This window comes from Flagellimonas sp. 2504JD1-5, from assembly GCF_053618295.1.
On sequence record NZ_JBSIOU010000001.1, the window covers coordinates 1,392,364 to 1,507,706 of the forward strand.

The window sequence follows — 115,343 nt, forward strand, 5'->3', positions numbered from 1 at the left end:
AGATCAATGTCCCCACTGATAAATACAAAGATTGGAGAATGGGATTTTGAGGGAACATATAATATTTCGCTGATGCGCTTAAAGCGAAGACACCCCAATCCGTTGCAAAGAGTGCATGAGTTTGTGGAATTGCCGGATGATAATACAGAAATGCGCTATCACGATATCATTACCATAAAAGGTGAGGTTGAGGATGTGGACAAATTTATTCTGAAGTTCCATTTGGGTGTTATCCCATTAAAACCTGAACATGAAACCTTAAAGAACGAACTGATCAACCAAGAAGTGGGTATGGCCGAAATGATCATTACGCCAAAGTCGGTTTTTGTGGGCAAGACCATTCCATTGGGACATTATTTAAAACAGACCGGGGTGCAACTTTTGGCTGCCTCAAGAGATAATGTGCCATTGAAAGGAAAAATTAAGATCAAGGCAGGTGATGCATTTGTGATAAGAGGACAATGGGAGAATATTGATGCCTTGAAATCGGTCTATGAAAATTTGGTGATTTCAGGAAGCCCCGAAGCATTGTCCAAAAATGTGGATGTGCTTACTCCTCGAAGCTATATTGCATTGGGTACCTTGGTGTTGATGGTATTGCTGTTGGTGTTGAAACTATTGCCAGGAGCCATTGCTGCCCTTATTTGTGCCGGAATAATGATGTTGACGGGCTGTGTACCCATCACAAAGGCATACAAAGGAATTAGTTGGACAAGCGTCATCATGATAGCCGCCATGATTCCCATGGGGCTGGCACTTCAAAAAACCGGGGCTGCACAATTGGCCGCAAGTAGTTTGGTGGAGGCATTGGGAAGTATTCACCCCATAGCGTTGTTGGGTGGAATATTCCTGTTGACCACAACGTTTAGCCAAACCATCAACAATTCGGCAACAGCGGTGCTCATGGCACCCATTGCTATTATGGCTTCAACTACACTTGGGGTTTCACCAAAACCTTTTATGATTGCGGTTGCCATAAGCGCCTCAACAGCTTTTTTAACTCCAGTGGGAACCACGACCAATGCCATGGTTTTGTCCTCTGGAGGTTATCGATTTATTGACTACGTAAAGGTGGGAGGGCCCTTACTTCTCCTGTTCTTTTTAACAACACTGATATTGGTTCCAATAATATGGAGCTTTTAACTTTTTAAACCTTGGATTATGAACGAAATAGCGGAAAAAACAAAAGATTTAAGCAAATACGGCTTAAAGAATGTCGAGGCACTTTGGAATCTTAGCGCCGAGGACTTACAGCGAATTACCCTTGAAAAGGGAATGGGGGTGGAAACTGAAAATGGAACCCTTTCCATTAACACAGGAAAATTTACCGGTCGTTCCCCAAAAGACCGTTTTTTGGTAAAAGATGACTATACCAAAGATAGAATATGGTGGGGTCGTATAAACAAACCAATTTCTCCTGAAAACTTTGATAAACTTTACAATGAAGTGATCAATTATCTATCAGGAAAGGAAATTTATGTAAGGGACGCGGCTGTTTGTGCCGACCCAACATACAGAACAAATGTGCGTACCATCACAGAATTCCCTTGGTCCAATTATTTTATCAAAAACATGTTCCTAAGGCTTCCCGAGGATGAATTAAAAGATTTTGATGAAGATTGGCTGGTACTTTGTGCTCCCGGTTATGAATGCCCAAATCCGAAAGAATTTGGAATAATAGCTGGAAACTTCTCCATCTTGAACTATACTAGAAAAGTTGCTCTTGTAGGGGGGTCTGAATATCCGGGAGAAATGAAAAAAGGCATTTTTACGGCATTGAACCTTATTCTTCCTGTGGACAAAAATGTTTTGCCAATGCATTGCTCAGCTAATGTTGGGGAAGATGGGGACACCGCAATTTATTTTGGATTGTCAGGAACTGGAAAAACAACATTGTCCGCAGACCCAGACCGAAAATTAATCGGTGATGACGAACATGGTTGGACTGCCGAGAACACCATTTTCAACTTTGAGGGAGGATGCTATGCAAAAGTGATTGATTTAACGGAAGAAAAAGAACCGGATATCTATAGGGCCATAAGACCAGGTGCACTATTGGAAAATGTGGTATTTAAAGAAGGAACAAAAGAAGTGGACTATTTTGACAGCTCCATTACCCAAAATACGAGGGTGAGCTACCCCATCGAGCACATCGATAATATACAAGTACCTTCATACGCTTCAAATCCCAAGAACATATTTTTCCTGACCTGTGATGCTTTTGGTGTCTTGCCACCAGTATCAAAGTTGACCCCAGGACAAGCTGCCTATCACTTCATTTCTGGATACACGGCTAAAGTAGCTGGTACAGAGGCCGGAATCAATGAGCCTGTACCTTCGTTCTCCGCTTGTTTTGGTGAACCTTTTATGCCTTTGCACCCAACAGTTTATGCCGAGATGTTGAGCAAAAAAATGACTGAAGCAGGGGTAAATGTTTGGTTGATCAATACCGGGTGGAGCGGTGGACCCTATGGTGTAGGCTCTAGGATAAAATTGAAATATACCCGAGCCATGATTTCTGCCATCTTGGAAGGCAAGTTGGATGAGGTGGATTTGGAAGTGCACCCAATTTTCGGATTGCATATGCCGAAATATTGCCCAGGAGTACCAACGGAGATATTGGATCCGATGAACACCTGGTTGCAAAAAGGGGCCTATGTGAGCAAAGCAATACAGTTGGCCCACTCATTCCATATAAATTTTGATAAGTTTGCTAGTGAAGCATCCGAAGAAATACTCAATGGAGGGCCACTTATTGATTCCCACCATGCTTTGGATGACCATTTTTAATACAAATAAAATTGGAAGACAAAATAGCATTTGATATTGATAATTTGGGGAAACCCAAATATAAATCTCCCCTGCAGCTCAGCACTGTAAGGGGAGATAGCATTTTTAATTTTGTTGGGGAGAAGGACAGAATGGTTTTTGATCTTTCCATGGAGCATTATCAACAATGTGTTTCCAATCAAGATGATCCCCAATGTCTTGAAAAAGCCGGTCCAAGACAGCAGATATTTTTTGAACCTGCAAAAACCACAGCGGCCATTGTGACATGCGGTGGGCTTTGTCCGGGAATCAACAATGTTATTCGAGGTGTGGTAATGGCGCTTCACTATTTCTATGGTATAAAACGAACCTTTGGGGTGCCCTATGGCTATGAAGGCTTGAATCCTGCATTTGGGCATGATTTGATTGAACTAAATCCCGATAAGGTTAAAGATATTCACCAATTTGGAGGCACCTTTTTAGGCTCCTCACGAGGGGCGCAAAGCGTTTCGGTAATGGTGGACACCCTAGTACAAAACAAGATTGATATCCTTTTCGCCATTGGAGGTGATGGTACTTTGAAAGGGGTGGATGCCATCGGAGAAGAGATTAAGAAAAGAAATGCGCAAATTAGCGTAGTCGGTATTCCAAAGACCATTGATAACGATATTGACCTTATTGACAAATCCTTTGGTTTCGAAACCGCATTCGATGTGGCCAGTCCAATTTTAAGAGATGCACACAACGAAGCAGCCGGGGCATACAACGGAATTTCCATTGTAAAGTTGATGGGAAGGGATAGCGGTTTTATTGCCGCCTCTGCTTCATTGGCGATGCCAGTGGTAAATTTTGTGCTAGTTCCCGAAATGGATTTTGAACTTGAGGGTGAAAACGGTTTTTTGGAAGCTCTCAGAAAACGGCTGCAAAATAAAAAACATGCTGTAATTGTGGTGGCCGAAGGAGCAGGGCAGCATTTGCTCCAACAAAAGGATGTGGTTAAAGATGCATCAGGAAATATTAAACATGCGGATATTGGCATTTTTTTAAAAGAAAAGATAAAAGAATACTTTACGGACACCCCCGTTACCATAAAATATATAGATCCAAGTTATATCGTTCGAAGTGCTCCTGCAAATTCGAGCGATAGTGTTTACTGCGGAAGACTGGCCTACCATGCTGTTCATGGAGCCATGGCCGGCAAAACAAGGTTTGTGGTAAGTAAGGTCAATAATAAATATGTCTACATTCCTATTTCGGAGGTGACCAAAAAACGAAAAAAGATTGACCTCGAGAGTGAATTTTGGTTCTCGGTTTTACAAAGCACAGGTCAGCCCTTCTCCCTAGAATAAATAACTCGCATTTAAACTGTGATAAATGTCATTTTTTCCCCATACCCAAGTGGGTAATTTGGTGTAAACATTAATGCAAATTGTCATGGAAGTAAACATTCAATATCAGAAGATGAAAACTAGTGAGTCGTTGAGCAACCTTTTATTGAAAAAACTCGATCGGGTTGGAAAAAAATACAATTGGTTGATCAAGGCCAATGTGCTTTTTAAAATTGAAAATGATAAGGCTGGCGAAGACAAAGTTTGTGAAATTGAATTGAGTGCTCCCGGACCACGCCTTTTTGCCAAGTCAAAATCCAACGATTTTGAAAAATCAATGGCCGAAACTGTTGATGAACTTAAAAAGCAGCTGGAGAAAAGACAGGGAATGTTCGCAACACATTAAAATAAAACGTAGTATTTAGGCGTACTAATGTTGAAAAGGCAATTCACAAGCCGGTTTGAAGCCGGAATCATGGGTTGCCTTTAAGTTATACTATGTTCTTTCTGAAAAAGAGAGGCGAGAACTGCCTTTTTACTAAATGTCGCTAGAAAAGTTTGTGCCTTTACAAGATTCCAAGCACATCCAATAACATGCAGATTGGTATTGCCACCAAAATTATTACCAGTACAAATACCATTAATCGTAAAAAGCCAACAAGCATCTTGTTGCCCATAGAAACTTCATTGCCCATAATAGTGTAATTTCCTTCAATGTACGGAATTATTCAATTATTGATCATAAATTCCTGGGCGTTATTCGATTAAAGGAACGATTTTAAGTATGTCCTGTTATGATCTATGGGAATCTTAGCTTTTTTTGATTAATTTTTTTGCCAATTCCTCTAAGGAAATTCCTTTGGTCTCCGGCATTTTAAAAATAGCCCATAATAGCTGCAATACCATCATGCCTGCAAAAAAGTAATAGATGTACCATACCGTGTCTTTCATCAAACCTTCTTGTCCATCGAGAAAAATTGGAGTTACCAAGGTTATCAGCGCGGCAAATACCCAATGGGTGCTGGTTCCCCACGACTGTCCGTAGGCGCGAACACGATTTGGAAAAATCTCGGAAATAAAGACCCAGATTACGGCGCCTTGTCCAATGGCATGTGAAGCCACAAACAGGCAAATGAAGAGTAAGGTAAAAGAGGAAGCAAGTTGTTGCTGGAAACAAATGCCCACCATAATCAAACTAAAGATGTACCCTATTGATCCTATAATGATCAGCTGTCTACGACCTAATTTATCAAGCAATCGTATGCCGATAATGGTAAAAATCAGGTTTACAATGCCTATGGCTATGGAATTGAAGAGTGATTCTTTTCCTCCCAAGCCAGCCTGTTCCAATATTTCAGGAGCGTAATACAGTACAAAATTGATTCCTGATAATTGATTGAAAAATGCAATCAAAAACCCTAACCATAAAACCTTGGAAAATTTTTTCTGAAAAAGGGTTTCATTAGTGGTGGAGTGATCCAGATTTGCTTGGATTTCCTGAAGTTGGTTTTCCGTTTCTTCAGCAGAATAGATACTGTTAAATACATTCCGGGCAGCGTCAACATCCTTTTTTTGTGAAATCAGCCATCTTGGACTTTTGGGTATTTTCAGCACCATAAGTGTATACAAAAGAGCAGGCACCGCTTCAATACCGAGCATCCACCGCCAGTCGTTGGCCCCATCAAAACCTTTGAGCGCCCAGTTTGAGATAAAGGCGACCAAAATTCCAAATACGAGCCAAAATTGGTACAATCCACCCAATTTTCCTCGATTACTGCTTGTAGTGATTTCAGAAATATAAATAGGGGCGGCAACAGATGAAACCCCAACTCCAACTCCCCCGATAAATCGGAAGAAAGAAAATAAATAGGGTTCCGGAGAAAATGCGCATCCGATTGCAGAAACAAAGAAGAATACTCCAACCCAAAACAAGGTCCTTTTTCTGCCTAATATTTTTGTAGGAATACCGCCAAGCAAAGCTCCGAGAACAGTTCCCCACAAGGCCATACTCATAATAAATGTGCCATGGAATAATGGACTTGTGTTCCAAAGCTCCTTTATTGGAAGATTGGCCCCGCTAATGACAACGGTATCAAAACCGAATAAAAAACCCGCCAAAGCAGCGGTGAGCGAAATTCTAAAAATGCGATTTTTCATAGGAAAGTTGGTTTGTTATGGCCGGCGGAAGTTAGAGAAAAGTTTTGATATGATCAAAGATCAAAGAGGTAGCACCTTTGTTTTGATTCACATAAGAAGCGTTTATGGCTCCAGTTTTCTTTCTAAGATCAATATCCGTTATAAGTCCATGCATTAAATTTTTAAACTCCCGCAGGTTTGTAACCACTTGAATGCCCTTTTTGTCCACTAAATCCTCTGCCTCCTTAAAGCCTTCGTAGTTTGGGCCAATGATGATGGGAATGCCAAAGGTTGCTGGCTCCAAGGTATTGTGGAGTCCGGTGGCAAAGGCTCCACCAACATAGCTGACATCAGCGTAGCTGTAAATTTTGGTCAGAAGCCCAATAGTATCCACAACAAGCACATCATATTCGGAGAGAGAAGCACTCCCTACCTCAGAAAAACAGATGGTTTTTTTGTTGAAGCTGTCCTTTAATTTTTCAATATGGGCTGATTTAATATTATGTGGGGCGATAACAAATTTGACTGGAAGGTCTACGGTGTTTATATAATCCACAAGTATTTCCTCATCTTCCGGCCAAGTGCTGCCTGCAACAAAACAAGCCCCGTCATTTTTGAATTTCTCCATAAAATCAAGCTGATTGTCCTGCCCCATAATTTTCGAAACCCTATCAAATCGTGTATCTCCACTAATACTGACATTTTCATGTCCGATGGATTTGAGCAATTCTTTTGAGGTCTCGTTCTGGACAAAGAAATGTTCAAAAGCACTTAAACTTTTTCGCATAAAACCACCATACCACTTAAAGAAAATCTGCCTTTTTGAAAATATGGCTGAAACCAATAGCGTTGGAATCTCCCTTCTTTTTAACTCATGTAGATAATTGGGCCAGATTTCATACTTGATAAAAATTGCAAGTTTGGGTTTTAAGGTGTTGAGAAATTTCTTGGCATCAAAACGGGTGTCCATGGGCAGGTATAGGACCAAATCCGCTGGCGTACTATTCTTTTTCACTTCATATCCCGAAGGAGAGAAAAAAGTGAGTACGATTTTATAGGATGGATGGTTTTCGCGAATCTTTTCCAGAATGGGAAGTCCTTGTTCATATTCCCCTAAAGAGGCGACGTGCATCCAAATCACCTTTTCCTTGACCAAAGGATTCGTGTTTAAAACAGCTCTTGTTTGCTTCCTTCCTTTAACAAACTGATTGATTTTTGTGTTAAAGATGGCAACCACATGCAATACCATCCAGGCCAAGTACTGTAAAATGTTGTAAAGTGCGCGCACCGAAATCATTTTCCGCTAAAATACATTCTTTCCACAATAGGCCATGGTCGCTTTATTTCTTAATTTTGTCCACTCATATATTTTTCGGATGAAGAAAATACAAATGGTTGACCTAAAAGGTCAATATGAGGACATAAAAGAACAGGTAAACACCTCTATTACCGAAGTCCTCGATTCCTCTGCTTTTATTAATGGCCCGCAAGTTCATGCCTTTCAAAAAGAGCTCGAAGATTATTTAGGTGTGAAACATGTAATCCCATGTGCTAACGGAACAGATGCACTTCAAATTTGTATGATGGGTCTAGGATTGAAACCTGGAGACGAAGTCATCACGGCCGATTTTACTTTTGCTGCTACCGTTGAGGTAATTGCACTGTTAAACCTGACTCCAGTTTTGGTTGATGTGGAACCGGATACCTTCAATATTGACCCAAAAGCTATTGAAAAAGCGATCACTTCCAAAACCAAAGCCATTGTTCCCGTGCATTTGTTTGGACAATGTGCCAATATGGACGCGATAATGGAATTGGCAGAAAAACACAATCTTTATGTAATTGAGGACAATGCTCAGGCCATTGGGGCAAGCCACACCTTTAAAAATGGAAAAAAACAAAAGGCTGGAAATATAGGACATGTTGCATCAACTTCTTTTTTTCCATCTAAAAACTTAGGCTGTTATGGCGATGGTGGGGCAATCTTTACTAATGATGATGATTTGGCCCATACCATTCGTGGAATGGTAAATCACGGAATGTATAAAAGATATCACCATGATGTGGTTGGGGTTAATTCCCGTTTGGATTCCATTCAAGCAGCGGTTTTAAGAGCGAAGCTTCCCAATTTGGATGCTTACAACAAAAAAAGAAGGGAGGCAGCAGATAAATATTCGGTAGCTTTTGAAGGGCAACCTAATATTGTTGTTCCAAAAATACTTCGAGAAGGTCAAGATGGCCATGTATTTCATCAGTATACACTTCGTGTTTTGAACGAAAAAAGAGACAAATTGGCGCAACATTTAAACAATAATGGCGTTCCATGTGGAGTATATTACCCAATTCCGTTGCATTTGCAGAAGGCGTATGTGGATGAACGCTACAATGAAGCTGATTTTCCAGTGACCAATCAGTTGGTCAAAGAAGTGATTTCACTTCCCATGCACACGGAACTGGATGATGAACAAATAGAATTTATTACCAATCTGGTGATTGACTTTGTAAACGAATAATTGATGAAAATATTAGTAACTGGTGGACTTGGATTTATAGGTTCGCATACCGTTGTCGAATTACAGAATGAAGGTTTTGAAGTGGTGATTGTTGATAATCTTTCCAATTCCTCAGAAAATGTTCTGGATGGAATAGTTGCGATTACTGGTAAAAAACCCATTTTTGAAAAGTTTGACCTTCGTGATAAATCCGATGTTCAAGATTTCTTCGCCAGACATAATGATGTGGAGGGGGTCATTCATTTTGCGGCTTCCAAAGCTGTAGGTGAAAGTGTTGAAAACCCGCTACTCTATTATGAAAATAACCTTGGAGTTTTGGTATATATGCTTCAGGAACTGACGAAATTGGACAAGGGTAATTTTATCTTTAGCTCATCGTGCACGGTATATGGTCAGGCCGATACATTACCCATTACCGAAGATGCACCTGTGAAACCCGCAGAGTCACCCTATGGAAACACCAAACAGGTGGGAGAGGAAATTATTCGTGATACCTGTCATGTAAACCCGCAATTAGCGGCCATTTCATTACGATACTTTAATCCAATCGGGGCGCACCCATCTGTTGAAATAGGAGAGTTGCCCATTGGAGTTCCCCAAAATTTGGTTCCGTTCATCACCCAAACTGGAGTTGGTTTAAGAGAGCAACTTTCTGTTTTTGGCGATGATTACCCCACCGAAGATGGTACCTGTATTCGCGATTATATTCATGTAGTGGATTTGGCCAAAGCACATGTGGTGGCTTTACAGCGCCTTTTAGCCAAAAAGAACGAATCCAATTATGAAGTTTTTAATTTGGGAACTGGAAAAGGAAGTTCGGTCTTGGAGGTGATACATAGTTTTGAAAAAGTATCCGGAGAAAAACTAAACTATCAAATAGTGGATCGACGGGCTGGGGATGTAATTCAAGCTTATGCAGATACAAAAAAAGCGAACAATGTGTTAGGCTGGAAAGCACACTCCACCTTGGACGATTCCATGAAGTCGGCCTGGGATTGGGAACGCAAGATTCGCGGCTGACCGCCAGACAAACAAAAAATTAGGGCCCATCTTTAGATGGGCTTTTTCTTTTTATGGTTATCACAAAATCAATGCTTACTTTTAAAACTATAATTAGCTAACTCAAATAAAATGAAAAACTTCCTTCTATTTTCTTTCTCACTGATTTGTTCCGTGGCATTTGCCCAAGACACCTATCTGCATTGCGGTAGTATTGTGGATGTAAATTCTGGTAAAGTGCTCTCCGAAAAAACCATCGTTGTTTCTGGCAAGACCATAAAATCCATAGAAAATGGATACCAAACAGGTGGTGAAGAAGATCAAGTTGTCGATTTAAAAGACAAGACCGTTCTTCCTGGATTTATAGATATGCACGTTCATATCGAAGGAGAATCAAGTCCTACCCGTTACTTAGATCGTTTCACTAAAAACCCCGCGGATGTGGCATTTCAGTCCACAGTTTATGCAAAACGTACTTTATTGGCCGGCTTTACCACAGTGAGGGATTTAGGAGGCTCAGGAGTGAATATTGCGCTGCGCAAAGCCATAGCAAAAGGTTTGGTAATCGGGCCACGAATTTTTACCGCAGGTAAAGCAATCGGGACTACTGGAGGGCATGCCGATCCCACCAATGGAATGAAAATTTCCTTAATGGGTGACCCTGGCCCAAAAGAAGGGGTGGTCAACTCAGCGGAAGATGCTCGAAAAGCCGTTCGGCAACGTTATAAAGATGGGGCCGATGTCATTAAAATCACCGCTACGGGAGGAGTTTTGAGCGTCGCCAAAAGCGGACAGAACCCTCAATTTACCACAGAAGAAATTGAAGCTATCGTTGAAACAGCCAAAGATTATGGAATGCTAACAGCTGCCCATGCACATGGTGATGAAGGTATGCGAAGAGCGATCAAAGCAGGTATAAAAACAATAGAGCATGGTACGTTAATGAAGGAACCCACTATGGATTTGATGGTAAAACACAACACCTACCTTGTGCCGACCATCTCTGCAGGTAAAGCTGCTGCACAAATGGCGGAAATTCCAGGCTTTTTACCCCCAATTGTTGCTAAAAAAGCTAGGGAAATTGGTCCGGTAAGCGAGAAAAATTTCAAAAAAGCCTATGAAAAAGGAGTACCTATAGCTTTTGGCACCGATGCCGGGGTATCACCTCATGGAGATAATGGAAAAGAGTTTACTTATATGTACGAGGCGGGTATGCCAGTGATTGATGCATTGCGTTCCGCTACAATAACCAATGCAGAACTTCTGGGGATGAAAAACGAGCTGGGGCAACTAAAAAAGGGTTTTATCGCAGATATTGTTGCTGTTGATGAAAACCCATTAAACAATGTCAAGACGCTGGAAAATGTAAATTTTGTAATGAAGGAAGGAAAAATTTATAAATCAGAGTAAGTCTCATCCAAGAAATTGGACGTATATGCTATAATGGACCCCAATTTCAATTCAAGTTTGGAAATACTGCAATCAGCACAAAAGGAGTTGCTGTACAATAAATTGTTGCGGCAGATTATAAAAGACTTTGCCTTGGCCAATGTGGAGTTGAAGATTTCCGAAGATATGGAAGCTTCCCAACTCAGGGATGTGCTTCGTGAGAAAGTCTATTTCCTATTGCTTGAAAAATTTCAACAATACTTAAACCTACTATATGTAGTGGATATCGCTGAAGGTGATATTAGAAAATTAGGCACTTTGGATGCGGTGGATGCATCCGCAGAAGTGTGTTTTTTAATATTGAAAAGGGAATGGCAGAAGGTTTGGTTCAAACATAAATATAACTCCTAGCCAGATTTTGTCAAATATGCCCAAGTTTGTTGACCTACCTTTAGTAATTGTTGTATTTTTGATTAAATTTTTGGATAGGTTTTAGCTAAAAACTGTCAATGGATAAATATTCATTTTTAAACGCTGCGCATACCTCGTTTTTTGCGGAGCTATACGATAAATATCTAACAAGCCCCGATAGCCTTGAGCCCAGTTGGAGGGCTTTTTTTCAAGGCTTTGATTTCGGTCTGGAAAGTTCGTTGGACGAACTTGATATTGCAGGGGCGAACGGAACTTTGGCATTGTCCAACGGACAGGAAGTTGCAATTCCTCAATCCCTTCAGAAAGAATTTCAGGTTATTAAACTCATTGATGGCTACCGAACGCGGGGACACCTGTTTACCCAAACAAATCCGGTTCGGGAACGAAGAAAATATGAGCCATCTTTGGATTTGTCCAATTTTGGATTATCTGATTCCGATTTAGATACAGTATTCGATGCTGGAAAAATTATTGGCCAAGGGCCGAGTTCCCTTAGGGAAATAGTTGCACATCTGGAAAGGATTTACTGCGATGCGATTGGGGTGGAGTATATGTACATTCGTACACCGGATCGCATTCAATGGATTCAAGACTGGTTGAATGTTAATGATAATCATCCAAATTTTACAGCGGAAGAAAAGAAAAACATTCTAAGAAAGCTTAACGAAGCCGTTTCTTTTGAGGGCTTTTTGCACACCAAATATGTTGGCCAAAAACGCTTTTCATTGGAAGGAGGCGAATCCCTTATTCCTGCTTTGGATGTTATTATTGAAAAAGCAGCAGATGCGGGTGTAAAGCAATTTGTTATGGGGATGGCACATCGGGGACGCCTAAATGTGCTAACCAATATCTTCGGAAAATCACCAAAAGATATTTTTAGTGAATTTGATGGCAAGGATTATGAAGAAACCATCTTTGATGGAGATGTAAAATATCATTTGGGATGGACATCTAGAAGAGAAACCGATTCCGGGAAGGTGGTCAATATGAATATTGCACCAAACCCTTCACATTTAGAAACTGTAAATGGTATTGTAGAAGGAATCGCCAGGGCCAAACAAGATCGTCACCATCAAGAAAATGTTTCAGAAGTGCTTCCTATTTTGGTGCACGGAGATGCTGCCTTTGCCGGACAAGGAATTGTTTATGAAATTATTCAAATGGCTCGTTTGGATGGATATCACACAGGAGGTACTATTCATATAGTGGTCAATAACCAAATAGGATTTACGACCAATTATCTCGACGCAAGGTCATCAACCTATTGTACCGATGTGGGCAAGGTAACCCTATCGCCAGTATTGCATGTAAATGCCGATGATGCCGAAGCAGTGGTACATGCAGCCACTTTTGCGTTGGAATATCGCATGCGTTACAAAAGAGATATCTTTTTAGATTTATTGGGATACCGCAAATATGGACACAATGAAGGTGATGAGCCAAAGTTCACCCAACCCTTATTGTATAAATCCATTTCCAAGCATAAAAACCCAAGAGATATTTACGCGGAACGATTGATTGCGGAAGGTATTATCGACAAGGATTATGTAAAAGGCTTGGAGGCGGAATACAAGAAAAACCTGGAAGAGAATTTGCTGGATTCCCGTAAGGTGGAAAAGACGGTAATCACACCTTTTATGCAAGACGAATGGGGAGGTTTTGATCAAGTGGCCGAGGATGCCATGTTGAGTAACATAAAAACGGCTTATCCACAGAAAAAATTGGATGCCATTGCCAAGAGCATCACCGCACTTCCCGAAGGGAAGAAATTCTTGCGAAAATTGGAGCGATTGGTTGGAGCCCGAAACAAAATGTATTTTGAGGATAACCAACTCGATTGGGCCATGGGAGAATTATTGGCCTACGGATCCTTAATTGAAGAAGGTTACGATGTTCGAATGACAGGTCAGGATGTTGAAAGAGGAACATTCTCGCATCGACATGCAGTGATCAAGACCGAAATGCATGAGGAGGAAGTTACATTGTTGAATGAATTGGGATCCAATCAAAATGGAAAATTCCATATTTATAATTCATTACTGTCCGAATATGCCGTAATGGGCTTTGATTACGGATATGCCATGGCAAGTCCAAAAACATTGACCATATGGGAGGCACAATTTGGTGATTTCAGTAATGGAGCCCAGATTGTAATAGATCAATACCTATCCTCCGCGGAGGACAAATGGAAATTGCAGAACGGATTGGTGCTTCTTTTACCGCATGGGTATGAAGGCCAAGGAGCCGAACACTCTTCGGCGCGCATGGAGCGTTATCTCCAACTTTGCGCAAAAGATAATATGTATGTTGCGGATGTCACCACTCCCGCAAACATGTTCCATTTGTTGCGCAGACAGATGAAAGCTGGATTTAGAAAACCATTGGTGGTCTTTACTCCTAAGAGTTTGTTGAGACACCCTAAAGTGTTGTCCACGAAAGAAGAAATGGCCAAAGGAAGTTTCCAGATGGTCATTGACGATGCGGCAGCCTCTGCTTCCAAAGTAAAAACATTGGTATTTTGTACGGGTAAGTTTTACTATGATCTGTTGGATAAAAAAGAAGCATTGAAACGGGACGATGTGGCCTTGGTTCGATTGGAACAATTGTTCCCATTGCCAATAAAGGAAATACGAACTATCCTGAAAAAATATAAGAATGCCAATGATGTGGTCTGGGCCCAGGAAGAACCGAGAAACATGGGCGCTTGGGGGTATTTGTTGATGCATTTTGATGAAGCAAAACAATTTAGGGTGGCATCCAGAAGATTTTACGGAGCTCCTGCTGCAGGTAGTGCAGTGCGGTCCCAAAGAAGACATGCCCAAGTTATAGAATATGTCTTTGATAAGACAAAAGACAACACGGTAAGAAGATAAATTACAAAAGCGTAAAACTAGAATACAATGGTTTTAGAAATGAAAGTTCCCTCACCAGGGGAATCGATAACCGAAGTGGAAATTGCAGAGTGGTTGGTCCAAGATGGAGACTACGTTGAGAAAGACCAAGCAATTGCTGAGGTAGATTCAGATAAGGCAACTTTAGAACTTCCAGCTGAGGAAAGTGGAATCATCACTTTAAAAGCAGAAGAAGGGGATGCCGTTGCGGTTGGCGAAGTGGTTTGCTTGATAGATACAAGTGCGGCTAAACCGGAAGGTGATGCAGCACCCGTAGCCGATAAAAAGCAAGACAAAGAAGAACCCGCTAAGGTCGAAGCCTCTAAACCAGCTGAAGCGAAGAAAGAAACCTATGCTTCTGGAACTCCATCCCCGGCAGCCAAAAAGATTTTGGATGAAAAGGGAATAGATGCCACCTCAGTTTCGGGAACTGGAAGAGATGGCCGTATCACTAAAGACGATGCGGTAAAGGCAGTTCCATCCATGGGAACTCCTACTGGTGGAAATCGTGGGGAATCTCGTTCCAAACTTTCGATGCTGCGAAGAAAAGTAGCGGAGCGTTTGGTGGCTGCCAAAAACGAAACAGCCATGTTGACCACTTTCAACGAAGTGGACATGTCTCCCATTTTTGCTTTACGTAAACAATACAAGGAAACTTTTAAAGAAAAGCATGGGGTAAGCCTAGGCTTTATGTCCTTCTTCACCAAAGCGGTTGTTCGCGCGTTGGAAATGTATCCGGCCGTAAACTCCATGATTGACGGTAAGGAAATGTTGTCCTATGATTTTTGCGATATCAGTATAGCCGTATCCGGACCTAAAGGATTGATGGTCCCTGTAATCAGAAATGCCGAAAATTTAACTTTTAGAGGCGTTGAAGCCGAGGTGAAACGCTTGGCAATTCGAGCAAGGGAAGGTGAGATTACCGTTGATGAAATGACGGGAGGCACTTTTACCATTACAAATGGTGGTGTCTTTGGTTCCATGTTGTCCACACCAATTATTAATCCTCCACAAAGTGCGATTTTAGGTATGCACAATATTGTAGAGCGACCTATTGCCAAAGATGGCCAGGTGGTCATAGCACCTATAATGTATGTGGCACTTTCTTATGACCACAGAATTATTGATGGCAAAGAATCCGTAGGATTTTTGGTTGCTGTAAAAGAAGCCTTGGAAAGTCCTGAGGAATTGCTGATGGATGGCAATGTGAAAAAAGCATTGGAGTTATAGGTCAATTGTCACATCGAGTGCAGTCGAGATACCCTAAAGTATTTTGCTTGTAGTTCTCGACTTCGCTCAAACTGACTTTTCCACTTTTATAAAACTTTCCTGCCAGTGAAATGGACCTTCCATTTTATCAACATTGCATTAAAGCACTGAGATCCCATTGTTGAACAAAAAAACAATGCAAGGAATCCAGAAGAGAAATGGTAAAAACTTATTTCTCCTCTGGGTTGAATTAGCTATCCTAAATATATTTGAGACTTCCCATTTGTTAATTAAGGAACATGCTCAATTTAAAGTATTTGCAGACGGTACTATTTTCAGACTGCATTGTGATTGGTAAAACTTAAAATTTAAAAGATATTCCTCCATTGATCACTGTTCCATTGAATCCAAATTGATTGACTTCCCAAGGATATCTGAACCTTCCGCCTAAATCCGTTACAAAATCTCCTTTTGTGTCTATTTCATCAGGAAATACATTTAAAAGATTGTTGACAGAAAGGCTGGCTGAAACTTTATCACTAAAGCTGTGATTTATAATCAAATCCGTAAGAATTTTACCTGCAAAGGTTTGATCAAAGGCCGCATCATCCGTTGGAAGATTTGAACCTCCTGGACCTAATGGTGCGCCATTAAGGCCATTGTTGGCATGTTTCCAGCTCACTTCTCCAAAATAGGTGTTGTTTAAAATGAAACTCCACTTATCAATTTCATAATCAAGTCCTAAGAGAATCTTTGATTTCGGCCTTGATGAAGTAATCCTTGACTGCTCTTTGCGGTTAAAAATTTCATATCCATTTTGGGCCAATAGTGCTGGTGTGTTAATTTCATCAACTATCTTGGTTTCATTAAAGTTTGCAGAAACATTAAGCTCCAAAGTACCATTGCCGAAAGGAATATTTTTGTAATTGGCAACAATATCCAAACCTGAGGTTTCGGTGTTTACAGCATTCACAAAGAATTTAAGACTGGTTATATCATTGTCTAACAAAATCTGTTCAACAGGATTCGTGTTTACATCGTCTCCATCAAAACCTATTTCACCTGTAAACAATACCCTGTCATCCACTTTCACGTTGTAGTAATCCACGGAGAGCGAAAGATTCTGTATAGGTCTAAATGTGATTCCGGCTGAAATGTTTTTTGATGTTTCTGCCGTTAATTGTGGTACGCCAAGACCATCTCTGATAACTGGATCAACATTGTTAAAAGTACCTTGGTTGGAAACCGTTCCTCCAGAAACCAATGTCTGTACATTACTTAAGTAAATTTGATGTAAAGAAGGAGCTCTAAAACCTGTACTGTAGGATCCACGAATGGTGCCTTTTTCTTCCCCGAAAAGATATCTACCACTTATTTTCCAAGAAGTATTGTCTCCAAAATCACTGAAGTCTTCGTACCTAATGGCACCTCCTATCAAGAATTGCTCCGTTACATCCACTTCCAAATCGCCATATAACCCATAATTGTTTCTACTTTCATTTACTACGTTGCTAGGTTGTAGTCCTGGGAAAGACTGAACACCTCCGCTTACATAGGATGCTGGTTGGCCGGCTTCTGAAGTAAAGCGTTCTTCTTTTATTTCGGCTCCGAAACTCAAACTTAAATCTCCAAAACTTCGTGAAAAATCCAAGTTACCCAAGAGGTTTCCGAATGTGTAGGCCCCTACATCAAACGATGTTGGGCTGCTAGCTCCCAATGCGGGATTTATACTGTTGTTGACTTCATAATCAACCGCATTTCTTCCATGCGTACCACTGATATCAGTATTAAATCCTAGAAATTGTGTTTTAACGCCTATGGTAAAATTGTTGTCCCTGATATCGGTCTCAAATGTTGGCTGAAAACCATTGTATTCCTCATTAGGGCTATGTAAAAGGTTGAAAGGGTCTGGAACCCAGTATGGAGCTCTGAAAAGTGCAAAACTTTTCCCTTTTCTATAGGTGAATCCTCCAAAAGAATAAAGCTCTCCTTTTCCATTTTTGAATGGGATACCGGCGTTGTAGCTTATGTTGGTACTTTTCGATTCAGGCTGCCCGACGGTCATGCCCAAATCTGGATTATCCCTTAACCATCCGGACCAGGTGGGATCATCTGCAGCAACTCCAAAAAGTACATCCTCTCCGGGTTCACCGGCTCTATTGGTCAAATCTTGCTGGTAGTAGGCAAATGTTAGGTTGGCATAGCCAACATCATCAATGTTCAATGTGGTGTTAAGGTCAGCTCCAAAGTTAAATCCATCGCCTTCGGTGGTAACCCCTGAGTTTACATTAACGGAGGTGTACTCCACATCTTTTTTAAGAACCATGTTGATTACCCCGGCAATGGCATCAGATCCATATTGTGCCGATGCACCATCCCTTAATACTTCTATTCTTTCAATGGCCGCTGCGGGCACACTTTTTAAATCAACCCCAACCTCTCCTTTACCGGGTGTGTCATTAATATAGACCAATGCACTTTGGTTTTTCCTCTTACCATTTATTAATACCAAGGTTCTACTAGGCCCCAAACCTCTTAAATCTGCAGGGTCGAAATGTGCCGTGGCGTCCGAAATGGTCTGATTTGTAGAATTGAATGAAGGCACTTTGAAAGTAAGCATTTTATCTACCGTGGGTTGCCCGGTGTTTATCAGTTCTGCTACCCCAATATTGTCTACCGGAACTGCAGAGTTCAATACCGTTCTGGGCTTTGACCTATTGCCGATCATGATTACTTCATCAAGAGCGATTCCTTCCTCCATCGATATATTTATTGTGCTTTGCCCTGAAATATTGATTTCTTGACTGTTGTAACCGATGGAACTGAATACAAGAACTGCATTTTCGTCGGATACGTTTATGGAATAGTTGCCATCAAAATCCGTGGTTGTCCCGTTTGTTGTGCCTTTTTCTATAACATTTACTCCAATTAGGGGATTTCCATTATTATCCGTAATCTTTCCTGTGATTGTGTTTTGCATATCGGCTGTATTCTTTACTGCCATTAAATCCACCTTTAATTTTTTAAGGTGTTCCCTGCTTTTTTTCGAAGCCGTGTATACAACATAGTAGCTATTGCCTAAATGGTCGATGTTTACTTCAACCTTTTTTTCCAGCTTACCCAGAGTTTTCTTTAGTTTGGCAATATCAAATTCGTTGGGGTCCAATTTTTTGTCCGAAATCTCATTGGGGTTATACGTGAAAAAGATCTGATGTTCTTCACTAATGAGAACCAAAAAATTGGTAAGGGAGATCATCTGATCATCCGCTTCATTTATGTTCTTTGCCCACAATGTGTTGTTGGTAATAAAACAGAAGCAAATAATCATTAAAATTCTAGTGTAAAAGTGCTTGCCCATGACTTAAATTTTTAGTTGAGTTGTTTTTTCATTTTTATTGTTAATGCTTCATTATCTGTTGTAATGATTGTGTTCGATGCCTTTTCAATGGCTTGTATACAGATTATTAAGTTTTTAGTGGGAATACCTCCGCTAATAATTTGGTTGGGACTTTCCCCATCAAGAAATTTCGCCTTCATTCCATAGGTGTCCTCTATCCTTTTTACCACTTCATAAAGAAATGCGTTTTCAAAAACAAGGGTTCCGTCCTTCCATGATGAAACCTGCCGATGTTTTTCTATTGATTTATGTTTAAGTATTTGATCCGTGTTCTGTGAATAGGATATTTGATCGCCAGGAACCATAGCTTTGATAAGACCATTTTTTAACTTTATTTGAATATTACCCTCGTCCAGAGTGACGTCGGTCTTATTGTGTTTAGCATTTACATTGAATTCAGTACCGTATACCTCTACAACAAGGTCATCGGTATGAACATAAAATTTTGCATTTGTGGATTGCTTCTTTTCTACCTTAAAATAGGCCTCCCCCTCTAGTAGTATATTTCTTGGGTCGGTTTCATCAAATGTTATGCTTGAATTGGCATTCAACATAACTTCGGAACCGTCGGGAAGATTTACTGTCATCAATTGTCCATATTCTGTTTTGTAGTGGATGGAATTATCCTGTGACAGAAAAAAATACGAAGCAACAAGCAAACATACCGAAGCAGCCACGGCTGCATATTTTGCCCAGTTTAATTTATTTCGAACCTTATCTTTTTGATTTATCGGAAGTTTGTTCCAAGCTTTGTCGACCTCAAATTGTGGCAGGCTTTCTTTTTTAAAGGCAATACCCAGGATTATGCTTTTGGCATCTAGGACCAACTCTGCTTTTTCCGGATTGTTTTTAATCCAGTTTTCCCAAAAAGCCACATCATTTTGGTTTTGCTTTTTGGCCCAGTTTACGAAAGACGAATCTGAAATAAAATCAGCAATAGAGTTAAACTCTTTTGGAAGCATATAAAGGTCTTTTATATACTAAGAGGCACACGGGATTAAAATATACCCTCTGAAAAAGAATTATTTTAAAATGCGAAGGAGTTTTTGGTGGTCAACTTGTTTCCTTAACCATGAAAATGCCTTTTGAAGCGTATTTGAGACACTTTGGTTGCTAATATCCATAATGGATGCAATTTCTTTGACAGTTAATCCATTGTAATATTTTAAGAAAATAGCTTCTTTCTGTCTTTCGGGCAATTGATTTAGTAAGATAACCAGTTGGGTGTTTGTTGTTCCAAAAGCTGATTGACTGGTTTGCAGTTCCTGCTCGTAAAATAGAATTTGGTTTTTTACTTTTTCCATCTTCTTTTTATCCTTGCTTCTCTTGTTCAATGCCTTAAAAAGTCGTCTTCGGTAAGAAACAATTAAATAGGAATGAATGTTGACCACTTGATCCAGACTTTCTCTCTTTTCATATAAATAGGTAAAAAAATCCTGTAGGGTATCTTCGGTCAGCCCCTTGGAATTCGAAATTTTGTAACCATAATAAAACAAAGAAGTATAGTGGAGTTTAAAAATAGTTTCAAAAGCATCCTTGTCCCCATTTTTAAACTTTGTCCATAAGGCAAAATCCATAGTGTTCTTTGACATTCAATCAGTTAAAAGATTGAAAAGGTAGTAAATTTTTAACAAAAAATTTAGAAAGTCATTAATGTGGTATGGTTGGGACAAGCAAAAGAGAGGGCTGGGCTAGTTTTCTTTTTCAGCGTATTCGTAAGAACAAACATTTCTTATTATAATCAATTACGGCCTTTCCTTTTTTAAGAATGTCGGCCCCGATAATACCATCCACGGGAAGAGAGTTATGCGAGGTCAGCGCTTGGTTTACATGTACCAAATCAAAAAGCACAATTTTCTGCTTTTTCTTTTTCCATTCGCCTATTTGGATTTTATTTTTGGAAGAGACCAAGGTTTCCATCTCAGTGGCACCGGCTCCAGCAGCCTTAATCTCCGAAACTTCAGAGACCATTTTAAAAAAGTCAATTTTATCCATGCCAACACAGGTATTGGAAGCACCCGTGTCTAGGATAAACCTTCCGGAAATACCATTGATCTTTGCAGAAATCTCAAAATGATTGGTTTCAGTAAGCACTAAAGGAATGCTTATATAGCTTTTGGAGGTTAAATATTTTTTGAGGGATTTCATCAGCTATTTTTCCTAAAGATAAACCTATTTTTGCGTAATGTTGATAACAGATACCCATACCCATTTATATAGCGAAGCTTTTGACGAGGATCGCAATGCAGTGATTCAAAAAGCAATGGACGCTGGGGTCCAACGGTTCTTTATCCCGGCAATTGATTCCACCTATACCGATGCCATGCTGGATTTGGAAAACAGATATCCAGAAAATGTATTCTTGATGATGGGGTTGCATCCTACCCATGTAAAAGAAAACTATAAAGAAGAATTGGCTCATGTAGAACAGCTGTTTTCCGAAAGAAGTTTTTATGCCGTGGGTGAAATCGGTATTGACCTTTATTGGGACAAAACTTTTTTAAAGCAACAGCAGGAGGCATTTGTATATCAAATTCGATTGGCGAAGAAACACAAACTTCCAATTGTGATCCATAGCCGCGAATCCTTTGATGAGATTTTCGAAATTTTGGAACAGGAAAAAAGCGATGATTTGTTTGGAATCTTTCATTGCTTTACCGGAACTTTGGAACAAGCGCATAGGGCCATATCCTATAATATGAAATTGGGTATTGGTGGAGTGGCAACATTCAAGAACGGTAAGATTGATCAATTTCTGGACAAAATCGATTTGAAGCATATTGTGCTTGAAACGGATTCCCCTTATTTGGCACCGGTTCCGTACCGGGGAAAACGCAATGAAAGTTCCTATATAATTAAGGTATTGGAAAAACTAGCAGAGATATATGAATTATCCATGGAAGAAATCGCAACAATAACCACTGAGAATTCCAAACAGGTTTTTGGTATATGAATATGAAGGACAAGACCAACATACTGCTTATTTATACCGGCGGTACCATCGGTATGATAAAGGATTACAAAACCGGCGCTTTAAAGGCGTTCAATTTTAAGGAATTGATAGCGAACATTCCCGAACTGAATCAGCTCGATTGTAAATTAAAAGGGATTTCGTTTGAAGAACCTATAGATTCGTCAAATATGAATCCCGAACATTGGGCAACCATTGCCACAATTATTGAGGATAACTATGATCATTATGATGGATTTGTGGTGCTGCATGGAAGCGATACAATGAGCTATTCAGCATCTGCACTTAGCTTCATGTTGGAGAATCTGGCCAAACCAGTAATATTTACGGGATCCCAGCTTCCCATTGGTGACTTGCGCACCGATGCCAAGGAAAATCTGATCACTTCTATTCAGATTGCGGCTTTACAAGAGAAAGGTAGGCCCGTTGTGCAGGAAGTGGGCTTGTATTTTGAATACAAATTGTACAGGGCCAATAGAACAACCAAAATCAATGCGGAGCATTTTGAGGCATTCGCCTCCCTTAATCATCCACCTTTGGTGGAATCAGGAGTACACTTAAATGTGCACTATGCCAATCTTCTCAAAAGACCAACCCATAACAACCCATTGCTGGTTCATAAGATTATGGATGACAACATTGCTGTGTTAAAATTGTTTCCGGGATTAAATGAATCCGTGTTGAAATCTATTTTGGGAATCCCTGGACTAAAGGCATTGGTGTTGGAAACCTATGGCGCGGGCAATGCGCCAATGGACGAATGGTTCTTACAAGAGTTGAAAAATGCAGTTTCCCATGGTTTGCTCATTATTAATGTTACCCAGTGTTCCGGTGGGGGTGTTGCCATGGGTCATTATGAGACCAGCGAGAAGTTAAAAGAGATGCAATTGGTTAACGGAAAGGACATTACGACCGAAGCAGCAATTACCAAGGCAATGTACCTATTGGGCCATAAAATTTACGGTGAACACTTCAAGAAAAATTTTGAGACATCCTTGCGTGGTGAAATGCACTAAAATTAACTCCCTAAATTTTATTAACTAATTATTTTTTTGTTTATTGGTCGGCCTAATCTATAACAATAGAGAGGTGGCCGAGTGGTCGAAGGCGCACGCCTGGAAAGTGTGTATACACCAAAAGTGTATCGAGGGTTCGAATCCCTTCCTCTCTGCTAGGTATTTTAATTTTGCAATTATAAAATTTTTATATCTTTAACATTATTAACTAACTAAATTTAAGTTTGAAAGAAATGAAAAAAATATCCTTTACTCTGGCTGCTGCCGGAATGTTTGTTTTGGGAACTACAAATGCATCAGCGGCTATACTACAAGACGAAGCTGCGGCCGAGGCCAGCAAAGGTTTCACTCAAGTGTTAAAAGAACAGTTCATTCAGGGAGGCCCTGCCTTCATGGGAATTGTACTCTTATGTTTGATCTTGGGATTGGCTGTCGCAATTGAAAGAATTATTTATTTGAACCTGGCCAGCACAAATTCGGCTAAGCTAAAACAACAAGTGGAAGATGCATTGGCATCAGGTGGTGTTGAAGCGGCCAAGGAAGTGTGCAGAAACACAAAAGGACCAGTAGCCTCAATTTTCTATCAAGGATTGGATAGAGCGGGTGAAGGATTGGAATCTGCAGAGAAAGCTGTTGTTGCTTACGGAGGTGTACAAATGGGACAGTTGGAAAAGAACGTTTCATGGTTGTCCCTATTTATCGCCATTGCACCCATGCTTGGGTTCATGGGTACGGTAATTGGTATGATTGCGGCCTTCCAGAAAATTGCGGCAGTAGGTAACTTGAGCGCATCGCTGATTGCGGGTGATATTCAGGTAGCATTATTGACAACCGTATTTGGTTTGATTACTGCAATTATCCTTCAGATTTTCTACAACTATATCATTGCAAAAATCGATAGTATCGTAAACGACATGGAAGACTCCTCTATATCTTTAATAGATATGTTGGCGGCGCACAAGAAATAATTACGAAATTAAAAACTATCGAGAATCATGAATAAAATAATTAAAATAGTACTGATTGTCATTGGACTGGTTGCCACCGTACTATGGTTTGGTATGCCATCAAGTGACGATCCAGATGCGATAAACAGTGGTTCTATGAACTTTATGTTCATAATCATGTACCTGTTGTTGGCCATTGCTGTGGTTTCAACAGTGTTTTTTGGACTTAAAAAATTGCTCTCCACTCCAGGTAGCCTTAAAAAGGCATTGTTTGGTATAGGTGGATTGGCAATCGTAGTTGCTATTTCTTACGGACTTTCTTCTGGAGATGAAGCAAAAGCAGTAGCCGATGCAATGGCTGATAAAGGAGCAACTGAAAGTACGGTTAAGAATATTGGTATGGGATTAAATGTTTTCTTTATCCTTACGGCCGTAGCAGTTGCACTTATGGTATTGCCCGGGTTGAAGAAAATGTTTGTTAAGTAAAAACCTAAAGTTATGCCTAGAAGAAAAGGAGCACCAGAAGTTAATGCTGGTTCCATGGCAGACATAGCTTTCCTCTTACTTATCTTTTTCTTGGTTACTACAACCATTGAAACTGATGCAGGATTGGATCGTATGTTGCCTCCTATGGAGCCGCCAGAGGAAGACGTGGTAATTAAGCAAAAGAACATTTTTACGGTAAACATCAATAAAAATGGTCAATTGTTGGTCGAGGATGAGTTGATGCAGCTTACAGGTTTAAGAGATGCGGCGATTGCCTTTCTTGAAAACGGAGCGGATGGTTCTTGCAACTACTGTAAAGGTAGAAAGGACCCTACTTCATCGGATAATCCCTCCAAAGCTATTATTTCTTTAAAGAACGATCGTGAAACCAAATACAGTACATATATAACGGTACAGAATGAATTGGTGGGAGCGTATAATGATTTAAGGAATAGAGAGGCCCAGCGTATTTTTGGTCGGGATTTCACGGAAATGGAAAAAGAGTATCTAAATCCGGAAACCGCTTCAAGTGTCAGAGATGACCTAAAGGACAAAGTAAAGCGAATTCAAGATATGTTTCCTCAGAAGTTATCGGAAGCAGAAACAACAAGTAACTAAAGTAAATAACGTATGGCAAAGTTTGCAAAAAAGAAAGATGGCGATTTGCCTGCGGTTTCTACCGCATCGTTGCCAGATATCGTATTCATGTTACTGTTCTTTTTTATGACGGTAACCACGATGAAAGATAGCTCTTTGTTGGTTGAGAATACGCTTCCAAACGCAACTGAAATCAAAAAGTTGGAGAAAAAAGACCGCGTAATCTATATTTATGTAGGGAAACCTACTCAGGAATATCAAAAAGTTTTTGGTACAGAACCAAAAATTCAATTGAACGATAAGTTCGCAAATGTAGATGAGGTCGGTTCTTATATTTTGGCAGAGCGTGCCAAAAAACCACAAGAAATACAGAATGTATTGACTACTGCACTAAAGGTTGATAAAGAAGCCAATATGGGTCTTATTGCCGATATTAAACAGCAGTTAAGAGAAGTAAATGCCCTAAAGGTCAACTATACGACCTATGAGGGAAATGCTTTTAATAATTTGCAGTAGACAATAACTTAGATTTAGTGAAAAACGCTTCAAGTATCACACTTGAAGCGTTTTTTTATGCCTCAAAATGTATCGGTCTTTGGAATAATTGTTGTGATACTTAAATATCCCGCTGGGGATAAAATCAAATTAGTAATCCAACAAAACATTTTATTATGGCTAGAAACAATGAGATTCCAGAAGTTAACGCTGGGTCAATGGCGGATATCGCCTTTTTGCTATTGATCTTTTTCTTGGTTACCACCACCATTGAGACCGATGCAGGCATCGACCGGAAATTACCACCCGAAGAAACGATGCCTCCTATTCCAATAAATGAAAGAAATGTTTTTAGAGTCAGTCTCAATAAAAATGATGATCTCTTTGTGGAAGGAGATATTATGTCCATCGAAGAATTAAAAACTTCGGCAATTCGGTTTTTGGACAATGGTGGTAGTCCAGAATCCAATACAGATTATTGCGGCTATTGCAAAGGAGAAAGAGCTTCAAATTCTTCAGACAGCCCAAATAAGGCAATTATAGCCCTTAACAGCGACCGTGAAGCAAGTTATGGGATGTATGTGAGGGTACAGAATGAACTTACCGCTGCCTACAACGAACTCAGAAACAGGGAAGCACAACGATTGTTCAACCGAGACTTTATGGATATGGAGAAGGCCTATTTTGATGTCAAAACCCCTGTTGAAACCAAACAGCGACTCAAAAAGGAGATTAACCAGATTCGGGAGATGTTTCCTATGAAGTTATCCGAGGCGCAAACAAAGTTTAATCTCTAAAAACGATATTATGAAGATTTCAAAAAAAACATCCCATAGACTTCCGGCAATTTCAACGGCTTCCTTACCCGATATTGTGTTTATGCTGCTGTTCTTCTTTATGACAGTAACCACAATAAAGGATAACACGCTGCTCGTGGACAATGACCTTCCCAACGCTGATCAAGTAAAAAAATTAACCCAAAAAGACAGGATAATTGAGATTTTTGTGGGAAAACCATCCAAAGAGCTTGCAAGCGTACTTGGGGATGAACCAAAAATACAACTGGATGATCGGCTGGCACAAGTAAAAGATGTTGGACCTTATGTATTGTCCGAGTTGGATAAAAAACCCGATGCAGTCCGAAATTTGGTGACCGTTTCGCTGAAGGTCGACAAAAATGTGAACGTGGGGATAGTTTCCGATATAAAGGAAGAACTTCGAAAGGTGAATTTGCTGAAGGTAAATTACACTACCCATGAAGGGAATCCTGAAAAGAATTAAACAATTAGAATGAAAGCTTAGGTATAAAACAATCCAAATGTGTAATTTGGATTGTTTTTAGTATCAATAGTTGCTGCATGAAACATTTTCTTTTTTCCATATTGTTGGTGTTCACTCTTTGTGGATATTCCCAAGAAGACCAAACTCAAAAAACATATGGAGATAAATATCTGGAAGATCAATTCTACATTGGTCTTGGTTTTAATATATTATTAAATAAACCTACAGATGTTGCACAGACCAGCTTATCCTATAATTTACAGGCAGGCTTTATTAAGGATATCCCCTTTAATTTGAAACGAAATTTTGGAATCGGCCTTGGGTTTGGGTATGCCACCAATTCATACTATAGCAATATAGTGGCGGAGGAGGTTAATGGTAATGTTGCTTATACAGTTGGAGGTGTGGAAGGATTTAGGAGGAGTAAATTTGAAACACATGCTGTTGAACTACCTTTTGAATTGCGTTGGAGAACTTCCAATGCGCAGGATTACAAGTTTTGGCGAGTGTATACCGGGGTAAAATTGGGATATGTGTTTTCTGGGAGATCTAGATTGTTGACAGATGTGGAGAAATCAGGATTTGCCAATGACGACATCGAGAAACTTCAATATGGGCTAACGGTAAGCTTTGGATATAATACTTGGAATGTACATGCGTACTATAGTTTAAATCCATTGTTAAAAGATGGTGTCATGGTCAGTGGGGGTGAAGCTATCGACCTTCGCGTGCTCCGTATTGGGGTTATTTTCTATATTTTATAGCCAATATTTCAGCGTAAAGAGCTGTGAGCATACCCCTATTAAAAAACCTATCAATAATTCTACCCTACTATGGGCCCTAAGATATAATCTGGAAGTCGCTACAAGGCCGGTAATCAAGGTAAAAATACTTATTGCGAGGGTAATATTGATTTCAAAATGGATGCTCAGCCCAATCATAAACATGAGCAGACTGCCCATACCTAAAAGATGCATGCTTGTCTTGAATTTTAAGAACAATAGAATCAAAGCGGCTCCAGTTGCTGTCAACAAACCTGTGAAAAAGTAAAACAGTTCGTGTACGTAGTTGTTCGGGATTACTTTGTAAAGAATCATCAGTAATAAAACACAACTGATATACAGCGGATACTTTCGCTCTTTGATTGTGGGCAAAAAAATAGAACTAATTACCCCAAGATTTTTAAGAATTAGAAAAAATATGATGGGAATAATTACAGTCAAAATAAAAATAGGGAGAATGTTCCCGCTTTGAATCTCCAGCGAACTTGCTTTTGGTGTAACCAGAAAGTAAAACACTGTTCCACCAATAGGAACGAACAATGGATGAAAGATATAGGAGACGATATTGAGGAAGTGGCGCATCAGATTTGCTTTCTAAGCCGTGCGACCGGGATTCCCAATTGTTCCCGATATTTCGCTACCGTTCGGCGGGCAATAGGATATCCACGTTCCTTTAGCAATTTGGCCAATTTATCGTCGGTTAGCGGTTTTTTCTTTTCCTCTTCACCTATTACGGTTTCCAATATTTTTTTGATCTCCCTAGTTGAAACATCTTCCCCTTGCTCATTTTTCATGGATTCGGAGAAATATTCCTTAATTAATTTGGTGCCATAAGGGGTGTCCACATATTTGCTGTTGGCAACCCTGGATACGGTGGAAACATCCATTTGAATCTGATCCGCAATATCTTTTAAGATCATTGGGCGTAGATTTCTTTCATCGCCACTTAAAAAGTAATCTTTTTGATAGTTCATGATGGCGTTCATGGTGATGTATAATGTCTGCTGCCGTTGTTTAATTGCATCAATAAACCATTTGGCAGCATCCAACTTTTGTTTGATGAATAAAACAGTATCCTTTTGTGATTTCGATTTCTCTTTAGAGCTTTTATACCCTTGCAGCATATTACTGTATTCCTTGGAAACATGAAGTTCGGGCGCGTTTCTGCCATTTAAGGTGAGTTCCAGTTCCCCTTCAACAATTCTAATGGAAAAATCCGGTACAATATGCTCAATAATTCGGGTGTTTCCTGCATACGAACCTCCCGGTTTGGGATTTAATCGTTCAATCTCGGAAATGGCATCTTTTAGCTCTTCTTCCGGGATATGGTGTTTTTGCAACAATTTGGAATAATGCTTTTTGGTGAATTGGTCGAACGACTTTTCCAATATGGAAATTGCCAGATCAATGGAAGGTGTTTTTTCTTTTCGTTTCAGTTGAAGAATCAAGCACTCATCCAAAGAACGAGCTGCCACACCGGGTGGATCCAACGCTTGAACCGTTTTGAGGACATCCTTTATTTTCTTTTCCTCTACATAAATATTCTGGGTAAAGGCCAAATCGTCCATAATGTCCGTCAATGGCCTACGTATATAGCCACTTTCGTCCACACTGCCTACCAAAAACTCTGCGATGGCCCATTCTTCATCATCCAAATAGACTGTATTGAGCTGGTTGATCAAGTATTGGTTAAAAGACATTCCAGCTGCATAAGGAATGCTTTTTTCATCATCGTCGGGGCTATAATTGCTAGTTTGGGTTCTATAATCAGGAATCTCATCATCGCTCAGGTAATCATCAATGTTGATTTCTTCGGCGTTGATGGTTTCACTGTCAGCTGAATCATCGTAGGTGTCATCATATCCATCCTCCAGGCTATCATTTTCAGCTTTTCCACTTTCCAGTGCTGGATTTTCTTCCAATTCCTGCTTCAATCGCTGCTCAAAAGCCTGTGTGGGCAATTGAATCAGCTTCATCAGCTGAATTTGCTGAGGAGACAGTTTTTGGGAAAGCTTAAACTGTAAATGTTGTTTTAGCATGCGGATTAATTTGCAATCTTCCTTCTTATAAATTTAAGAATTCAATTTAGAACTCGGCATTCTGTGGAGTTCTGGGGTATGGTATTACATCTCTAATGTTGCCCATTCCGGTGGCAAACTGGACCATTCGTTCAAATCCAAGGCCAAATCCGCTATGAACAGCAGTTCCAAAACGTCTTAAATCCAAATACCACCATAACTCCTTATCATCAATGTTCAAATCTTTAATTTTCTGCTGCAGTACCTCTAAACGCTCTTCACGCTGCGAACCTCCAACAATTTCTCCAATACCGGGAAACAACACATCCATGGCCCTAACCGTTTTTCCATCTTCATTTAATCGCATATAAAATGCTTTTATGTTAGCTGGATAATCAAAAAGGATAACAGGGCATTTAAAATGTTTTTCCACTAAAAATCTCTCATGTTCACTCTGCAAATCTGCGCCCCAGTCATTGATCGGGAATTGGAATTTTTTCTTCTTATTGGGCTTACTGTTCTTTAAAATATCAATAGCCTCTGTGTAAGTGACGCGTTTAAAGTTGTTGTCGACCACAAACTTCAACTTTTCAATAAGGGCCATCTCCGAACGCTCATTTTGAGGCTTCGATTTTTCCTCATCCAAAAGACGTTTTTCCAAAAAGTCCAGGTCATCTTGACAGTTTTCAAGCACATAACCAATAATGGATTTGATAAAGTCTTCGGCCAAATCCATATTGGCATCCAGGTCATTAAAGGCAACTTCTGGTTCTATCATCCAAAATTCAGCCAAGTGCCTCGAGGTATTTGAGTTTTCGGCCCTAAAAGTTGGTCCAAAGGTGTATACTTTACCTAGGCCCATGGCATAGGTTTCAGCCTCTAATTGCCCGGAAACTGTAAGGTTGGTCTCCTTTCCAAAGAAATCTTGGGTGTAATCCACATTGCCATTGTCATTTAATGGTAGGTTCTTGGGGTCTAAGGTACTTACGCGAAACATTTCACCTGCTCCTTCCGCATCCGATCCCGTAACAATGGGAGCATGCATGTAGTAGAACCCATTTTGCTGAAAATAGCTATGGATAGCAAATGACAAAGCGGAACGAACCCGCATCACCGCCGAAAACGTATTGGTACGAACCCGTAAATGTGCTTTTTCCCTCAAAAACTCCAACGAATGCTTTTTGGGTTGAATAGGATAAGTTTCTGGATCCGCCGTACCGTGAACAAAAATGTCGGTAGCTTGAATTTCAACGCTCTGTCCTCGTCCTTGACTTTCTACCAGTGCTCCCTTAACTTTTAAGGCAGCTCCAGTGGATACTTGCTTAAGCAAACTCTCATCAAAATTCTCAAAGTCAACCACGCATTGTAAATTATGAATGGTGGAACCATCGTTCAATGCGATAAAACGGTTGCTACGGAAGGTTTTTACCCATCCGTTCACTTCTACATTTTCTCCTACAGGTTGCTTTTTGAGCAGTTCGTTTATGGAATAAGAGTTCATTTTAATTTGTCCTAAAATTAAGCGGTAAAGATAGCTTTTTGATAAAAAATCAAGGCATTCCGAAGGTATATTTAGTGGGTAAAGAAGCTATTTATCCTTGGTGCCTACTTCTTCTTTTGGTAAAATATTGATCTGTGGCTTTTTGAGCACTTGTTTGTTGGCTATATTTCTTTCCAACGAAAGCAATAGTGATGGTAACAGAATTAGGTTTGCAAGCATGGCAAAAAGTAGCGTTGCCGAGACTAATCCTCCCAAGGCTTTGGTACCCCCAAAACTTGAAATGATAAAAACCGAGAACCCGAAGAAAAGCACAATGGAAGTATAAAACATACTTACTCCCGTTTCTCGAAGTGCAGCATAAACGGACCTTTTTATGTGCCATTTGTGTGTGGCCAGTTCTTGACGGTATTTTGCCAAAAAATGAATGGTGTCATCAACCGAGATGCCAAAGGCGATACTAAATACCAAAATGGTGGAAGGTTTTATGGGAACACCCAAATATCCCATGAGTCCAGCTGTGATTACCAAAGGTAAAAGGTTTGGTATAAGAGAAATAACAATCATTCGGAATGAACGAAACAAGTAGGCCATAAATAGAGAGATCAAACCAATGGCCAGTGCAAGTGAAAGCAAAAGGTTTTTTACCAAATACTTGGTTCCTTTTAAGAAAAGCAATGCTTTTCCGGTCATAAATACATTGAACCTTTCAGAGGGGAAGATTTTGGTGATGGCTTGCTGAATGTCTTCTTCAATTTCTTCCATTCGGTCAATTTTTACATCTCTCATAAATGTAGTTACCCGAGCGGTTTGACCGGTACTGTCGACAAAGCTTTCCAAAAGATTACCATCATTTTCCGATTTGCGGGCAACATCCATGATAAAGGTGTTCTCTTGGGAAGTGGGCAGTTGATAATATTTGGGAATTCCGTTGTAAAATGCTTGCTTGGAATATTTGACCAAATTCACTAATGAAACAGGTTTCGAGAGTTCTGGAATTTCTTCAATTACTTCACCCAACCGGTCCATTCGCTTTAAGGTTGCAGGTTTTGAGGCTCCATTTTTTCGTTTTGTATCGACCACGATTTCCATGGGCATTATGCCATCAAATTCCTCTTCAAAAAAGCGGATGTCCTTAAAATAATGGGTGTCTTTTGGCAGGTCTTCGATGCGACTACCGGTGATTTCGATTTGATAAATCCCAATAATGCTAAGGATCAGGACTACAACGGTGGTAATGTAAACTCCGATTCGATGATGCCTGACCATGCGCTCCATCCAATTGACAAACAGGTCGATCCATTTTTTGTTTAGATGCTTTAAATGCTTCGTTTTGGGGAGCGGCATAAAACTATAGAGGATGGGGATTATTAATAAGGATAATATGAAAATGAACAAGATGTTGACCGAGGCTACTATACCAAATTCTCGCAAAAGGTCACTATCCAGAATTATGAATGTGGCGAATCCTGATGCTGTGGTAATGTTGGTCATCAAGGTGGCATTTCCAATTTTTGAAATGACCCGCTGCAGCGAAAGTGCTTGATTTCCGTGTTTTTTAACCTCTTGCTGATATTTGTTTATCAAAAAAACACAGTTAGGGATTCCAATAACAATGATCAAGGGAGGAATCAATGCTGTAAGGATAGTAATCTCAAATTGAAACAAACCTAAAAATCCCAAGGCCCACATCACGCCAATAATTACTACGCACATAGAGATCAAAGTGGCGCGGAAACTCCTGAAAAAGAAAAAGAAAATAATTGAAGTTACTAGAAGGGCCGCACCAACAAACAATCCGATTTCATCAACTATAGCCTTGGCGTTCCATGTTCTTATGTAGGGCATTCCGGAAACATGAACATCAAGATTGGTCTCTTCTTCGAAGTTCTCGACCAAATCGGCTAGGTCATTCAAAATAAACTCATTTCGAACCGTGGTGTTCATGATGTCCTTATCTAAATAAGCAATTGTCTGGATGGTTCCGCTTTCTGCATTGTAGATAAGATTATCATAAAATGGAAGTTCATTGAAAAGATGATCTTTGATTTGATCCACCGCACTTTTAGTTTTTGGAGCTTCTTTTATGAGTGGCTCCATAATAAAAGCCTGCTGCTCATTGTCTTTTAGCAAAACTTTTAGGTTGTCAGTAGATACAACGAAGTCAATTTCGGGATAAGCCTCCAACTGTTTGCTCAGTTTGTTCCAACGGTTAAATTTGCTTGGAGTGAACAAGGAGGAATCGCGAACTCCAAGGACTATTGCATTGCCTTCTTCGCCAAAAATATTTTTGAAGGTATTGTATTGGATTGTGGCAGGATGATCATCGGGAAGTATATTGGCCTCAGTATTGGAAAATCGCATATGTTTCCATTGCAGGCCTAAAAAAACCGTAACCGCAGCTACGCAAAGCAGAATAAGAATTCTGTTTCTTAAAATTACGCGAGCGACCTTTGGCCAAAATCCTTTAGTTAGCTTAGCTACCATACGGGTTTTATTGGGCGCAAAGGTAGAAAATGATCGGTTGTGTTCCTAGGGAATGCAGGTTGATCTACCGTAAGATTATACCTTCATTATTTCGGCTTCCTTGATTCCCAAAATCGCATCTACTTTTTTGCTGTAGGTATCGGTGAGATCTTGAACATCAACTTCCGCATTCTTTAGTCTATCTTCGGAAATGTCCAGGGATTTAAGCTCTTTGTTGGCTTCCTGTCGGGCACTTCTAATACTTACTTTGGCATCTTCGGCCTCAGATTTAGCTTGTTTTACCAACTGAACCCGTCGTTCTTCCGTAAGCGGTGGAACATTGATGATGACCATTTCCCCATTGTTCATTGGGTTAAAGCCCAAATTGGAATTCATTATTGCCGTTTCTATTTCTGACAGAAGACTTTTTTCCCATGGCTGCACGGAAATGGTTCGGGCATCTGGTGTATTAATATTGGAAACTTGTGAAAGCGGGGTCTGGGAGCCATAATATTCTACCATTACAGTGGATAACATTACCGGGCTTGCTTTACCAGCCCTAATTTTTACCAAAGCCTTTTCCAAATGGGAAATACTACCATCCATACTCTCTTTGGCGCTATCTAGTACAAAGGTTACTTCTTCTTCCATATTTTAAAACTTTAATTTGCTGCAATCAAACTATATGCCAATTTAAACATTGACCACGGTTCCTATATTCTCTCCTGAAACTATTTTCATAAGGTTTCCCCTGGTGTTCATGTCAAAAACAACAATGGGAAGTTCGTTTTCCTGGCTTAGGGTGAAAGCAGTTGTGTCCATTACTTTAAGCCCTTTTGAAAGCACATCATTAAAGGAAATAGTGTCAAATTTGGTGGCTGTCTTGTCCTTTTCTGGGTCCGATGTGTATATGCCGTCAACCCGCGTTCCTTTTAGGATAACATCGGCCTTTACTTCAATGGCTCGGAGCACTGCGGCAGAATCGGTAGTGAAATAAGGGTTTCCGGTTCCTCCACCAAAAATCACGACCCTTCCTTTTTCTAAATGTCTAATGGCTCTTCTTCTAATGAAGGGTTCGGCAACTTCATTGATTTTAATTGCAGATTGCAATCTGGTTTCCACACCTTTCAGTTCCAATGCACTTTGCAATGCCAGGCCATTAATTACTGTGGCCAGCATCCCCATATGATCTCCTTGCACCCGATCCATTCCCTGTCCGGCCCCTGACAATCCTCTGAAAATGTTTCCCCCGCCTATTACAATAGCGACTTCAACGCCTTTATTGATAACGGCCTTGATATCCTCCGCATATTCAGATAGGCGATTGGCGTCAATGCCATATTGCTGTTCGCCCATTAAGGCTTCTCCACTTAATTTTAGTAAAATTCTTTTGTATTGCATTGAGATATGTTGAAGTCCGGACAAAAATAATCAAAATTATTTACGACTGATTGTCTGAATTCAAGATGATTTTGAAGAATATATGAACAAAAAAAACCATCCTATATAGGATGGTTTTTTTAAAGTTTTGATATACTTATGGTTACCCTAAAGCAACTCTGGAAAATCCGGTAACCTCCAAACTGGAGTCTACAGATTTTACGTATTGAGCGACACTTTGCTTGCTGTCTTTGATGAAAGCTTGGTTAACCAAAGTGTTGTCTTTAAAGAAACGCTTCAATTTTCCTTTGGCAATATTATCCAACATTGCTTCTGGCTTACCTTCTTGACGCAATTGATCTTTGGCAATCTCAATTTCTTTGTCGATAACCGATTGATCAACACCTTCTTCATTCAAAGCAACAGGATTCATTGCGGCAGCTTGCATAGCAACATCTTTGGCGGCAGCGGCAGCTCCATCAACAGCAGCTGATAAACCAACCAAAGTGGCAATTTTGTTCCCAGCGTGTATATAAGAACCTACGAAAGGGGCATTCAATTTTTCAAATCCACCGATTTCAATTTTCTCACCAATTACACCTGTTTGCTCGGTAAGTTTTTCCGCAACTGTCATTCCATTGAATGAAGCATCTAGGAAAGCATCCTTATTGTCGAAACTTAGGGCAAGGTCGGCCAAATCGTTCGCAAGAGTAACAAAGCTCTCGTTTTTCGCTACAAAGTCTGTTTCGCAATTCAACGAGATAATAACCCCAGCAGAATTATCAGCGTTTACCTTTGCGATAGCAGCACCTTCAGAGGAATCTCTATCTGCTCTTTTTGCAGCTACTTTCTGTCCTTTTTTTCTAAGGATTTCTATTGCTTTGTCAAAATCACCATCTGCTTCTACCAAAGCATTTTTGCAATCCATCATGCCGGCTCCGGTGGCCTTTCTTAATTTATTTACTTCTGCGGCGGTAATCTTAGCCATTTTTTCTCTTTTTAAAATTATTTTAAGGAAAACACTTATGGGTGTTTTGTTTATGTTAAATCAGTTTTGGTTATTCAACACCACCTTTGGCGTTGTCTTGCCATTCTTTTAGTTCATCCCATTTACCATCGGCAGCCATTTGGGCTTGCTTTGGCCATGAGGTAGGATCTAAATGAGCCATTCTTGAACTAGCTTCGGTCAAAATCTCTTTGATTTTTTCGGGATCAGCTTTTGCCAATTTTGCAAAAGTGTCAATACCGCTATTTACCAATGCTTCGGCTGCTTTTGGTCCAGCTCCTTCAATCTTTGTTAGATCATCAGCTTTACCGGTTTCAGCCTTTTTGGCTTTGGTTTCTTTCTTTTCTTCAGCTGGTGCTTCCTCTTTTTTAGGGGCAGCTTCTGATTTTTCCTCCTTAGCAGGCTTTTCAGCTACAGGAGCTGTTTCAGCTTTAGCGGGAGCAGCTGCTTCTTTAGCAGGAGCTTCCTTTTTTGGAGCTTCTTTGGCTTCTGCGCCTTTTTCTTCTTGCTTTTCACTTTTGCGTTCAGCCAAACCTTCAGCTACCGCTTTGGTGACTTCTGTCATAATCGCCTCAATCGATTTTCCGGCATCATCATTTGCGGGAATCACATAATCGATTGGTCTTGGGTCGGAGTTGGTATCTACCATCGCAAAAATTGGAATGTTCAATTTTTGGGCTTCTTTTACCGCGATGTGCTCACGCATAGTATCCACGATAAAAATTGCTCCTGGTAAACGAGTCATATCAGCTATAGAACCCAAGTTCTTCTCCAATTTCGCACGCAAACGGTCAACTTGCAGTCTTTCCTTTTTAGAAAGGGTGTTGAATGTACCATCTTTCTTCATGCGATCGATAGCAGCCATTTTCTTAACCGCTTTACGAATGGTTACAAAGTTGGTCAACATACCACCTGGCCATCTTTCAGTGATGTAGGGCATGTTCACATTGGATACTTTTTCAGCAACAATATCCTTTGCTTGTTTTTTTGTGGCTACGAAAAGAATTTTTCTTCCGGATGCAGCAATCTTTTTAAGCGCCTCGTTGGCTTCTTCGATTTTTGCTACAGTCTTGTAGAGATTGATTACGTGGATTCCGTTACGCTCCATGTAGATATAAGGAGACATGTTCGGGTTCCACTTTCTTGTTAGGTGTCCAAAATGTACACCTGCTTCCAATAAGTCTTTGACTTCAATTTTACTTGCCATTTTTTTGTAATTAGTTTACGTTCCGTTGTAGTAGCAATGGATCGGTGGTTGCAAAATTTGCGCGCCCTACCCATTTAGATGCTAAACTAAATTCCAAAAAGCCGATTTTTTGCTCTTTGGAACAACGACAACTTGGTTAAAAATATAACCCTGAAATTTTTTCAGGGTTTTCAATGAACTTTATCCTAAAACCAGTCTAGGATGTTTTATAATAGATACCGAAAATAAATCCGATATAATATTAACGTTTAGAGAACTGGAATTTCTTACGGGCTTTCTTTTGACCGAATTTCTTTCTTTCCACCATTCTTGGGTCTCTAGTTAACAACCCTTCTGGCTTAAGAACCGTTCTGTTCTCTTCATCTATTTCGCACATTGCTCTAGACAATGCCAAACGAACAGCTTCGGCCTGACCAGTGATTCCTCCTCCATAAACATTGACCTTAACGTCATACGTATCTTCCGTGTTGGTCAATGCAAAAGGCTGCTTTACCTTATACTGTAAGGTGGCAGTTGTGAAGTAATCTTTTAAATCTCTTTTGTTTATGGTAATGTTCCCTTTTCCTTCGGAAAGGTATACTCTTGCTACAGCAGTTTTTCTTCTACCAATCTTATGAACCACTTCCATTATTTGTAGTCGTTTAAGTTTATTGCTTTTGGTTTTTGTGCTTCTTGACCGTGCTCAGAACCGGCATAAACCTTTAAGTTTCTGAACAAATCGGCTCCCAATTTGTTTTTTGGAAGCATTCCCTTAACGGATTTCTCTATAATTCGCTCTGGGTGCTTTTCCAACAATTCTTTAGCAGAAGTGGAGCGTTGTCCGCCTGGATAACCAGTGTACCTTTGATACTCCTTATCATCCCATTTGTTGCCAGACAGATTGATTTTCTCCGCATTGATAACGATAATATTATCGCCACAATCAACATGGGGAGTAAAATTGGGCTTATGTTTTCCTCTAAGCAACTTGGCTACTTTTGATGCCAATCTTCCTAGCGTCTGTCCTTCGGCGTCAACCAACAACCATTGCTTATCAACGGTTGATTTATTGGCAGAAATAGTCTTATAACTTAATGTGTCCACTTCTAGAATATTATTGATTTAAAAACCTATCCCGCTAAACGGGCTGCAAATGTACAATTATTAGATTGAATTACAAATGGTTGATTTGGAATTTTTTTACTTTTTCCATTCAGCGGCGCAAGTTAAAATTTCAGAATGGTTTTTGGAAGAGGAACTGTTAAAAACGAGTGAAAATCCGTAGAGAGTGTAACGGTTTGGAATTTTGCTGGTCTTTAATGTGGCTAATCAAATCAAAAAACGAGTAAAGTGAAAAACCTAATCATTTTCTTCACGCTTATTTTCTTTATAAATATTACTATAAAAGCACAAGATTCTAAAGAGGTCGTGCGCAAAAAGATTTATGTGACCAAATCAATAGATCAGGCACCAGCTCCAGTGGTCGATGGGCTTTTAAGTGATGAGGCATGGGGTTTGGTGGAGTGGGCCGGGGATTATATCGAATTTCAACCTGACGAGAACACACCGCCAAGCCATCAGACCAAGTTCAAAATTGTTTACGATAGCAAGAACCTATATATAGGAGTACGATGTTATGATTCTGAACCAGATAAAATCGTTAAAAGGTTGTCCAGAAGAGATGGTTTTGAAGGCGATTGGATTGAATTCAATATTGATAGCTACCATGATAAGAGAACCTCCTTTTCCTTCAGTGTAACAGCGGCCGGGGTAAAAGGAGATGAGTTTGTTTCCAACAATGGAAACAATTGGGACGAAAGCTGGAATCCGATATGGTATACCAAAACCAATATTGATGAAGAGGGCTGGACGGCAGAATTGCGCATTCCTTTAAGCCAACTGAAATTTGGAAAGGAAGATGAACAAGTTTGGGGATTGCAATCAACACGGAGATTTTTTAGGGCCGAGGAACGATCGCTCTGGCAGCGAAAACCAATTGATACACCGGGTTGGGTCAGTGAATTTGGGGAATTGCACGGACTGAAAAACATAGAGCCCCAAAACCAGTTGGAGATACAGCCATATACGGTTACAAGTGCCGAAACCTATGAAGCTGAAGATGGAAATCCCTTTAGGGATGGCAATGAAAATGATATTACGGTGGGACTTGATGCTAAAATTGGGGTCACCAATGACTTGACTTTGGACTTGACAGTAAATCCAGATTTCGGACAAGTGGAAGCGGACCCCTCTGCCATTGCTTTGGACGGGTTTCAGATATTTTTTAGGGAACAACGCCCATTTTTTGTGGAGAACAAAAACATTTTCGACTTTAGGGTGTCACGCTCAGAGGCAGGAGATACTTTTGGTTTTGACAATATATTCTATTCCCGACGGATTGGAAGAAGTCCGCAAGGCTCACCCAACACCATCGATGGTGAATTTGTGGATCAACCGGACAATACACCCATTATTGGTGCAGCAAAGTTTAGCGGTAAAACAAAAGATGGTTGGGCAATAGGAGTTTTGGAAAGTGTTACGGCAAAAAAATACGCACTTATACGAAATGAGATTGGTGATGAGCGGAGAGAAGTAGTAGAGCCTTTGACCAATTACTTTGTAGGGAGGCTTCAAAAAGATTTCAATAATCGAAATTCCTATATCGGAGGAATCTTCACTGCTACAAATCGTGATAATTTGACCCAAGAATTGGATTTTCTACATAAATCCGCTTTTACCGGAGGAGTGGATTTTAAACACCAATGGAACGAACGCGACTGGTATGTTGGCGGCAACATTACTTTCAGCCATGTAAGTGGGAGCGAAGAAGCCATAAAAAATACGCAAGAGTCCATAACTCACCTTTTTCAACGTGTTGGTGCTGATCACGTAGCATTGGATTCTACTAGAACTTCGTTGGCCGGTAGTGGAGGAAACGTTCAAATCGGAAAAGTAGGTAATGGACATTGGAAGTTTGAATCAGGTGCAACATGGCGTTCTCCTGAGCTGGAATTGAACGATATTGGTTTTCAGCGACAGGCTGATGACATTAGACACTATACATGGATTGGTTATCAAACCTTGAAACCAGATAGTACCTTTAGAAGAGTAGGAATCAATTACAATCACTGGAGTGCTTGGGACTTCAACGGCAACCACAATGTGCTTAGGTTTAACACCAATAGTTGGCAAAACTGGAAAAAAAACTGGTTTTCCAATTTGGGAGCAACCGTTTCCCCGATACAATATTCCAATTTTGCGCTAAGGGGAGGTCCAAGGTTGAGACAATCTTCTGGAATCAATCTGTGGAACAGTGTTAGTACAGACCGAAGAAAGAAGTTGCGTTTTAGTATGTTTCAAAGAGGCAACAAAGCTTTTGACAATTCATACCGATTCTACTATGTGGAAGCTGGAGTAACCTATCAGCCTATAAACGCCTTGCGCGTTTCTGCTTTTCCATCCTTAAGTACTAATAACGATAAGCTGCAGTTCATTAATAATTTTGATGATGTTAATGGGTCACCACGATACCTTAATGGGCAGATTCAACAACGAACTTTGAGTATGTCTTTTCGATTGAATTATACCATTAATCCCAACTTGACCATTCAATATTGGGGCCAACCCTTTATTTCAAGAGGCCGATATTCCAATTTTAAACACATTGTAAACCCGATAGCAAAAAGGTTTGACGATAGGATTCAACTTTATGGGGGCAACCAGGTTGCTTTTGCCGATGACACTTACTCCATAGATGAAGATTTAAACGGTGTAGAAGACTTTAGTTTTGATAACCCCGATTTCTCATTTGTACAGTTTCGCTCCAATTTGGTAATTCGTTGGGAATACATTCCCGGGTCCGAAATCTTTCTGGTTTGGTCCCAAGATGTTTCACAAAATGGAGATCCAACGGATGGGTTATTATCTAGTTTAGGAGACAATATATTTGGGCAAAAACCCCAGAATATCTTCCTGTTAAAGGCAACTTACCGATTTGTGCTATAAAATGGTAAGAGCTTATGGAAGTTTTTCAAGTGCCCTCACTAAAGCATCATTAGCTTCTTGGTCTCCAATGGTAATACGCACTTTTCCGGGTGCTCCAAATTGGGATACGGGTCTCACCATAATACCTTGTTTCATTAAGAAGTCGGTGAACTCAAATTCCGGCAATGGTGGGTCAACCAAAAAGAAGTTGGCCTGTGTAGGCCAGTATTTTATGCTGAGTCTATCAAATGCTTTGGATAGAAATTCCCGTCCCTCCAACACGGTTTTGACGGTATCCTGAATAAATGAGACATCGTTCAAGGCTCCAATCGCCGCTTCCGTAGAGGTGTGTGGCAATAAAAAAGGTTTGTGTATTTGCCTAAGATACTGGGCAATTGTCAATGTGGTATAACAGTAGCCAATCCGTTGTCCTGCCAAACCGTAGGTTTTGGAAAAACTATTGATTGCAATGATGTTATGATCGTCTTTTACATAAGATAGACCCGAAACATAATCCTCTGCATCGGCAAAATGACGGTAAACCTCATCTAGAACGACAACAATGTTACTTGGGATTCGAGCCAAGAAATCATCCAGAACAGCTTTTGGAATATAGGTTCCGGTTGGATTGTTCGGGCTGGTCAAAAAGACAACCTTTGTTTTGTCCGATACGGCTCCCAAGATTCCTTCAACATCCAAAGAATAATCGGGTTCCCTTAAGGGAACATCAATTTGCTTGCCTCCGTACCATCTTGAAAAAACGGAGTAGGGCAAAAAACATGGATTGGAAAAAATGACCTCGTCACCTTCATTGATAAAGGCACGGAGAATCATATCAATAATTTCCGAACCGCTATTGCCGCAGATGAATTGGTCAACGGAGAGTTCACCTTTGAAATCCGCAACTAGGGCTTTTCGCAAGCGAATATCGGTTTGGTCGGGATAAATATGGACATTCTTGGCGGCGGCAATCAAAGCTTCCGTAGCCAGTGGGGATTGCCCCAACGGATTTTCGTTGGAAGAAAGTTTGTAGATTTTCTGTCCACTATCAGATGGGATGCCCTTGCCACCTTCGTAAGCTTTTTTAGGCTGTAAATAAGATTTGAAAATAGATTCGATTTCCTTGCTCATTAACTTAATTGTTCGGCATATATTAATATGGATAGCGCTTTTTTGGTGTCGTTTTCATTTAAAACCTGTTGCGCTACCCAATGTAGTTCTCTTTTTAGTTTCTCGGGATTGCCATTGAGTTTTTTGATTAGCATCCTAATTTCATCATCGTTTGCAATAGCTTCTACTTCACCATTGTTAGGGAGCTGTTCCATATTTCCCAGTCGGCCCAGGTTATTTCCGGTCAGGATGGTGCTATTTCGAATTCCTTCAGGTAGCTGATCTACGCCAATACCTTTAGTTCGGATGGGTTTTGGAATCTCGAAAAGCGAATCTCCACTTGCTCGGGTATACCAGCTACCACCCATTCTGCCCACCAAATCCAATTTTAGAGGGTCCAGTTTTCCTTCTTCGTCCAAAAACTCAGCATTGATGTGGATAAGCTCAACTTTGGCGAAAATTAAATTCCCCGCTCCTGGGGTATCCGCCAGTTCAATAATTTCTGTAACCGAACATTCAAAGGAAACCGGCGCTTCTGCCACGCGCGGAGGTCGAACCTTTTCACTAGGCACCTCCGTTAATCCGGATTTAGCAAACTCGTTAATCCCTTTTTCATAGGCGGTGCTCGAAAGTGACATTTGCTCAACCAAAGGGAAATCCACAATATTGATGACCACCTCTGGCACTTCCTTTACATTTTGATGTGAATGTTTAAGCGAATTATCCCTTCCGCTTCGCGCCGGAGAAAAAATCATGACGGGCGGATTGGAACTGAACACATTAAAAAAACTGAAGGGACTCAGATTTACATTGCCCTCTGCATCAATAGTACTTGCAAAACAAATGGGCCGCGGCGCCACCGCCGAAAGCAGATAGGCATGCAAATCAGGTTGTGGAATTTCGGAAGGGTTGATGGTCTTCGTCATATGTTAGGTCAATTACTTATTAATTTATTCCTTCTCCCCACGGAAGAAGGTTAGAATGAGAGAAATGGGTAACCCCTCACCTCAATCCTCTCCCCGGGGGAGGAAGCTATTTATTTTGCTGGAAGCACCTTGGCGGCAACTTCACCAAAACCAACTCGTTTTCCATCCTTTTCGGCAAAACCTCTCATAATTACAGTATCTCCATCTTGAATAAACTTACGCTCCGAGCCATCTTTCATTTTAAGGGGCTTTGTGCCCATCCAAGCTAATTCGAGCATAGAACCGTATGAATTTTCGTCCTTGCCTGAAATGGTTCCCGAACCATAAAGATCACCAATATTAATATTGCAACCGTTTACACTATGGTGGGCCAACTGCTGGGCCATGTTCCAGTACATATATTTGAAATTGGAATGGCATACCACCGCTTCCTCACTACCTTCCGGAGTTATACCTACCTCAAGCTTGATATCGTAATTTTTTTCTCCATTAAATTCTAAATAAGGAAGCACTTGTGGATTTTGTTCTGGACCGGAAACTCGGAATTGATCTAATGCTTCCAAGGTTACAATCCATGGAGAGATATGTGACGCAAAATTTTTGGCCAAGAATGGTCCCAAGGGCACATATTCCCATTTTTGGATGTCTCGTGCGGACCAGTCGTTGAGCAATACCATGCCGAAAATGTAATCTTCCGCTTCATTGGTGGAAATGGATTCGCCTAAATTGGTGCTTTTTCCGGTGATAAATCCCATTTCAAGCTCAAAATCCAACCGTTGTGAAGGGCCAAAAACAGGCTGATCTGAGTTATTGGGAATGGTTTGTCCTTTTGGTCTGTGAATGGGTTCTCCGCTGGCGATAATTGAACTGGCCCTACCGTGATACCCTACCGGAATGTGTTTCCAGTTGGGCAAGAGGGCATTGGCCGGGTCACGGAACATCTTGCCGACATTGGTGGCATGTTCTATACTGGAGTAAAAATCGGTATAGTCGCCAATATAAACCGGCATATGCATTTTGGCTTCGGACTGAAGGACAAAAAGCTCTGGCTTTCCAGCCAAAACTGAATCATTATCTTGAAGCCAATGCTGAATGTCTTTTCTTACCTTGTTGGTGATCTCCTTTCCCAAAGAAATGAAATCGTTAAGGACTTCTTTTTCAAGGACAGCTGTATTGAAATCGAACACATCCAATTCGGCCACAGCGACCAAATCTAAAATATGTTCTCCAATGGCAACTCCAGCTCTAGGGCTTCGGTCGGATGTGGAGAAAATCCCAAAGGGAATATTGTGGATTGAAAAATCTGAATTTTCAGGTATGTTTATGATCATTATTTGTCTAGATATGAGATTGTCAGTTCGAGCGCAGTCCAGAACTGTTTAAGACCTCTCGACTGCGCTCGAGGTGACATTGTGCTTCGATTTTATTCCACCCAAGATTTGTAGTAACTACCATCATCAATCTTCAAGGCATTTTCAGTTACCTGCAGTGGTTTGAATGTATCTATCATCACTGCCAGTTCCAAAGTTTCTTTTTTGCCAATGCTGGCTTCGTAAGTGCCAGGGTGGGGTCCGTGTGGAATTCCAGCTGGGTGCAGCGAAATATGACCTTGGTCGATATTGGTTCTGCTCATAAAATCTCCATCCACATAATACAGGACTTCATCTGAATCAATATTGGAATGATTGTATGGTGCAGGAATGGCCTTTGGATGATAATCGTACAACCTTGGACAGAAGGAGCAGATGACAAAAGCATCCGTCTCAAAAGTCTGATGCACAGGTGGCGGTTGGTGCACACGACCGGTGATGGGTTCAAAATTATGGATGGAAAATCCGTAAGGGAAATTATAGCCATCCCAACCCACAACGTCAAACGGATGTGTTGCGTAGACTAAGCTATGTAGCATTCCTTGTTTCTTCACTTTGATTAAAAAGTCACCTTTTTCATCGTAGGTTTCCAAATCTTGCGGAAGCTTATAGTCGCGCTCGCAGAATGGAGAGTGCTCCAACAGTTGTCCAAACCAGTTTCTGTATCTTTTTGGTGTATATATAGGGCGGAAGGATTCTGAATACAGGATTCGGTTGTCCTCAGTGTCAAATTCAATTTGATAGATCATGCCACGAGGGATAATCAAATAATCGCCATATTCAAAAGGAATATTACCTACAAATGTCCGTAAGGTACCCGAGCCTTTGTGGATGAACAACATTTCATCGGCATCGGCATTTTTATAAAAATAAGATGTCAATGATTTTTTAGGAGCTGCCAACCCAATATGAACATCACTATTCACTAAAAGAGGTTCCCTCGCTTCCAAAAAATCATCTTTTGGAGCTATATCAAACCCAATCAGTTTTCTAGAGGTGATATTTTTCTCTACCGCAATTTTGGGTCTTGCGTCAATGGCCTTGCCAATTTCCTTTACCTGTGTTGGTCTATGGTTTTGGTAAAGCAATGAGGACATACCATCAAATCCAATAGTGCCGAACAATTGTTCATAGTATAGTCCTCCATCGGGTTTGGTAAACTGGGTATGCCTTTTCTGCGGAATTTTTCCGAGTTTATGATAGATGGGCATTGTTAAAAGTTTAGAGTTTAGGGTTAGGAGTTTAGGGCAACTATGGTTTTTAACCCTGAACTCCTAACGCTGAACTTGTTAATGTAATGTGCCTCGAACTTCTTGTTCGCGCTCAATGGCTTCGAACAGCGCCTTAAAGTTACCTTTTCCGAACGATTGTGCGCCCTTTCTTTGAATAATTTCAAAGAACATTGTTGGTCTAGGCTCTACTGGGCGGGTGAAAATCTGAAGCAAATACCCTTCATCGTCCCGGTCTACCAATATGCCCAATTCCTTTAGAGGAGCAATGTCTTCGTCGATTTTTCCAACACGATCGGTAACGGCATCATAGTAGGTATCGGGAACGCGTAAGAATTCAACTCCACGGCTTTTCAATTGTCTTACCGTAGAAATGATATCGTCTGTTGCCACGGCAATATGTTGCACGCCTTCACCTTCATAGAAATCCAAGTATTCCTCCACTTGGGATTTTTTCTTTCCTTCAGCCGGTTCGTTGATTGGAAATTTGATACGCCCATTACCATTACTCATCACCTTGCTCATTAAAGCGGTATATTCTGTTGAAATGTCGTCATCATCAAAGGAAAGGATATTCACAAAGCCCATCACGTTTTCATAAAACTCCACCCAATGGTTCATTTTGTTCCACCCGACATTGCCCACCATATGATCTACATATTTTAGACCAACCGACTCAGGGTTGTAATCGGGAGTTTCCCATTTTTTGAATCCAGGCATGAAAATGCCATTGTAATCTTTTCGCTCCACAAAGATGTGAACGGTTTCACCGTAGGTGTAGATTCCGGAGCGAACTACTTTTCCTGTTTCATCTTCTTCAGTTTGAGGCTCCATATATGATTTGGCCCCTTTTTCCATCGCGGTATTATAGGCGTAAGTGGCATCGTCTACCCATAGGGCAACTACTTTTACCCCATCACCATGTTGATCAATATGACGGCCAATATCAGTACCGCTTTTTAGGGGAGAAGTCAGAACCAAGCGAATCTTGTCTTGAACTACCACATAGCTTTCCCTATCTTTTAAACCGGTTTCCAATCCAGCATAAGCCATGGATTGAAATCCGAAAGCAGTTTTATAAAAATGCGCAGCCTGTTTAGAATTGCTCACATAGAGTTCCAAATAATCGGTGCCGTTAATTGGCATAAAGTCTTTGGCTGCATCATGCAATTTGGGTAATGTAGATGTTTCCATAGGTGCTATATTTTAAATGTAAAGTTAAATATTGTTGTTGATGCAACAAAAATAGTAAATTTGAAATGATAATTGACAGGTTTGGAGCAAATAATTGTTAAAATTGTTCTTTTAAGTTTGTCGTTGTCACACTGAGCTTGTCGAAGTGTGATTTTTGGATACCCATGCTTCGACGGGCTCGGCATGACACGAATAAAAATTTATGCTCAACAGAATTGATGAAATATCAGGAATTGGACTGCACCTGGACTTGGTGCTTAGGAAGGTTCAGGATGCATATTTAAGAAGGTTCAAGGATTTGGAGATTGAACTCACCATTGAACAATGGGTAATTCTTTATCGCATATACCAATTGGGAGAAGATGTTTCCCAGTCCGATATCGTTAAATCAAATTTTAGAAACCGAGCCACAACATCCCGGGTCATTGGGGGCCTGGAGCGAAAGGGCTGGATTACCAAAACCCGATTTGATGGGGACTTGAAACGTTTTAAATTGGAATTGACGGCTAAAGGAAGAGAGGTGATTACTTCAATTGAACCCCATGCCAACCAGTTGCGCAAACAAGCAATAGAAGGATTGGATACCCAGGAATTTGAAATCTTTTTAAAGGTGTTGGACCAAATAGGGGAGAACTATACTGATAAAGATTGACTTATTCAACCTATATGGCTATGGCATTTTGCCTTAGCTAAGTAGAAATTCCCGTATTGGGGGTAAAAAAGCATAGATATTGGATAATAGAGACCATTTCTTGCTTTAGAATTCACTTGAATTTTGCCGGCTTATTCTTAAAAAATGTTTCATTATGAAAAAGTTAGTTCATTATCCAACTTTATGGCAGGCGTATCCCTTTTCTATGGAGATGTTTGCTCATTTTGAGAAGGAAGCCCGTATTAGGGAAAGAGAAAGAGATGTAAAGAAGAAGATTAAAAAAGAAAGAAAATCCAGATTAAAACTGGCATTTGGCTGGTAACTAAAACAAAGTTCAATAGTTGAAGGGCACCGAATTCGGTGCCTTTTCAATTTAAGGAACCCACTTTTTTATGAAACATATCATATCAGTGCGCCTCTAACCAATTATCTCCAATTCCAACTTCAACATCTAAAGGAACAGCAAGGGTATAGGCATTCTCCATTTCAGATTTAATAAGTGCTTTTACTTCATCCAATTCAGGTTTGTAAGCATCAAAAACCAATTCATCGTGTACCTGTAGCAGCATTTTGGTCTTATATCCACCTTCGGTGAGTTTTTTATGGATGTTGATCATGGCTATTTTTATGATGTCCGCCGCACTTCCCTGAATAGGTGCATTTACCGCATTTCGTTCAGCTGCACCTCGCACCACTTGATTTCCTGCATTGATGTCTTTTAAATATCGCCTTCGACCCAAAACTGTTTGCACATAACCATTGTCACGGGCAAAATCGACCTGTTCTCCCATATAATTTCTCAATTTCGGGTAGGTTTTGTAATAGGTTTCAATGAGTTCTTTGGCCTCACTTCTACTCAAATCGGTTTGATTGCTCAGTCCAAATGCTGAAACCCCATAAATGATTCCGAAGTTTACGGTCTTGGCATTTCCCCTTTGCTCCCGGGTCACTTGTTCTATAGGAACATTAAAAACCTTGGAAGCTGTAGAGGCGTGAATATCCTCCCCATTTTTAAAGGCTTCAATCATGGTATCCTCCTCACTCAATGCAGCAATTATGCGAAGCTCAATTTGGGAATAATCCGCTGCTAGCAAGATATAATTCTCATCCCGCGGGATAAAGGCCTTGCGTACCTGTCGTCCACGCTCCGTACGGATGGGAATGTTCTGCAAATTTGGGTTGTTGCTGCTCAATCTACCCGTAGCTGCCACGGTTTGCATATAATCGGTATGCACTCTACCGCTATGTTCTTGCACTTCATTTGGGAGCGCATCCACATAAGTGCTTTTTAGCTTGCTAAGCCCTCTGAAGTCCAATACATTTTGAATGATTTCATGGTCTTTGGCCAAATAGGAAAGTACATCCTCCGCAGTGGAATATTGGCCAGTTTTGGTTTTTTTAGGTTTATCCACAAGCTTTAGCTTGTCAAATAAAATTTCTCCCAGTTGTTTCGGCGAAGCGATGTTGAATTCCTGACCAGCTGCCTCATAGATCTTTTGCTCCAACGATTTGATATCCTCGTCAAGTTGGGTGGAAAGATTGTTTAAAAAGTCTTTGTCCAGATTAATGCCTTCGGTTTCCATATCGGCGAGCACGCGGAGTAGGGGAACTTCAATATTTTGAAAAAGCTCATCTGTTTTCGCCTCGGCAAGCTCGGGTCTAAAATGTTGTGCCAGTTGTAGGGTGATGTCGGCATCCTCGGAGGCATATTCCGTTTGTTTTTCCAAAGGAACCTGGCGCATGCTCAGTTGGTTTTTTCCTTTTTTGCCAATGAGTTCTGTAATGGAAACCGGGGTATAGTTCAAATAGGTTTCGGCCAATACATCCATATTGTGGCGCATATCTGGATTGATGAGGTAATGAGCCAGCATCGTATCAAAGAGTTTTCCTTTGACCTCGATACCGTAATTTTTCATCACCTTGATGTCGTACTTCAAATTTTGACCTATTTTTTCAATATCCTCTGATTCAAAGAAAGGACGAAGCTGTTCCAAAATTTCATTGACTGCTTCTTTTTCTTCTGGGATAGGAACGTAAAACCCTTTTTTTGCCTCCCAACTAAAGGCGATGCCAACTAACTCTGCCTCCAAAGGATTTATGGAAGTGGTCTCAGTATCGAAACAAACCGAAGTCTGTTTCATTAGTTTTTCAACAAAGAGTTTCAACCCTAAACCAGAAACAATGCTTTGGTATAAATGAGAGACATCTAAAACGGTATTTCTGCTATTGACATCTTTAATGGTGGCTGGAGCATCGGCCGGACTTCCACCAAATAGGCTGAATTGCCCACTGCCAGCAGCTTGTGGTTTTTCAACTGCTTTTGGAGTTTCAGAACTGGGCGTTGATTCTGTAGGCTCTTCTGAGAAGATTTTGATGAATTGTTCCTTTAAACGCCTAAATTCAAGCTCCTCAAAAATCTGTTGTACTTTGGCAGCATCGGGTTCGGACATTTCATAGTCGTCCGCTTTGAAGGTGACATCGCAGTCAATTTTAATTTCGGCCAATTTCCTTGACAATCTACCCAACTCGGCGTTTTGCTCCACTTTCTCTTTCATCTTGCCCTTCAACTGGTCAGTATTGGCCAAAAGCCCTTCCATATCTCCAAAATCGGCTAGGAATTTTTTGGCCGTTTTATCGCCAACTCCTGGAAGCCCGGGAATATTGTCACTTGCATCTCCCATCATCCCCAGATAATCAATTACCTGTTCAGGGCGTTCCACGCCAAAGCGTTTTTGTACTTCAGGGATGCCCCAAATCTCGATACCGTTACCCATTCTGGCAGGGCGGTACATAAAAATATTCTCGGAGACCAATTGGCCAAAATCTTTATCGGGGGTCACCATAAAAACTTTATAATCTTCTTTTTCAGCTTGCTTGGCCAAGGTGCCTATAATGTCGTCTGCTTCATACCCTGCCAGCTCCACAACCGGAATTTGCATGGCCTTTAAAATATCTTGGATGTAGGGTACGGCAATTTTGATGGCATCTGGAGTTTCATCACGGTTGGCTTTGTATTCTTCAAAAAGCTCGGTACGTTCCACACTCCCACCTTTATCAAAACACACCGCCAAATGATCCGGTTTTTCACGTTTGATGACGTCAAAAAGGGAGTTTACGAATCCCATGATCGCTGAGGTGTCCATTCCTTTGGAATTGATTCGAGGATTCTTGATCAAGGCATAATATCCTCTGAAAATCAAAGCGTAGGCATCAAGAAGAAAAAGTCGTTTTTGGTCAGACATGTTCAAAAATTAGAAGTATGAAGCTAAAAGTACAAAGTTTGGTTCAATGGATTGTCCCCTTAAGGGGACTTTAGGGGTGTTTTCGAAAAGTAGAAAAAAGAGATAAGGAATTAGAATTAAGACCGCTTCGCTTTGAGACTTAAGATATAAGACTTCTTGACTCTTTATTCTTTATCCTGATAGAAACTTTCCACTTGTTTATTCTCATGTCCATTTTCCGAATATTCCCGATAAGTGAACCCAGGGTGTACGCAATAGCCACCGGTTTCGCCTTGCTTGTTAATGGCCAAAAATCCAATCTGGAAATCTTTACGGCCTTCATTTTTTTTCATGATTCGTTTTACACCTTCTTCACAGGCTTCCTGGGGACTTTTTCCTTGCCGCATCAATTCTACAATCAAAAAACTACCTACGGTACGAATAACTTCTTCGCCTACTCCGGTCGCAGTGGCTCCTCCAACCTCGTTATCTACATAAAGCCCAGCTCCGATTATGGGTGAATCACCCACACGTCCTGCGACTTTGTAAGCCATGCCGCTAGTAGTACATGCTCCGGCAATATCTCCATTTTTGTCGATGGCCAACATTCCGATGGTGTCGTGGTTTTCTATATTAATGGTGGTTTCGTATTTAGAGGTTTTCTTCCATTCCTCGTATTGTTTTCGAGTACTTTCTGTCAGTAAATCTGTTTTCTTAAAACCTTGCTCATATGCAAATTGCTCAGCTCCCTTACCCGCAAGGATGATATGAGGTGTCTCCTCCATCACTTTTCTTGCCACGGAAACTGGATGTTCAATATTTTGCAAGTATACCACTGAACCACAATTCCCTTCTTTATCCATGATACAGGCATCCAAGGTCACGTTGCCATCACGGTCGGGACGACCACCTTTGCCAACAGTTTCGTTGGTCACATCGGCCTCTTCGACCATAACGCCTTGTTCAACAGCATCCAAAGCACTTCCATCTTTATCGAGCACTTCCCAAGCTTTGGCAGTTGCATTCATAAAATTCCAGGTACAAATGGCAATCGGTTTGGTTGTTTGTGTGATTGTAGGAGTGTTTTCAGGTTTGCTTTCGGTCTTACATGAAGCCAAAACAGGAGCTGACATGAGTCCTGCCGTGCTAAGCCCAGATTTTTTCAGAAATTTGCGTCTTTGCATGATTTGGATGTTTATTTTTAGTCCTGCTAAAGATAGCAATATGCTTGTAGAAGTTTGTGCCAACTCGTTGGAATCTGCCTTAGTTGCCCAGGAGGCCGGAGCAGACCGTATTGAGCTTTGTAGTGAGTTGGGGGTAGGAGGGATTACCCCTTCATATGGGCTGATTCAGATAGTTCGAGAACGATTGGATATACCTGTTCATGTTCTGATCAGACCACGTAGTGGTCATTTCACTTATACCGATTTGGAGTTTGAGGTTATGCTCAAAGATATTGATTTTTGCAAGCGTATCGGGATTGATGGAATTGTATCTGGGGTGTTGTTGGATGATTGTAGTTTAGACATAAATAGGACAGTGGAATTGATGGAGATGTCAAAACCCTTAAAATTCACCTTTCATCGGGCATTTGATTGGGTTCCAAATCCAAAAGAAGCCCTACGCCAACTGGAACAGCTGGGTGCTGATTGCATTTTGACATCAGGTCAACAGCCCGTGGCGGAAATAGGATTGGACTTACTTCGGGATTTGCTTGATGTTTCAAAAAATATTGTTGTAATGGCAGGTGGGGGAGTACGACTTTCCAATTGCGAAAAATTTAAAGCAGCCGGATTGAAAGCCATTCATCTTTCAGGAACATCATTTGGGAATGAAGTGCATATTTCGGACAAAATCCCAATGAATTCGACATCCCATTTAAGTGAAAATCAAGTGGCTGTAACAAAGTTGGAGAATGTTCGTCAAATTGTACGTAGCGTTAAATAATCGCTAAATAGTTCAGTTCCAGAACTAAAGAAATATCTTTACAAAAAATTTTGCATGACTCGATTTTTGACCATCATATCAATAATTTATATCGTATCGGCCATTTATGGCTTTTTTGGCTTTAAAACCCTTTTTAAAAATGTCTGGACGCATTTGGCTTATGGGATTTTGTTTTTGGGAGCTTTGGCCAACTTTATTATTAGGGTAATCAATTATACTCCTGGGGATGGTGTGCGCGGACAGATAGCCAATGCAGGTGGTATTTTCTTTGCCTTTTTGTTATTGGGATTGGTGTTTGGTATCTTTTTACTATTGGAAGACATTGTTCGCTTGTTTGTGTTTGGGTACAACAAGATTGCTGGACTTTCCGAAGCACAGACTCAATTTTTCCCTTCCCGGAGGAAATTCTTAAGCGGTATTGCCCTGGGAATAGCCGCTTTACCTTTTGGAGCATTGCTCTATGGTATGTACAAGGGCAAATACAACTATAAAGTTCTAAAGTATCAACTGGAATTTGACGATTTACCAGATGCTTTTGACGGCTATAAAATCACGCAAATTTCCGATGTGCACAGCGGTAGTTTCGACAATCGGAAAAAAGTGGCCTATGGCATAGATTTAATCAATGAACAGCAAAGCGATGTTATTCTTTTTACCGGTGATATGGTGAACGACAAATCTTCGGAGATGGAACCTTGGTCTGATTTGTTTTCTACTTTGGAGGCCAAAGATGGCAAGTTTTCCGTTTTGGGAAATCATGATTATGGGGATTATACTTCGTGGCCATCTGATGAGGCCAAAGCCCAAAATTTGGTCGATTTAAAGAACATGCAAAAGGAAATGGGTTTTGATTTATTGTTGGATACCCATCGTTACTTGGAAAAAGACGGCCAACGAATTGCGTTATTGGGTGTTGAGAATTGGGGCAGAGGTGGATTTAAAAAAGCCGGTGACCTTGAAAAAGCAAAGGCAGGAATATCCAAGGATGACTTTAAAATTTTGATGAGTCATGATCCTTCCCATTGGGAAGATGTGGTTATTCAAGACGACTATCATTTCCAATTAACACTTAGCGGTCATACCCACGGAATGCAATTTGGAGTCGAAATTCCTGGATGGGTAAAATGGAGTCCTGTTAAGTGGCGATACAAGTATTGGGCCGGAGTATATGAAGAACTCGGTCAGTTTATCAATGTGAACCGGGGGTTTGGATTTATTGGCTATCCTGGACGTGTGGGTATTTGGCCAGAAATCACGGTGATTACACTTAAAAAGAAGGGCTTAGCCTAATCAATATCTCATAATTTCATGGGTAGTAATTTTTCTTTTTGCTGTTTGGCGATAATTTATGAACTACAGGCAATAAAGAAAGGAAGTGAGGCAAACTTTCCTATTTTTGGACCTCTTAATTATCAAATCAACCTGATTTCCCATTATGCGATGCAAAACATTATTGTTATCTACATTTTTAATTGTTTTTATAAACTGTAGTTCAGAAAGTGATTCACCACCTGAACCAACAAGCGGGAATCCTCCTGCCTCAGAAGAACCAGCACCACCTGATAATCCGGAACCTGAGGAAGAAGAACCCAAAGATCCGGTTTTTGATGTTTCTGCGATTTATAAGTCCAATGGAAATGTATATCAAGCCAATATCAATTCAGATACAGAGGAAATAGTAGAATTTAATTTGACAAATGAATTAGGTATTGACAACCTGCAAATAGAAAATAGCACAATTCAAGATGAGTCGATTTTCTTTTTCTCTTGGTATTTTGAAAAATCAAGGGTTTTTATGAAGGATTTGGAGACAAATCTGGTGTATTCCAATAGTGATTTTTGCGAATTTATACCTGAGCCTGATGTGGTAAATGAAATATTATTGACATCTGGAAATACTGATTTTTTATTTTATGTATATAGAAAGATTTTACCTAATGCATATGAATATCATATAGACATATTTGATGTGAATTCAAGTGAATGCAAAACGGTATTGTTTCATGAGCCAGATAATCTTCAGAGTCAATTTAATTATGCATTGAATGGTGAGTTTTTAGCTCTGTCTTACTTATACGGAGATGATTTTCCTAAAACACGTTTTTTTGTCTTGATTGATTTAACCTCCGGTGAAATAGTAAAAAGTTTGGAATACGAGAGTACTGAAATATTTTCTTCCACCCTGGAAGAAAACAAATTCTATGTCTTTCATAGAGATTTTACTTATGAGATATATGATATCGCCAACGATGTTTTTTCTGAAAGGATGAATTCTAAGAACTTCCGTTTTTATACGAGTCACGCTCAAGGGCAATTGTTCACTACGACATTTTTGGGCAATAAAATGGTTACTAAGGTTGAGTTGGCACAACCTGCTAGTCACATATTTGCTCCCGCAATCTACGATTTGGAATTGGATGAAATTATTGGCGGTGTAGATTTTCTATTGCGTCTGGAAAATAAAATTTTCGAAACAACCGGTGAGTTGGTTTCATTTGGAGAATTTGATGTGGATATAGAAAGTTCATCATTGGCAATTGGATACAATGATAGAAAAGATGGAACAGGGGGCGTTGTGTTTCTTAATTTTGATTTGGAGATATATAAAACGGTAATACTGGAATTTACTCCTTTACAGGTGGTTCTAAGAGATATAAAGTAATTACCAAGTTGATTCAAAGGCATCTATATTAGATGCCAATAAGTGGGTTTAACCTAAATTTAACGCCCTTACTTTCCTTAGAAAATAGGACATCGATAAAATTTTAACAAATTTTCTTACTTTTGGTTGGTAAACCGAGTAAGTATACATGTCTAAATTTGGTGAACTTATTGATGTAAAAGTGCCAGTGTTGCTGGACTTTTATGCAGAATGGAACGATCAATCCACTTCCATGCACCCTGTGTTGCGCGATGTTGCAGCGGCACTTGGGGACAAGGGAAAAGTGATTAAAATCGATGTTGACAAAAACAAAGAGCTTTCCCAAGCACTCCGAATCAAAGGGTTACCTACCTTGATGATTTATAAAAAAGGGGAGATGGTCTGGCGACAAAGCGGAGAGCAAGATGCCAATACACTTATTGGTATCCTCAATGAATATATTTAGAGTGTAGCCTGACACTTGTTTCAAGAACTTTAAAATCCTTTCCGTCCACTGAAGTGGATAAGGCTTTCTAAAAAGTAGCAAATATGTCATTCTGAATGGATGCTGAGCGAAGTCAAAGCATATTTCAGAATCTCAATGGCCGAAAAACCAACGTTTATGTGAAACTGAAACAAGTTCAGTTTGACGGGAGCCATACTTTAGAAGAGATTATAGCACTATTCAATTGCAATTGAATCAGACACTTCGGGTATGGTATCCAAGGGAATGGAATCTTGCATGTCAGGGTCTGGCAAGGCAGGTTCTTCGAATGCATCTTCGTCGTCTCCAACAAACTGTGAGAATTTGTCGATATATTCATTAAAGATTACCGTTTCAGATTCCGCCAAATCCATATCCCGGTTCTCTATGAGGATGTCGATGTTTCTTCGATACGCCTGCATATCGGCCAGAATATCATCGATTTTATCATATTGCTCATCCAACGGAACTTGGGAGTAGTACTCTAAGCGTTCTTGATAGACCTTTTTCAATTTTTCGTACAGTTCCCTCGCCTTTTCGGTTTCCCCTACTTTGTAGTATCCATCAACAAAAGGCTCTACAAAGGCATAGAAACCATACTTTTCCACAGGCATATTTGTAATTGCGGTATCAATTATATCTTTTGCCTTGTCAATTTTGTTTTCAGCAATCAGAGTTTCCGTCAAACGCGCTAGATTACTTCGGAATGAAAGACCTTGTGAACGTGTTTGGGGGTCGTGGTAAATATCCTCATTGGAAGAATTTCCCCAATCCCAATTTTTCACAATATCATACATCAAATCAGTGTCGATTCTACCCATTTCGAAAGCGCTTTTGTTTTCTGTCTTGATAGGAACCAATTTATAGATCAACCCATCCAATTGCAGGTAATCCTTCATCCAAATGTATTCTGCACTATCAAAACTTCCACCCGAAAAATAAATAGGTCTTTTCCAATCGTTATTGGCAATAAGATCCAACATTAGAATCCTGTTTTTCGGAAGTGCACTTTTTGGAAGGTCAATATCAATGTAATCCACAATCAAAGCGGAATCTTTTTCTTTGACCAAGCCACTTTCCAAGACGTTCTTTTTGTTGACCGGAACACGAATTTTATTGGTGGGGTAGTAAATAATGTTCAAAGTACCTTCAGGTACTTGGCTAATGTCTGCTCCCTGCTTTTCCAAAAGATATTGGTATTTGGTCTGAGGTTTGTCACTTCCGATCCAATTCACAAAATCTTTAATGCTCCACCGGTTGTCGGTTATACCTTGATAGTAAACGGCGTCACGAGAGCCATATCGATATTTGTCGTGTGTCAATTGGGATGGGATAGGGTCACTTTCATAGGCCCTGCGCTTCATTTGGTCAATGTACCAGTCGGTTGCAAAGAGACTGGTATTTACCACACGAACATCGGTACGAAAGTCTTCGATTTCTTGTACATACCACAATGGAAAAGTATCATTATCACCAATAGTGAATAAAATGGCCCCTGCATTTTCTTCGCACGAATCCAAATACGCCTTTGCGGTTGAATTGGCCGTATATCGACCTGAACGGTCGTGGTCGTCCCAGTTTTGGAAAGCCATCAATAACGGAACTGCCAAAAGACAAATGACGGTAATTGCTGGAGCGACGATTTTGGGAGATACAAATTTCCGGAATTCGTCAAAAAGACCATATACCCCAATGCCAATCCATATACAAAAGATGTAGAAAGAGCCTACTAACGAATAATCCCTTTCCCTGGGTTGGAAAATGTAGGGGTTGGTATAGAATTGAATGGCCAATCCGGTAAACATAAAAAAGACAAAGAGTACCCAAAAGTGTTTTGGGTTTTTTGAAACCTGGAACACTATACCAATAATCCCTAACAGCAGTGGTAAAAAGAAATAGGTGTTCCGACCTTTATTGTTTTCCCAATCGCTTGGCAGATTTTTTTGACTTCCCAATCTCAGGCTATCTATGAATCCGATACCGCTTAGCCAATGTCCGTTTTCATCATACCTTCCTTGGATATCGTTTTGGCGCCCGGCAAAATTCCACATAAAATAGCGCATATACATATATCCAAATTGGAATTCGAACATGTATTTTAGGTTTTGGCCCAAAGTTGGAGGCTCCACCTCTATATATTCACCAAATTCCCGCAAAAATCGAATGTACTGTTCGGAATCCAACTCGCCTTGGGCATAGGCGCCCTTGAACTGTGCAACGGCCTCTCTAAGATCATTGTTGGAGATATATTCTGATTTTATTTTAAACTCCAGAACCCCAAAATAGCGCATATAATTTTCGGCATGTTGGTCACTCCAAAGCCTTGGAAGAAATCCGACATGCTTTTCGTGCGGCCCCTGGATGGCATTCTTGTAATTATTGACAATGACGTATTTGCCCAATTTTACATCCTTCTCATATTTTGGACGATCGTCCTGATCTTCTCCGGCGGGCGCAAAAGTGTCAGAGAAATATGCGCCATAAAAAGGACTTTCTACGCCTGGATATTGTTCCCTGTTGTAATAAGCCAGAAGAGACCGTGCATCGGAAGGGTCATTTTCATTTACCACCGTATTGGCGTTCGCTCGGATGGGCAACATCAACCAAGATGAAAAACCAAGCAAAAGAAACATCAGGCATAACACAATGATGTTACCTGAATGAAAACCATTTTTTCTGGTGTATCGCAATGCAAAATAAAAAGCTGCGATAAAAAGTAGCCCCATAATAATGGTTCCTGAGTTGAAAGGCAATCCAATACTGTTTATAAAAAAGACTTCACTCCAGCCAAATAGTTTTAGAACATAGGTCAGTGAAAATTTGTAAACCAGCATTAATAATGTCACCACTATAATATTGGCTAGTAAAAAGTTTTTTATGGTAGTGGTTTTGTAGGTCTTAAAATAGTATAAAAGCCCAATGGACGGAATGGCCAAAAAGCCCATGAACTGTATCCCGAAGGTTAGACCAATAACAAAACAAATGAGCAATAACCAGCGGTTGCCCCTTGGGTCATCAAGATTGTCCACCCATTTTAACCCAAGCCAAAGTAGAAGGGCCATAATTAAACTGGCCATTGCGTAAACCTCAGTTTCCACTGCATTGAACCAAAAACTATCGGAAAAAGTAAATGCCAAAGCGCCAACCAAACCACTTCCAAAAATGGCAATGGCCTTACTGTTTGAGATAGATTTCTTTTTCGAAATCATTTTTCGGGTCAAATTGGTTATCGTCCAAAAAGTAAAGAGCACGGCAAAAGCGCTGGAAACAATTGAAACCGCATTGACCATCAATGCAATCTTGCTTGCATCGCCAAAAGCAAATATGGAAAAGAAAGCACCTATCATTTGCAAAAGTGGGGCCCCTGGTGGATGACCTACTTGTAATTTGGAGGAAGTAGTGATGTACTCGCCAGCATCCCAGAAACTTCCTGTGGGTTCCACGGTAAGGGCATAAACTACAAATGCAATGGTAAAAGAGACCCATCCCAATATGGTATCCCATTTTTTGAAGTCTTTTGCAAACATAAAAGGTGGTGTTTACCAAGTTGGGGCGAATTTAGTAAATATAGTAGAGAAGACTGATGAATTTTGGAAAACCTTTAACAACGGGACTTGCAAAAAAATAAGTTTGGATTCTTATCAAATTATTTGTCGAAACGAAAGTTTGTTTTAAATTTGCACCCTCTTATTGGTAAATGGCCCATGGTGTAATTGGCAACACAGCTGGTTTTGGTCCAGTCGTTCTAGGTTCGAGTCCTAGTGGGCCAACTTAAATTGAATAAAATCCCGATTTCAAACGAAATCGGGATTTTTTGTTTAAGCTTATTTCGGTATTTTTCTTGCTTCAATTAAAACACCAATAATGAACAACCATCCAAAAACCATTCTGTTTATTTTTTCAATGCTCATTGTCTTGAGCTGCTCTGAAAAGGACGCCAAGGAAGTGAAGGTTGAGCAAAAACCGAATATCATTTTTGTGTTGGCCGACGACTTGGGTTATGGTGATATCACTGCTTTTAATATAAAAAGTAAAATAAAAACCCCACATCTGGATCAACTTGCACAGGAAGGAATGATGTTTACGGACGCGCATACCTCATCCGCTGTTTGTACCCCGACGCGATACGGCATTCTTACGGGAAGGTATAACTGGCGAAGTACCCTTAAAGAAGGGGTGTTGATTGGAGCATCAAAAGCGTTGATTCCAAAGTCAAGGACAACCGTGGCTTCCATATTAAAGAAGAGCGGGTACCATACAGGTTTTATTGGGAAATGGCATTTAGGTTGGGATTGGGCTTTAAAAAACCCAGATTTGGAACCGACCACAGGGTGGCAAGACACCACTTTTGCCAATATCGATTATACAAAACCAGTAAAGAACTCACCCAACGATCTAGGGTTCGATTATGCATACGGTCACAGCGGTTCTTTGGATATGGCACCTTATGTGTATGTGGAAAATGGAATGGCCACGGAAATTCCAGATTCAACTACAGTAAATACCGGAAAATACTCTTGGTGGAGAAAAGGCCCTACGTCCAAAGATTTTATTCATGAAGATGTGACCCCAAACTTTTTCAGAAGGGGGATCAAGTATGTTGAAGAACAAGCCGACAAAGAAGGTCTATTTTTTCTGTATTTGGCCTTGCCATCTCCGCACACTCCCATTTTGCCCACAAAAGAATGGCAAGATAGAAGTGGTTTAAATCCCTATGCAGACTTTATGATGATGGTTGATGATTATATGGGAAAGTTGAATGCGGCAGTTAAAAATGCAGGAATTGAGGAAAACACCATAATAATTTTTACCAGCGATAATGGATGCTCTCCGGCAGCCAAGATTGAAGAATTGACAGAAAAAGGGCATTATCCAAGTTACCTTTTCCGAGGTCACAAGGCCGATATCTTTGAAGGAGGGCATAGAGTGCCATATATTGTAAAATGGCCAAAAAATGTGAAAAAAGGCTCTATAAGTCCACAAACCATTTGCACCACGGATTTTGCTGCGACATGTGCCGCTATTGCAGATTATGATTTAAAGGACAATGAGGCAGAGGACAGTTATAATATGTTGCCTCTTTTAAGGCAAGAGCGCGTAGAGGGCAATTTTAGGGAAGCTACCGTGCATCATTCCATAAATGGAAGCTTTGCTATCCGCAAAGGGGATTGGAAGTTGATTATGTGTCCTGGTTCTGGCGGATGGAGTTTTCCAACCCCAAATAATAGGGAAGCGTTGGAAGGTTTGCCCAAAGTTCAACTATATAACTTAAAAGAAGACCCTGCAGAATCTAATAATTTACAAGCATCAAATGTCGAGAAAGTAGAAGAACTCAAAACATTGCTTGCCAAATATATTAAAGACGGAAGGAGCACTCCTGGAATTGCCCAGCGAAATGATGGCGAAGAGGAAATTTGGAAACAGTTATGGTGGATGAATAATGTGAACTGATCATTTTGAGAGGTTTATAAAATATTCCTTTGTAATTATTGAGTGTGGCAATGCTATTTTCAATTTTGCAAACTCCATAATTATTGTATCTTTGCGCCACTGAACGGATATAAAAGTATTCATGAGGGGACTTCTAGTCCCCTCTTTTATTACTTGATTTTATGTTGAAGGAGAAAGTAACATCATTATTGAACAAAGCTTTGGAAGAACATCCATCGTTGTTCTTGATTGATTTTATGGTTGGAGGAGATAACACAATCCGTGTGGTTTTGGATGGCGATGAAGGTGTCAATCTTCAAGATTGTATGAACATTAGCAGAGCTATTGAACATAACTTGGATAGGGAAGAAGAGGATTTTTCCCTGGAAGTTACCTCGGCCGGAGCTGCTTCTCCTTTGGAGTTGCCACGTCAATACAAAAAAAATATTGGCAGAAAATTAAAGGTAAGGACAGGTGATGAAGAATTGGAAGGTAACCTGACCCAAGCCACCGAAGATAGTATTACCTTGGAGTGGAAGGCCAGAGAGCCAAAACCCGTTGGTAAAGGAAAAGTTACAGTTCAGAAAAAAAGGGATATTCCCTTTTCTGAAATCCATGAAGCAAAAGTGATATTAAAATTTTAATTGTAATTCAAAAATGGAAAACCTAGCGCTCATCGAATCCTTTTCGGAGTTTAAGGACGATAAGTTTATAGATAGGGTAACCCTTATGGCAATTTTGGAAGATGTATTTCGAAATGCGCTCAAAAAGAAGTTTGGTTCTGATGAAAACTTTGACATCATTATCAACCCAGATAAGGGAGATTTGGAGATTTGGAGAAACCGTGTTGTGGTTGAAGATGGTGAGGTAGAAGAGCCCAATGAAGAAATCTCATTGTCTGAAGCAAGAAAGATTGAGCCCGATTTTGAGGTTGGAGAGGACGTTTCGGAGGAGGTTAAACTTATGGATTTAGGTAGAAGGGCTATTTTGGCGTTGCGTCAAAACCTGATTTCCAAGATTCATGAGCATGATAATACCACCATCTATAAGCAATTCAAAGACCTAGAAGGGGAGATTTATACCGCTGAGGTACACCATATCCGTCATAAGGCCATTATTCTGTTGGATGACGAGGGCAACGAAATTATCCTTCCAAAGGAAAAACAGATTCCATCCGACTTTTTCCGAAAAGGAGATAATGTTCGTGGTGTAATCGAAAGTGTGGAATTAAAAGGTAACAAACCTGCGATAATCATGTCAAGAACATCACCGATTTTCTTGGAACAATTGTTCTTCCAGGAAATTCCTGAAGTTTTTGATGGATTGATTACCATTAAAAAAGCAGTGAGAATCCCTGGCGAAAAAGCAAAAGTCGCTGTTGATTCGTATGACGATAGAATTGACCCCGTTGGAGCTTGTGTGGGGATGAAAGGATCCCGAATTCATGGAATTGTTCGTGAATTGGGCAATGAAAATATTGACGTAATCAACTGGACCAACAATTCACAGTTGATGGTCACCAGGGCATTGAGTCCGGCAAGAGTGTCGTCCGTTAAATTAAATGACGAAAAGAAAACAGCTCAAGTGTACCTGAAGCCAGAAGAAGTTTCAAAGGCAATCGGTAGAGGAGGCCATAATATTCGTTTGGCAGGTCAATTGACTGGTTATGAGATTGATGTGTTCCGCGAAGGTGTTGAGGAAGATGTGGAATTGACGGAATTCTCAGACGAAATAGAAGCTTGGGTGATTGATGAGTTCAAAAAGATTGGACTGGATACAGCGCGAAGCGTGTTGGAGCAAGATGTGAACGACCTTATCAAAAGAACCGATTTAGAAGAAGAAACTGTTCTTGAGGTAGTGCGTATCCTCAAAGAGGAATTTGAAGATTAAACTATATATTAGCAGCGAATTTTAGGGCAAGGAAAACAATTTATGGCAGGAAACCCAACAATACGACTCAACAAAGTTCTAAGAGAATTGAACATTTCACTGGATAGGGCAGTGGACTACCTTTCTTCCGTAGGTCATGAGGTAGAGGCACGTCCCACTACAAAAATCACAGATGAGGTGTATCAAGTACTGTTGGATGAGTTCCAAACGGACAAGAGCAAAAAAGTTGCTTCCAAAGAAGTTGGTGAAGAAAAGCGGAAAGAAAAAGAAGCGCTTAGAATTCAAATAGAGCAGGAACAAGAAGAACGCCGGATTGCTAGGGAAAAAAGAAATGCCGAACAGGTCATAAAGGCCAAGGCAGAACTTTCTGGTCCTAAAACAGTTGGTAAAATTGATTTGGATAAAAAGCCAGAAGCTCCAGCTGCAAAAGTAGAGGAGCCTAAAGTGGCTGAAGAACCTAAGGTAGAGGTCAAAAAAACCGAAAAACCAAAAGTTGAGGTCAAAAAAGCTGAAAAACCAAAGGTTGAGGTTGAGGTTGAGGTCAAGAAGGAAGAAGAAGAGCCGGTGAAGGCGCCCGAGGCCATCCAAACCCAATATAAAAAACTTAGCGGACCTAAGATTACAGGAGATAAAATAGACCTGTCAAAGTTTAACAAACCCAAGAAAAAGAAGGAAGAGCCGGCCAAGGCTGCGGGAGGAGCTGCTAGCGATAATGATAGAAGGAAACGTCGTAAGCGTATTGTAAGTAAGAATGCGCCACAACAGGGAGGTAATAATAGACAACGAGGTGGAAACAATGGTCCTGGTAGAAAAGGAAACCAGCGTTCCATTCCCAAAGTCGAGCCTACCGAGGAAGAAGTACAAAAGCAGGTCCGGGAAACCCTTGAAAAGCTTCAAGGTAAGTCCAGCAAAGGCAAAGGAGCCAAATATAGAAGGGAAAAAAGGGACCAGCACCGTCAGCAGACCGAGAAAGACCTCGAGTTGCAAGAACTGGAAAGCAAGACCTTAAAGGTTACCGAATTTGTAACCGTAAACGAGGTGGCGACCATGATGGATGTGTCCACAACACAGATTATTTCTGCATGTATGTCATTGGGAATCATGGTGACCATGAACCAGAGATTGGATGCTGAAACACTTTCAATTGTGGCCGAGGAATTCGGATATGAGGTTGAGTTTGTGACCGCGGAAATCGAAGAGTCGATTGAAGAAGAGGTTGATGCCCCAGAAGATTTGCAACCCAGAGCTCCTATTGTAACAGTAATGGGTCACGTTGACCACGGTAAAACATCCCTGTTGGACTACGTTAGGGAGGAAAATGTGATTGCAGGTGAAAGTGGAGGTATTACCCAGCACATTGGAGCTTATAGCGTTACTTTGGAAGATGGACAAAAAATAACATTCTTAGATACTCCAGGTCACGAGGCGTTTACAGCTATGCGTGCAAGAGGTGCCCAAGTTACAGATATTGCAATTATTGTGGTCGCGGCCGATGATGATATTATGCCACAGACCAAAGAGGCCATTAGTCATGCACAAGCAGCTAATGTGCCCATTGTATTTGCAATCAACAAAATTGATAGGCCAACAGCAAATCCAGATAAGATCAAAGAAGGTCTTGCCGCAATGAACTTATTGGTTGAAGATTGGGGAGGTAAGATTCAATCCCATGATATATCTGCTAAAACCGGAGAAGGTGTAAAGGAGCTTTTGGAAAAGGTGCTTTTGGAAGCAGAGTTATTGGAGTTGAAAGCAAATCCAGACCGATTGGCAACCGGAACTGTTGTTGAAGCATTTTTGGACAAAGGCCGAGGGTATGTTTCCACAATTTTAGTGCAAACAGGTACTTTGGAAATCGGAGATTATGTTTTGGCGGGAACTTGCAGTGGTAAAGTAAAAGCCATGCATGATGAGCGTGGAAAGGAGATTAAAAAGGCCGGTCCAGCTACCCCAATTTCTATTTTAGGATTGGATGGTGCACCTCAAGCGGGAGATCGTTTCAACGTGCTTGAAGATGAACGCGAAGCAAAACAAATTGCAACAAAACGTTCTCAACTTCAGCGTGAACAATCGGTTAGAACACAACGTCATATTACCCTGGATGAAATTGGACGTAGGATTGCACTTGGTGATTTCCAAGAACTGAATATTATTCTCAAAGGTGATGTGGATGGATCGGTTGAGGCATTGACGGATTCTTTCCAGAAATTATCCACAGATGAGATTCAGGTAAACATTATCCACAAAGGCGTTGGGGCAATTACCGAATCCGATGTGTTGTTGGCAAGTGCCTCCGACGCGATTATTATCGGATTTAATGTAAGGCCAATGGGTAACGCTAGGATGGTAGCGGACAAGGAGGAAATAGATATTAGGATGTACTCCATTATCTATGATGCCATCAACGACCTTAAGGATGCAATGGAAGGAATGTTGTCTCCAGAAATGAAAGAGGAGATTACAGGTAATGCCGAAATTAGAGAGACCTTCAAGATTTCCAAAATCGGAACTATCGCGGGTTGTATGGTGACCAGTGGTAAGGTCTTTAGAAACTCACAGATTCGTCTGATTCGTGATGGAGTTGTCATATACACAGGTGAATTGGCGTCGTTGAAACGATTCAAGGATGATGTCAAAGAAGTTTCAAAAGGATATGATTGTGGATTACAGGTGAAAAATTATAATGATATTAAGGAGGGAGATATTGTTGAGGCCTTCCAAGAAGTAGCGGTCAAGAAAAAATTGTAAACGCTATTTTCAGAATAAAAAAAAGCCGCTTAATAGCGGCTTTTCTGTTTTATAGTGCTTTTATTTTCCCTCCGGTTTTAATAGAATGGCTTCAGGATACTTTTTGCGAACCTCCATATATTTTCGTTCTGCCTCCAATTTGGTTTTAAACTTGCCCAATCGGACCCTATAGGTCGGTGATTCAAATTCAATTTTGGAATACCAATTCGGAAAATCGATATCTACTTTTGTTTTTAGGTTCTGTGCTTTTTGATAGCTTCCAAATCCCACCTGAATTTGGTAAAAATCAGATATGGAGTTGACTTCCGCATATAACTTTAACAACTCGTCAATACGAGGGTCCTGCTCGATGGTAACGTTCCCTTCCTGAGCTGAAATCTGAAAGGCAAAACCAGTAAAAAAGGCTATAAATACAAGGGTTCTCATAATCTTTGATGTCTTTTCCAAATTGCTTTTGTACAAATGTAATTTTTTAAGTAATAAACAAAGGAAATGCATATTATTTAGAATGTTTATAAATTATATATTATAAATACCTTAACATTTTAAAAAATGGAGCTATGTCGTACTTTTGTGACCGATTTTAGGCCGAGCAACGCTATTGTTCTCAGTATCAATGGAAATAATCGTGCCAAAGATTTCGATAGAAATTTCGTTAATATGAAAAAGGTTTTATACCGCCATCTATTTTCTAAAGTTTTAGGTTTATCCCTCCTATTTTTTTCCGTTTCATTTTATGCGCAGGAAACTGCTGAAGAAGGTCTTTGTGGTCCTGGTGATGCTGCTAAGGGAAAGCAGCTCTTTAACCAAAACTGTGCCGCTTGTCACTCTTTGGATCGTAAAATGACTGGTCCGGCATTGGCAAATATTGCCGTAAGACTATCCGAGGATGAAGGGTTGGATTGTGAATGGCTTTACGCTTGGATAAAGAACAGTCCGGGAATGATCAAGGCTGGTGATGCTTACGCAAATAAAATATACGCCGAATACAATCAGGCGGCTATGACGGCCTTTCCGACTTTGTCGGACCAGGACATCAATGATATATTGGCTTATACGGCAGCTCCACCTCCTGCTCCTATTGTCGCTACGGCTGCAGCTGGAGCTGATGATGGTTCCGGTGGCAAATCATCAGGTATTTCAAACGAATTGATTCTTGGTGCTCTTGCGTTGGTTTTTGGTCTTTTGGTCATTATGCTGATTTTGGTGAACGGAACGCTAAGAAAAATTGCTCAGGCCAATGGAGTGGTTCTTGAAAAGGAAAAAGCTGAAAAGCGTATTCCAATTTGGAAAGCCTTCGCTCAAAACCAATTCTTGGTTTTGTGTACTGCAATCTTCTTGTTACTGGCAAGTGGATATTTTGCTTACGGATGGATGATGCAAGTAGGTGTTGATCAAGGATACGCTCCGGTGCAACCAATTCACTATTCCCATAAAATACATGCTGGAGACAATAAAATAGAATGTAAATATTGTCACTCTTCTGCCCGAGTTTCCAAAACTTCCGGTATACCGGCATTAAATGTGTGTATGAATTGCCATAAATCCATTTATGAATACAAAGGAAATCCTGAAGGGCCAAGTGCTGAGGATTTGGCAAACGGATACACCAATGAATTCTATACAGGTGAGATCAAGAAATTGTACAAAGCTGTTGGATGGGATGAAGAAGAACAAGAATACACGGGTGAAACCCAACCTGTAGAATGGGTAAGAGTGCACAATCTACCAGATTTCGCATATTTCAATCACTCACAGCACGTATCAGTTGCCGGAATAGAATGTCAGACTTGTCACGGTCCTGTTGAGGAAATGGAAGTTGTGGAACAGTTTGCTCCTTTGACCATGGGTTGGTGTATTAACTGTCACAGAGAAACCAATGTGAAAATGGAAGGTAACGAATATTACGAGGCCATTCATGCAGAACTTTCCAAGAAGTACGGTGTTGAGCAGCTGACTGCTTCAATGATGGGTGGATTGGAATGTGGTAAGTGTCACTATTAAGAATTAAAAGAAGATAATCTCAGATATATCGTATGGCATCAAACAAAAAATATTGGAAAAGCGAAGCGGAGCTAAATCCGAACGATTCCATTGTTGAGACGCTAAGACAAAACGAATTTTCGGAACAAATCCCAGTTGATGAATTTTTGGGAGATAAGGAAAACCTATCTGCTACAACAACCAACAGAAGGGATTTTCTAAAATATGTTGGGTTCAGTACGGCGGCGGCTACGGTTGCAGCTTGTGAAGGACCTGTGCATACTTCTATTCCATATGTCGTTCAACCAGACTCCATTGTACCTGGAGTTGCCAACTACTATGCAACGACAATTGCAGATGGATTTGACTTTGCCAGTATTTTGGTAAAGACAAGAGAAGGCAGGCCAATCAAAATTGAAAACAATACGCACGCTAAAGTGAACGGAAGCGCCAATGCGCGTGTTCAAGCATCTGTATTAACACTCTACGATAGCAAACGAGTTCAAGGGCCAATGGCTGATGGAGAGCCAATGGATTGGAAAGATTTGGATAACAGAGTCAAGGGAGGTCTTACGGCAGCCAAAAATTCTGGGAAACAGATCGCTTTGTTGACCCAAACCTATGCAAGTCCATCAACAGATAAGTTGATTGCTGAGTTCAAAACTGAATTTGGGGAAAACGTAAATCACGTTACATACGATGCTATTTCTGAAGATGCAGCTTTGAATGCTTTTAATGCCGCTTATGGCGAAAGAGCTTTGGCGGATTACGATTTTGAAAAAGCGGATGTGATAGTTTCCTTCGGAGCAGATTTCTTGGGAGATTGGCAAGGCGGCGGATACGATACCGGATATGCAAAAGGACGTGTTCCTAAAAATGGAAAAATGTCCAAGCATGTCCATTTGGAATCCAATATGTCGCTTACTGGGGCCAACGCCGACAAGCGTTACCCAATGACACCAACACAGCAGAAAATTGCATTGGCCAAACTTTATGGTAAATTAAATGGCACCAGTGTAGGAGGAGGAACTTCTGATGTGGATGAAGCTGTTGAGAAAATTACTGCCCAGGTCAAAAAAGCAGGTAGCAAAGCTGTTGTGGTCACTGGTCTTAATGATATTAATGCACAGACTGTTGCGTTGGCCATCAATAAATTGTTGGCAAGTGAAGCCTTTGATGCAGAAAATCCTAAATATGTTCGACAAGGAGATGTTGCCAAGGTGAACAAGCTTGTTGCCGATATGAATGCTGGTCGTGTAGGAGCTTTGATCATCGATGGGGTTAATCCGGTTTATTCATTGCCAAATGCTGCTGATTTTGTAGCCGGTCTTAAAAAAGTTGATGTTTCTGTAAGCTTTGCTTTCAATAATGACGAAACAGCACAATCCGTAGATTATGTTGCTGCCGCTTCCCATTATTTAGAATCTTGGGGTGATGCACATTTGAAGAAAGGCCAGTATAGCTTGATGCAACCTGCAATTCGAGAGTTGTTTGATACCAGACAATTTCAATCAGCTTTGCTGACTTGGATGGGCAGCGATAAGAACTATTACCAATACATTAAAGAAAATTGGAATACTGCAATTCTTCAAGGTTCAGATTGGAACAAAGCATTACAAGATGGTGTTTTCGCTGCTACCGCAAGTGTTGATGTCGCAGGTGAACCAGTTGCAGCTCCGGTCGAAACAGAAGAAGGAGAAGAGCAATCTGAAATTGTTCCAATTGCATCATCAATACGGGCATTGATCAATGCCACCAGTCAAGGAACTGAGTTGGTACTGTACTCTAAAGTGGGTATGGGAGATGGTCGTCAGGCTAACAACCCTTGGTTGCAAGAATTCCCTGATCCGATTTCAAGAGCTTCTTGGGATAATTATGTTACTGTTTCCAAAGCAGATGCAGAAGCGTTAGAGTTGGAAAATTATAATGTGGCCAATGGTGGATTGAACGGTAGTTGTGTAAATCTTACCGTTGATGGTACTGTCTTGGAAAATGTTCCTGTAATCATTCAGCCTGGTCAGGCAAACGGAACCGTAGGTCTTTCCTTTGGATATGGAAGGCTGGCTGGAATGAAAGAGGAATTGGCAACAGGTGTAAATGCCTATGCCTTATATAATAATTTCTCCGATGTACAGTCCGTCAGTATAGAAAAAGCTGCAGGCGAACATGAGTTTGCCTGTGTGCAGTTGCACAATACATTGATGGGGCGTGGTGATATCATCAAGGAGACAACCCTTGAGATTTTCAACACCAAAGACCATCACGAATGGAACCACATGCCTCAGGTTTCCTTGAATCATCAGGAGATTCCGGTTACTTCACCAGATGCTGACCTTTGGGAAGAGTTTGATCGTTCTATAGGACATCACTTTAACCTGTCCATCGACTTGAATTCATGTACTGGTTGTGGTGCTTGTGTAATTGCATGTCATGCGGAGAACAATGTTCCTGTTGTTGGCAAGGAAGAAGTTAGAAAATCAAGAGATATGCACTGGTTGCGTATCGATAGATATTATTCATCCGAAGACACTTTTGAGCAAGATGATGAGAAGAAAGAATCTATGGATGGTCTTTGGGGTGACAAAGGTTCTTTAGGAGGATTCCAAGAAATGGAAGATGCTGCAGTTAATCCACAGGTTGCTTTTCAGCCTGTAATGTGTCAGCATTGTAACCATGCTCCTTGTGAAACAGTTTGTCCGGTTGCTGCTACCTCTCATGGTAGACAAGGTCAAAACCAGATGGCGTACAACCGTTGTGTAGGTACAAGATATTGTGCAAACAACTGCCCGTACAAAGTGCGTCGATTCAATTGGTTCTTGTATTCCGATAATGATGAGTTTGACTTCAATATGAACAATGACCTAGGTAAAATGGTCATCAACCCAGATGTCAACGTTAGGTCAAGAGGAGTAATGGAAAAATGTTCCATGTGTATCCAAATGACACAGAAAACTATTTTGGATGCTAAGCGTGAGGGTAGAACCATCAAAGATGGTGAGTTCCAAACTGCATGTTCAGCGGCATGTAGTAGCGGAGCAATGGTGTTTGGAGACATCAACGATAAAGAAAGTAAGATTGCCGAATTGAAGGAAGATGATAGAATGTATCACTTATTGGAGCATGTGGGCACAAAACCAAATGTGTTCTACCATGTAAAAGTGAGAAACACCAACGAGGCTTAATCAATAAATAAAGAAGTAACAAGAAGATAAATTATGGCGTCGCATTACGAAGCACCTATTCGAAAGCCCTTAGTACTCGGAGACAAAGGATACCATGATGTTACCGTGGATATTGCTGCTCCTGTGGAAGGAAAGGCCAACAAACATTGGTGGATTGTTTTCACCATCGCCTTGGTGGCATTTCTTTGGGGTATAGGATGTATCATTTATACTATTTCTACCGGTATCGGGGTTTGGGGTCTTAATAAGACCGTTAACTGGGCCTGGGATATTACAAACTTTGTATGGTGGGTAGGTATTGGTCACGCAGGAACCTTGATTTCGGCAGTATTGCTATTGTTCCGTCAAAAATGGAGAATGGCGATCAACCGTTCTGCAGAGGCGATGACCATATTCTCCGTTATCCAGGCAGGTCTGTTCCCAATTATTCACATGGGACGACCATGGTTGGCATATTGGGTACTTCCAATTCCAAACCAATTTGGTTCGTTATGGGTAAACTTTAATTCACCTCTGCTGTGGGATGTATTTGCGATTTCGACCTACCTTTCTGTTTCCTTGGTTTTTTGGTGGACTGGATTGCTTCCTGATTTCGCTATGATTCGAGATAGGGCCGTAAAACCTTTTCAAAAGAAAATCTATAGCCTTTTAAGTTTTGGTTGGACAGGTAGAGCCAAAGATTGGCAACGATTTGAAGAAGTTTCATTGGTCTTGGCAGGTTTGGCCACACCACTTGTACTTTCTGTGCACACGATTGTATCCTTTGACTTCGCCACGTCGGTGATTCCAGGATGGCACACCACCATTTTCCCACCGTATTTCGTTGCGGGTGCGATTTTCTCTGGATTTGCGATGGTACAGACGCTTCTTATCATTATGAGAAAGGTGTGTAACCTTGAAGCTTATATTACAGTACAGCATATTGAATTGATGAACATTGTGATCATGATTACAGGCTCCATAGTTGGATGTGCCTATATCACAGAGTTGTTTATCGCTTGGTATTCTGGAGTGGAATACGAACAATATGCCTTCTTGAACAGAGCTACAGGGCCTTATTGGTGGGCTTATTGGTCCATGATGACCTGTAACGTGTTCTCGCCACAATTTATGTGGTTCAAAAAATTACGTACCAGTATCATGTTCTCGTTCTTCATCTCTATTGTGGTAAACATTGGAATGTGGTTTGAGCGATTTGTGATTATTGTTACCTCATTGCACAGAGATTATTTACCATCATCTTGGACAATGTTCTCTCCAACTTTTATCGATATCGGAATCTTCATCGGAACCATCGGTTTCTTCTTTGTACTTTTCTTGTTGTACTCCAGAACGTTCCCGGTAATTGCACAGGCAGAGGTAAAATCCATTTTGAAATCCTCGGGCGAACGCTTTAAAAATTTACGCGATGCAGGAAAACCTTTATACCAAACACCATCAAAAGGAGGAGCCAAAGCAGAAAAAGCAGCTCCAAAAGAAGAAAGTTCTGAGGTAGATACAGCAAAAGTTTCCTCTTTATTGGATTCCATTGGAACGTTTGATGCGGATAGCGAAACTGCGGACGATTTGAAAAAAGTTAAAGGTATAGGTCCTCAAATGGAACAAACCTTGAACCAGATAGGGATTTTTACCTTCGCCCAGGTGAGTAAAATGACCGAAAAAGAATATGATTTGTTGGATTCAATCACCGGCTCCTTCCCTGGAAGGGCACAGCGAGATGATTGGGCAGGACAGGCTAAAAAATTAAACGATAAAAAGTAATTATGGCATCAAAAGTTATACAGGCACTTTATAATGATGATGATGTGTTGATGCATGCCGTAAAAAAGGTTAGGGCAGAGCACCACCATATTGAAGAAGTGTATACCCCTTTTCCAGTGCACGGTCTGGATAAAGCAATGGGCTTGGAAGATACCCGAATCGCCATTGCATCGTTCATGTACGGTTGTTTGGGATTGACGGTAGCTATTGTGATGATGAATTATATTATGATTGCCGATTGGCCACAGGATATTGGAGGTAAGCCAAGCTTTAGCTATTTGGAAAACATGCCGGCTTTTGTACCCATCATGTTTGAAATGACGGTTTTCTTTGCGGCTCACTTAATGGTAATTACATTTTATCTAAGAAGTAGAATGTGGCCGTTCAAAAAAGCTGAGAACCCAGATGTAAGAACCACCGATGATCATTTTTTGATGGAGATTGGACTTGGGGACAACGAAAAAGAATTGACAGCACTATTGTGGGAAACAGGAGCTGTAGAAATAAATGTTACAGAAAAGGAGTCTTAAAAATATGAAGCATTTAGGTAAAATAAGTGTTGTTTTGGTTTTGGTCCTTTCTTTTGCGGCTTGTGCCGATAAGAATCATCCAAACTACCAATATATGCCAAACATGTACGAACCGGTAGGTTATGAAACCTATGAGGGAGTGGACAATGGATTGTTTCCCCAAGGTACAGAAGCTATGCTTCCTGCCGAAAACACCATTCCAAGAGGCTATATGCCATATAAATTTGAGAATACCTTGGAAGGAAAAGAATTGGCCCGATTGGAGCCAAGCCCATTGGATTCGTTGCAAAGCGATTCCAACTTGGCAATAGGAAAAGAATTATATGATATTTATTGCGCAATCTGTCATGGACCAAAAGGAAAAGGGCAGGGTACTTTGGTAAAGCGTGAAAAAATATTGGGAGTTCCTAGTTATGACGACGTAGCCCGAAATATTACTGTCGGAAGCACATATCATACAATTTATTATGGACTGAACTCCATGGGATCCTATGCCGCACAATTGGCCAATGAAGAAGAAATGTGGCAAGTGTCCGAATACGTGATGAAGTTAAAGGAAGACCTAACAAAATAATTGGATAAGAGCATATTATGTATACATTTTCAAACAAGCTAAAAATAGGATCTTTCATCGCAATGGCGTTGGGATTGATTTGTTTGGCAACTGGATTTTTAAGTGCTCCCAGCACCGTGGAAGAAGCCAAAGCAATAGTGGCAGCTGCACATGATGACGGACATGGAGGTGGACATGCGGAAGAAGCTTCCCATGGTACGGATGATGCACATAGTGCAGCAGAAGCTCACGGCGAAGAACACGATGCATCACATGATGAGCACTTATTGCACCAATTACAGAACAGACCTTGGGCTGCGTTGTACGTAGGGGCGTTCTTTTTCTTTATGATCGCTTTGGGTGTTTTAGCTTTTTATGCTATTCAACGTGCTGCACAAGCCGGTTGGTCACCCATGTTATTCCGGGTAATGGAAGGAATTACCGCCTATTTGGTTCCGGGTGGAATCATTGTATTCGTGATTTTAGTGCTTTCCGTACTGCACATGAACCATATGTTTGTATGGATGGATGCCGATACCGTTGCACATGATAAATTACTACAAGGAAAAGCAGGGTACCTGAACCCAACCTTCTTTTTGGTAAGAGCTGCCATTTTCTTAGGTGGATGGATTGCCTATAGAGAAATATCAAGAAAGTTATCACTGGCTCAAGATGAATCTGACGATAATACCAATTTTGTAAAGAATTTTAGATGGTCGGCCGGATTCTTGGTGTTCTATCTGATAACCGAATCCATGATGTCTTGGGATTGGATCATGAGTTTAGATCCTCATTGGTTCAGTACCCTATTCGGATGGTATGTGTTCGCAAGTATGTTTGTTTCCGGGATTACGGTTATCGCCATAATTTCCATCTACTTGAAATCCAAAGGATATTTAGAAAATGTAAATGACAGCCATATTCACGATTTGGCCAAGTTTATGTTCGCCATCAGTATTTTCTGGACCTATTTGTGGTTCTCACAATTTATGCTGATTTGGTATGCAAACATTCCAGAAGAAGTAACCTACTACATTGCTAGGTTCCAAGATTATAAATTGCCTTTCTTTACGATGTTGGCCATGAACTTCATCTTCCCATTATTGGTATTGATGAACAGCGATTACAAACGAGTGAACTGGTTTGTGATTATGGCTGGAATTGTGGTGTTGTTCGGTCACTATTTGGATGTGTTCAATATGGTGATGCCGGCAACTGTTGGTGATCAATGGTATTTTGGCGTTCCTGAAATAGGAGGAATATTGTTCTTCGGTGGATTATTTGTGTATTGGGTGTTCAATACGCTCACCAAGGCACCGTTGCAGCCAAAACGCAACCCATTTATTGAAGAAAGTAGACAATTTCATTATTAATACGATTAAGTCTTAGAAAGAGATACAATGACTGCATTATTAACATTGACTGTTTTAGTTCTGGTAGCAATCGCAATCTGGCAAATGACCAAGATTTTTGAATTGTCACAACTAAAATCGGACTATTCAGAGGTGGCCAACGATTCAGATAACAATTACAACGGTTATCTAATGTTTGCATTCCTGATTTTTATCTACGGAATTACCATATTCAGTTTTGCAAAATATTCAAAGATGCTGTTGCCCGAGGCATCGTCCGCCCATGGAGGGGAATATGATCAGCTAATGTGGGTTTCATTTGCCATTATCTTTTTTGTGCAGACCATTACGCAGTTTTTACTGCATTATTTCGGATATAAATACCGCGGGAAAGAAGGTCAAAAGGCACTTTTCTTTGCTGATAATGACCGTTTGGAGTTCATCTGGACCATTATTCCTGTAATTGTGTTGGCTGGTTTAATCCTTTGGGGATTGTACACCTGGACCAATATTATGGATATCAATGACGAAGATGACCCACTTATTGTTGAGCTTTACGCCCAGCAATTTAATTGGAGCGCTCGTTACGGTGGTGATGATAATGTATTGGGAGATGCTAGCGTTCGGTTAATTGATATTGATCGTGCCAATGTGCTTGGTTTGGATGAATCAGACCCTAACGCTGCAGACGATATTATTGTAAAAGAACTGCATTTGCCAGTTGGTCGCAAGGTCAATTTTATGATGCGTTCCCAAGATGTATTGCATTCCGCATATATGCCACACTTTAGAGCACAAATGAACTGTGTTCCCGGCATGATTACCCAGTTTTCATTTACACCTACAAAAACTACAGAAGAAGTTAGGTTGGACCCAGATGTAATTGAAAAGGTAAAAAGAACCAATGCAATAAGAGCAGAACGTGCAGCAAAAGGTGAACCCAATTCTGAACCTTGGGAGTACGATTACGTATTACTATGTAATAAGATATGCGGAAAATCACACTACAATATGCAGATGAAGATTATTGTGGAGACCGAAGAGGAGTTCAACAAGTGGTTGGCAGAACAGGCCACATTCAAAGAAACTGTTGCACCTGTAGAATAATAATAAGATAGGAAAAGAACCTTAATAAAACTTAAAAAAGATTATGTCAGCTACTGGACACGAACACGGACACGAAGATCACGGACATCATCATAAAGAAACTTTTGTAACCAAGTATATCTTCAGTCAAGACCATAAGATGATTGCGAAGCAATATCTTATTACCGGTGTTTTGATAATGGGATTCATTGGAATTGCGATGTCTTTGTTCTTTAGAATGCAATTGGCATGGCCAGGGGAATCTTTTGCCGTATTTGAAATGTTTTTGGGCAAATGGGCTCCTGATGGTGTTATGGATGCGGACATGTACCTGGCATTGATTACGATGCACGGTACCATCATGGTATTCTTTGTACTTACAGCGGGCTTGAGTGGTACCTTTAGTAACTTATTGATTCCGTTGCAGATTGGTGCACGCGATATGGCATCCGGGTTCTTGAACATGCTTTCTTTCTGGATGTTCTTCGTTTCTGCTGTAATCATGGTTATTTCATTATTCGTTGAAGCTGGTCCTGCGGCAGCTGGATGGACGATTTATCCTCCATTAAGTGCTTTGCCATCAGCTCAACCTGGTTCTGGAGCAGGTATGACCTTATGGTTGGTTTCTATGGCAATATTTATTGCTTCATCCCTTTTGGGATCCCTAAACTATATCGTAACCGTATTGAACCTAAGAACAAAAGGAATGTCAATGACACGTTTGCCATTGACTATCTGGGCGTTCTTTGTAACCGCAGTTATTGGTGTTATTTCTTTCCCAGTATTGCTTTCAGCAGCATTGTTGTTGATCATGGATAGAAGCTTTGGAACTTCCTTCTTCCTATCTGATATATTCATTCAAGGTGAAGTATTGCATTATCAAGGAGGATCTCCGGTATTGTTCGAGCACTTGTTCTGGTTCTTGGGCCATCCTGAAGTATATATTGTAATCCTTCCAGCAATGGGGATTGTGTCCGAAGTAATGGCGGTAAATGCACGTAAACCTATTTTCGGTTATCGTGCGATGATTGCTTCCATTTTGGCAATTGCATTCCTATCTACAATTGTTTGGGGTCACCATATGTTTATTTCAGGAATGAATCCATTCTTGGGATCTGTATTTACATTTACAACCTTGTTGATTGCGATTCCATCAGCGGTTAAAGCCTTTAACTGGATAACCACCATTTGGAAAGGAAATCTGCAACTCAACCCAGGAATGTTGTTTTCCATAGGTATGGTTTCCACTTTTATTTCTGGAGGTCTTACAGGTATCATTTTGGGTGATAGTACACTCGATATCAACGTGCATGACACCTATTTTGTAGTGGCTCACTTCCATTTGGTAATGGGTATCTCTGCATTGTACGGACTTTTCGCGGGAGTATACCATTGGTTCCCTAAAATGTTCCAAGGTAGGATGATGAACAAGAATTTAGGATATGTCCATTTTTGGATAACGGCAATAGGATCTTACGGAATTTTCTTCCCTATGCACTTTGTGGGTATGGCAGGAGTACCAAGAAGGTACTACGAAAATACGGCATTCCCAATGTTTGATGAATTGACGAATGTGCAAGTATTGATGACTGTTTTTGCCATCATCACAGCTGCAGCCCAGTTAATCTTCGCGTTCAATTTTGTGAGAAGTATTTTCTATGGGAAAAGAGGTCCTTTAAATCCATGGAAAGCTACAACTTTGGAATGGACCGCTCCTCAAGAGCATATGCACGGTAACTGGCCAGGTGCCATTCCGCACGTACATCGTTGGGCATACGACTACAGTAAGACACACGAAAATGGGGAGTACATACTACCGGGACAAGATTTTGTGCCACAAACAGTTCCCTTACAAGAAAATGAAGAAGAGCTTAATCACTAGTGATTTTCGATAAAATAAAAGCCCATCCTAAAGGATGGGTTTTTTGTTTACGGAGTTTGGTACGGCAATTGTTAGCTTTAATTGTAATATCTTTAATAACCCTGTAAAGCGAACACTTGTGAAAAAATTAACCCTATTGCTGTTATTACTGTGCCATATCGCAGTAATAGCACAGCGCAAGCCAAAAATAAAAGGAAGTCGTGTTGTAACCGAAGTAAGCGATGAACTTCCCGCATTCAATGCCGTTCAATTAAATGATGATTTGGATATTGTTTTGAAAAAATCATTTGGTCCTGGTTATGAGATTGTGGCTGATGATAACCTCATTGATATCTTAAAATTTCGTGTTGAAGACAGCACGCTGGTCATTAGTTCTTTTTATAATGTAACAGCCAAAAAGCAGTTTGATATCATCATAAATTATACTGAACTCAAAGCAATCACCCTGAAAAAAGGAAGCATTACCGTTGACGATGTTGTGAGCAGCGATGAACTGTTTGTAGATACCTTTGAAAATACAAGACTGAACTTGAAGGCTAGCGCCGCTGTAATGGACATTAATATGGAAGGTATCAGTAAGGGTGATTTTAATGTTGATGTTGATTCTTTGAACGTTAGTTTGAGCAATAGGGCAGAGGCCTATATTTATACGGTTAATGAAGTGAGTCTGGTTGAACTTGACCAAAACGGGATGCTAACGCTAGAAGGGACATCAGATAGAATCAATGCAAATTTATCGGGTAATTCCAGATTTAAAGGTCAAACCATGGAAGCTGGCTCATTCAACGTCAATATCGAAAATACTGCAAGCGCGCGGGTATATGCATTTCGTGATGTAGAACTCAGGGCAAAGGGAAATACCAAAACGTATCTTTATGGCAACCCCCAAATTACCATTTTGGAATTTTTGGATACCGCTCAATTGATTAAAAAAATAGAGTGACACTATTTTGCAATCGGGGCTGTAAGGCAATGCTCAGGTATTCCGAATCCATCTACCAAAACTTCAACATGTGGGCGTAGTTCAGTAGATAAACGCTCGACCCGTTGTCGAATCGCTTTTGATTTAACCCCACCAAAATATCCTTGTTCCAAATACCATCTGGAATCATTGTGCAGTTCGTGCAGGGCGTAAAGCGTTCCCAATTTTTCCATTAAGGCGCTATATTTTTCATCAGCAATTGTATCGCAATATGCTGAAAATGTTTGATAAGCCAATTCAACACTATACGCTTTTCCCAAAGCCAACAAATGCGTTTGCACCTTTAAAAATGCTTGATAGGAGGGCACGCCCTTTTTAATATAGTTTCGAATGCGCATGGCCAACGTATAGGTTAACCTGCGAGTGCGATAATTAAAAGCATGTTTGTGGAATTTTGGATTGTATAAATGTTCAGAATCCACTTTGTTGGAATAAATAGGATTAATTGTTGTTAGCTTATCCGATAGTTGTGAACGTAATAACTTTAATACTGAAGTGAACCCAGCACTGTTGAACTCAGCTTTAAAATTTGAAAGCACTCCCTTAGCTGCAAGTTGTAGCAATACGTTATTATCCCCTTCAAAAGTCGTGAAGATGTCCACATCTCCTTTAAGATCTGCAATTCTATTTTCCAGCAAATACCCTTTTCCACCGCAAGCCTCCCTGCACTCCTGAATCGTGTCATTCGCAAACCATGTGATTATGGATTTTAACCCGGCTACTTGAGTTTCTACCTCTCTTTTGTCCGGTTGAGAATCATCATTATACCGTCGCATCATTTCTTCCAAAGTAAAATGGTACACATAAGAGCTGGCAATTGCTGGAGTCAAACGAAGTTGATGTGTTGGATAATCCATGATCAGATCTTCCTGGATTTTAATAGTATCATTGAACTGTCTTCGATTTAGTGCATGTTTTACAGCTATGGTCAAGGCCATTTTAGCTCCACCTAAAGCTCCTTTGGCAACACAAATGCGTCCGCCAACCAAAGTTCCCAGCATAGTGAAGAACCGTTTGTTTGGATTCTTTATGCTAGAAAAGTAGGTGCCATCCTTTCGGATTTCGCCGTATTTGTTCAATAGATTTTCACGAGGAACACTAACTTGGTCAAACCATATTTTTCCATTGTCAACGCCATTCAAACCCAACTTATACCCATTGTCTTCGACGGTGATTCCTTTAAGTAAATTATGATTCTTATCTCGCAATGAAACCAAAATAGCATGAACGCCTTCATTTTTTCCATCTACAATAAGCTGCGCAAAAACTGAAGCCATTGTTGAATGCAGTGCATTGCCTATATATTCTTTATTATCATTTTTCCCGGGAGTATGTATAATGATGGAATCAGTCTTTTTATCATACGTTGCCGTGGTCTTTACCCCTCTTACATTAGAACCATGGCCTGTTTCCGTCATGGCAAAACACCCTAATAATGTTGCCCTTCCGGCATCGCCTAAATATTGATCATGGTGTTTTTTTGTTCCCAGTTTTTGGATGCTTCCACCAAAAAGTCCAAACTGGACCCCAAATTTTACGGCAAGACTGCCATCCACATACATCAAATGTTCAAATATCGCTGCGTATGCTGACATGTCACCAGTTCCTCCATAAGCTTTAGGGTAGGCCATAGCTCCATAGCCTTTTTCACCCAATAGCGAAACTTGTTGCAATACCTTTTCGCGGAAGTCGCCTTTGTTGCGTGCTACGGTCCATTTAAAAATGTCTTGATCAAGAAAAGCTCGAAAAGTATCAACTTCGGATGCATGTGAACCTTTGAGCAACGCATCCAAGTTTTGCGGATTGTATTGGTTTGATGTTTTTTCGTGAATCACCTCCACATCAAACAGATGATTATAATGATTGGGCTGAATACCCAAATTGATTTCAATGTGTTTTAAATGCTCATTAAAATCGCATTGCTCGCAATGCAAATTCCCCAATCGCTGGCTTAAGGACGCCAGGGGATAGGTGTCACTTTCTATAAGTTTTACTTTGGAAGTGGAAATGGTTTGTTTCCATTGTTTAAATTCCTTGTCGGAAGGTGGTTGCTCCCTATTGAGCCAATGCAACAACTGTTTTTTTTCACCTGGATTTAATGCAGCATCATCTTCAATGGTTTTTTTAACAACGGAAACCTCCGAGGCCGATAGTAAATCATCAGACCAGATGACATAAAAGAATGGGATATATTGTAAAATACCAATCGAATAACTGGGAATTACCATAATGTTTTAGGTTGAAGAATCATATTTTATGTATCTAATTTAAGCCATTGAATTTTAAGATAAGCGGTTGCATGTAAACCTTGGGTTATTTTGCCCAAATTGGTTTCAAGTGCATTGGCTTTCGAGTATATTTGTTGGGATATGAATGAAAACTTAAATCCAACATCGGAAAATTTTTCGGAAGAAGAACTGGACATTGAAAGAGCGTTACGACCGATTACTTTTGATGATTTTACCGGCCAAGAACAGGTGTTGGAAAACCTCAAAGTTTTTGTTCAGGCGGCCAATCTAAGAGATGAAGCATTAGATCATACCTTGTTTCACGGTCCTCCCGGACTCGGAAAAACCACCCTGGCACATATTCTTGCCAATGAGTTGGGTGTAGGAATCAAAATTACCTCTGGCCCTGTTTTGGACAAACCTGGAGATTTAGCTGGACTTTTGACCAATTTGGAAGAAAGGGACGTGCTATTTATTGATGAGATCCATAGACTGAGTCCAATTGTGGAAGAGTACCTGTATTCCGCTATGGAGGATTATAAAATTGACATCATGATTGAAACGGGTCCGAATGCTAGGACCGTTCAAATCAATCTAAGTCCGTTTACTTTGGTGGGAGCTACCACGCGATCTGGCTTGTTAACGGCACCAATGCGGGCAAGATTCGGAATTCAAAGTAGACTACAATATTACAATACCGAATTGCTTTCAACAATAGTGGAACGCAGCGCGGAAATCTTAAAAGTTCCAATCACGAGTGATGCCGCCATTGAGATTGCGGGGCGCAGTAGAGGTACCCCTCGAATTTGTAATGCGCTTTTGCGAAGAGTCCGTGATTTTGCGCAGATCAAGGGTAATGGCAATATTGATTTGGACATTTCCAAATTTGGACTAAAAGCTTTGAATGTAGATGCTCACGGTTTGGATGAAATGGATAACAAAATTTTGAGCACCATTATTGACAAGTTCAAAGGAGGTCCCGTGGGAATCACCACGCTAGCAACTGCAGTTTCCGAAAGTGCAGAAACCATCGAAGAAGTGTACGAGCCATTTTTGATTCAACAGGGATTCATAATGCGAACACCGAGGGGTCGTGAAGTAACCGAACTGGCCTATAAGCACTTGGGAAAAATCAAAGGTGGGGGGCAAGCAGGGTTATTTTAATGTACAACAGTGATTCTAATCCAGTTCACAGCCTTTAAGAATCATTTCCAAGCCCCATTGTAAAGTTTGTATAGATTGTTCATTGTCCAAGCCACAAACATCTTTAGTGCCAATTATTGCCTCTATTCCCATAAGTAGCACCATTAAGTTTATTAGCTTCTTCTTTTTTTTGGCGCTAAGATTCATGTCAGTTTGGTTGAAATATTTATGTAAGGCCATAGCTCTGTTTTGACCTCGTTCCAATTTGGAATCTGATGTGGATAAAATAGCCCCAAGAAACTTCTTGGAAGCCTTTTCGTTTTCCAGAATAAAATCTAAATAGGTACGCTGTATCCCTAGCAAAGATTTTTTTATGTTGGGACCGGTGAACTTTTCTAGAACAATGTCACTATTGGGTACATTAAGATGAAGAATCAACTCCGTTGACAACGAATCTATGCTGGAATAATATCGGTATATGGTTGCCCTCGATATGCCAGCCTCTTTTGCAACGTCTTCAAGCGTTATATCTTTTCCAGATTCAACAAGATTATTGGCCGCTTCCAAAATGCGTTTTCGGGTTTTTAGCTTTTGTTTTTTTCGACCAGATGCAATGTGGGTATCATTCATGAGACAAATGTCTTATAAAATTTTGAATTTTAAAAATTAGTTTATATTATTGTGAGACAAAAATCTCATAAATATGACAAAAACCGATAGTGTGTGGGTCTTGGGACAAAAAATAACTTTTCATCCAACCACAGGGGATTATGATTTAATAGTTTGTGAAACTCCAGCAGGTAGTCAAGGTCCACCACCACATATACATTCAAGGTATAAGGAAGCTTTTTTAATTGTTGAAGGTGAAATGGAGTTTTTCGTCAATGGAAACACTAAAACACTAAAAGCCGGAGAATCTTTGGATGTACCACCTGGTACGTTACACACATTTAACAATAACAGCGATAAAAAATGTGTTTGGATAAACATACATAGTCCAAAAGGTTTTACCGAGTTTTTTGAGACCTATGGTATTTCCGATAGTGAAGACAATGCGATTGCCAAGTCCGTAAATTTGGAGATTATTCAAAAAGTACTGGAAACGGCCAAGGATTTTGACATGACCATTCCCGAAAGGCCCCCAGTATAATCCCACCTCATATAAGTTAAGTGCAAAGTTTCCCTCAATAGTTAACAAAGGTTTCATTTTAAATCCTATTCGTATGGAAACAAAACAAATTTCAATTCAATTGTATTTAGGTCTTTTGGTAACGACCTTGATTTTTACATCCTGTTCAAAAGAGGATATGGCATTCGAAGAGTTGACTTCAGTAACGGCCAAAAGTAAGGTAGAGTCCGTTGAAGATCAATTAAAGAGAGTAAAACAAATTGCTATGCGCTTTCATAGCTTTGAACAAGCAAAGAAGGCCGGTTATGCGGATCCCTTTCCGTTCAATCCTTCACCTTATGTACCCCATATGGGCTTTCATTACATTAACGTTGGTCTTATGGATGATGTTTTTGAATTGGAAAAGCCTGAGATTTTACTCTATGTTCCCAACGAGCATGGTAAACTTAAATTGGTTGGCGTAGAGTATGCGGTGCCTGGCCCGGAGGATTCAAGCCCGCCAGAAGGCTTTATAGGACGCCAAGATCATTGGCATTATAACCCGAATGTAGCCGGAGGTTCTTGGACCCTTCATGCATGGGTGGTATTGGATAATCCTCTTGGAGTGTTTGAGCCATTTAACCCAAACGTCCCAGCCGAAAATCCTGCGGAAAACTAAAAACCTGGTAAGATGAATAGAAAAGAATTTATATCAACTTCAGCCATGGGGCTAGGTCTTTGTACTGTAAGTTTGGTTTCAGCAGCTTCGCAGAATAAAGAAAACCCTGATGCAGAACCTAAAATTGTTCGAAAAGATGAAGGGAAGATACAAAGTGTTATGGGAGACTATCAAAACATGAAATTGGTAGGTAATGACACCAACGGCCAGTTCACACTGATCGAACAAAATAACGAACCGGGATTTGGGATCCCTCCACATATTCATGAAAATGAAGATGAGGTGTTTCACGTATTGTCTGGCCAATTGGAAATGACCATTGGGGATAAAATAACAACATTGAGTGCCGGCGATATTATGTTCTGTCCAAGAGGCATACCACATTCGTTCAAAGTAATCGGAGAGGAAAAAGCCAGGGTAATGTTGAGTGTATTTCCATCAGGTATTGAAAACATGTTTGAAGAACTGGCTGCTTTACCCTCAGGTCCACCGGATTTTAAAAGAGTAACCAAGATTTGTGGAAAATATAAAATTCAGTTTGTGTGAGAAGTGCATTGGATTAGCTAAATTGTGTTCGTATGAACGCAATGGATTATAGTAAAAAGATAAAAACCGAAGCCAAGCGCCTCGGTTTTTTATCTTGTGGCATATCCAAAGCGGAATTTTTGGAAGAAGAGGCACCTCGTTTGGAAAAATGGCTCAATCAGAACATGCATGGAGAAATGCGGTATATGGAGAATCATTTTGACAAGCGGTTAGATCCTACAAAATTGGTGGAAGGCTCCAAATCGGTGGTTTCCTTGCTATTGAATTATTTTCCGTCAGAAGAACAAAACCAGGAATCCTACAAAATTTCCAAATATGCCTTTGGAACCGACTATCACTTTGTGATAAAGGACAAACTGAAAAGCCTTTTAAATTTCATTCAAGAAGAAATTGGAGAGGTGCATGGTCGTGCTTTTGTGGATTCAGCTCCAGTTTTGGATAAAGCTTGGGCTGCCCGTAGTGGCTTGGGTTGGATTGGAAAACATAGCAATTTACTTACCCAACAGGTGGGGTCATTTTACTTTATAGCCGAGTTGATTATTGATTTGGAACTGGAATATGATGCTCCGGTAACTGATCACTGCGGTACCTGTACCGCCTGTATAGATGCTTGCCCTACCGAAGCCATAGTTGAACCTTACGTGGTAGACGGCAGTAAATGTATTTCGTATTTTACAATTGAATTGAAAAATGAGATCCCAACGGGTTTTCAAGGCAAGTTTGACGATTGGATGTTCGGTTGTGATGTTTGTCAAGATGTTTGTCCATGGAACCGATTTTCAAAATCGCATAGCGAGCCCCTCTTTGATCCCCATCCAGAATTGCTTTCCATGTCGAAAAAGGATTGGGAGGAAATTACCGAAGATGTTTTTAGACGAATCTTCAAAAAATCTGCGGTAAAACGCACCAAATTCTCTGGACTTCAAAGGAATATCGATTTCTTAAAATAAGATTTTACCAAATCTCAATCGTTTTCGTAAATGATATTGTCACTTTATGGCTCAAATTTTATTCAGACACTAAAGAAAACAGTATATTCATGGGATGCTCAGAAGACTTGGAATGCCATTTTTTTTGATTTAAAACCACCATTTGAATTATGAAACTAACTAAACCGAAACTGAGTTTTTGGAAGATATTCAACATGAATGTTGGGTTTCTTGGAATCCAATATAGTTTCGGACTTCAGCAAAGCGCCATTAACCCAATTTTTCTTTTTTTGGGAGCAGCGGAAGAGATTTTACCAATTTTGAATATTGCAGGCCCTATAACTGGACTTATAGTCCAACCTATTATTGGAGCTGTTTCTGATAAAACTTGGTCGCCGAAATGGGGGCGTCGGAAGCCCTTTTTTCTTATCGGTGCTGTAATGGGAAGTTTATGTTTATTTGCCTTTCCGCTCAGTCCCACCTTATGGTTTGCGGTAGGTCTTTTATGGATTTTGGATGTTGGGAACAATATGGCCATGGAACCCTATCGAGCTTTTGTTGGCGATAAGTTGCCCGATAGCCAATTGAGCATTGGATATCAAATGCAGAGTTTATTTGTTGGAGCAGGTATTCTTTTGGCCAATGCTTCCATTTTCTTATTTCAAGATTGGTTTGGAGGAGGTCAGGAAGTGGAGGGAACAATACCAAAATGGTTGTACTATTCCTTTTTTATTGGATCGTTCTTGTCCATTGCTACCATATTATGGTCCGTATTAAAAACGCCAGAAATTCCTCCAAGTGATGAGGAATTACAAGAAATCAATAGGCATAAATCCCTGCCATTTATAGAACGATTTAAAATGCCTTTTGTTGAAATTTCACATGCAGTCAAGGATATGCCCAAATTTATGTGGAAACTTTCGGCAGTCTATCTTTTTCAGTGGTATGCTTTGTTTATTTATTGGCAGTTCATTACACCGCTCTTTAGAGCCACAATGGGATTTGATACTTCTGAAGCTGCTGCTCAGGCAGCCAAAATGAGTACCACATATAATATAGTCACCGCTGTGGTTGCATTAATATTGGTGCCGTTGACTTTGAAATTTGGAGGTAAAAAAATATATGCATTAAGTCTGTTCGGAACCGCGTTGGCACTATTTGCAATTCCTCATATTGCTGATCCTGTTTATGTTTTGTTTCCAATGATTTTATTTGGAATTGGATGGGCAGCCATGATGGGAATTCCATACAGTATGGTTTCCAAAATTGTTCCCCAGGAAAGAAGAGGTGTTTATATGGGCATTTTAAACATGATGATTGTTATTCCCATGGGAATTCAAACATTGACCTTTGGTCCAATTTTTAAAAACTTGTTAGGTGGCAACTCGGTAAATGCGATGTTGTTTGCAGGAACTTGTTTTGTTATCGCATCAGTTTTAGCGATGCGTTTAAATGTTAAAAAAGAGAATATAACAACATAATTGTTTGAAGTAGTTTAAGTTCAATAAATGGCACCAAAATGTTTTGGTGCCTTTATTTTTAAATACCTTTGAAGCTTCTAAAATAAACTAGCTGTTCTAAAATTCAGGTATGAGCAAAGAAAACCAACGGAAGGAAGCATTACTCTATCATGCCAAACCGCAACCAGGAAAAATAAAGGTTGTCCCCACAAAACCTTATGCAACGCAACGTGATTTGGCACTTGCCTATTCACCAGGCGTGGCTGAACCTTGTTTAGAAATTGAGAAAAACCCTGAGGATGTATACAAATACACCGCCAAAGGAAATATTGTAGCAATTATTTCTAATGGTACCGCTGTTTTGGGATTGGGAAATATTGGCCCGGAAGCATCCAAACCAGTGATGGAAGGAAAGAGTTTATTGTTCAAGATTTTTGCGGATATCGACGGAATTGATATCGAACTTGATACTACAGACGTTGACAAGTTCATTGAGACCGTAAAGATCATTGCACCTACCTTTGGGGGAATAAACCTGGAGGATATAAAGGCACCCGAAGCGTTCGAGATTGAACGACGATTGAAGGAGGAGCTCGATATTCCCGTAATGCACGACGACCAGCATGGTACTGCCATTATTTCTGCCGCAGCATTATTAAATGCGGTAGAATTGGCCAATAAAAAAATGGATGAGGTCAAAATTGTGGTGAGTGGTGCCGGCGCGGCTGCCGTTTCATGCACTAGATTATACAAGGCCTTTGGCGCTAAAGACGAAAATATAGTAATGTTGGATAGCAAAGGTGTTATCCGAAGTGATCGGGAAAACCTTTCTAAGGAAAAAAAGGAGTTCGCTTCAGACAGAAAAATTGACACTTTGGAAGAAGCCATGATAGATTCAGATGTTTTTATCGGACTTTCCATTGCAAACATTCTTTCTCCAGAAATGCTTAAGTCCATGGCCAACGACCCCATTGTTTTTGCCATGGCGAATCCAGACCCTGAAATTGAATATGATCTCGCTTGTAAAACACGAGATGACATCATTATGGCTACCGGCCGATCTGATCATCCCAATCAAGTGAACAATGTCCTCGGATTCCCATTTATTTTTAGGGGCGCTTTGGACGTTCGTGCTACAAAAATCAATGAAGAAATGAAAATGGCCGCTGTTCGGGCTTTGGCAGATTTAACCAAGGAACCAGTTCCAGAACAGGTGAATATTGCCTATGATACCACTCGACTGGCATTTGGAAAGGATTATATTATTCCAAAACCATTTGATCCTCGATTGATCACCAAAATTCCTCCGGCCGTTGCAAAAGCAGCAATTGACAGTGGAGTGGCGAAAGCACCAATCAAAGATTGGAAAAAATACGAAGAAGAGTTGTACCAAAGATCTGGTAACGATAATAAGGTCATGCGTCTTATGCACAATCGTGCTAGGTTGAATCCAAAACGGATTGTGTTTGCAGAGGCAGAGTTGCTGGATGTGATGAAAGCCGCTCAGATTGTACACGATGAAGGCATTGCGATTCCGATTCTTTTGGGAAACAGAGAGGTGATAGAGGAACTAAAAAAGGAATTGGATTTTGATGCCGATGTCCCCATCATTGACCCTAGATCTGATGAATCCAAAGAAATACGTACCCGATATGCCATGAAGCTTTGGGAATCCAGAAAGCGAAAAGGAGAGACCCAGTACAGTGCTCGAATTAATATGGGCAAGCGAAATTACTTTGGAGCAATGATGTTGTTGGAAGGTGACGCTGATGGCATGATTTCAGGTTATTCTAGATCTTATCCCAAAGTGTTAAAGCCTGTTTTTGAAGTGTTGGGTAGATCTAAGGGAGTGAAAAATGCTTCCACAGTGAACATTATGATTACGGATAGAGGCCCGCTCTTTTTGGCGGACACTTCAATCAATGTAGATCCAAATGCCGAAGATTTGGCCGAAATTGCAAAGATGACTGCAAATGTGGCAAGCACCTTTGGTTTTAATCCCGTGATGGCCATGCTTTCCTATGCCAATTATGGATCTTCCAATCATCCCAATGCACAAAAAGTAAGACAGGCGGTTGAAATATTACATGAACGCATGCCTGAATTGATTGTGGATGGTGAAATTCAGACCGATTTTGCCTTAGATCAAGAATTATGTCATAACAATTTTCCATTCTCCAAATTAGCAGGAAAGAAGGTCAATACCTTGATATTTCCCAATTTGGAATCGGCCAACATTACCTATAAATTGCTCAAAGGATTGCACAATGCAGAATCCATAGGCCCGATTATGGTTGGATTGAGAAGGTCGGCACACATTCTTCAATTGGGAGCAAGTGTAGATGAAATGGTAAATATGGCAGCAGTAGCCGTAATTGACGCTCAGGAACGGGAAAAAAGAAAGAAGGCAAAAATGGAAGAGGAATGATTTGTCAATTTGCAATGTCCAATCGTCAATTGAAAATAATCGAAGAATCCAATAATCTAACAATCCAAAAATCCAAATGATTACCCATCTTAAAGGAAAACTGGTCGAAAAAAACCCCACATACGTTATTGTGGAATGCAATGGAGTTGGATATTTTTTAAACATTTCGTTACATACATTTTCACATTTAAAAGATCAGGAAAACATTCAATTATTTACGCATTTACAGGTCAAGGAAGACTCACATACCCTTTTTGGATTTGCGGAAAAAAGTGAACGTGAAATCTTTAGATTGCTCATTTCAGTGTCAGGTATAGGTTCAAGTACCGCAAGGACGATGTTGTCCTCCTTATCTCCTACCCAGATTCGAGATGCAATTGCCAATGGTGATGTCCCTACCATTCAGGCTGTCAAGGGGATAGGGGCCAAAACTGCGCAACGGGTAATTCTTGATTTAAAGGACAAGATTTTGAAAGTCTACGATATGGGTGAAGTTTCCCAACAATCGAACAATACAAGCAAAGAAGAAGCGTTATCTGCTTTAGAGGTTCTTGGTTTTGTCCGAAGACAATCTGAAAAGGTTGTGGACAAGGTATTATCCGAAGATCCTACATTAAGCGTTGAGGACATTATTAAACTGGCGCTGAAAAATTTGTAACTAGTTTGAAAAGAGGGGCAAAACCAAAACTTAGATCATTAAGATTTAAGCACTTTTTCTTTGTTGTGTGTTTCTTGACCACCGTCTCCAGCGTGGGGCAAGAAACTGATGTGCAGGTTCAAGACTCTGTACAGACAGGAGTGGCTCTTGGGCGTTTGATTTTGGATAATCCTGATAGCATTATTGCTAAATACACCTACGACCCCCAACTTGATCGCTATATTTATACAGAAAGTGTAGGCGATTTTAATATAAGCTACCCAACAATACTTACTCCGGAGCAGTACTACGACTTGGTTCAGAAAGAACAAATGAAATCCTATTTTAAACAAAAAATAGATGCTTTTGTTGGAAAAAAACAAGGATCTGAGGAAGCTCGAAAAAACTTGCTCCCCAATTTCTATGTGAACAACAGCTTCTTCGAATCAGTTTTCGGAGGTAATACCATTGAGGTTATTCCGCAAGGTTCTGTAGCTATGGATTTGGGTGTTTTATGGCAAAAAAATGATAATCCAGCACTGTCACCTCGAAACCGTACCAATCTTTCCTTTGATTTTGACCAGCGGATTAGCCTGAGTTTATTGGGAAAAGTAGGGGAGCGTTTGCAAGTAACTGCAAACTATGACACCGAAGCTACTTTCGACTTCCAAAATTTGGTAAAACTGGATTATACCCCTGACGATGACGATATTCTACGCAAAATAGAAATCGGAAATGTGAACATGCCCCTCAACAGTTCACTCATTTCCGGCGCACAGAGTCTTTTTGGGGTTAAGACCCAGTTGCAATTCGGAAGAACAACGGTTACTGCCGTTTTCTCGGAACAACGTTCGCAAAACAATACCGTTGTTGCCCAGGGCGGAGGAACACTTAATGAATTCTCTTTGACCGCGTTGGATTACGATGAGGACAAACACTTCTTCTTGGCCCAATACTTTAGGGACAATTATGACCAGGCATTGCAAAATTACCCCTTTATTAGAAGTCAGGTCCAAATTACTAGACTCGAAGTATGGGTGACCAACCGAAACCAACAAACATTAAACGTACGTAATGTTGTTGCCATCCAAGATTTGGGTGAAGCAATTGAGAACAGAACTCGAATTGGAATCAATGGCGGTGCTCCGGCAGGATTCTTCAATCCAGCGGCAATAGCCACAGGATATCCTCAAAATGAAGCCAATGATTTTGACCCAAACCAAATTGGAACAGGGGCCTTAACCCAGTCTGTTAGAGATATTGCCACGGTGGAACAAGGATTTAATATTCCGGGATATCAGGTAAATCAAGGATTTGACTATGCCATTTTGGAGAATGCGAGAAAATTAGAGATTGGAAGGGACTATCAGTTCGATTCCCAGTTAGGTTATATTTCCTTGAACCAGAGGTTGAGCAATGATGAGGTATTGGGAGTTGCTTTTCAATATATCATAGACGGGCAAGTGTTTCAAGTAGGAGAATTTGCCAATGGCGGAATTGACGCTACTACGGTTTCTGGTGGTGTAAACCCAATCATTGAGAACAATACTTTGATTCTGAAATTGCTCAAAAGTAATATTACCAACGTGGAAGATCCCATTTGGGATTTGATGATGAAAAACATCTATTCCACAGGTGCATTTCAATTGAGTCAAGAAGATTTTAAACTGAATATTTTATATTCAGACCCCACACCACGAAATTATATTACCCCGGTCGACCCAAATGCTGGATGGCCAGTGGGATTGGAAGAACGGATACTTCTGGATGTGTTCAACCTAGACCGTTTGAATGTTTACAATGATGTACAACCTGGCGGAGACGGTTTCTTCGATTATGTTCCCGGAATTACTGTGGACACCCAATCTGGACGAATCATTTTCACCAAAGTGGAGCCTTTCGGAGAGTTCCTTTTTGATGAATTGGGAGGCGGAACCTATGATGTGGAAAATGATGCTGGATATAATGTAAACCAGCAGCGTTACGTGTTCCGAAACATGTACGCCAAGACCAAGGCCGCTTCTTTACAAGATGCCGAGAAAAATCGTTTTCAAATCAAAGGACGATATAAATCCGAAGGAAATAATGGGATACCCATTGGTGCGTTCAATGTGCCTCGTGGATCCGTAAGAGTGACTGCCGGAGGGAGGCAACTGCAGGAGGGTATAGATTATACGGTTAACTATCAAGCAGGAACAGTTCAGATTTTGGACCCTAGTTTGCAGGCCTCCAATACACCCATAAATATATCTGTTGAAAACAATGCGGTTTTCGGACAGCAGACACGTAGATTCACCGGAATTAACGTGGAGCACAAATTCAACGAAAACTTTGTTTTAGGAGGAACTTTGTTGAATTTGAACGAACGACCACTGACCCAAAAATCAAACTTTGGTGTTGAACCTGTCAACAATACCATCTTTGGCCTGAATGGAAATTTCAGTACAGAAATCCCATTTTTGACCCGTTTAGCAAACAAACTGCCCAATATTGATACAGATGTGCCCTCCAATCTTTCCATTAGGGGGGAAGTGGCGGTCTTAAAGCCCAATTCGCCAAAGAATGCAGATTTTCAAGGAGAAACTACCACTTATATCGATGATTTTGAAGGAGCACAGGCTCTAATTGATATTCGCTCATCATTGGGATGGACATTGGCAAGTCCGCCAGTTGAGTTTTTACAAGATAGAACTGATATCGATGTGGGTTATGAACGTGCAAAAATGGCTTGGTATACCATCGACCCTATTTTTTATACCAACCAAAGACCTACCGGATTATCTGATAACGATGTTTCCTTGAACACAACGCGAAGGGTGTTCATCAACGAAATATTTACCGAGACAGATATTGCCCAAGGGCAGACCCAGGTACAGGGAACCTTGGATTTGGTGTACTATCCAAATCAAAAAGGACCATATAATGCCAACCCAAGTTTTGAAACAGAAACCCCTCAAGACAAATGGGCGGGAATTATGCGTCCGTTGAGCAGTACCAATTTTGAACAATCCAATGTAGAATTTGTACAATTTTGGGTACTTGATCCCTATATAGATGGCGAAACTGTGGATGGAAATGTTGGTGAGTTGGTTTTTAACCTTGGAAATATTTCAGAGGATATCTTAAAGGATGGTCGCAAACAATATGAAAATGGCCTTCCGGCCAGTACCAATAACGAAATACCAAGGCAAACTATTTGGGGAGAAGTGCCTTCAACACAATCTTTGGTCTATGCCTTTGATGCCGATGAAACTAATCGTAGTCAACAGGATATAGGATTTGATGGATTGGATGATTCCGAAGAGGCGGCTATCTACAATGGTCCTACGGAAGATCCTGCATTGGACAACTATCAATATTATTTAAATAGGGATGGGAGCATCTTGGAGCGCTATATTGACTTCAATAATCCCGATGGAAACTCTCCTGTTGCGGTCACCAATACCAATCGGGGGTCTACTACTTTGCCGGACGTGGAGGATATTGATAGGGACTTGACCATGAATACGGTAAACAGCTATTTTGAATACCGAATCCAAATAAGACCCAACACTACGATTGATGACCAATATGTGACCGATATTCGTGAAGGGCTTACGCCGACACTTCCCAATGGAGCCCAATTGAATAGAAGATGGATTCAATATAAAATTCCATTAAGTGATTTTACAGATGCCGTAGGAGGGATTACCGATTTCCGTTCTGTGAGTTTTATGCGGATGTACCTTACCGGTTTTTCCAATGATGTAGTGCTACGTTTTGCTACCTTGGATTTGGTTCGGGGTGATTGGAGAACCTATACCAATTCTTTACAACCTGATGTGGACAACGATCCATCCGACGACAACACAGTTACAGATGTAAACACGGTCAACATTGAAGAAAATTTTGGAAGGCAACCTATTCCCTATGTTTTACCTCCAGGGGTAATTAGGGAGCAATTGAACAACAATAACACCATAATCCGTCAAAACGAGCAGTCTCTATCGTTTGTGGTCGAAAACTTGGAATCACAAGATTCAAGGGGAGTTTTCAAAAACGTGAATATGGATGTAAGGCAGTATGAACGTATTAAAATGTTTATGCATGCCGAAAAAATATTAAATGGGGATTATTCCGATGACGATACTCCTTTAGTTGGTTTCCTTAGAATTGGTACCGATTTCTCCGAAAATTTCTATCAAATAGAACTTCCGTTGCAGTTTACCTCTTTCAATGTAACATCAGCTGAAGAAATTTGGCCAGATGTCAATGAAATTGATATCGCATTAAGCGATTTGAATAAAGTAAAATCAAGAGGTATCGCAGAGCAGAGTCTCAACCAAATCAATTATTATGAAATTGTTGATGGCGAAGCCGTTCCTGTGAATGAATTTGACCCGCGCACCTTGGGAAGATTGCGTATTGGAATACGGGGAAATCCATCTTTGGGTAGCCTTCGTGGAATGATGGTGGGGGTTAAAAATATAGATAACCTGCCAGCACGTGGCGAAGTTTGGTTCAACGAACTCCGTTTGGCCGGTTTAGATAACAATGGAGGTTGGGCTGCAATAGCCGCTTTGGATGCCAACATGGCTGATTTTGCCAATGTAACAGCCACGGGAAGTAGAAGTACCTCCGGTTTTGGTTCCATTGATCAAATGCCCAATGAACGATCTAGGGAAGACGCTATTGCATACGATGTGGTAACAAATGTGAACGTAGGCCAATTGCTTCCCAAAAAATGGGGAATTCAAATTCCGTTTAATTATGGCATTTCAGAAACCTTGATCACTCCCGAATTTGACCCAGTTTATGACGATCTTAAATTGGACGACCGTATTGCTGCGGCCACAACGGCAGAAGATGCCGAAACCATTAAAAAACAGGCCGAAGATTATACAAAACGGACCAGTATCAACCTTATTGGGGTTCGAAAAAATAGAGGTGAAGAGGCCAAAGAGAACTTTTTCGATGTGGAAAATTTCACTTTTAATTATTCGTACAATGAGACCAATCATCGGGATTTTGAAGTAGCCGACCTTCGTGATCAAAATGTGAACACCGGATTTGTCTACAATCACAATTTTAAACCGGCTCCCGTTGCTCCGTTTGCTAAAAACGATTCCCTTTTAATGGGTAAATATTGGCAATGGCTAAAAGAGCTTAACTTTAATGTATTGCCAACAAGCTTGTCTGTAAACGCCAATTTAAACAGATCGTTCAACCAACAACGGTTTAGAGATGTGTTGGAACCTGGTGTGGATGCTTTGGCATTGCCCTTGCTGCAACAACGTAATTATCTGTTCAATTGGCAGTATGCATTGAACTATAATTTGACCAAATCACTTCGATTGAACCTTACAGGGTCCAATAATAATATTGTTCGAAACTATTTCAATTTGGATGGTGACCCTGACTCGGGAATCAACCAAGAATTGGATTTATGGGATGGATTTTTTGATGTTGGCGAACCCAACCGCCATTCCCAACAAATGCAGCTCAATTATGAACTACCTTTTGATAAAATACCCTTTTTAAATTTTGTCAACGCACAATATACCTACACCAGTAATTTTGATTGGCAACGTGGCGGAGATGCACTGAATGAGGTTGCAGGTGAAGATATCAATACCGTTCAGAATGCAAGTACGCATAACTTAACGGGGAATTTGACCATGCAACGTTTTTACGATTTTTTGGGGTTGAAAAAGCGCGATGGAAAGGTAACGGCAAATCAAGTGGCAGTACGAAGGGATAAAGCAGGTAATCCAGCATCTGGCGTAGAAGATGAAAAGCCACCGAAGAAGACGGGCAAAGCCTTTAATACTTTGGTCGATATTGTGACTATGGTAAAACGGGTCAACATAAATTATAGTGAAAACCGAGGTACTGTATTACCTGGTTATACACAATCCATTGGGTTTATTGGAACCACGCGCCCAACTTTTGGATTTGTATTTGGTAGTCAGGCCGATGTTCGGTTCCAAGCGGCCCGAAATGGTTGGTTGACCACTTTTCCTGAATTCAATACGCAGTATATGCGAAATGTGAATAGACAATTAAATGTCACGGCAACGGCGCAGCCTACACAAGATTTGACCATAGATTTTACCGCTGATAGACAATTTTCGAGCAGTTTACAGGAAAGTTATAGTCCGGAAGAGTGGATCAATGGAAATAATGGTCTCATCAATGAATTGGGAAATTTTAGTATTTCCACCGTTATGATTGGAACCATTTTCAACAAGAGTGATGAGTTTGACTCCAAAACTTTTGAACAATTCAAGGAAAACAGAATAACCATTGCCAACAGATTGGTTTCGGACCGGGGACAAAACCCTGGGACTTTGGACCCCGATGGCTTTCCAGAACGGTATGGAAAAACGCAACAAGAAGTGCTGTTACCTGCATTTTTTGCCGCTTACACCGGTCAAGATGTAAATCGAGTAAATCTGGACGCTTTTAGAGAGATTCCGATTCCCAACTGGAACATCAAGTATACCGGTTTAATGAAGAACCGATGGTTTAAAAAGAAATTCAAGCGTTTTTCTCTGACTCATGGGTATAGAGCAGCCTATAGCATCAACTCTTTCCAAACCAATTTAGAACGTGAAAACTCCGCAATTGATTCCGAAACAGGAGATTTTCTTCCAGAGAATATCATAAACAATGTGGTATTGACAGATCAGTTTAATCCGTTGATGCGAGTTGATTTTGAGATGAAAAACTCATTTAGCTTTTTGGCAGAGGTGAGAACAGATAGAACATTGTCCTTGAGTTTTGATAACAACCTATTGACCGAAATCAACGGGAAAGAATATACTCTTGGTTTAGGGTATCGATTCAAGGATGTAAAGTTCGTCACCAATATTGGTGGTGAACGCACCAGACTGAAAGGAGATTTGAACTTAAAGGCAGATCTATCGCTTCGTGATAATATCACCATTATCAGAAATCTCGATATCGACAATAACCAGATCACTTCAGGACAGAAATTGATGTCCGTAAAGTTTACAGCAGACTATGCCTTGAGTAAAAGTTTGAACGCATTGTTCTTTTATGATCATTCCTTCTCACAGTTTGCAGTGTCAACGGCTTTCCCACAGACCACAATCAATACCGGCTTTACCCTCCGATATAATTTCGGCAACTAATTTTGTTTTTTATGGCACCCTGAGCCTGTTGAAGGGTTGACCTAAACAATAAATTCTGATATGGATTTATGTCAAAATTTACTTGAAAAGCTATGCTTTATCTGTTACATTTGTCAGCGTACTTAAACAAAATGGAACAATGAATATACCAGCAGAACTAAAATACACCAAAGACCACGAGTGGATAAAAATCGAGGGCGATGTTGCCACAGTTGGAATCACGGATTTCGCCCAAGGTGAATTAGGTGATATTGTTTATGTAGAAGTAGAGACTGTAGATGAGACTCTAGATAAAGAAGAGGTCTTCGGTACCGTTGAAGCCGTAAAAACGGTTTCAGATTTGTTTTTGCCCTTAAGTGGTGAGATTATAGAATTTAATGAAGCTTTGGAAGACGAACCCGAAAAAGTAAATACCGACCCATACGGTGTAGGCTGGATGATTAAAATTAAGATGAGTGACCCCTCCGAAACGGAAGGGTTAATGAGTGATGAGGATTATAAGGCATTGATCGGTGCTTAAAACATATATTTTTACCTTCTTATTTATAAGCTGGATATTGTTCATAACAATGCTCAGCTTATTTTCTTTTTCAGATCTTGATTTGGATACCGGGAATTTGAACATCCCCTATGCCGACAAGGTCACCCACTTTACCTTTTATATGATTTTCGCTCTTTTGGGCTGCCTTTTTCTTAGGGAACGAACAAAGGGCAGTATGAAATTGGGAAAAGCGGCAATTTTAATAGGTTTTGTGGCTGTGTTTTATGGTATGCTTATTGAGGTATTGCAATACACTTTGACCACAGATCGCATGGCAGAATTTGGCGATGTTCTTGCGAATACCTTGGGGGCAATTGTAGGAGTTAGCTTAATTAAATGGTATTTTTCTAAAGAAAGGCCGTTAAAATGGAAATATTAATTGTTTATTTAGCCAATTAAATATTAAATTAGCAAACACTAAAATCAAAACGATGGAACTAAAAAAGAATCCAAAAGCAGATGTAGGAAAAAACAGTTCGCTCTATTTTGTGATAGGGTTGGCAGCTGTTTTGGGGTTGGTTTATGGAGCCATGGAATGGAAGAAATACGATAAAAGCAACGATTACGATATCTCAATGAATGTTGAGGATCAGTTGGACGAAGAGGTGCCAATGACGGAGCAAATAAAGACGCCACCGCCACCACCGCCACCTGCAGCTCCAGAAGTAATCGAGGTTGTTGAGGATGAAGAAGAGGTTGAGGAAACTGTTATCGAATCCACGGAAACCAGTCAGGAAGAAGAAGTGATGGAAGTTGAAGAGGTAGAGGTTGAAGAAGTGGAGGAAGACATTTCTGTTCCGTTTGCCGTTATTGAAGATGTGCCAGTTTTTCCTGGATGCGAACGATCTAGCAATAAAAAAGCATGTTTCCAGGAAATGATGCAGAAGCATATCCGTAAAAACTTCCGTTACCCAGAAATCGCCCAGGAAATGGGTGTACAAGGAAGGGTAAATGTAATTTTTGTTATCCAAAAAGATGGAAGCATTGGAAATATTAGAATGCGTGGACCAGATAAGAACTTGGAAAAAGAAGCCTTACGTATTATCCAGAAATTACCAAAAATGACTCCTGGTAAGCAACGGGGAAGAGCTGTAAAAGTTCCTTTTAGTATTCCAATTACCTTTAAGCTACAGTAAAATATTTAATGTTCCTGTCGAGGCAGGAATGGAAAAAGCCCTAGTTGAAAAACTAGGGCTTTTTTTGTGAATATAAATTTGAATTAGGCGTGATAATAACGCTCATTGATAATTTTACCATCTTTCCATTGTGTACGCACAACTTGCTCAAACCTGTGCTTTGTCCCATCGTTGGTATCGAATTCCATAATCGCCTCGTAAAAAGTAGTATCCCCTTTTACTGCAGGACCACTGATAACTTTGTATCCGTGGAAGGCGGTCACTGTATCCAATAATTTTTGCTCTTCTATAAGGCAAAACGTTTTCCCTACTTTTGCGGGATTGTTCCCTTCAAAAAGTTGTACGTCATCGGCCAGATAGTTTTCCATGGCCTCGATAAATTTTCCTTTAGCCAATAAGCTGGTCACTTCGTTTGCTTTGCTCAACAATTCTTGCTCCTGTATTGTAGTTTCCATATTTAAATGTTTTAGGTGAATAACTTGTTTGGAGCAAAAGTAACTGCGAATGAGACCTTTCTAATTGCCGATGTTTCCCGAATACTGTTATGGATTTCCCTAAATGCTGGAAGTTTTATTGTCTGACGAGAGATTGGAACTAAAATACAAGAAGCTGGCAACTACAAACAGAAGAAATATGGCATCGTCATAAACGGTGCCATGGACTAACCGGGTGACTAAGGCACCTACCATAACAGGGGCTAAGATTAACCCGCCCCAATGCCTCACTTTGGGAATCAAAAGAAGTAATCCACCACTAACCTCAAGAATACCCACCAAGACACGAAACCATACAGGATAGCCCCAGTTGGTAAAAGCATTGGTCCAAAAGCCATCTGGGTCCAGCTTTCTAATGCCATTGAGAATCATGGAATGGGCCAACCAAGCACTCATTATCCAAATAAGGATAGGTTGTAATTTTGTGAGCTTTGCTCTAATAAGTGTTAAATATTTCATTTTAAACCAATTTGATTGGCCTAAATTAAATTTCAGGTCAATGTCATGCCTAGAAATGTGATGACTTGCCCAATTTTTGTGATGGAAGTTTGGTTTCAACAATAAACCTTTTAAAAATTTGGGTGTAGCTCTTACTAACTTTCAGGGTCTTCCCATTTTCGAAACGTATCAGATACCCGCCATTTGGATCAATGCTATATGACTGGAGTTTTTTGGTATTGATTATGGATCTTCGATGAACTCTGAGAAAATCATTGGGGTTCAGTTCACTTTCCAAGTCACTAATTTTACGCCGTATCAAAACTTTGGATCCATCACGGGAATGTACCGATACATAATTTCCTTCCGATTCAAAAAAAACAACGTCTCCCATTTCAACAAAAAAATGATCATTGCGAATTCGATAGGGAATTCTATCCGGATAAGAAAGAGGTGCTGGGTTGCGTTTTACCACTCCCAAATAAAACAAGACTGCCGCGATCGCTACATAAACTATAGAAGCAAAAATTGAAGAATGCAGTATCATGAATCTATAACTCATCCAAAGATCATAACTCCTATCACGCACGGACCACTCGATAACAGATAAGATTAAAAAATATAGGAGCACAAATACCAATCCGGTAAGACCGACAACCAATGCCCGAAGCATTTTGTTATCTTTTTTTAAATTCCAACTCCAAGGAAATAAAAAAGCAATTAGGGAAAAGGAAAGGTATTCAAAAAGAAGCGGAGAAAGCAAGATTGCAGGTGGGTCATCATATTGCCCATAAATAATCGTATTTCTTAAAAAAACGGACACAGCTGTTCCAAAACCACCTAAAACAATCCATACAAAAGCTTTAAAGGATTTGTTGTTATTGTAGACTTCGGCTATTTTCCTTTTCAAGTTGTTTTACTGGATTGTCTTTAGTTAGCTAAGCTTTTATAAACCGTTTCCCTCATTTTTTCAGGGTTGATATATCCATTTCCATGGGTTGAATCATATTTCGCCAACAAAGAAGTATCATTCTTTACTTGGTCTAAACCTTTTCCAGCATCAATTTCTTTCTGAACTATGGTTTGAATGTCTTCCAACATCTTGGTGTAACTTTCCAGTTCTTTTTTGTCGGAAGGTCTTCCATGACCTGGTATAATCTTGGTGTGTTCATCAATGACCATAAGCACTTTCTTATGGGCAGCGATATAACCTTTGACACTACCTCCATTGTTTAGGTCAATATAAGGGTAGCGACCGGAAAAATAAGTATCACCCATATGAAGCACATTTTCAGTCACAAATTAAATCATCGTATCACCATCAGTATGTGCTTTGTGCACATGAAGTGCCATTACGGTTTCATCCCCATCATAAAAGGTCATTCCTTCCGAATAAGTAATTTCCGGCAAGCTTTTTTCATAGTCTGATTGGCTCATTTTGTTGGCCGCTACATTTTGTTGTCCCTTGGTCTCAAGTCTTTTCCGAACATTGTCATGGGCAACCAAAGTGGTGTTTTCCGTATTGAAATTGATATTTCCACCCGTATGATCTCCATGCATATGCGTATTTACCAAATACGAAATAGGCTTGTCGGTCAAATTGGAAATAGCGGCCTTGATTTTAGAACTCAGGGGGGCAAACTGATCATCGACCATAAATACATGATTATTTCCAACGTAAATTCCAATATTTCCACCCCTTCCTGTCAACATGTAGGTGTTTTGGCCCAAGGTGTCTATGGATATGGTCACATCCTGACTGTAAATTGAAAATGCAAAAAGAACGGCTATTGAGAGCAAAAAGTTACGCATAGCTATAGTTTTAGGGTTGATTTTGATTAATAAGACGCAGCGTCCATTCAAAAATAACATAAAGACTGACAATAGGTTGGAAATGAGATATTGCGACGTTATCTTTGCCAGCCAATTGAATTTGTGGATGAAACCCGCCGTAAGTTCCGTAAAAAATGCATCCTTGTCTTTGACTTTTGCCGATTTTAAAGAAATCACTAAAGCCAAACTGGCCGTAAGTGTGGTTTTTTCTTCCATCGCAGGCTATTTTTTGGGAGCTACCCAGATTGATTTAATGTCTGTGTTGTTGCTCGCCTTTGGTGGTTATTGCATGGTTGGGGCATCCAACGCGTACAACCAAATCATTGAGAAGGATCTAGATGCTCTAATGAACCGAACCAAAAACCGACCAATACCTGGCGGAAGAATGTCGGTGCAAATGGCAATGACCATTGCGGTCACCTTAACAGCAATTGGGGTGATAGCCTTATACATGCTTAATCCAAAAACAGCAATGTTCGGAGCCATTTCAATTTTTTTATACACCAGCGTTTACACGCCTTTAAAAACAAAGACGCCATTATCGGTATTTGTTGGTGCATTTCCTGGAGCCATTCCATTTATGTTGGGCTGGGTTGCGGCCACCAACGAGTTTGGAATTGAGCCTGGAACATTGTTCATGATTCAATTTTTTTGGCAATTTCCCCATTTTTGGGCATTGGGATGGATGCTGGATGAAGATTACAAAAAAGGCGGATTTAAAATGTTGCCCACAGGAAAGAAAGATGCCGGAACCGCCCTGCAAATTATACTGTACACCATTTGGATGATTGTTATTTCCGTAATGCCCGCATTTGGGTTTACGGGGAGATTGCATTTGTCTATACCGGCTGCTGTGATTGTATTGCTTTCCGGATTGGTAATGTTGATATTTGCATTCAAATTATATGAAAAGAGGGATAATATGTCTGCCCGAAGATTAATGTTGGCAAGTGTAACCTACATATCACTCATTCAAATTATATACGTAATAGACAAGTTTGTTAGCTAGCATATGGATTTAACCGAAGTAGATATTGAAGTAAAAAACCGACGAGCAAAAAAAATGATGCTGTGGTTCGGTATTGTGAGTCTGATTATGGGTTTTGCCGGTTGGACCAGTGCCTATATTGTAAGCAGCAAGCGAGAAGATTGGATCAGTGATTTGGAATTGCCCCAAGCATTTTTTATTAGCACCGCTGTAATAATTCTAAGTAGCATCACCTATTTTTTAGCCAAACTGTCTGTAAGCAGAAATGATCAATCCAAAGGAACCCTATTATTAGTTATAACTTTGGTATTGGGCATTACGTTTATTATCCTGCAATTTTTGGGATTCTCCCAAATGGTGGAAAATGGGTATTACTTTACCGGCCCAACAAGCAATATTAAAATGTCTTATGTGTTTTTGATTGCGGCGGTGCATATTGCACATTTGGTGGCAGGTTTGATTTCACTGCTGGTCGTATTGGTGCAACAGTTGCGGGGAAAATACATGCCAGGAAATATGTTGGGATTGGAACTAGGTGCCACTTTCTGGCATTTTTTGGATTTTCTTTGGGTGTATTTAATACTATTCATGTATTTCGTGAAATAAATTTGAATCGATTCAGTTTTCATTCAACTTTATCTTTTCGAATACACCAAAAGATGTAAATTTGTGAAAGTTTTATTAAAACGACCTTTTATATGAATACAACGGTGACTACCGGTACTGAAGAAAGCGTTTGGGGAGGCGGAAATCAGCCACTGAACGCTAGCTACGGAAAAATGATGATGTGGTTTTTTATTGTCTCGGATGCCTTGACCTTTTCTGGCTTCTTGGTTTCTTATGGCTTTTCAAGGTTCAAGTTTATCGAAACTTGGCCCATTGCCGATGAGGTGTTTACCCACGTACCCTTTTTCCATGGAAATTACCCCATGATTTATGTAGCCTTTATGACCTTTGTTTTGATTATGTCCTCCGTCACCATGGTACTTGCTGTGGATGCCGGGCACAAAATGATGCAAAAAAAGGTAATTCTCTATATGTTCCTTACCATAATCGGCGGAGCAATTTTTGTTGGTTCCCAGGCTTGGGAATGGGCAACTTTTATAAAAGGGGATTATGGAGCATTGGAGACCAAGGGAGGAAGAATACTTCAATTTGTGGATGCCGAGACTGGCGAAAGAGCGGCTTTGGCCGATTTTTCAAAGGCACTACCGGAAGATAGGGTGAAGCACGAGAAAAGTGAGGGTGTATGGTTTATGCAAGACGGCTATAAAACTTCATTTTCTTTAAATGAGGTGGTGGCAGGATTTAAGGCAACACCTAACATTTTGATTCGTACAGAGACCATCAATGAAGAAGGTGAAAAAACGGTGTTATCTCGACAAGAATCGTTAGCTAAACTCAACAGTGCGACCCAAGTGGTTGAAGGCGCAAACCTGATTCACAACGAATACGGAAGTCGATTATTCGCGGACTTTTTCTTTTTCATTACAGGATTTCACGGATTTCACGTATTCTCAGGAGTACTTATAAATATTATCATTTTCTTCAATATCATCCTAGGTACCTATGAGCGTCGTGGACATTATGAAATGGTGGAGAAAGTTGGTCTGTACTGGCACTTTGTAGATTTAGTATGGGTATTTGTATTCACATTCTTTTATTTGGTATAATTTGATTTGTCATTTCCACAAAGGTGGAAATCCATAACATAAAACAACATGGCACACGAACATAAACTTGAAATTTTTAGAGGATTAGTAAAGTTTAAAAACAATATCCAAAAAATATGGGGAGTATTGATTTTTCTTTCCATTGTCACCGCAGTAGAGGTTGTTCTGGGGATTTTTAAACCTGAAGTTTTGACCCAAAATTATTTTATAGGAATGAAACTCCTCAACTGGATATTCATCATTCTTACTTTAGTAAAGGCATATTACATCGCTTGGGACTTTATGCACTTGCGTGACGAGAGAAGTTCCTTGAGAAGGGCGATTGTATGGACCCCAATATTTTTGATATGTTATTTGGTGTTTATTTTACTTTTTGAAGCGGATTACATCTATAACATATTCAAGGATGGATACCTGTCCTGGAATTTCTAGAAAAGTATTAACAAATGAAAAAGGCGGTTTTAAACCGTCTTTTTTATTTTTGTACCACTCAAACATTTATGAAAAAGACGTTTGTTTTAGTTGTTTTGTTTATTCTCCCACTGGTGGCTTACCTATTCTTTGCATCAGGAGTGAACAACTTTGGAAAACTTCCAATACTAACAACAGATTTACCTGAACTTTCTAATTTTAAGGGTGACATCAAACTTCAAAATAAAATAACCATTCTTGGATTTTTAGGAAATGAAGTTGAAAAGAGAAGAGGAAATGCCTTCAACCTTAACCAAAAAATATACAAGAGGTTTGGGGAATTCAAAGATTTGCAATTTATCATGATTGCTCCAGAGGGTACTGAAGATAAAACGGCTGCATTAAAAAAGGAATTGGGAAAGTTGTCAGATGTCTCAAAATGGAATTTTGCTTTCGGTACCAATGAAGAAATAGCTTCATTTTTCGAGGGTATGAAAACGGGAATGCAGTTGGATACCGATATGGGCACCCCATATGTTTTTATAGTGGACAAAGAATTGAATCTAAGAGGTAGAAATGACGATGAGGATGAAGGTGTCAAATATGGGTTTAACACCAACTCTGTAGCAGAATTGAATAATAAAATGGAAGACGATGTGAAGATAATCCTTGCAGAATATCGTCTAGCACTAAAGAAGAACAATGCCGATAGGAGCGAACAGTAAAAAGAAATACAATTACGTTTGGATATCCGCGGTCATCCTGATTTTCGGCATTTTTGCCGTATACGAAATGACCAAAAAACTCAAGGAAGGGGAAGTGGTGGAAAACGACAGAATGAGCGTCCATGCCCTGCAAAAGGAATTGGGTTTTATTATCGGGAATGGCCAAAAAAGAAAAGTACCATCTTTTTCCTTCTTGAACCAGGATAGCGTATTGGTCTCCAATGAAGATTATTTGGGCAAGGTATATGTGGTTGAGTTCTTTTTTACAACTTGTCCAACCATATGCCCTATTATGACCAAGAACTTGGTGGAACTTCAGGATACTTTTAAGGACCAAAAGAATTTTGGTGTGGCATCGTTCACCATAAATCCACGTTACGATACCCCTGGCATTTTAAAGAAATATGCAGATAAATATGGTGTGGAAGATAAAGATTGGCATCTCATGACCGGGGACAGGGATTCCATTTATAGATTGGCCCAAGAAGGTTTTTATATTGTGGCAAATGAAGTTGAAGATGCCCCAGGTGGATTTGAGCATTCAGGTATGTTCGCTTTGGTGGATAAGCAGGGGTACATTAGATCTAGGAATGATGACCATGGAAACCCTTTAATATATTACCGCGGAACCATAACAGAAAAACAGGGTGTAAATGCTGAGGGCGAGGCACAGCAAATAACCATGTTAAAAGAGGATATTCAAAAATTATTGTTGGAAAAATGAAGGAAGTAATTTCAGCCAATGAAAAACAGGTCAAGAAATGGATTACCGCTGTTTCCATTGTCGTCCCTTTACTTGTGGCACTACTTTTTATGTACAAGATTCCAGACGCAAAGCCATTGACTTTTTTACCGCCCATCTACGCGTCTATTAATGGACTTACGGCCGTATTACTTTTCGCAGCCGTAATGGCAATTAAAAATGGAAAAAGAAAAGTGCACCAAAAACTGATGACAACGTGCATTGTGCTTTCGGCATTATTTTTAGTGATGTATGTTGCGTACCATATGACTTCTCAAAGTACACCCTACGGAGGGGAAGGAGTCTTGCGGTATATTTATTATTTTATTCTACTTACGCACATTTTACTTTCCATTGCAGTAATTCCTTTGGTACTTATAACGTATTCAAAAGGCTATATGGAAAATTACACAGCCCATAGAAAATGGGCTAAGTATACATTTCCTATTTGGTTATATGTTGCCGTAACGGGCGTTGTGGTATACCTTATGATTTCACCATATTATCAATATTGACTTTACCGTGAGAATCAGAATTTTTTTGCTTTTAATGGTTTTGATAATGCTTCCACAAATATCGGAAGCACAATGCGCAATGTGCAGGGCAGTAGTTGAAAGTGAAGTTGGCGGCGATACTGCTGAGGGAATCAACAACGGAATCGTTTACCTTATGGCAATTCCCTATATTTTGGTCGGAGCGCTTTTCTATTTCGTGTATAAAAAGCTGCGTAACTAGTCCATTTTTAAAGTTTTAACACTTTTTTTATCTTTAGAGTGTAACAATATGACATAAATTTTGTCATATTGGTGTACGTTAACGTATTCATCAATCATCAAACCCAACCATCATGTTCGACATTGAAAGGTGGCAAGAAATATTTGACACCATTAGGAAGAACAAACTCCGCACTTTTTTAACCGGACTTTCGGTAGCATCCGGTATTTTCATTCTTGTTATTTTATTGGGCTTTGGCCAAGGAATGCGAAATGGTATTGAGCATGAGTTCAAGCAAGATGCCACTACAAGCGTTTGGGCTTGGCCTGGAGTTACTTCAAAGGAGTTTAAAGGCCTTAATCCAGGAAGACGAATCCAATTCAATAACGAAAACTTTGAGAATACAGCCTCTATGTTTAGGGAAACGGTGGAGTACAAATCTCCTCGAATTTTTGTCCGAGGCATTACGGTGAACTATGGAAAAGAATCACTGGTATATAGTGTTCAGGGAGTAAGCGCCGATTTTCAGTTTATTGAAGGCCCCAAAATGAGGGAAGGCCGCTTTATCAACTATCAAGATGAAACCTCTACAGGCAAGGTGGCGGTAGTAGGAAACAAAATCAAAAAAGATGTTTTTACAGAGGTTGATTCACCAGTCGGTGAGTTTATAGAAATTTCGGGAATACCATTTAAAATAGTTGGGGTTTTTGGAGAAATGCAGGATCGAGAAGAAGAACGTATTTACATTCCCATTACAACCGCCCAAAAGGTTTTTAATGGTGGAAATAGGGTAAACAGTTTATCCTATACCCTTCCAGAAGTTGAAAATTTTGATCAAGCTGTAGCGCAAGCCGTGAAGTTTAAAGATGACCTTAGGTCATATTTGCAGCAATCGCATACCGTGGCTCCCGATGACGATGCCGCCATGAATGTATGGAGTGCAATGGAAGAAGCCAAAAGATATTATGGGATTACCAATAGCATGAAGCTGTTTTTTTGGTTCGTTGGAGGATGTACCATAATTGCCGGAGTAGTTGGAGTGAGCAATATAATGCTTATTGTCGTAAAGGAAAGAACACGGGAAATAGGTATACGCAAAGCACTTGGAGCCAAGCCATGGTCTATTGTTGGGATGATTTTGCACGAATCAATTTTTGTAACCGCCATTTCTGGCTTTTCAGGTTTGATTTTTAGCATGACCCTATTGGAAATTTTGGGGCCACATGTGCAAATTGATTATGTGCTGAATCCTTCTGTAAATTTCAAAGTGGCCTTCTCAACAGTCATGGTATTGATTTTTGCAGGAGCTCTTGCCGGGTTGGTCCCGGCGTTGCGGGCAGCCAGGGTCCAGGTAATAGAATCATTACGTGATGAGTAATTAATAAAAGAAGAATAAAGTAAAGATGTTCAATAGAGATAGATGGAGGGAAATATTGGAAGTGCTCACAAGCAATGTGGGCAGAACCATACTTACTGCATTTGGTGTGTGTTGGGGCATCTTTATCCTGATTGTTTTGCTGGCAGCGGGCAAGGGTTTTGAAAATGGTATAAGAGCCGATTTTGGAGATATTGCAACCAATACTATGTTTATGTGGACCCGTAGAACCACGAAACCGTACGAAGGCTTACCAAAGGATAGAAGTTTCGAGTTTAAGGTAAGTGATGTTCAGGCCATTTGGGATAATGTGCCAAATCTTAGGTTTGTTTCTCCCAGAAATCAATTGGGCGGATTTAGAGGCGCTGGCAACGTGGTTAGAGGTATTCAAGTTGGAGCCTATAATGTTTATGGAGACTATCCAGAAATTATCAACCAAGATCCCATGACGGTAACCTCTGGTCGGTTTGTAAATCATAATGATATCCGGGAAAAGCGAAAAGTTGCGGTTATTGGTCAGGGTGTAAAATCCGAGTTGTATGAGAAAGGCGAGGAAGTTTTGGGGACCTATATCAAAATTCAAGGAGTCAATTTCATGGTCATCGGAACCTACAAGAAAAAAAATAACGATGGTGATGGAGAAGAAGCCCAAAAAGAGATATTTGTTCCGTTCACCGCATTTTCACAGGCGTTCAATCGGGGAGAAGATGTGGGCTGGATGGCTATAACTGCAAATGATGGTAGTTCCATTTCCAAATTAAAGGAGAGTATTATCAATGTAATGCGGGAAAGACATAAGGTACACCCTGAAGACAATAGGGCCATAGGTTATTTTGATCTTTATGAACAGTTCAATAGGGTGGAAAGCCTTTTTGTTGGCCTAAAGGCCATAGCCTATATAGTCGGTATTATGGTCTTGCTTTCCGGAATCATTGGCGTGAGCAACATTATGCTTATTGTAGTAAAGGAACGCACCAAGGAAATTGGGATACGAAGAGCACTTGGAGAACAGCCCTGGTCCATTAAAAAACAAATTCTGATGGAATCCATATTCTTGACCATAATCTCTGGAATGGTCGGAATAATTTTTGGTTCCCTTGTCATTTACGGCATCAATTCCCTGCTGGATAGTGTAGGTCCGGTGGATATGTTCATCAATCCAAATGTGAGCGTTGGTGTTGTTAGCGGCGCATTAATAATATTAATGGTCTCAGGATTGCTCGCCGGATTCATACCTGCGAACAGTGCAATACGAGTGCGTCCAATAGAAGCTTTACGAACAGAATAAAAATCAATCAATCAAAATTAACCATAGCTAGCACAATGAAAAAGTCAGTAACCATCATCATCTTATTGCTCATCGTAGTCGTTTTTGGAGGATCTATGTATTATCTCTATCAAAAAAATACAGAGGATCCAGTGGTGTATGAAACCGAAAAGCTCTCAAAACAGAATATCATAAAAAAAGCAGTGGCAACCGGAAGCATTCTTCCGTTGGAAGAAGTATTGATCAAGCCCAACATTTCAGGGGTTATCGAAGAAATTTATGTGGAAGGTGGAGATTATGTGAAATCAGGTGATTTGTTGGCCAAAATAAAGGTAGTGCCCAACTTGAACGCCTTGAACGATGCTAAAAATGCCATCGATGAAGCCAAGATCAATTTGGACGATCAAAAAAGGAATTATGAAAGGCAGTTGTCCCTTTTTGACAAAGGTGTGATTTCCAAAGCTGATTTAGAACGGGCCCAAGTGGCTTATGATCAAGCAAGACAGTCTTATGGAGCGGCAAACAAGCGATACGATATTGTGAAAACAGGAACAACCTCGGGATTCAGCAATTCGGCCAATACTTTAATCAAATCAACTGTTAGTGGAATGGTCTTGGAAGTGCCTGTAGAAGTGGGAAATCAGGTTATTGAAAGTAACAATTTCAATGAAGGGACCACAATTGCTGCAGTGGCCGATGTGGAAAAAATGATTTTTGAAGGGAAAGTAGATGAATCTGAAGTTGGAAGAATAAAAGAGGACCTACCTTTGGAAATAACCGTTGGGGCAATTGAAAATAAAGTTTTTGATGCTGTGCTGGATTACATCGCACCCAAGGGAAAAGAAGAGAACGGGGCCATCCAATTTGAAATAAAAGGAACACTTAAAAAACAAGATTCCGTGTTTATAAGGGCCGGACTTAGTGCCAATGCCTCCATTATTCTTGCACGCGCGGATAGCGTTTTGGCGCTAAAAGAAGCTTTGGTCCAATTTGATGACGAAACAAAAAACCCTTATGTAGAAGTAGAAACTTCGGAGCAACAGTTTGAACGCAGGGAAATCGAATTGGGAGTCAGTGATGGTATTTTTGTCGAAGTAAAATCCGGACTTGCCATAGAAGATAAGGTCAAAGTTTGGAACGCCATTGAAGAAGAAGAAAACGCCGACTAACCATTTAACAAAAAATTTCAAAATAATCTTGTAACATTTTAACGACTTGTAAGTCATATTACAGGAGTCAAAATGCCAGATAGCTAATAGCACCAATCATGATAGAAATCAAAGACCTTCACAAGTCCTATAAAATGGGCAGTAATTCCCTTCATGTACTAAAAGGAATCAACTTTAAAGCCGAAGCGGGAGAGCTGGTGGCCATTATGGGATCTTCTGGTTCTGGAAAGTCTACCCTACTGAACATTCTGGGGATGCTCGATGGGGCGGATAGTGGTGAGTATACCTTGGATGGTGTTCCAATCAAAGATTTAAGCGAGACCAAAGCGGCACAATATAGAAACAAGTTTTTAGGCTTTGTTTTTCAATCCTTTAACTTGATCAATTACAAAAGTGCCTTAGAAAATGTTGCTTTACCACTCTATTATCAAGGAGTACCAAGAAAGGAACGACAGGAGAAGGCGCTCAAATATTTGGAGAGAGTTGGTTTAAAAGAATGGGCTACCCACTTGCCAAGTGAACTTTCAGGGGGTCAAAAACAGCGTGTGGCCATTGCAAGGGCGATGGCAGCCGAACCTAAAGTACTTCTCGCCGATGAGCCAACTGGAGCACTTGATAGTACTACATCATATGAGGTCATGGATTTGATTCAGAAAATCAATGATGATGGAAACACAATCCTTGTAGTAACACACGAAGAAGATATAGCACATATGTGCAAACGCATTGTCCATTTAAAAGATGGGGTGATTGTCGAAGACAAAAAGGTAAAACAAGTTAGGGCCGAGCAATATGTTTGATAGAGACATTTGGCAAGAAATATTCAATACACTTAAAAAGAACAAGCTCCGTACTTTTTTGACGGGTTTTTCTGTTGGCTGGGCCATCTTTATTTTGGTAATGCTATTGGCCTCGGTTAACGGAATGCAGAATGGATTTGTTGGTCAATTCAATGATGATGCAACCAACTCAATTTTTGTGCGTCCGGGCACAACTGCAAAAGCCTATGCCGGTTTTGAGGCTGGAAGACGCATCCAGTTTAAAAATGAGGATATTGAGTACATAAAACAGAGCTTTCCTGATGATATTGAATATATCAGTGCCAGATATTACGCAAATACCACTGCCAAATATCAAAGTGAAACAGGATCTTATCGCGTTCAAGCGGTGCATCCAGATCATCAGGTGATAGAGAAAACAATCGTAATAAAAGGAAGGTACATTAATGAGGCGGATCAAATAAACAAAGCCAAAGTTGCCGTAATTGGACGAAAGGTCGCCGAGGATCTTTTTAAAACAGAGGATCCGTTGGGCAAGTTTGTAGAATTCAACAATTTACCATTTAAAGTAATTGGTGTTTTTATAGATGAGGGTGATGACAATGCAGAGAGGGTGATTTACGCTCCGGTGAGTACCTACCAGAGGATTTATGGAAATACAAATTATATCAGCCAAGTTCTCTTGACCTATAATCCCACATACGACCTTACCAAGGCATTGGAGTTTTCCGGAAGGTTGGAAGATTTGATGAAAAGAAGACATAAAGTTGCACCCAACGATCAATCTGGATTGTTTGTGTGGAATTATGCAGAAGCCTTTGATGATATCAGCAGCTTTTCAGCAGTTTTAAGAGCTATAGGAATTGGAGTTGGCTTTTTGATTTTAATTGCGGGAATTGTGGGTATTGGAAATATCATGGTTTTTACAATAAAAGAACGAACTAAAGAGATAGGTGTTAGAAAGGCATTGGGAGCCAAACCCAGACAAATTATTAATCTGGTGCTTTTGGAGTCTATTTTTATTACCGCGCTTTCCGGGTTTATAGGTTTGACGTTCGCTTGGATAATCTTGGCGGCAATAGGGCCCAATATAGAGACCCCAGCCTTCAGCAATCCCAATGTTAGTGCTTCCACAGTTATTACCGCAACTATTGTGTTGATAATAGCTGGTGTAATGGCCGGATTGATACCCGCAATAAAGGCGGCAAATGTAAAACCCATAGTGGCATTAAGTGATAAATAATTATGTGGTTATTCGATAAAGATTTATGGTCTGAAATTTTTCACACGCTTGGAAAAAATATGCTACGAACATTTTTGACCATGCTTGGGGTTATTTTTGCTATGCTCATTTTGGTATTGCTGTTAGGGTCTGCAAATGGAATGAGCAATGGGTTTGACAAGATTTTTGCCGGCACTGCTTCTAATAGCCTTTTTGTATGGGGGCAAAGTACCTCAGAACCTTACAAAGGTTTTGAACGGGGTCGTCGAATTCGATATAAAATTGAGGATGCCCATATTTTGAAAGAACAAATCCCTGAAATAGAGGTATTGGCTCCACGAATAGAACTTGGTAGCCACAGGGCAGTAACCACAGTTTACAGAAAAGGGCAGACCAGTGGATCATCGGTTTATGGGGATTACCCCGAAATTGATAATATTACCAAGAAGAAACTGGTTGAAGGAAGGTTTTTGAACAATAATGATATAGAACATTCAAAAAAGGTCTGTGTTATTGGAGAAGAAACCTATAAGCTATTGTTTGAAAAAGGGGAGAAAGCCATTGGCGGCGAAATTCGAATCAATGGAGTGTTTTTCACAGTTGTTGGTATTTACAAACCCAGTAAAAACATAAATATTGATGGTGAAAATGCGGTGTTCATACCATTTACAACTTTTCAAAAGGCGTTTAATTCAGGGGATAGAATGGGATGGATGGCTATAGCGGTTGAGCCAAATACCAAGGTGGCCGTTGTGGAAAAGCAAATAAAGACGATTCTAAAAAATAAATATGACATTCATCCAGATGATGAAAGGGCCATAGGAAGTTTCGACATGTCTGAAATCTTCAACAATATCTCAGCTTTCACCAATGTACTCAAAGGATTTTCATTTTTCATTGGAATATTTACTCTTTTGGCTGGAGTAATTGCAATTAGTAACATATTGTTGATTACAGTAAAAGAACGAACCAAGGAAATTGGGGTTAGAAGGGCATTGGGGGCGACCCCTGTTGTGGTAAAAAGACAGATTGTGGTCGAGGCCATAGTTTTGACCGCTTTTGCCGGACTTATTGGTTTTGCAATTTCTGTGGGAGTTTTGGCCATACTAAATTCATTATGGGGCAGTGGCGATGATTTTCCCTTTGTCAATCCAATGGTGAATATTCCCCAATTCGGAATTTCGTTTTTACTAATGATCACCTTAAGCGTACTGATTGGGTTGTTGCCAGCAAACAAAGCCATTAGAGTACGGCCAATTGAAGCATTAAGAGAAGAATAATCAATCAGAATAAATAAATAGCAGCAATGAACAAATATGTAAAGTATGGACTGATAGGGATAGCCGTAATAGGTATTTTGGCAGCCATCGTCTATTTCTTAAAACAGAATAGTACACCCAAACAACTATACAAAACTGAAACCGTAGAACGTAAGGATATCACCAACAAGGTAATTGTTACCGGAAAAGTTATCCCTGAGGATGAAATCAATATTAAACCTCAAATTTCGGGGATTATTGACAGAGTTCTTTTGGAAGAGGGGGTTGATGTCAAAGCCGGGGATTTGATCGCAGTGATCAAGGTGGTTCCCAACGAGCAATCTTTAAACCAGGCTGCCGGTCGAGTCCGAAATGCTGAATTAGCGTTAAACAATGCTAAAATAGAGTATGATAGAAACAAGGCTTTATTTGACAAGGGCGTTATCTCAAGTCAAGATTTTAACAACCAGCAATTGACCTATGATCAAGCGCAGCAAGAACTGAAAAACGCAAGGGCAGATTATCAAATTATAAGAAGAGGTTCTGCAGGAGGTTCATCCAGTGCCAACACCAATATTAGGGCAACGGTTTCTGGGACAATCCTTGAAATTCCAGTGGAGGAAGGTGATCAAGTAATTCAAAGTAACAACTTCAATGATGGTACCACCATTGCCACTATTGCCGATATGACTAGAATGATTTTCGAAGGAGAGGTTGATGAAGCTGAGGTTGGAAAACTACACGAGGGAATGCCGTTGGAAATCTCTTTGGGGGCCTTGGAGAAAAATAAATTCGATGCAAAACTTAAGTTCATTGCTCCAAAAGGAGTAGAAGAAGAGGGGGCCGTTCAATTTAGGATCGAAGGTGATTTGGTCATGAACGATAGTACCTATGTAAGGGCCGGCTATAGTGCGAACGCCTCAATAGTTTTGGAAGAAAAAAAAGATGTACTGT

The 115,343-nt window shown here is 40.3% G+C and carries 99 protein-coding genes and 2 tRNA genes (2 of these 101 only partly in view); 68 read left to right on the forward strand and 33 right to left on the reverse strand.

All coding sequences use genetic code 11. From position 1 onward, the window contains the following. The 4 genes from ACULLG_RS06200 to ACULLG_RS06215 all read left to right on the forward strand — a co-directional run. A protein-coding gene (locus ACULLG_RS06200; protein ID WP_452125908.1) for an SLC13 family permease crosses the window boundary here: on the forward strand, positions 1-1,143 show its 3' portion. The gene continues 693 nt to the left of window position 1, outside the view; the window shows 1,143 of its 1,836 coding nt (coding positions 694-1,836); the start codon falls outside the window, past its left edge; its stop codon occupies positions 1,141-1,143. Positions 1,144-1,161: 18 nt separating this feature from the next. After that, complete coding sequence (pckA, locus tag ACULLG_RS06205) at positions 1,162-2,790, forward strand: phosphoenolpyruvate carboxykinase (ATP) (RefSeq protein WP_452125909.1); 1,629 nt, start codon at positions 1,162-1,164, stop codon at positions 2,788-2,790. 11 nt (positions 2,791-2,801) lie between these two features. After that, the gene (locus ACULLG_RS06210) at positions 2,802-4,118 is read left to right on the forward strand and encodes an ATP-dependent 6-phosphofructokinase (RefSeq protein ID WP_452125910.1); all 1,317 of its coding nucleotides are present in this window, start codon (positions 2,802-2,804) and stop codon (positions 4,116-4,118) included. A gap of 85 nt (positions 4,119-4,203) precedes the next feature. Next, positions 4,204-4,503, forward strand: coding sequence for an HPF/RaiA family ribosome-associated protein (locus ACULLG_RS06215; RefSeq protein ID WP_452125911.1), 300 nt, complete (start codon positions 4,204-4,206; stop codon positions 4,501-4,503). Between the two features lie 160 nt (positions 4,504-4,663). Here ACULLG_RS06215 and ACULLG_RS06220 read toward each other — a convergent pair whose 3' ends face one another. The 3 genes from ACULLG_RS06220 to ACULLG_RS06230 all read right to left on the reverse strand — a co-directional run bounded on the left by ACULLG_RS06220 (position 4,664) and on the right by ACULLG_RS06230 (position 7,530). Next, complete coding sequence (locus ACULLG_RS06220; RefSeq protein WP_452125912.1) at positions 4,664-4,792, reverse strand: hypothetical protein; 129 nt, start codon at positions 4,790-4,792, stop codon at positions 4,664-4,666. Between the two features lie 115 nt (positions 4,793-4,907). Continuing rightward, a complete protein-coding gene (locus tag ACULLG_RS06225) occupies positions 4,908-6,254 on the reverse strand; it encodes a sugar porter family MFS transporter (protein ID WP_452125913.1) in 1,347 nt (448 codons plus the stop codon). Between the two features lie 31 nt (positions 6,255-6,285). After that, positions 6,286-7,530 (reverse strand): 3-deoxy-D-manno-octulosonic acid transferase, encoded by a 1,245-nt coding sequence (locus ACULLG_RS06230; protein WP_452125914.1) that lies wholly within the window; start codon positions 7,528-7,530, stop codon positions 6,286-6,288. Between the two features lie 79 nt (positions 7,531-7,609). On the opposite strand from ACULLG_RS06230, the gene ACULLG_RS06235 reads away from it, so the two are divergent. The 6 genes from ACULLG_RS06235 (at position 7,610) to odhB (ending at position 15,687) form a co-directional block, all read left to right on the forward strand. Further along, positions 7,610-8,746 (forward strand): DegT/DnrJ/EryC1/StrS family aminotransferase, encoded by a 1,137-nt coding sequence (locus ACULLG_RS06235; protein ID WP_452125915.1) that lies wholly within the window; start codon positions 7,610-7,612, stop codon positions 8,744-8,746. Next, complete coding sequence (gene galE, locus ACULLG_RS06240; protein ID WP_452125916.1) at positions 8,747-9,766, forward strand: UDP-glucose 4-epimerase GalE; 1,020 nt, start codon at positions 8,747-8,749, stop codon at positions 9,764-9,766. Positions 9,767-9,877: 111 nt separating this feature from the next. After that, on the forward strand, positions 9,878-11,155 hold the full coding sequence (locus tag ACULLG_RS06245) for an amidohydrolase family protein (protein ID WP_452125917.1): 1,278 nt from the start codon (positions 9,878-9,880) through the stop codon (positions 11,153-11,155). Positions 11,156-11,188: 33 nt separating this feature from the next. Further along, positions 11,189-11,545, forward strand: coding sequence for a hypothetical protein (locus ACULLG_RS06250; protein ID WP_452125918.1), 357 nt, complete (start codon positions 11,189-11,191; stop codon positions 11,543-11,545). A gap of 98 nt (positions 11,546-11,643) precedes the next feature. Further along, positions 11,644-14,439 carry a 2-oxoglutarate dehydrogenase E1 component gene (locus ACULLG_RS06255; RefSeq protein WP_452125919.1) on the forward strand — a complete coding sequence of 932 codons (2,796 nt, stop codon included), beginning with the start codon at positions 11,644-11,646 and terminating at the stop codon, positions 14,437-14,439. A 27-nt stretch (positions 14,440-14,466) separates the two neighbouring features. Next, positions 14,467-15,687, forward strand: a complete 1,221-nt coding sequence (gene odhB, locus ACULLG_RS06260; protein ID WP_452125920.1) for a 2-oxoglutarate dehydrogenase complex dihydrolipoyllysine-residue succinyltransferase — start codon at positions 14,467-14,469, stop codon at positions 15,685-15,687. A gap of 340 nt (positions 15,688-16,027) precedes the next feature. Here odhB and ACULLG_RS06265 read toward each other — a convergent pair whose 3' ends face one another. From ACULLG_RS06265 to ACULLG_RS06280, 4 genes are all read right to left on the reverse strand, one after another. Further along, positions 16,028-19,024, reverse strand: a complete 2,997-nt coding sequence (locus ACULLG_RS06265; RefSeq protein WP_452125921.1) for a TonB-dependent receptor — start codon at positions 19,022-19,024, stop codon at positions 16,028-16,030. 11 nt (positions 19,025-19,035) lie between these two features. Further along, the gene (locus tag ACULLG_RS06270; protein ID WP_452125922.1) at positions 19,036-20,025 is read right to left on the reverse strand and encodes a FecR family protein; all 990 of its coding nucleotides are present in this window, start codon (positions 20,023-20,025) and stop codon (positions 19,036-19,038) included. Positions 20,026-20,085: 60 nt separating this feature from the next. Then, the gene (locus tag ACULLG_RS06275) at positions 20,086-20,655 is read right to left on the reverse strand and encodes an RNA polymerase sigma factor (RefSeq protein ID WP_452125923.1); all 570 of its coding nucleotides are present in this window, start codon (positions 20,653-20,655) and stop codon (positions 20,086-20,088) included. Positions 20,656-20,767: 112 nt separating this feature from the next. Continuing rightward, entirely contained in the window at positions 20,768-21,211 is a 444-nt protein-coding gene (locus tag ACULLG_RS06280; protein WP_452125924.1) for a retropepsin-like aspartic protease, read from the reverse strand. Positions 21,212-21,248: 37 nt separating this feature from the next. Here ACULLG_RS06280 and ACULLG_RS06285 point away from each other — a divergent pair, with 37 nt between their 5' ends. From ACULLG_RS06285 to ACULLG_RS06330, 10 genes are all read left to right on the forward strand, one after another. Further along, entirely contained in the window at positions 21,249-22,016 is a 768-nt protein-coding gene (locus ACULLG_RS06285) for a TatD family hydrolase (RefSeq protein WP_452125925.1), read from the forward strand. Between the two features lie 2 nt (positions 22,017-22,018). Next, positions 22,019-23,050 carry an asparaginase gene (locus tag ACULLG_RS06290; protein ID WP_452126535.1) on the forward strand — a complete coding sequence of 344 codons (1,032 nt, stop codon included), beginning with the start codon at positions 22,019-22,021 and terminating at the stop codon, positions 23,048-23,050. Positions 23,051-23,117: 67 nt separating this feature from the next. Next, positions 23,118-23,205 (forward strand) — tRNA-Ser (locus tag ACULLG_RS06295). A 78-nt stretch (positions 23,206-23,283) separates the two neighbouring features. Then, a complete protein-coding gene (locus ACULLG_RS06300) occupies positions 23,284-24,018 on the forward strand; it encodes a MotA/TolQ/ExbB proton channel family protein (protein ID WP_190811073.1) in 735 nt (244 codons plus the stop codon). Positions 24,019-24,045: 27 nt separating this feature from the next. Continuing rightward, complete coding sequence (locus ACULLG_RS06305) at positions 24,046-24,483, forward strand: hypothetical protein (protein ID WP_190811074.1); 438 nt, start codon at positions 24,046-24,048, stop codon at positions 24,481-24,483. 12 nt (positions 24,484-24,495) lie between these two features. Then, on the forward strand, positions 24,496-25,101 hold the full coding sequence (locus tag ACULLG_RS06310) for an ExbD/TolR family protein (protein ID WP_452125926.1): 606 nt from the start codon (positions 24,496-24,498) through the stop codon (positions 25,099-25,101). A 12-nt stretch (positions 25,102-25,113) separates the two neighbouring features. Beyond that, positions 25,114-25,596, forward strand: coding sequence for an ExbD/TolR family protein (locus ACULLG_RS06315; protein ID WP_420321526.1), 483 nt, complete (start codon positions 25,114-25,116; stop codon positions 25,594-25,596). 155 nt (positions 25,597-25,751) lie between these two features. Beyond that, a complete protein-coding gene (locus ACULLG_RS06320; protein ID WP_452125927.1) occupies positions 25,752-26,372 on the forward strand; it encodes an ExbD/TolR family protein in 621 nt (206 codons plus the stop codon). Between the two features lie 7 nt (positions 26,373-26,379). Continuing rightward, complete coding sequence (locus ACULLG_RS06325) at positions 26,380-26,856, forward strand: ExbD/TolR family protein (protein WP_452126536.1); 477 nt, start codon at positions 26,380-26,382, stop codon at positions 26,854-26,856. Positions 26,857-26,933: 77 nt separating this feature from the next. Next, positions 26,934-27,620 (forward strand): porin family protein, encoded by a 687-nt coding sequence (locus ACULLG_RS06330; RefSeq protein WP_452125928.1) that lies wholly within the window; start codon positions 26,934-26,936, stop codon positions 27,618-27,620. Here the strand turns inward: ACULLG_RS06330 and ACULLG_RS06335 are convergent. The 10 genes from ACULLG_RS06335 to rplM all read right to left on the reverse strand — a co-directional run bounded on the left by ACULLG_RS06335 (position 27,615) and on the right by rplM (position 38,296). After that, the gene (locus tag ACULLG_RS06335) at positions 27,615-28,220 is read right to left on the reverse strand and encodes a hypothetical protein (RefSeq protein ID WP_452125929.1); all 606 of its coding nucleotides are present in this window, start codon (positions 28,218-28,220) and stop codon (positions 27,615-27,617) included. The genes ACULLG_RS06330 and ACULLG_RS06335 overlap by 6 nt on opposite strands. Next, entirely contained in the window at positions 28,220-29,677 is a 1,458-nt protein-coding gene (gene rpoN / locus ACULLG_RS06340) for an RNA polymerase factor sigma-54 (RefSeq protein WP_452125930.1), read from the reverse strand. The genes ACULLG_RS06335 and rpoN overlap by 1 nt, the downstream gene beginning before the upstream one ends. 46 nt (positions 29,678-29,723) lie before the next feature. Further along, the gene (gene asnS, locus ACULLG_RS06345) at positions 29,724-31,157 is read right to left on the reverse strand and encodes an asparagine--tRNA ligase (protein ID WP_452125931.1); all 1,434 of its coding nucleotides are present in this window, start codon (positions 31,155-31,157) and stop codon (positions 29,724-29,726) included. Positions 31,158-31,244: 87 nt separating this feature from the next. After that, on the reverse strand, positions 31,245-33,641 hold the full coding sequence (locus tag ACULLG_RS06350; RefSeq protein WP_452125932.1) for an efflux RND transporter permease subunit: 2,397 nt from the start codon (positions 33,639-33,641) through the stop codon (positions 31,245-31,247). 75 nt (positions 33,642-33,716) lie between these two features. After that, positions 33,717-34,271, reverse strand: a complete 555-nt coding sequence (gene frr / locus ACULLG_RS06355; RefSeq protein ID WP_452125933.1) for a ribosome recycling factor — start codon at positions 34,269-34,271, stop codon at positions 33,717-33,719. Between the two features lie 42 nt (positions 34,272-34,313). Further along, entirely contained in the window at positions 34,314-35,021 is a 708-nt protein-coding gene (gene pyrH, locus ACULLG_RS06360) for a UMP kinase (protein WP_452125934.1), read from the reverse strand. Between the two features lie 142 nt (positions 35,022-35,163). Next, positions 35,164-35,988, reverse strand: coding sequence for a translation elongation factor Ts (gene tsf, locus ACULLG_RS06365; RefSeq protein ID WP_452125935.1), 825 nt, complete (start codon positions 35,986-35,988; stop codon positions 35,164-35,166). A gap of 70 nt (positions 35,989-36,058) precedes the next feature. Beyond that, complete coding sequence (gene rpsB, locus ACULLG_RS06370) at positions 36,059-37,213, reverse strand: 30S ribosomal protein S2 (protein WP_452125936.1); 1,155 nt, start codon at positions 37,211-37,213, stop codon at positions 36,059-36,061. A 241-nt stretch (positions 37,214-37,454) separates the two neighbouring features. Next, positions 37,455-37,841 carry a 30S ribosomal protein S9 gene (gene rpsI, locus ACULLG_RS06375; RefSeq protein WP_452125937.1) on the reverse strand — a complete coding sequence of 129 codons (387 nt, stop codon included), beginning with the start codon at positions 37,839-37,841 and terminating at the stop codon, positions 37,455-37,457. After that, the gene (gene rplM, locus ACULLG_RS06380) at positions 37,841-38,296 is read right to left on the reverse strand and encodes a 50S ribosomal protein L13 (RefSeq protein ID WP_452125938.1); all 456 of its coding nucleotides are present in this window, start codon (positions 38,294-38,296) and stop codon (positions 37,841-37,843) included. Before rplM ends, rpsI begins: the two co-directional genes overlap by 1 nt. Before the next feature lie 246 nt (positions 38,297-38,542). Between rplM and ACULLG_RS06385 the strand changes: the two genes are divergently transcribed. Continuing rightward, positions 38,543-41,197, forward strand: a complete 2,655-nt coding sequence (locus tag ACULLG_RS06385) for a DUF5916 domain-containing protein (RefSeq protein ID WP_452125939.1) — start codon at positions 38,543-38,545, stop codon at positions 41,195-41,197. A gap of 12 nt (positions 41,198-41,209) precedes the next feature. On the opposite strand, the gene ACULLG_RS06390 is transcribed toward ACULLG_RS06385, so the two are convergent. From ACULLG_RS06390 to hppD, 5 genes are all read right to left on the reverse strand, one after another. Further along, positions 41,210-42,307 carry a pyridoxal phosphate-dependent aminotransferase gene (locus ACULLG_RS06390; protein WP_452125940.1) on the reverse strand — a complete coding sequence of 366 codons (1,098 nt, stop codon included), beginning with the start codon at positions 42,305-42,307 and terminating at the stop codon, positions 41,210-41,212. Beyond that, on the reverse strand, positions 42,307-43,212 hold the full coding sequence (locus tag ACULLG_RS06395) for a flavin reductase family protein (RefSeq protein WP_452125941.1): 906 nt from the start codon (positions 43,210-43,212) through the stop codon (positions 42,307-42,309). The genes ACULLG_RS06390 and ACULLG_RS06395 overlap by 1 nt, the downstream gene beginning before the upstream one ends. 110 nt (positions 43,213-43,322) lie before the next feature. Beyond that, positions 43,323-44,543, reverse strand: coding sequence for a fumarylacetoacetase (fahA, locus tag ACULLG_RS06400; protein ID WP_452125942.1), 1,221 nt, complete (start codon positions 44,541-44,543; stop codon positions 43,323-43,325). Between the two features lie 92 nt (positions 44,544-44,635). After that, positions 44,636-45,793: a homogentisate 1,2-dioxygenase gene (locus tag ACULLG_RS06405; protein ID WP_452125943.1), complete on the reverse strand. Its 1,158-nt coding sequence runs from the start codon at positions 45,791-45,793 to the stop codon at positions 44,636-44,638. Between the two features lie 78 nt (positions 45,794-45,871). Continuing rightward, on the reverse strand, positions 45,872-47,005 hold the full coding sequence (gene hppD / locus ACULLG_RS06410) for a 4-hydroxyphenylpyruvate dioxygenase (RefSeq protein WP_452125944.1): 1,134 nt from the start codon (positions 47,003-47,005) through the stop codon (positions 45,872-45,874). 202 nt (positions 47,006-47,207) lie between these two features. On the opposite strand from hppD, the gene ACULLG_RS06415 reads away from it, so the two are divergent. Then, a complete protein-coding gene (locus ACULLG_RS06415) occupies positions 47,208-47,657 on the forward strand; it encodes a MarR family winged helix-turn-helix transcriptional regulator (RefSeq protein WP_452125945.1) in 450 nt (149 codons plus the stop codon). A 154-nt stretch (positions 47,658-47,811) separates the two neighbouring features. Continuing rightward, a complete protein-coding gene (locus ACULLG_RS06420) occupies positions 47,812-47,979 on the forward strand; it encodes a hypothetical protein (RefSeq protein ID WP_452125946.1) in 168 nt (55 codons plus the stop codon). Positions 47,980-48,064: 85 nt separating this feature from the next. Here ACULLG_RS06420 and polA read toward each other — a convergent pair whose 3' ends face one another. Together polA and ACULLG_RS06430 are read right to left on the reverse strand one after the other, a co-directional pair. Further along, the gene (polA, locus tag ACULLG_RS06425; protein WP_452125947.1) at positions 48,065-50,899 is read right to left on the reverse strand and encodes a DNA polymerase I; all 2,835 of its coding nucleotides are present in this window, start codon (positions 50,897-50,899) and stop codon (positions 48,065-48,067) included. A 164-nt stretch (positions 50,900-51,063) separates the two neighbouring features. After that, complete coding sequence (locus ACULLG_RS06430) at positions 51,064-52,062, reverse strand: isoaspartyl peptidase/L-asparaginase family protein (RefSeq protein WP_452125948.1); 999 nt, start codon at positions 52,060-52,062, stop codon at positions 51,064-51,066. Positions 52,063-52,102: 40 nt separating this feature from the next. Between ACULLG_RS06430 and ACULLG_RS06435 the strand changes: the two genes are divergently transcribed. The 4 genes from ACULLG_RS06435 to ACULLG_RS06450 all read left to right on the forward strand — a co-directional run bounded on the left by ACULLG_RS06435 (position 52,103) and on the right by ACULLG_RS06450 (position 55,932). After that, positions 52,103-52,825, forward strand: coding sequence for a copper homeostasis protein CutC (locus ACULLG_RS06435; protein WP_452125949.1), 723 nt, complete (start codon positions 52,103-52,105; stop codon positions 52,823-52,825). 54 nt (positions 52,826-52,879) lie between these two features. Then, positions 52,880-54,115 (forward strand): metallophosphoesterase, encoded by a 1,236-nt coding sequence (locus tag ACULLG_RS06440; protein ID WP_452125950.1) that lies wholly within the window; start codon positions 52,880-52,882, stop codon positions 54,113-54,115. Positions 54,116-54,260: 145 nt separating this feature from the next. After that, a complete protein-coding gene (locus tag ACULLG_RS06445; protein WP_452125951.1) occupies positions 54,261-55,487 on the forward strand; it encodes a hypothetical protein in 1,227 nt (408 codons plus the stop codon). Positions 55,488-55,635: 148 nt separating this feature from the next. After that, positions 55,636-55,932, forward strand: a complete 297-nt coding sequence (locus ACULLG_RS06450; RefSeq protein ID WP_136467482.1) for a thioredoxin family protein — start codon at positions 55,636-55,638, stop codon at positions 55,930-55,932. A 215-nt stretch (positions 55,933-56,147) separates the two neighbouring features. Here the strand turns inward: ACULLG_RS06450 and ACULLG_RS06455 are convergent, their stop codons facing one another. Continuing rightward, positions 56,148-59,477 carry a glycosyltransferase family 117 protein gene (locus tag ACULLG_RS06455; RefSeq protein ID WP_452125952.1) on the reverse strand — a complete coding sequence of 1,110 codons (3,330 nt, stop codon included), beginning with the start codon at positions 59,475-59,477 and terminating at the stop codon, positions 56,148-56,150. 171 nt (positions 59,478-59,648) lie between these two features. Between ACULLG_RS06455 and ACULLG_RS06460 the strand changes: the two genes are divergently transcribed. The 5 genes from ACULLG_RS06460 to infB all read left to right on the forward strand — a co-directional run bounded on the left by ACULLG_RS06460 (position 59,649) and on the right by infB (position 66,018). Further along, positions 59,649-59,720, forward strand: a tRNA-Gln gene (locus ACULLG_RS06460). Positions 59,721-59,814: 94 nt separating this feature from the next. After that, complete coding sequence (locus ACULLG_RS06465) at positions 59,815-61,401, forward strand: sulfatase family protein (RefSeq protein WP_452125953.1); 1,587 nt, start codon at positions 59,815-59,817, stop codon at positions 61,399-61,401. 161 nt (positions 61,402-61,562) lie between these two features. Next, positions 61,563-62,024, forward strand: a complete 462-nt coding sequence (rimP, locus tag ACULLG_RS06470; RefSeq protein ID WP_452125954.1) for a ribosome assembly cofactor RimP — start codon at positions 61,563-61,565, stop codon at positions 62,022-62,024. Between the two features lie 13 nt (positions 62,025-62,037). Next, positions 62,038-63,270 (forward strand): transcription termination factor NusA, encoded by a 1,233-nt coding sequence (nusA, locus tag ACULLG_RS06475; protein ID WP_452125955.1) that lies wholly within the window; start codon positions 62,038-62,040, stop codon positions 63,268-63,270. Positions 63,271-63,312: 42 nt separating this feature from the next. Beyond that, complete coding sequence (gene infB, locus ACULLG_RS06480; protein WP_452125956.1) at positions 63,313-66,018, forward strand: translation initiation factor IF-2; 2,706 nt, start codon at positions 63,313-63,315, stop codon at positions 66,016-66,018. A 60-nt stretch (positions 66,019-66,078) separates the two neighbouring features. On the opposite strand, the gene ACULLG_RS06485 is transcribed toward infB, so the two are convergent. Next, positions 66,079-66,444 carry an SPOR domain-containing protein gene (locus ACULLG_RS06485; RefSeq protein WP_452125957.1) on the reverse strand — a complete coding sequence of 122 codons (366 nt, stop codon included), beginning with the start codon at positions 66,442-66,444 and terminating at the stop codon, positions 66,079-66,081. A 234-nt stretch (positions 66,445-66,678) separates the two neighbouring features. On the opposite strand from ACULLG_RS06485, the gene ACULLG_RS06490 reads away from it, so the two are divergent. From ACULLG_RS06490 to ACULLG_RS06530, 9 genes are all read left to right on the forward strand, one after another. Continuing rightward, positions 66,679-68,022: a cytochrome c3 family protein gene (locus ACULLG_RS06490; RefSeq protein WP_452126537.1), complete on the forward strand. Its 1,344-nt coding sequence runs from the start codon at positions 66,679-66,681 to the stop codon at positions 68,020-68,022. Positions 68,023-68,054: 32 nt separating this feature from the next. Then, entirely contained in the window at positions 68,055-71,183 is a 3,129-nt protein-coding gene (locus ACULLG_RS06495) for a TAT-variant-translocated molybdopterin oxidoreductase (RefSeq protein ID WP_452125958.1), read from the forward strand. A gap of 33 nt (positions 71,184-71,216) precedes the next feature. Then, positions 71,217-72,944 (forward strand): NrfD/PsrC family molybdoenzyme membrane anchor subunit, encoded by a 1,728-nt coding sequence (gene nrfD / locus ACULLG_RS06500; RefSeq protein WP_452125959.1) that lies wholly within the window; start codon positions 71,217-71,219, stop codon positions 72,942-72,944. A 2-nt stretch (positions 72,945-72,946) separates the two neighbouring features. Continuing rightward, on the forward strand, positions 72,947-73,474 hold the full coding sequence (locus ACULLG_RS06505) for a DUF3341 domain-containing protein (RefSeq protein WP_452125960.1): 528 nt from the start codon (positions 72,947-72,949) through the stop codon (positions 73,472-73,474). A gap of 4 nt (positions 73,475-73,478) precedes the next feature. Then, complete coding sequence (locus tag ACULLG_RS06510; RefSeq protein ID WP_452125961.1) at positions 73,479-74,048, forward strand: c-type cytochrome; 570 nt, start codon at positions 73,479-73,481, stop codon at positions 74,046-74,048. A 17-nt stretch (positions 74,049-74,065) separates the two neighbouring features. Further along, entirely contained in the window at positions 74,066-75,400 is a 1,335-nt protein-coding gene (locus tag ACULLG_RS06515; protein ID WP_452125962.1) for a quinol:cytochrome C oxidoreductase, read from the forward strand. Positions 75,401-75,427: 27 nt separating this feature from the next. Beyond that, a complete protein-coding gene (locus ACULLG_RS06520) occupies positions 75,428-76,486 on the forward strand; it encodes a cytochrome c oxidase subunit II (RefSeq protein ID WP_452125963.1) in 1,059 nt (352 codons plus the stop codon). A gap of 43 nt (positions 76,487-76,529) precedes the next feature. Continuing rightward, positions 76,530-78,347, forward strand: a complete 1,818-nt coding sequence (locus tag ACULLG_RS06525) for a cytochrome c oxidase subunit I (protein WP_452125964.1) — start codon at positions 76,530-76,532, stop codon at positions 78,345-78,347. A 118-nt stretch (positions 78,348-78,465) separates the two neighbouring features. After that, positions 78,466-79,290 (forward strand): GIN domain-containing protein, encoded by an 825-nt coding sequence (locus ACULLG_RS06530; protein ID WP_452125965.1) that lies wholly within the window; start codon positions 78,466-78,468, stop codon positions 79,288-79,290. A gap of 2 nt (positions 79,291-79,292) precedes the next feature. Here ACULLG_RS06530 and ACULLG_RS06535 read toward each other — a convergent pair whose 3' ends face one another. Continuing rightward, on the reverse strand, positions 79,293-81,557 hold the full coding sequence (locus tag ACULLG_RS06535) for an acyl-CoA dehydrogenase family protein (protein ID WP_452125966.1): 2,265 nt from the start codon (positions 81,555-81,557) through the stop codon (positions 79,293-79,295). A 141-nt stretch (positions 81,558-81,698) separates the two neighbouring features. On the opposite strand from ACULLG_RS06535, the gene ruvB reads away from it, so the two are divergent. Further along, positions 81,699-82,721 (forward strand): Holliday junction branch migration DNA helicase RuvB, encoded by a 1,023-nt coding sequence (ruvB, locus tag ACULLG_RS06540; protein WP_452125967.1) that lies wholly within the window; start codon positions 81,699-81,701, stop codon positions 82,719-82,721. A gap of 15 nt (positions 82,722-82,736) precedes the next feature. On the opposite strand, the gene ACULLG_RS06545 is transcribed toward ruvB, so the two are convergent. After that, complete coding sequence (locus ACULLG_RS06545) at positions 82,737-83,330, reverse strand: TetR/AcrR family transcriptional regulator (protein ID WP_452125968.1); 594 nt, start codon at positions 83,328-83,330, stop codon at positions 82,737-82,739. Positions 83,331-83,403: 73 nt separating this feature from the next. On the opposite strand from ACULLG_RS06545, the gene ACULLG_RS06550 reads away from it, so the two are divergent. The 11 genes from ACULLG_RS06550 to ACULLG_RS06600 all read left to right on the forward strand — a co-directional run bounded on the left by ACULLG_RS06550 (position 83,404) and on the right by ACULLG_RS06600 (position 99,300). Then, a complete protein-coding gene (locus tag ACULLG_RS06550; protein WP_452125969.1) occupies positions 83,404-83,850 on the forward strand; it encodes a cupin domain-containing protein in 447 nt (148 codons plus the stop codon). Between the two features lie 73 nt (positions 83,851-83,923). Then, positions 83,924-84,487 (forward strand): hypothetical protein, encoded by a 564-nt coding sequence (locus tag ACULLG_RS06555; protein ID WP_452125970.1) that lies wholly within the window; start codon positions 83,924-83,926, stop codon positions 84,485-84,487. Positions 84,488-84,499: 12 nt separating this feature from the next. Beyond that, positions 84,500-85,033, forward strand: a complete 534-nt coding sequence (locus tag ACULLG_RS06560; protein ID WP_452125971.1) for a cupin domain-containing protein — start codon at positions 84,500-84,502, stop codon at positions 85,031-85,033. A 32-nt stretch (positions 85,034-85,065) separates the two neighbouring features. Then, positions 85,066-85,983: a tRNA epoxyqueuosine(34) reductase QueG gene (queG, locus tag ACULLG_RS06565; RefSeq protein WP_452125972.1), complete on the forward strand. Its 918-nt coding sequence runs from the start codon at positions 85,066-85,068 to the stop codon at positions 85,981-85,983. Positions 85,984-86,132: 149 nt separating this feature from the next. Further along, positions 86,133-87,443, forward strand: a complete 1,311-nt coding sequence (locus ACULLG_RS06570) for an MFS transporter (RefSeq protein WP_452125973.1) — start codon at positions 86,133-86,135, stop codon at positions 87,441-87,443. Between the two features lie 109 nt (positions 87,444-87,552). After that, a complete protein-coding gene (locus ACULLG_RS06575; RefSeq protein WP_452125974.1) occupies positions 87,553-89,850 on the forward strand; it encodes an NADP-dependent malic enzyme in 2,298 nt (765 codons plus the stop codon). Positions 89,851-89,926: 76 nt separating this feature from the next. Beyond that, positions 89,927-90,508, forward strand: a complete 582-nt coding sequence (gene ruvA / locus ACULLG_RS06580) for a Holliday junction branch migration protein RuvA (RefSeq protein ID WP_452125975.1) — start codon at positions 89,927-89,929, stop codon at positions 90,506-90,508. Between the two features lie 5 nt (positions 90,509-90,513). Continuing rightward, positions 90,514-97,623, forward strand: coding sequence for a T9SS outer membrane translocon Sov/SprA (gene sov, locus ACULLG_RS06585; RefSeq protein ID WP_452125976.1), 7,110 nt, complete (start codon positions 90,514-90,516; stop codon positions 97,621-97,623). 139 nt (positions 97,624-97,762) lie between these two features. Next, positions 97,763-98,143: a glycine cleavage system protein GcvH gene (gcvH, locus tag ACULLG_RS06590; RefSeq protein WP_452125977.1), complete on the forward strand. Its 381-nt coding sequence runs from the start codon at positions 97,763-97,765 to the stop codon at positions 98,141-98,143. A 49-nt stretch (positions 98,144-98,192) separates the two neighbouring features. Next, positions 98,193-98,543, forward strand: coding sequence for a VanZ family protein (locus ACULLG_RS06595; RefSeq protein WP_452125978.1), 351 nt, complete (start codon positions 98,193-98,195; stop codon positions 98,541-98,543). Positions 98,544-98,595: 52 nt separating this feature from the next. Then, on the forward strand, positions 98,596-99,300 hold the full coding sequence (locus ACULLG_RS06600; protein WP_452125979.1) for an energy transducer TonB: 705 nt from the start codon (positions 98,596-98,598) through the stop codon (positions 99,298-99,300). Positions 99,301-99,383: 83 nt separating this feature from the next. Here ACULLG_RS06600 and ACULLG_RS06605 read toward each other — a convergent pair whose 3' ends face one another. The 5 genes from ACULLG_RS06605 to ACULLG_RS06625 form a co-directional block, all read right to left on the reverse strand. Next, positions 99,384-99,755: a hypothetical protein gene (locus ACULLG_RS06605; protein ID WP_452125980.1), complete on the reverse strand. Its 372-nt coding sequence runs from the start codon at positions 99,753-99,755 to the stop codon at positions 99,384-99,386. Positions 99,756-99,854: 99 nt separating this feature from the next. Beyond that, on the reverse strand, positions 99,855-100,253 hold the full coding sequence (locus tag ACULLG_RS06610) for a DoxX family protein (protein WP_452125981.1): 399 nt from the start codon (positions 100,251-100,253) through the stop codon (positions 99,855-99,857). A 49-nt stretch (positions 100,254-100,302) separates the two neighbouring features. Further along, positions 100,303-101,142: a LytR/AlgR family response regulator transcription factor gene (locus tag ACULLG_RS06615; protein ID WP_452125982.1), complete on the reverse strand. Its 840-nt coding sequence runs from the start codon at positions 101,140-101,142 to the stop codon at positions 100,303-100,305. 20 nt (positions 101,143-101,162) lie between these two features. Continuing rightward, positions 101,163-101,510: a hypothetical protein gene (locus ACULLG_RS06620; RefSeq protein WP_452125983.1), complete on the reverse strand. Its 348-nt coding sequence runs from the start codon at positions 101,508-101,510 to the stop codon at positions 101,163-101,165. Positions 101,511-101,534: 24 nt separating this feature from the next. Next, on the reverse strand, positions 101,535-102,044 hold the full coding sequence (locus ACULLG_RS06625; RefSeq protein ID WP_452125984.1) for an MBL fold metallo-hydrolase: 510 nt from the start codon (positions 102,042-102,044) through the stop codon (positions 101,535-101,537). A gap of 127 nt (positions 102,045-102,171) precedes the next feature. Between ACULLG_RS06625 and cyoE the strand changes: the two genes are divergently transcribed. The 15 genes from cyoE to ACULLG_RS06700 all read left to right on the forward strand — a co-directional run. After that, entirely contained in the window at positions 102,172-103,074 is a 903-nt protein-coding gene (gene cyoE / locus ACULLG_RS06630; protein ID WP_452125985.1) for a heme o synthase, read from the forward strand. A gap of 3 nt (positions 103,075-103,077) precedes the next feature. After that, complete coding sequence (locus ACULLG_RS06635; protein ID WP_452125986.1) at positions 103,078-103,659, forward strand: cytochrome c oxidase subunit 3; 582 nt, start codon at positions 103,078-103,080, stop codon at positions 103,657-103,659. 92 nt (positions 103,660-103,751) lie between these two features. Next, a complete protein-coding gene (locus ACULLG_RS06640) occupies positions 103,752-104,726 on the forward strand; it encodes a cytochrome c oxidase subunit 3 (RefSeq protein WP_452125987.1) in 975 nt (324 codons plus the stop codon). Positions 104,727-104,774: 48 nt separating this feature from the next. Further along, positions 104,775-105,158, forward strand: coding sequence for a cytochrome C oxidase subunit IV family protein (locus tag ACULLG_RS06645; RefSeq protein ID WP_452125988.1), 384 nt, complete (start codon positions 104,775-104,777; stop codon positions 105,156-105,158). Positions 105,159-105,226: 68 nt separating this feature from the next. After that, a complete protein-coding gene (locus ACULLG_RS06650) occupies positions 105,227-105,862 on the forward strand; it encodes a hypothetical protein (protein WP_452125989.1) in 636 nt (211 codons plus the stop codon). Then, positions 105,840-106,586: an SCO family protein gene (locus tag ACULLG_RS06655; protein ID WP_452125990.1), complete on the forward strand. Its 747-nt coding sequence runs from the start codon at positions 105,840-105,842 to the stop codon at positions 106,584-106,586. Before ACULLG_RS06650 ends, ACULLG_RS06655 begins: the two co-directional genes overlap by 23 nt. Next, on the forward strand, positions 106,583-107,119 hold the full coding sequence (locus ACULLG_RS06660; protein ID WP_452125991.1) for a DUF420 domain-containing protein: 537 nt from the start codon (positions 106,583-106,585) through the stop codon (positions 107,117-107,119). Before ACULLG_RS06655 ends, ACULLG_RS06660 begins: the two co-directional genes overlap by 4 nt. Positions 107,120-107,165: 46 nt before the next feature. Then, on the forward strand, positions 107,166-107,339 hold the full coding sequence (locus ACULLG_RS06665; protein ID WP_452125992.1) for a hypothetical protein: 174 nt from the start codon (positions 107,166-107,168) through the stop codon (positions 107,337-107,339). A gap of 112 nt (positions 107,340-107,451) precedes the next feature. Beyond that, positions 107,452-108,696, forward strand: coding sequence for an ABC transporter permease (locus ACULLG_RS06670; protein WP_452125993.1), 1,245 nt, complete (start codon positions 107,452-107,454; stop codon positions 108,694-108,696). 25 nt (positions 108,697-108,721) lie between these two features. Beyond that, positions 108,722-109,981, forward strand: a complete 1,260-nt coding sequence (locus ACULLG_RS06675; protein ID WP_452125994.1) for an ABC transporter permease — start codon at positions 108,722-108,724, stop codon at positions 109,979-109,981. A gap of 35 nt (positions 109,982-110,016) precedes the next feature. Then, on the forward strand, positions 110,017-111,129 hold the full coding sequence (locus ACULLG_RS06680; RefSeq protein WP_452125995.1) for an efflux RND transporter periplasmic adaptor subunit: 1,113 nt from the start codon (positions 110,017-110,019) through the stop codon (positions 111,127-111,129). 98 nt (positions 111,130-111,227) lie between these two features. Further along, positions 111,228-111,929: an ABC transporter ATP-binding protein gene (locus ACULLG_RS06685; protein WP_452125996.1), complete on the forward strand. Its 702-nt coding sequence runs from the start codon at positions 111,228-111,230 to the stop codon at positions 111,927-111,929. Further along, positions 111,922-113,151, forward strand: a complete 1,230-nt coding sequence (locus ACULLG_RS06690; RefSeq protein WP_452125997.1) for an ABC transporter permease — start codon at positions 111,922-111,924, stop codon at positions 113,149-113,151. The genes ACULLG_RS06685 and ACULLG_RS06690 overlap by 8 nt, the downstream gene beginning before the upstream one ends. Before the next feature lie 59 nt (positions 113,152-113,210). Continuing rightward, positions 113,211-114,410, forward strand: coding sequence for an ABC transporter permease (locus ACULLG_RS06695; protein WP_452125998.1), 1,200 nt, complete (start codon positions 113,211-113,213; stop codon positions 114,408-114,410). A gap of 26 nt (positions 114,411-114,436) precedes the next feature. Beyond that, positions 114,437-115,343 carry the 5' portion of an efflux RND transporter periplasmic adaptor subunit gene (locus tag ACULLG_RS06700; protein ID WP_452125999.1) on the forward strand. 209 nt of this gene lie beyond the right edge of the window, so only the first 907 of its 1,116 coding nucleotides appear in the window; the start codon lies at positions 114,437-114,439; the stop codon falls past the right edge of the window.

What these genes read in the sequence shown, in the direction of transcription:
- pckA (WP_452125909.1), top strand. Translation starts at nt 1,162, where the DNA reads ATGAACGAAATAGCGGAAAAAACAAAAGATTTAAGCAAATACGGCTTA.
- ACULLG_RS06215 (WP_452125911.1), top strand. Translation starts at nt 4,204, where the DNA reads ATGGAAGTAAACATTCAATATCAGAAGATGAAAACTAGTGAGTCGTTG.
- ACULLG_RS06220 (WP_452125912.1), bottom strand. Translation starts at nt 4,792, where the DNA reads ATGGGCAATGAAGTTTCTATGGGCAACAAGATGCTTGTTGGCTTTTTA.
- ACULLG_RS06225 (WP_452125913.1), bottom strand. Translation starts at nt 6,254, where the DNA reads ATGAAAAATCGCATTTTTAGAATTTCGCTCACCGCTGCTTTGGCGGGT.
- ACULLG_RS06230 (WP_452125914.1), bottom strand. Translation starts at nt 7,530, where the DNA reads ATGATTTCGGTGCGCGCACTTTACAACATTTTACAGTACTTGGCCTGG.
- ACULLG_RS06235 (WP_452125915.1), top strand. Translation starts at nt 7,610, where the DNA reads ATGAAGAAAATACAAATGGTTGACCTAAAAGGTCAATATGAGGACATA.
- ACULLG_RS06245 (WP_452125917.1), top strand. Translation starts at nt 9,878, where the DNA reads ATGAAAAACTTCCTTCTATTTTCTTTCTCACTGATTTGTTCCGTGGCA.
- ACULLG_RS06250 (WP_452125918.1), top strand. Translation starts at nt 11,189, where the DNA reads ATGGACCCCAATTTCAATTCAAGTTTGGAAATACTGCAATCAGCACAA.
- ACULLG_RS06255 (WP_452125919.1), top strand. Translation starts at nt 11,644, where the DNA reads ATGGATAAATATTCATTTTTAAACGCTGCGCATACCTCGTTTTTTGCG.
- odhB (WP_452125920.1), top strand. Translation starts at nt 14,467, where the DNA reads ATGGTTTTAGAAATGAAAGTTCCCTCACCAGGGGAATCGATAACCGAA.
- ACULLG_RS06265 (WP_452125921.1), bottom strand. Translation starts at nt 19,024, where the DNA reads ATGGGCAAGCACTTTTACACTAGAATTTTAATGATTATTTGCTTCTGT.
- ACULLG_RS06270 (WP_452125922.1), bottom strand. Translation starts at nt 20,025, where the DNA reads ATGCTTCCAAAAGAGTTTAACTCTATTGCTGATTTTATTTCAGATTCG.
- ACULLG_RS06275 (WP_452125923.1), bottom strand. Translation starts at nt 20,655, where the DNA reads ATGTCAAAGAACACTATGGATTTTGCCTTATGGACAAAGTTTAAAAAT.
- ACULLG_RS06280 (WP_452125924.1), bottom strand. Translation starts at nt 21,211, where the DNA reads ATGAAATCCCTCAAAAAATATTTAACCTCCAAAAGCTATATAAGCATT.
- ACULLG_RS06285 (WP_452125925.1), top strand. Translation starts at nt 21,249, where the DNA reads ATGTTGATAACAGATACCCATACCCATTTATATAGCGAAGCTTTTGAC.
- ACULLG_RS06290 (WP_452126535.1), top strand. Translation starts at nt 22,019, where the DNA reads ATGAAGGACAAGACCAACATACTGCTTATTTATACCGGCGGTACCATC.
- ACULLG_RS06300 (WP_190811073.1), top strand. Translation starts at nt 23,284, where the DNA reads ATGAAAAAAATATCCTTTACTCTGGCTGCTGCCGGAATGTTTGTTTTG.
- ACULLG_RS06305 (WP_190811074.1), top strand. Translation starts at nt 24,046, where the DNA reads ATGAATAAAATAATTAAAATAGTACTGATTGTCATTGGACTGGTTGCC.
- ACULLG_RS06310 (WP_452125926.1), top strand. Translation starts at nt 24,496, where the DNA reads ATGCCTAGAAGAAAAGGAGCACCAGAAGTTAATGCTGGTTCCATGGCA.
- ACULLG_RS06315 (WP_420321526.1), top strand. Translation starts at nt 25,114, where the DNA reads ATGGCAAAGTTTGCAAAAAAGAAAGATGGCGATTTGCCTGCGGTTTCT.
- ACULLG_RS06320 (WP_452125927.1), top strand. Translation starts at nt 25,752, where the DNA reads ATGGCTAGAAACAATGAGATTCCAGAAGTTAACGCTGGGTCAATGGCG.
- ACULLG_RS06330 (WP_452125928.1), top strand. Translation starts at nt 26,934, where the DNA reads ATGAAACATTTTCTTTTTTCCATATTGTTGGTGTTCACTCTTTGTGGA.
- ACULLG_RS06335 (WP_452125929.1), bottom strand. Translation starts at nt 28,220, where the DNA reads ATGCGCCACTTCCTCAATATCGTCTCCTATATCTTTCATCCATTGTTC.
- rpoN (WP_452125930.1), bottom strand. Translation starts at nt 29,677, where the DNA reads ATGCTAAAACAACATTTACAGTTTAAGCTTTCCCAAAAACTGTCTCCT.
- asnS (WP_452125931.1), bottom strand. Translation starts at nt 31,157, where the DNA reads ATGAACTCTTATTCCATAAACGAACTGCTCAAAAAGCAACCTGTAGGA.
- ACULLG_RS06350 (WP_452125932.1), bottom strand. Translation starts at nt 33,641, where the DNA reads ATGGTAGCTAAGCTAACTAAAGGATTTTGGCCAAAGGTCGCTCGCGTA.
- frr (WP_452125933.1), bottom strand. Translation starts at nt 34,271, where the DNA reads ATGGAAGAAGAAGTAACCTTTGTACTAGATAGCGCCAAAGAGAGTATG.
- pyrH (WP_452125934.1), bottom strand. Translation starts at nt 35,021, where the DNA reads ATGCAATACAAAAGAATTTTACTAAAATTAAGTGGAGAAGCCTTAATG.
- tsf (WP_452125935.1), bottom strand. Translation starts at nt 35,988, where the DNA reads ATGGCTAAGATTACCGCCGCAGAAGTAAATAAATTAAGAAAGGCCACC.
- rpsB (WP_452125936.1), bottom strand. Translation starts at nt 37,213, where the DNA reads ATGGCAAGTAAAATTGAAGTCAAAGACTTATTGGAAGCAGGTGTACAT.
- rpsI (WP_452125937.1), bottom strand. Translation starts at nt 37,841, where the DNA reads ATGGAAGTGGTTCATAAGATTGGTAGAAGAAAAACTGCTGTAGCAAGA.
- ACULLG_RS06390 (WP_452125940.1), bottom strand. Translation starts at nt 42,307, where the DNA reads ATGAGCAAGGAAATCGAATCTATTTTCAAATCTTATTTACAGCCTAAA.
- ACULLG_RS06395 (WP_452125941.1), bottom strand. Translation starts at nt 43,212, where the DNA reads ATGACGAAGACCATCAACCCTTCCGAAATTCCACAACCTGATTTGCAT.
- fahA (WP_452125942.1), bottom strand. Translation starts at nt 44,543, where the DNA reads ATGATCATAAACATACCTGAAAATTCAGATTTTTCAATCCACAATATT.
- ACULLG_RS06405 (WP_452125943.1), bottom strand. Translation starts at nt 45,793, where the DNA reads ATGCCCATCTATCATAAACTCGGAAAAATTCCGCAGAAAAGGCATACC.
- hppD (WP_452125944.1), bottom strand. Translation starts at nt 47,005, where the DNA reads ATGGAAACATCTACATTACCCAAATTGCATGATGCAGCCAAAGACTTT.
- ACULLG_RS06415 (WP_452125945.1), top strand. Translation starts at nt 47,208, where the DNA reads ATGCTCAACAGAATTGATGAAATATCAGGAATTGGACTGCACCTGGAC.
- ACULLG_RS06420 (WP_452125946.1), top strand. Translation starts at nt 47,812, where the DNA reads ATGAAAAAGTTAGTTCATTATCCAACTTTATGGCAGGCGTATCCCTTT.
- polA (WP_452125947.1), bottom strand. Translation starts at nt 50,899, where the DNA reads ATGTCTGACCAAAAACGACTTTTTCTTCTTGATGCCTACGCTTTGATT.
- ACULLG_RS06430 (WP_452125948.1), bottom strand. Translation starts at nt 52,062, where the DNA reads ATGCAAAGACGCAAATTTCTGAAAAAATCTGGGCTTAGCACGGCAGGA.
- ACULLG_RS06435 (WP_452125949.1), top strand. Translation starts at nt 52,103, where the DNA reads ATGCTTGTAGAAGTTTGTGCCAACTCGTTGGAATCTGCCTTAGTTGCC.
- ACULLG_RS06440 (WP_452125950.1), top strand. Translation starts at nt 52,880, where the DNA reads ATGACTCGATTTTTGACCATCATATCAATAATTTATATCGTATCGGCC.
- ACULLG_RS06445 (WP_452125951.1), top strand. Translation starts at nt 54,261, where the DNA reads ATGCGATGCAAAACATTATTGTTATCTACATTTTTAATTGTTTTTATA.
- ACULLG_RS06450 (WP_136467482.1), top strand. Translation starts at nt 55,636, where the DNA reads ATGTCTAAATTTGGTGAACTTATTGATGTAAAAGTGCCAGTGTTGCTG.
- ACULLG_RS06455 (WP_452125952.1), bottom strand. Translation starts at nt 59,477, where the DNA reads ATGTTTGCAAAAGACTTCAAAAAATGGGATACCATATTGGGATGGGTC.
- ACULLG_RS06465 (WP_452125953.1), top strand. Translation starts at nt 59,815, where the DNA reads ATGAACAACCATCCAAAAACCATTCTGTTTATTTTTTCAATGCTCATT.
- rimP (WP_452125954.1), top strand. Translation starts at nt 61,563, where the DNA reads ATGTTGAAGGAGAAAGTAACATCATTATTGAACAAAGCTTTGGAAGAA.
- nusA (WP_452125955.1), top strand. Translation starts at nt 62,038, where the DNA reads ATGGAAAACCTAGCGCTCATCGAATCCTTTTCGGAGTTTAAGGACGAT.
- infB (WP_452125956.1), top strand. Translation starts at nt 63,313, where the DNA reads ATGGCAGGAAACCCAACAATACGACTCAACAAAGTTCTAAGAGAATTG.
- ACULLG_RS06485 (WP_452125957.1), bottom strand. Translation starts at nt 66,444, where the DNA reads ATGAGAACCCTTGTATTTATAGCCTTTTTTACTGGTTTTGCCTTTCAG.
- ACULLG_RS06490 (WP_452126537.1), top strand. Translation starts at nt 66,679, where the DNA reads ATGAAAAAGGTTTTATACCGCCATCTATTTTCTAAAGTTTTAGGTTTA.
- ACULLG_RS06495 (WP_452125958.1), top strand. Translation starts at nt 68,055, where the DNA reads ATGGCATCAAACAAAAAATATTGGAAAAGCGAAGCGGAGCTAAATCCG.
- nrfD (WP_452125959.1), top strand. Translation starts at nt 71,217, where the DNA reads ATGGCGTCGCATTACGAAGCACCTATTCGAAAGCCCTTAGTACTCGGA.
- ACULLG_RS06505 (WP_452125960.1), top strand. Translation starts at nt 72,947, where the DNA reads ATGGCATCAAAAGTTATACAGGCACTTTATAATGATGATGATGTGTTG.
- ACULLG_RS06510 (WP_452125961.1), top strand. Translation starts at nt 73,479, where the DNA reads ATGAAGCATTTAGGTAAAATAAGTGTTGTTTTGGTTTTGGTCCTTTCT.
- ACULLG_RS06515 (WP_452125962.1), top strand. Translation starts at nt 74,066, where the DNA reads ATGTATACATTTTCAAACAAGCTAAAAATAGGATCTTTCATCGCAATG.
- ACULLG_RS06520 (WP_452125963.1), top strand. Translation starts at nt 75,428, where the DNA reads ATGACTGCATTATTAACATTGACTGTTTTAGTTCTGGTAGCAATCGCA.
- ACULLG_RS06525 (WP_452125964.1), top strand. Translation starts at nt 76,530, where the DNA reads ATGTCAGCTACTGGACACGAACACGGACACGAAGATCACGGACATCAT.
- ACULLG_RS06535 (WP_452125966.1), bottom strand. Translation starts at nt 81,557, where the DNA reads ATGGTAATTCCCAGTTATTCGATTGGTATTTTACAATATATCCCATTC.
- ruvB (WP_452125967.1), top strand. Translation starts at nt 81,699, where the DNA reads ATGAATGAAAACTTAAATCCAACATCGGAAAATTTTTCGGAAGAAGAA.
- ACULLG_RS06545 (WP_452125968.1), bottom strand. Translation starts at nt 83,330, where the DNA reads ATGAATGATACCCACATTGCATCTGGTCGAAAAAAACAAAAGCTAAAA.
- ACULLG_RS06550 (WP_452125969.1), top strand. Translation starts at nt 83,404, where the DNA reads ATGACAAAAACCGATAGTGTGTGGGTCTTGGGACAAAAAATAACTTTT.
- ACULLG_RS06555 (WP_452125970.1), top strand. Translation starts at nt 83,924, where the DNA reads ATGGAAACAAAACAAATTTCAATTCAATTGTATTTAGGTCTTTTGGTA.
- ACULLG_RS06560 (WP_452125971.1), top strand. Translation starts at nt 84,500, where the DNA reads ATGAATAGAAAAGAATTTATATCAACTTCAGCCATGGGGCTAGGTCTT.
- queG (WP_452125972.1), top strand. Translation starts at nt 85,066, where the DNA reads ATGAACGCAATGGATTATAGTAAAAAGATAAAAACCGAAGCCAAGCGC.
- ACULLG_RS06570 (WP_452125973.1), top strand. Translation starts at nt 86,133, where the DNA reads ATGAAACTAACTAAACCGAAACTGAGTTTTTGGAAGATATTCAACATG.
- ACULLG_RS06575 (WP_452125974.1), top strand. Translation starts at nt 87,553, where the DNA reads ATGAGCAAAGAAAACCAACGGAAGGAAGCATTACTCTATCATGCCAAA.
- ruvA (WP_452125975.1), top strand. Translation starts at nt 89,927, where the DNA reads ATGATTACCCATCTTAAAGGAAAACTGGTCGAAAAAAACCCCACATAC.
- gcvH (WP_452125977.1), top strand. Translation starts at nt 97,763, where the DNA reads ATGAATATACCAGCAGAACTAAAATACACCAAAGACCACGAGTGGATA.
- ACULLG_RS06595 (WP_452125978.1), top strand. Translation starts at nt 98,193, where the DNA reads ATGCTCAGCTTATTTTCTTTTTCAGATCTTGATTTGGATACCGGGAAT.
- ACULLG_RS06600 (WP_452125979.1), top strand. Translation starts at nt 98,596, where the DNA reads ATGGAACTAAAAAAGAATCCAAAAGCAGATGTAGGAAAAAACAGTTCG.
- ACULLG_RS06605 (WP_452125980.1), bottom strand. Translation starts at nt 99,755, where the DNA reads ATGGAAACTACAATACAGGAGCAAGAATTGTTGAGCAAAGCAAACGAA.
- ACULLG_RS06610 (WP_452125981.1), bottom strand. Translation starts at nt 100,253, where the DNA reads ATGAAATATTTAACACTTATTAGAGCAAAGCTCACAAAATTACAACCT.
- ACULLG_RS06620 (WP_452125983.1), bottom strand. Translation starts at nt 101,510, where the DNA reads ATGGGTGATACTTATTTTTCCGGTCGCTACCCTTATATTGACCTAAAC.
- ACULLG_RS06625 (WP_452125984.1), bottom strand. Translation starts at nt 102,044, where the DNA reads ATGCGTAACTTTTTGCTCTCAATAGCCGTTCTTTTTGCATTTTCAATT.
- cyoE (WP_452125985.1), top strand. Translation starts at nt 102,172, where the DNA reads ATGAAACCCGCCGTAAGTTCCGTAAAAAATGCATCCTTGTCTTTGACT.
- ACULLG_RS06635 (WP_452125986.1), top strand. Translation starts at nt 103,078, where the DNA reads ATGGATTTAACCGAAGTAGATATTGAAGTAAAAAACCGACGAGCAAAA.
- ACULLG_RS06640 (WP_452125987.1), top strand. Translation starts at nt 103,752, where the DNA reads ATGAATACAACGGTGACTACCGGTACTGAAGAAAGCGTTTGGGGAGGC.
- ACULLG_RS06645 (WP_452125988.1), top strand. Translation starts at nt 104,775, where the DNA reads ATGGCACACGAACATAAACTTGAAATTTTTAGAGGATTAGTAAAGTTT.
- ACULLG_RS06650 (WP_452125989.1), top strand. Translation starts at nt 105,227, where the DNA reads ATGAAAAAGACGTTTGTTTTAGTTGTTTTGTTTATTCTCCCACTGGTG.
- ACULLG_RS06655 (WP_452125990.1), top strand. Translation starts at nt 105,840, where the DNA reads ATGCCGATAGGAGCGAACAGTAAAAAGAAATACAATTACGTTTGGATA.
- ACULLG_RS06660 (WP_452125991.1), top strand. Translation starts at nt 106,583, where the DNA reads ATGAAGGAAGTAATTTCAGCCAATGAAAAACAGGTCAAGAAATGGATT.
- ACULLG_RS06665 (WP_452125992.1), top strand. Translation starts at nt 107,166, where the DNA reads ATGCTTCCACAAATATCGGAAGCACAATGCGCAATGTGCAGGGCAGTA.
- ACULLG_RS06670 (WP_452125993.1), top strand. Translation starts at nt 107,452, where the DNA reads ATGTTCGACATTGAAAGGTGGCAAGAAATATTTGACACCATTAGGAAG.
- ACULLG_RS06675 (WP_452125994.1), top strand. Translation starts at nt 108,722, where the DNA reads ATGTTCAATAGAGATAGATGGAGGGAAATATTGGAAGTGCTCACAAGC.
- ACULLG_RS06680 (WP_452125995.1), top strand. Translation starts at nt 110,017, where the DNA reads ATGAAAAAGTCAGTAACCATCATCATCTTATTGCTCATCGTAGTCGTT.
- ACULLG_RS06685 (WP_452125996.1), top strand. Translation starts at nt 111,228, where the DNA reads ATGATAGAAATCAAAGACCTTCACAAGTCCTATAAAATGGGCAGTAAT.
- ACULLG_RS06690 (WP_452125997.1), top strand. Translation starts at nt 111,922, where the DNA reads ATGTTTGATAGAGACATTTGGCAAGAAATATTCAATACACTTAAAAAG.
- ACULLG_RS06695 (WP_452125998.1), top strand. Translation starts at nt 113,211, where the DNA reads ATGCTACGAACATTTTTGACCATGCTTGGGGTTATTTTTGCTATGCTC.